The 115,343-nt window shown below is 70.7% G+C and carries 93 protein-coding genes and 4 tRNA genes (1 of these 97 running past the window's edge); 39 read left to right on the top strand and 58 right to left on the bottom strand.

Annotated elements, in window-relative coordinates; genetic code table 11:
* Together A4X16_RS01945 and A4X16_RS01940 are read right to left on the bottom strand one after the other, a co-directional pair.
* Nucleotides 1-852 carry the 5' portion of an ABC transporter permease gene (locus A4X16_RS01945; RefSeq protein WP_067115590.1) on the bottom strand. Its footprint begins 180 nt before the window's first position, so the window shows 852 of its 1,032 coding nt (coding positions 1-852); the start codon lies at nucleotides 850-852; its stop codon lies off the left edge, out of view.
* Nucleotides 849-2,378, bottom strand: coding sequence for a sugar ABC transporter ATP-binding protein (locus A4X16_RS01940; RefSeq protein ID WP_067115587.1), 1,530 nt, complete (start codon nucleotides 2,376-2,378; stop codon nucleotides 849-851). Before A4X16_RS01940 ends, A4X16_RS01945 begins: the two co-directional genes overlap by 4 nt.
* 150 nt (nucleotides 2,379-2,528) lie before the next feature.
* Between A4X16_RS01940 and A4X16_RS01935 the strand changes: the two genes are divergently transcribed.
* Entirely contained in the window at nucleotides 2,529-3,536 is a 1,008-nt protein-coding gene (locus A4X16_RS01935; RefSeq protein ID WP_067115584.1) for a LacI family DNA-binding transcriptional regulator, read from the top strand.
* 64 nt (nucleotides 3,537-3,600) lie between these two features.
* Here the strand turns inward: A4X16_RS01935 and A4X16_RS01930 are convergent, their stop codons facing one another.
* Nucleotides 3,601-5,886 carry a glycoside hydrolase family 3 C-terminal domain-containing protein gene (locus A4X16_RS01930; RefSeq protein WP_067115581.1) on the bottom strand — a complete coding sequence of 762 codons (2,286 nt, stop codon included), beginning with the start codon at nucleotides 5,884-5,886 and terminating at the stop codon, nucleotides 3,601-3,603.
* 93 nt (nucleotides 5,887-5,979) lie between these two features.
* On the opposite strand from A4X16_RS01930, the gene A4X16_RS01925 reads away from it, so the two are divergent.
* On the top strand, nucleotides 5,980-6,600 hold the full coding sequence (locus A4X16_RS01925; protein WP_067115578.1) for a TetR/AcrR family transcriptional regulator: 621 nt from the start codon (nucleotides 5,980-5,982) through the stop codon (nucleotides 6,598-6,600).
* Between the two features lie 84 nt (nucleotides 6,601-6,684).
* Here the strand turns inward: A4X16_RS01925 and A4X16_RS01920 are convergent, their stop codons facing one another.
* From A4X16_RS01920 to serS, 4 genes are all read right to left on the bottom strand, one after another.
* Complete coding sequence (locus tag A4X16_RS01920) at nucleotides 6,685-7,938, bottom strand: LCP family protein (RefSeq protein ID WP_067115575.1); 1,254 nt, start codon at nucleotides 7,936-7,938, stop codon at nucleotides 6,685-6,687.
* A gap of 50 nt (nucleotides 7,939-7,988) precedes the next feature.
* Nucleotides 7,989-8,073 (bottom strand) — tRNA-Ser (locus A4X16_RS01915).
* 42 nt (nucleotides 8,074-8,115) lie between these two features.
* The gene (locus A4X16_RS01910; RefSeq protein WP_067115572.1) at nucleotides 8,116-8,934 is read right to left on the bottom strand and encodes an HAD family hydrolase; all 819 of its coding nucleotides are present in this window, start codon (nucleotides 8,932-8,934) and stop codon (nucleotides 8,116-8,118) included.
* Complete coding sequence (serS, locus tag A4X16_RS01905) at nucleotides 8,931-10,238, bottom strand: serine--tRNA ligase (protein WP_067115568.1); 1,308 nt, start codon at nucleotides 10,236-10,238, stop codon at nucleotides 8,931-8,933. Before serS ends, A4X16_RS01910 begins: the two co-directional genes overlap by 4 nt.
* A gap of 105 nt (nucleotides 10,239-10,343) precedes the next feature.
* On the opposite strand from serS, the gene A4X16_RS01900 reads away from it, so the two are divergent.
* Complete coding sequence (locus tag A4X16_RS01900) at nucleotides 10,344-11,342, top strand: diacylglycerol/lipid kinase family protein (RefSeq protein ID WP_067115566.1); 999 nt, start codon at nucleotides 10,344-10,346, stop codon at nucleotides 11,340-11,342.
* 54 nt (nucleotides 11,343-11,396) lie between these two features.
* Here A4X16_RS01900 and A4X16_RS01895 read toward each other — a convergent pair whose 3' ends face one another.
* From A4X16_RS01895 to A4X16_RS17980, 3 genes are all read right to left on the bottom strand, one after another.
* Nucleotides 11,397-12,137, bottom strand: coding sequence for a hypothetical protein (locus A4X16_RS01895; protein WP_067115564.1), 741 nt, complete (start codon nucleotides 12,135-12,137; stop codon nucleotides 11,397-11,399).
* A 62-nt stretch (nucleotides 12,138-12,199) separates the two neighbouring features.
* Nucleotides 12,200-13,660 (bottom strand): cardiolipin synthase, encoded by a 1,461-nt coding sequence (cls, locus tag A4X16_RS01890; RefSeq protein ID WP_067115562.1) that lies wholly within the window; start codon nucleotides 13,658-13,660, stop codon nucleotides 12,200-12,202.
* 89 nt (nucleotides 13,661-13,749) lie between these two features.
* On the bottom strand, nucleotides 13,750-13,923 hold the full coding sequence (locus tag A4X16_RS17980) for a hypothetical protein (RefSeq protein ID WP_176697141.1): 174 nt from the start codon (nucleotides 13,921-13,923) through the stop codon (nucleotides 13,750-13,752).
* Nucleotides 13,924-14,036: 113 nt separating this feature from the next.
* On the opposite strand from A4X16_RS17980, the gene A4X16_RS01885 reads away from it, so the two are divergent.
* Nucleotides 14,037-15,152 (top strand): DUF4192 family protein, encoded by a 1,116-nt coding sequence (locus A4X16_RS01885; RefSeq protein WP_067115561.1) that lies wholly within the window; start codon nucleotides 14,037-14,039, stop codon nucleotides 15,150-15,152.
* A gap of 40 nt (nucleotides 15,153-15,192) precedes the next feature.
* On the opposite strand, the gene lysS is transcribed toward A4X16_RS01885, so the two are convergent.
* Nucleotides 15,193-16,719, bottom strand: a complete 1,527-nt coding sequence (lysS, locus tag A4X16_RS01880) for a lysine--tRNA ligase (RefSeq protein WP_067115559.1) — start codon at nucleotides 16,717-16,719, stop codon at nucleotides 15,193-15,195.
* Nucleotides 16,720-16,799: 80 nt separating this feature from the next.
* On the opposite strand from lysS, the gene A4X16_RS01875 reads away from it, so the two are divergent.
* Nucleotides 16,800-18,602, top strand: a complete 1,803-nt coding sequence (locus A4X16_RS01875; protein WP_067115557.1) for a DUF2207 domain-containing protein — start codon at nucleotides 16,800-16,802, stop codon at nucleotides 18,600-18,602.
* A gap of 52 nt (nucleotides 18,603-18,654) precedes the next feature.
* Here the strand turns inward: A4X16_RS01875 and A4X16_RS01870 are convergent, their stop codons facing one another.
* The 10 genes from A4X16_RS01870 to hpt all read right to left on the bottom strand — a co-directional run bounded on the left by A4X16_RS01870 (nucleotide 18,655) and on the right by hpt (nucleotide 27,354).
* Entirely contained in the window at nucleotides 18,655-19,359 is a 705-nt protein-coding gene (locus A4X16_RS01870; protein WP_067115554.1) for a DUF2520 domain-containing protein, read from the bottom strand.
* Nucleotides 19,352-21,340, bottom strand: coding sequence for a PH domain-containing protein (locus tag A4X16_RS01865; protein ID WP_067115551.1), 1,989 nt, complete (start codon nucleotides 21,338-21,340; stop codon nucleotides 19,352-19,354). Before A4X16_RS01865 ends, A4X16_RS01870 begins: the two co-directional genes overlap by 8 nt.
* Nucleotides 21,337-21,933: a PH domain-containing protein gene (locus A4X16_RS01860; protein WP_067115548.1), complete on the bottom strand. Its 597-nt coding sequence runs from the start codon at nucleotides 21,931-21,933 to the stop codon at nucleotides 21,337-21,339. The genes A4X16_RS01865 and A4X16_RS01860 overlap by 4 nt, the downstream gene beginning before the upstream one ends.
* On the bottom strand, nucleotides 21,869-22,366 hold the full coding sequence (locus tag A4X16_RS01855) for a DUF3180 domain-containing protein (protein WP_067115545.1): 498 nt from the start codon (nucleotides 22,364-22,366) through the stop codon (nucleotides 21,869-21,871). The genes A4X16_RS01860 and A4X16_RS01855 overlap by 65 nt, the downstream gene beginning before the upstream one ends.
* Nucleotides 22,363-22,902, bottom strand: a complete 540-nt coding sequence (gene folK, locus A4X16_RS01850; protein ID WP_067115542.1) for a 2-amino-4-hydroxy-6-hydroxymethyldihydropteridine diphosphokinase — start codon at nucleotides 22,900-22,902, stop codon at nucleotides 22,363-22,365. Before folK ends, A4X16_RS01855 begins: the two co-directional genes overlap by 4 nt.
* Nucleotides 22,899-23,285: a dihydroneopterin aldolase gene (gene folB, locus A4X16_RS01845; protein ID WP_067115538.1), complete on the bottom strand. Its 387-nt coding sequence runs from the start codon at nucleotides 23,283-23,285 to the stop codon at nucleotides 22,899-22,901. The genes folK and folB overlap by 4 nt, the downstream gene beginning before the upstream one ends.
* 3 nt (nucleotides 23,286-23,288) lie before the next feature.
* Nucleotides 23,289-24,107 carry a dihydropteroate synthase gene (gene folP / locus A4X16_RS01840; RefSeq protein ID WP_067115535.1) on the bottom strand — a complete coding sequence of 273 codons (819 nt, stop codon included), beginning with the start codon at nucleotides 24,105-24,107 and terminating at the stop codon, nucleotides 23,289-23,291.
* Nucleotides 24,104-24,712, bottom strand: a complete 609-nt coding sequence (gene folE / locus A4X16_RS01835; RefSeq protein WP_067115532.1) for a GTP cyclohydrolase I — start codon at nucleotides 24,710-24,712, stop codon at nucleotides 24,104-24,106. Before folE ends, folP begins: the two co-directional genes overlap by 4 nt.
* A 3-nt stretch (nucleotides 24,713-24,715) precedes the next feature.
* Nucleotides 24,716-26,716: an ATP-dependent zinc metalloprotease FtsH gene (gene ftsH / locus A4X16_RS01830; protein WP_067115529.1), complete on the bottom strand. Its 2,001-nt coding sequence runs from the start codon at nucleotides 26,714-26,716 to the stop codon at nucleotides 24,716-24,718.
* An 86-nt stretch (nucleotides 26,717-26,802) separates the two neighbouring features.
* Nucleotides 26,803-27,354 (bottom strand): hypoxanthine phosphoribosyltransferase, encoded by a 552-nt coding sequence (gene hpt / locus A4X16_RS01825; RefSeq protein ID WP_067115526.1) that lies wholly within the window; start codon nucleotides 27,352-27,354, stop codon nucleotides 26,803-26,805.
* A 136-nt stretch (nucleotides 27,355-27,490) separates the two neighbouring features.
* Here hpt and A4X16_RS01820 point away from each other — a divergent pair, with 136 nt between their 5' ends.
* Complete coding sequence (locus A4X16_RS01820; protein WP_067115523.1) at nucleotides 27,491-28,009, top strand: DUF937 domain-containing protein; 519 nt, start codon at nucleotides 27,491-27,493, stop codon at nucleotides 28,007-28,009.
* 11 nt (nucleotides 28,010-28,020) lie between these two features.
* On the opposite strand, the gene tilS is transcribed toward A4X16_RS01820, so the two are convergent.
* The gene (gene tilS / locus A4X16_RS01815) at nucleotides 28,021-29,007 is read right to left on the bottom strand and encodes a tRNA lysidine(34) synthetase TilS (RefSeq protein ID WP_067115520.1); all 987 of its coding nucleotides are present in this window, start codon (nucleotides 29,005-29,007) and stop codon (nucleotides 28,021-28,023) included.
* Between the two features lie 77 nt (nucleotides 29,008-29,084).
* Here tilS and A4X16_RS01810 point away from each other — a divergent pair, with 77 nt between their 5' ends.
* Nucleotides 29,085-29,720, top strand: a complete 636-nt coding sequence (locus A4X16_RS01810; protein WP_067115516.1) for a TMEM175 family protein — start codon at nucleotides 29,085-29,087, stop codon at nucleotides 29,718-29,720.
* A gap of 43 nt (nucleotides 29,721-29,763) precedes the next feature.
* Nucleotides 29,764-30,255 carry an inorganic diphosphatase gene (locus A4X16_RS01805; protein WP_017204665.1) on the top strand — a complete coding sequence of 164 codons (492 nt, stop codon included), beginning with the start codon at nucleotides 29,764-29,766 and terminating at the stop codon, nucleotides 30,253-30,255.
* 71 nt (nucleotides 30,256-30,326) lie between these two features.
* On the opposite strand, the gene A4X16_RS01800 is transcribed toward A4X16_RS01805, so the two are convergent.
* On the bottom strand, nucleotides 30,327-31,703 hold the full coding sequence (locus A4X16_RS01800) for a M23 family metallopeptidase (protein WP_231880233.1): 1,377 nt from the start codon (nucleotides 31,701-31,703) through the stop codon (nucleotides 30,327-30,329).
* A 211-nt stretch (nucleotides 31,704-31,914) separates the two neighbouring features.
* On the opposite strand from A4X16_RS01800, the gene A4X16_RS01795 reads away from it, so the two are divergent.
* From A4X16_RS01795 to A4X16_RS01775, 5 genes are all read left to right on the top strand, one after another.
* Nucleotides 31,915-31,987, top strand: a tRNA-Glu gene (locus A4X16_RS01795).
* Nucleotides 31,988-32,016: 29 nt separating this feature from the next.
* Nucleotides 32,017-32,090, top strand: a tRNA-Asp gene (locus A4X16_RS01790).
* 68 nt (nucleotides 32,091-32,158) lie between these two features.
* Nucleotides 32,159-32,231: transfer RNA gene (locus tag A4X16_RS01785), tRNA-Phe, on the top strand.
* Nucleotides 32,232-32,379: 148 nt separating this feature from the next.
* A complete protein-coding gene (locus A4X16_RS01780; RefSeq protein ID WP_067115515.1) occupies nucleotides 32,380-32,820 on the top strand; it encodes a hypothetical protein in 441 nt (146 codons plus the stop codon).
* A 45-nt stretch (nucleotides 32,821-32,865) separates the two neighbouring features.
* Nucleotides 32,866-33,552: a hypothetical protein gene (locus A4X16_RS01775; RefSeq protein WP_157559920.1), complete on the top strand. Its 687-nt coding sequence runs from the start codon at nucleotides 32,866-32,868 to the stop codon at nucleotides 33,550-33,552.
* Nucleotides 33,553-33,582: 30 nt separating this feature from the next.
* Here A4X16_RS01775 and A4X16_RS01770 read toward each other — a convergent pair whose 3' ends face one another.
* Nucleotides 33,583-34,719, bottom strand: coding sequence for an AI-2E family transporter (locus A4X16_RS01770; RefSeq protein ID WP_067115511.1), 1,137 nt, complete (start codon nucleotides 34,717-34,719; stop codon nucleotides 33,583-33,585).
* A gap of 281 nt (nucleotides 34,720-35,000) precedes the next feature.
* Here A4X16_RS01770 and A4X16_RS01765 point away from each other — a divergent pair, with 281 nt between their 5' ends.
* The 3 genes from A4X16_RS01765 (at nucleotide 35,001) to A4X16_RS01755 (ending at nucleotide 37,447) form a co-directional block, all read left to right on the top strand.
* A complete protein-coding gene (locus tag A4X16_RS01765; RefSeq protein WP_082914208.1) occupies nucleotides 35,001-35,624 on the top strand; it encodes a GntR family transcriptional regulator in 624 nt (207 codons plus the stop codon).
* A gap of 314 nt (nucleotides 35,625-35,938) precedes the next feature.
* Entirely contained in the window at nucleotides 35,939-36,859 is a 921-nt protein-coding gene (locus A4X16_RS01760; RefSeq protein WP_067115505.1) for an AEC family transporter, read from the top strand.
* A 66-nt stretch (nucleotides 36,860-36,925) separates the two neighbouring features.
* Nucleotides 36,926-37,447, top strand: coding sequence for a hypothetical protein (locus A4X16_RS01755; protein ID WP_067115502.1), 522 nt, complete (start codon nucleotides 36,926-36,928; stop codon nucleotides 37,445-37,447).
* A 9-nt stretch (nucleotides 37,448-37,456) separates the two neighbouring features.
* Here A4X16_RS01755 and A4X16_RS17680 read toward each other — a convergent pair whose 3' ends face one another.
* Nucleotides 37,457-37,612, bottom strand: a complete 156-nt coding sequence (locus tag A4X16_RS17680) for a hypothetical protein (RefSeq protein WP_157559919.1) — start codon at nucleotides 37,610-37,612, stop codon at nucleotides 37,457-37,459.
* A 227-nt stretch (nucleotides 37,613-37,839) separates the two neighbouring features.
* On the opposite strand from A4X16_RS17680, the gene A4X16_RS01745 reads away from it, so the two are divergent.
* The 5 genes from A4X16_RS01745 to A4X16_RS01725 all read left to right on the top strand — a co-directional run bounded on the left by A4X16_RS01745 (nucleotide 37,840) and on the right by A4X16_RS01725 (nucleotide 43,136).
* Entirely contained in the window at nucleotides 37,840-39,294 is a 1,455-nt protein-coding gene (locus A4X16_RS01745; RefSeq protein WP_067115496.1) for a cell division initiation protein, read from the top strand.
* A gap of 149 nt (nucleotides 39,295-39,443) precedes the next feature.
* Entirely contained in the window at nucleotides 39,444-40,364 is a 921-nt protein-coding gene (locus tag A4X16_RS01740) for an ABC transporter ATP-binding protein (protein WP_067115493.1), read from the top strand.
* Entirely contained in the window at nucleotides 40,361-41,194 is an 834-nt protein-coding gene (locus A4X16_RS01735; RefSeq protein WP_067115490.1) for an ABC transporter permease, read from the top strand. The genes A4X16_RS01740 and A4X16_RS01735 overlap by 4 nt, the downstream gene beginning before the upstream one ends.
* Nucleotides 41,195-41,277: 83 nt before the next feature.
* Nucleotides 41,278-42,516 (top strand): sensor histidine kinase, encoded by a 1,239-nt coding sequence (locus tag A4X16_RS01730; RefSeq protein ID WP_067115487.1) that lies wholly within the window; start codon nucleotides 41,278-41,280, stop codon nucleotides 42,514-42,516.
* The gene (locus A4X16_RS01725) at nucleotides 42,513-43,136 is read left to right on the top strand and encodes a response regulator (RefSeq protein ID WP_067115483.1); all 624 of its coding nucleotides are present in this window, start codon (nucleotides 42,513-42,515) and stop codon (nucleotides 43,134-43,136) included. The genes A4X16_RS01730 and A4X16_RS01725 overlap by 4 nt, the downstream gene beginning before the upstream one ends.
* 28 nt (nucleotides 43,137-43,164) lie before the next feature.
* Here A4X16_RS01725 and A4X16_RS01720 read toward each other — a convergent pair whose 3' ends face one another.
* The 4 genes from A4X16_RS01720 to A4X16_RS01705 form a co-directional block, all read right to left on the bottom strand.
* Nucleotides 43,165-44,289, bottom strand: a complete 1,125-nt coding sequence (locus tag A4X16_RS01720) for a fatty acid desaturase family protein (protein ID WP_331709737.1) — start codon at nucleotides 44,287-44,289, stop codon at nucleotides 43,165-43,167.
* A 134-nt stretch (nucleotides 44,290-44,423) separates the two neighbouring features.
* Nucleotides 44,424-44,708, bottom strand: coding sequence for a hypothetical protein (locus A4X16_RS01715; protein WP_067115477.1), 285 nt, complete (start codon nucleotides 44,706-44,708; stop codon nucleotides 44,424-44,426).
* A 186-nt stretch (nucleotides 44,709-44,894) separates the two neighbouring features.
* Nucleotides 44,895-45,869 (bottom strand): intradiol ring-cleavage dioxygenase, encoded by a 975-nt coding sequence (locus A4X16_RS01710; protein ID WP_067115474.1) that lies wholly within the window; start codon nucleotides 45,867-45,869, stop codon nucleotides 44,895-44,897.
* An 83-nt stretch (nucleotides 45,870-45,952) separates the two neighbouring features.
* Nucleotides 45,953-47,083: a low temperature requirement protein A gene (locus A4X16_RS01705; protein ID WP_067115619.1), complete on the bottom strand. Its 1,131-nt coding sequence runs from the start codon at nucleotides 47,081-47,083 to the stop codon at nucleotides 45,953-45,955.
* 350 nt (nucleotides 47,084-47,433) lie between these two features.
* Between A4X16_RS01705 and A4X16_RS01700 the strand changes: the two genes are divergently transcribed.
* Nucleotides 47,434-48,969, top strand: coding sequence for a sugar transferase (locus A4X16_RS01700; RefSeq protein WP_067115471.1), 1,536 nt, complete (start codon nucleotides 47,434-47,436; stop codon nucleotides 48,967-48,969).
* Between the two features lie 4 nt (nucleotides 48,970-48,973).
* Nucleotides 48,974-50,140: a DUF1972 domain-containing protein gene (locus A4X16_RS01695; protein ID WP_067115469.1), complete on the top strand. Its 1,167-nt coding sequence runs from the start codon at nucleotides 48,974-48,976 to the stop codon at nucleotides 50,138-50,140.
* A gap of 22 nt (nucleotides 50,141-50,162) precedes the next feature.
* Here A4X16_RS01695 and A4X16_RS01690 read toward each other — a convergent pair whose 3' ends face one another.
* Nucleotides 50,163-50,756 (bottom strand): arsenate reductase/protein-tyrosine-phosphatase family protein, encoded by a 594-nt coding sequence (locus tag A4X16_RS01690; protein ID WP_197491744.1) that lies wholly within the window; start codon nucleotides 50,754-50,756, stop codon nucleotides 50,163-50,165.
* A gap of 110 nt (nucleotides 50,757-50,866) precedes the next feature.
* Here A4X16_RS01690 and A4X16_RS01685 point away from each other — a divergent pair, with 110 nt between their 5' ends.
* The 4 genes from A4X16_RS01685 to A4X16_RS01670 are packed head-to-tail and all read left to right on the top strand — an operon-like array spanning nucleotide 50,867 to nucleotide 56,113.
* Nucleotides 50,867-52,078, top strand: a complete 1,212-nt coding sequence (locus A4X16_RS01685; RefSeq protein WP_082914206.1) for a glycosyltransferase — start codon at nucleotides 50,867-50,869, stop codon at nucleotides 52,076-52,078.
* 59 nt (nucleotides 52,079-52,137) lie between these two features.
* Entirely contained in the window at nucleotides 52,138-53,586 is a 1,449-nt protein-coding gene (locus A4X16_RS01680; protein ID WP_067115462.1) for a polysaccharide biosynthesis tyrosine autokinase, read from the top strand.
* Nucleotides 53,583-54,902 carry a hypothetical protein gene (locus A4X16_RS01675; protein WP_067115460.1) on the top strand — a complete coding sequence of 440 codons (1,320 nt, stop codon included), beginning with the start codon at nucleotides 53,583-53,585 and terminating at the stop codon, nucleotides 54,900-54,902. The genes A4X16_RS01680 and A4X16_RS01675 overlap by 4 nt, the downstream gene beginning before the upstream one ends.
* Nucleotides 54,899-56,113: a hypothetical protein gene (locus A4X16_RS01670; RefSeq protein WP_067115457.1), complete on the top strand. Its 1,215-nt coding sequence runs from the start codon at nucleotides 54,899-54,901 to the stop codon at nucleotides 56,111-56,113. The genes A4X16_RS01675 and A4X16_RS01670 overlap by 4 nt, the downstream gene beginning before the upstream one ends.
* Before the next feature lie 191 nt (nucleotides 56,114-56,304).
* Here A4X16_RS01670 and A4X16_RS01665 read toward each other — a convergent pair whose 3' ends face one another.
* The 4 genes from A4X16_RS01665 to A4X16_RS01650 all read right to left on the bottom strand — a co-directional run bounded on the left by A4X16_RS01665 (nucleotide 56,305) and on the right by A4X16_RS01650 (nucleotide 64,466).
* Nucleotides 56,305-61,974, bottom strand: coding sequence for a PKD domain-containing protein (locus A4X16_RS01665; protein ID WP_082914204.1), 5,670 nt, complete (start codon nucleotides 61,972-61,974; stop codon nucleotides 56,305-56,307).
* Between the two features lie 158 nt (nucleotides 61,975-62,132).
* Complete coding sequence (locus A4X16_RS01660) at nucleotides 62,133-62,768, bottom strand: hypothetical protein (RefSeq protein ID WP_157559918.1); 636 nt, start codon at nucleotides 62,766-62,768, stop codon at nucleotides 62,133-62,135.
* A 68-nt stretch (nucleotides 62,769-62,836) separates the two neighbouring features.
* The gene (locus tag A4X16_RS01655; RefSeq protein ID WP_067115452.1) at nucleotides 62,837-63,760 is read right to left on the bottom strand and encodes a glycosyltransferase family 2 protein; all 924 of its coding nucleotides are present in this window, start codon (nucleotides 63,758-63,760) and stop codon (nucleotides 62,837-62,839) included.
* Nucleotides 63,753-64,466 (bottom strand): CDP-alcohol phosphatidyltransferase family protein, encoded by a 714-nt coding sequence (locus A4X16_RS01650; protein ID WP_231880231.1) that lies wholly within the window; start codon nucleotides 64,464-64,466, stop codon nucleotides 63,753-63,755. The genes A4X16_RS01655 and A4X16_RS01650 overlap by 8 nt, the downstream gene beginning before the upstream one ends.
* A 150-nt stretch (nucleotides 64,467-64,616) precedes the next feature.
* On the opposite strand from A4X16_RS01650, the gene A4X16_RS17335 reads away from it, so the two are divergent.
* Nucleotides 64,617-66,830 (top strand): glycosyltransferase family 4 protein, encoded by a 2,214-nt coding sequence (locus tag A4X16_RS17335; RefSeq protein WP_082914203.1) that lies wholly within the window; start codon nucleotides 64,617-64,619, stop codon nucleotides 66,828-66,830.
* On the top strand, nucleotides 66,827-68,524 hold the full coding sequence (locus tag A4X16_RS01640) for a polysaccharide deacetylase family protein (RefSeq protein ID WP_067115447.1): 1,698 nt from the start codon (nucleotides 66,827-66,829) through the stop codon (nucleotides 68,522-68,524). Before A4X16_RS17335 ends, A4X16_RS01640 begins: the two co-directional genes overlap by 4 nt.
* Nucleotides 68,525-68,566: 42 nt before the next feature.
* Here A4X16_RS01640 and A4X16_RS01635 read toward each other — a convergent pair whose 3' ends face one another.
* Both A4X16_RS01635 and A4X16_RS01630 read right to left on the bottom strand, forming a co-directional pair.
* Nucleotides 68,567-71,248 carry a right-handed parallel beta-helix repeat-containing protein gene (locus A4X16_RS01635; RefSeq protein WP_157559917.1) on the bottom strand — a complete coding sequence of 894 codons (2,682 nt, stop codon included), beginning with the start codon at nucleotides 71,246-71,248 and terminating at the stop codon, nucleotides 68,567-68,569.
* Between the two features lie 368 nt (nucleotides 71,249-71,616).
* The gene (locus A4X16_RS01630) at nucleotides 71,617-72,801 is read right to left on the bottom strand and encodes a glycosyltransferase (RefSeq protein WP_231880230.1); all 1,185 of its coding nucleotides are present in this window, start codon (nucleotides 72,799-72,801) and stop codon (nucleotides 71,617-71,619) included.
* 158 nt (nucleotides 72,802-72,959) lie between these two features.
* Between A4X16_RS01630 and A4X16_RS01625 the strand changes: the two genes are divergently transcribed.
* Entirely contained in the window at nucleotides 72,960-73,418 is a 459-nt protein-coding gene (locus A4X16_RS01625) for an adenylyltransferase/cytidyltransferase family protein (RefSeq protein WP_067115436.1), read from the top strand.
* 52 nt (nucleotides 73,419-73,470) lie between these two features.
* On the opposite strand, the gene A4X16_RS01620 is transcribed toward A4X16_RS01625, so the two are convergent.
* Entirely contained in the window at nucleotides 73,471-73,869 is a 399-nt protein-coding gene (locus tag A4X16_RS01620; RefSeq protein ID WP_067115433.1) for an SIP domain-containing protein, read from the bottom strand.
* A 97-nt stretch (nucleotides 73,870-73,966) separates the two neighbouring features.
* Here A4X16_RS01620 and A4X16_RS01615 point away from each other — a divergent pair, with 97 nt between their 5' ends.
* From A4X16_RS01615 to A4X16_RS01605, 3 genes are all read left to right on the top strand, one after another.
* The gene (locus tag A4X16_RS01615) at nucleotides 73,967-74,230 is read left to right on the top strand and encodes a glutaredoxin family protein (RefSeq protein ID WP_067115430.1); all 264 of its coding nucleotides are present in this window, start codon (nucleotides 73,967-73,969) and stop codon (nucleotides 74,228-74,230) included.
* A gap of 107 nt (nucleotides 74,231-74,337) precedes the next feature.
* Complete coding sequence (locus A4X16_RS01610) at nucleotides 74,338-75,741, top strand: MFS transporter (RefSeq protein ID WP_067115428.1); 1,404 nt, start codon at nucleotides 74,338-74,340, stop codon at nucleotides 75,739-75,741.
* Nucleotides 75,742-75,768: 27 nt separating this feature from the next.
* The gene (locus A4X16_RS01605) at nucleotides 75,769-77,580 is read left to right on the top strand and encodes an aldehyde dehydrogenase family protein (protein ID WP_082914202.1); all 1,812 of its coding nucleotides are present in this window, start codon (nucleotides 75,769-75,771) and stop codon (nucleotides 77,578-77,580) included.
* 57 nt (nucleotides 77,581-77,637) lie between these two features.
* Here the strand turns inward: A4X16_RS01605 and ypfJ are convergent, their stop codons facing one another.
* Nucleotides 77,638-78,519, bottom strand: a complete 882-nt coding sequence (ypfJ, locus tag A4X16_RS01600; RefSeq protein ID WP_067115425.1) for a KPN_02809 family neutral zinc metallopeptidase — start codon at nucleotides 78,517-78,519, stop codon at nucleotides 77,638-77,640.
* 50 nt (nucleotides 78,520-78,569) lie between these two features.
* Here ypfJ and A4X16_RS01595 point away from each other — a divergent pair, with 50 nt between their 5' ends.
* Together A4X16_RS01595 and A4X16_RS01590 are read left to right on the top strand one after the other, a co-directional pair.
* On the top strand, nucleotides 78,570-79,559 hold the full coding sequence (locus A4X16_RS01595) for a malate dehydrogenase (RefSeq protein ID WP_067115422.1): 990 nt from the start codon (nucleotides 78,570-78,572) through the stop codon (nucleotides 79,557-79,559).
* Nucleotides 79,560-79,631: 72 nt separating this feature from the next.
* Nucleotides 79,632-80,102 (top strand): dehydrogenase, encoded by a 471-nt coding sequence (locus A4X16_RS01590; RefSeq protein WP_067115420.1) that lies wholly within the window; start codon nucleotides 79,632-79,634, stop codon nucleotides 80,100-80,102.
* A gap of 18 nt (nucleotides 80,103-80,120) precedes the next feature.
* On the opposite strand, the gene eccCa is transcribed toward A4X16_RS01590, so the two are convergent.
* From eccCa to A4X16_RS01565, 5 genes are all read right to left on the bottom strand, one after another.
* Nucleotides 80,121-84,095: a type VII secretion protein EccCa gene (eccCa, locus tag A4X16_RS01585; protein WP_067115417.1), complete on the bottom strand. Its 3,975-nt coding sequence runs from the start codon at nucleotides 84,093-84,095 to the stop codon at nucleotides 80,121-80,123.
* Nucleotides 84,092-85,342, bottom strand: a complete 1,251-nt coding sequence (locus A4X16_RS17675) for an FHA domain-containing protein (protein WP_157559916.1) — start codon at nucleotides 85,340-85,342, stop codon at nucleotides 84,092-84,094. The genes eccCa and A4X16_RS17675 overlap by 4 nt, the downstream gene beginning before the upstream one ends.
* A complete protein-coding gene (locus A4X16_RS01575; RefSeq protein WP_067115411.1) occupies nucleotides 85,339-86,703 on the bottom strand; it encodes a hypothetical protein in 1,365 nt (454 codons plus the stop codon). The genes A4X16_RS17675 and A4X16_RS01575 overlap by 4 nt, the downstream gene beginning before the upstream one ends.
* Before the next feature lie 184 nt (nucleotides 86,704-86,887).
* A complete protein-coding gene (locus A4X16_RS01570; protein ID WP_231880228.1) occupies nucleotides 86,888-87,178 on the bottom strand; it encodes a WXG100 family type VII secretion target in 291 nt (96 codons plus the stop codon).
* A 34-nt stretch (nucleotides 87,179-87,212) separates the two neighbouring features.
* On the bottom strand, nucleotides 87,213-87,530 hold the full coding sequence (locus A4X16_RS01565) for a WXG100 family type VII secretion target (protein ID WP_067115405.1): 318 nt from the start codon (nucleotides 87,528-87,530) through the stop codon (nucleotides 87,213-87,215).
* A 306-nt stretch (nucleotides 87,531-87,836) separates the two neighbouring features.
* On the opposite strand from A4X16_RS01565, the gene eccD reads away from it, so the two are divergent.
* The 3 genes from eccD to A4X16_RS01550 are packed head-to-tail and all read left to right on the top strand — an operon-like array spanning nucleotide 87,837 to nucleotide 91,936.
* Nucleotides 87,837-89,171, top strand: coding sequence for a type VII secretion integral membrane protein EccD (gene eccD / locus A4X16_RS01560; protein ID WP_067115402.1), 1,335 nt, complete (start codon nucleotides 87,837-87,839; stop codon nucleotides 89,169-89,171).
* A 3-nt stretch (nucleotides 89,172-89,174) separates the two neighbouring features.
* Nucleotides 89,175-90,527 (top strand): type VII secretion protein EccB, encoded by a 1,353-nt coding sequence (eccB, locus tag A4X16_RS01555; protein ID WP_067115399.1) that lies wholly within the window; start codon nucleotides 89,175-89,177, stop codon nucleotides 90,525-90,527.
* Entirely contained in the window at nucleotides 90,527-91,936 is a 1,410-nt protein-coding gene (locus tag A4X16_RS01550) for a S8 family serine peptidase (RefSeq protein WP_067115396.1), read from the top strand. Before eccB ends, A4X16_RS01550 begins: the two co-directional genes overlap by 1 nt.
* Here the strand turns inward: A4X16_RS01550 and A4X16_RS01545 are convergent.
* The 15 genes from A4X16_RS01545 to A4X16_RS01475 all read right to left on the bottom strand — a co-directional run bounded on the left by A4X16_RS01545 (nucleotide 91,933) and on the right by A4X16_RS01475 (nucleotide 114,795).
* Nucleotides 91,933-92,619: a hypothetical protein gene (locus tag A4X16_RS01545; RefSeq protein WP_067115393.1), complete on the bottom strand. Its 687-nt coding sequence runs from the start codon at nucleotides 92,617-92,619 to the stop codon at nucleotides 91,933-91,935. The two genes, A4X16_RS01550 and A4X16_RS01545, sit on opposite strands and share 4 nt — an antisense overlap.
* Before the next feature lies 1 nt (nucleotide 92,620).
* Nucleotides 92,621-93,451 (bottom strand): PP2C family protein-serine/threonine phosphatase, encoded by an 831-nt coding sequence (locus tag A4X16_RS01540; RefSeq protein ID WP_067115388.1) that lies wholly within the window; start codon nucleotides 93,449-93,451, stop codon nucleotides 92,621-92,623.
* On the bottom strand, nucleotides 93,448-95,193 hold the full coding sequence (locus A4X16_RS01535; protein ID WP_067115385.1) for a DUF5684 domain-containing protein: 1,746 nt from the start codon (nucleotides 95,191-95,193) through the stop codon (nucleotides 93,448-93,450). The genes A4X16_RS01540 and A4X16_RS01535 overlap by 4 nt, the downstream gene beginning before the upstream one ends.
* A gap of 127 nt (nucleotides 95,194-95,320) precedes the next feature.
* On the bottom strand, nucleotides 95,321-96,103 hold the full coding sequence (locus A4X16_RS01530) for a hypothetical protein (protein WP_067115382.1): 783 nt from the start codon (nucleotides 96,101-96,103) through the stop codon (nucleotides 95,321-95,323).
* Between the two features lies 1 nt (nucleotide 96,104).
* Nucleotides 96,105-98,609, bottom strand: coding sequence for a transglutaminase domain-containing protein (locus A4X16_RS01525; RefSeq protein ID WP_067115379.1), 2,505 nt, complete (start codon nucleotides 98,607-98,609; stop codon nucleotides 96,105-96,107).
* Complete coding sequence (locus tag A4X16_RS01520; RefSeq protein ID WP_067115376.1) at nucleotides 98,606-99,976, bottom strand: DUF58 domain-containing protein; 1,371 nt, start codon at nucleotides 99,974-99,976, stop codon at nucleotides 98,606-98,608. Before A4X16_RS01520 ends, A4X16_RS01525 begins: the two co-directional genes overlap by 4 nt.
* A complete protein-coding gene (locus tag A4X16_RS01515) occupies nucleotides 99,973-100,938 on the bottom strand; it encodes an AAA family ATPase (protein ID WP_067115373.1) in 966 nt (321 codons plus the stop codon). Before A4X16_RS01515 ends, A4X16_RS01520 begins: the two co-directional genes overlap by 4 nt.
* Nucleotides 100,939-101,035: 97 nt before the next feature.
* A complete protein-coding gene (locus A4X16_RS01510) occupies nucleotides 101,036-107,002 on the bottom strand; it encodes an Ig-like domain-containing protein (RefSeq protein ID WP_067115371.1) in 5,967 nt (1,988 codons plus the stop codon).
* A 49-nt stretch (nucleotides 107,003-107,051) separates the two neighbouring features.
* The gene (locus A4X16_RS01505) at nucleotides 107,052-108,185 is read right to left on the bottom strand and encodes a serine/threonine-protein kinase (RefSeq protein ID WP_231880226.1); all 1,134 of its coding nucleotides are present in this window, start codon (nucleotides 108,183-108,185) and stop codon (nucleotides 107,052-107,054) included.
* Between the two features lie 122 nt (nucleotides 108,186-108,307).
* Entirely contained in the window at nucleotides 108,308-108,877 is a 570-nt protein-coding gene (locus A4X16_RS01500; protein WP_067115369.1) for a DNA-3-methyladenine glycosylase I, read from the bottom strand.
* Between the two features lie 29 nt (nucleotides 108,878-108,906).
* A complete protein-coding gene (locus A4X16_RS01495; RefSeq protein WP_067115367.1) occupies nucleotides 108,907-109,953 on the bottom strand; it encodes an NAD(P)-dependent alcohol dehydrogenase in 1,047 nt (348 codons plus the stop codon).
* Between the two features lie 120 nt (nucleotides 109,954-110,073).
* Nucleotides 110,074-112,134: an acyl-CoA dehydrogenase family protein gene (locus A4X16_RS01490; RefSeq protein WP_067115365.1), complete on the bottom strand. Its 2,061-nt coding sequence runs from the start codon at nucleotides 112,132-112,134 to the stop codon at nucleotides 110,074-110,076.
* Between the two features lie 145 nt (nucleotides 112,135-112,279).
* The gene (locus A4X16_RS01485; RefSeq protein ID WP_067115363.1) at nucleotides 112,280-113,518 is read right to left on the bottom strand and encodes an HTTM domain-containing protein; all 1,239 of its coding nucleotides are present in this window, start codon (nucleotides 113,516-113,518) and stop codon (nucleotides 112,280-112,282) included.
* Nucleotides 113,515-114,327: a DUF5819 family protein gene (locus A4X16_RS01480; protein ID WP_067115360.1), complete on the bottom strand. Its 813-nt coding sequence runs from the start codon at nucleotides 114,325-114,327 to the stop codon at nucleotides 113,515-113,517. Before A4X16_RS01480 ends, A4X16_RS01485 begins: the two co-directional genes overlap by 4 nt.
* Nucleotides 114,328-114,420: 93 nt before the next feature.
* Nucleotides 114,421-114,795, bottom strand: coding sequence for a hypothetical protein (locus tag A4X16_RS01475; protein WP_067115355.1), 375 nt, complete (start codon nucleotides 114,793-114,795; stop codon nucleotides 114,421-114,423).
* Nucleotide 114,796: 1 nt separating this feature from the next.
* On the opposite strand from A4X16_RS01475, the gene A4X16_RS01470 reads away from it, so the two are divergent.
* The coding region (locus tag A4X16_RS01470; RefSeq protein WP_197491743.1) for a hypothetical protein at nucleotides 114,797-115,343 on the top strand (547 nt) is incomplete at its 3' end.

Here is a 115,343-nt window from a genome sequence, read left to right as displayed (position 1 = left end):
CCACACCGTGCCGACGCCGCCGGTGATCGCGATGCCGCCGATGACCGCGGCGCCCACGGCGTCGAGCTCCCATCCGGAACCCGCCTGCGAGCTGATCGATCCGTAGCGAGCGGCGTAGAAGACGCCGGCGAGTCCGGCGAGCGCGCCCGACAGGATGAAGGCCGAGAGCACGCGCCGGGTGACCTTGAGGCCGTACAGCTCCGCGGCCGACGGGTCCGACCCGATCGCGTAATACTCGCGGCCGCCGCGGGTGTTGCGCATGTACCAGGCGGCGAGCGCCAGCACGATCACCGCGATGATCGACAGCACCGGGATGAACAGGATCTGCTGAGTGCCCAGGCCGAGGAAGTCCTTCGGCATGTCGGAGGCGTTGATGCGGTCGCTGCCTGTCCACAGCACGTTGATGCCGCGATAGGCATACAGCGTGCCGAGCGTGATCACCATGGCCGGCACCTTCGCGAACGCGACCAGCGCGCCGTTGATGAGACCGAGGACCGCGCCGAACAGCACGGCGGCGATCACCACCACGACGATGGGGATGCCGGGGACGTCGACGAACAGCCGACCGGTGAGGTACGCGGTGAGGCCCATGACCGAGCCGACGGACAGGTCGACGTTGCGGGTGATGATCACGATGGCCTGACCGACCGCGACGAGCACGAGGATGGACGGCGTCAGCAGCAGGTCGCGCCAGCCGTCGGCGCTGAACAGGAACGCGGGGTTCTTGGCGGTCGCGGCGATCACGACGACGACGAGCGCGGCGAAGATGCCGAACTCGCGCGCGCGCCCGATGCCGCCGGGCTTCTTGGCGAACGCCGGAGCGGCGGCCACGGGGACGGTGGTGGTGCTCATGAGTGCTGCTCCGATGAGTGGGTGGCGGCGAACATGACGTTCTCGCTGGTGGCGTCGTCCCGGGTGATCTCGGCGGTGATGCGCCCCTCGCGCATCACGAGCACGCGGTCGGCCATCCCGAGCACCTCGGGCAGCTCCGACGAGATCATCAGGATGCCCATGCCCTCGCCCGCCAGCTGCGAGAGGAGGCGGTGCACCTCGGACTTCGTGCCCACGTCGATGCCGCGGGTCGGCTCGTCGATGATGAGCACTCGCGGATCCGTGGCGAGCCACTTGGCGAGGACGACCTTCTGCTGGTTGCCGCCGGAGAGGGTGGATGCCACGGTGTCGAGCGCGTGTGTCTTGACCTCGAGGCGGGACGCCCACTCCTTGGCGGCGCGATTCTCGATGCCGCTCGTGATGAGACCCCACTTCGACAGCCGCCGACGGATCGCCAGCGTGATGTTGCCTCCCACGCCCGCGTCGATGACGAGGCCCTGCTTGCGTCGGTCCTCGGGGACGAGGGCGAGTCCGCTGCGCATCGCGGCGGTGGGGTTGCGACGTGCGACGGCGGACCCGAGCATCCGCACGTCGCCCTCGACGTAGGGGTCCACGCCGAAGACGGCGCGCGCCACCTCGGAGCGCCCGGCTCCCACGAGGCCGGCGAGGGCGACGATCTCGCCTGCGCGGACCGTGAAGGAGATGTCGTGGAAGACGCCGGGGCGGGTCAGCCCCGAGACCTCGAGGAGCGGCTCCCCGATCGCGGCCTCCTGCTTGGGGAAGAGCTCGGTCACGTCCCGTCCGACCATCTGCCGGACGAGGTCGTCGACCGTCGTCTCGGCGATGGGCGTCGTGGCGATGTACGCCCCGTCGCGCATGACCGTGACGGTGTCGCAGAGGGCGAACACCTCGTCGAAGCGGTGCGAGATGAAGAGGATGGCACGCCCCTCGTCGCGGAGGCTGCGCGCGACGGCGAACAGGCGGTCCACCTCGACGCCGCTGAGCGCCGCGGTCGGCTCGTCCATGATCAGCACGCTCGCGTCGAGCGAGATGGCCTTGGCGATCTCGATGATCTGCTGGTCGGCGATCGACAGTCCCTCGGTGATCCGGTCGGGGTCGAGCGCGACGCCCAGTCGACGGAAGATCTGCTCGACCTCGGTGCGCATGGCCTTGCGGTCGATCCGGCCGAGCAGGCCGGTGGGCTGGCGGCCCATGAAGATGTTCTCCGTGACCGAGAGGTCGGGGAACAGGGTCGGCTCCTGATAGATCACCGCGATGCCGGCGGCCTTCGACTGCGCCGTGCTGGTGAAGTCGACCTCCTCGCCGTGCAGTCGGAAGTCCCCCGAGTCACGACGGTAGAGACCCGCCATGATCTTCACGAGCGTGGACTTGCCCGCGCCGTTCTCGCCGATCAGCGCGTGGATCGAGTTCGACCGCAGCGTGAGGCTTCCCGAGCGGAGAGCGACGACGGGTCCGAAGGACTTCACGACCCGATGCAGTTCGAGCGCGGTGGGGGGAGCGCTGCGGGCGGAGGCTGCGTCTACCACTGGCTTTCCTCTCCGTTGAGGGGGATGATGATCGGAATGAACTTTACCTGAATCGATTCAAGCTCGTTTCAGGCTAGTGTATGTGATGCCGGTCGCAGGTCAAGACCCTGATGCCGAAGTGTGATCCGCCCGACGACGAGAGGACAGCCGATGCCGGTCAGCATCCGCGATGTCGCCGTCCGGGCGGGAGTGTCCGTCGGCACCGTCTCGAACGTCCTCAACCGCCCCGACGAGGTGTCGAGCGACTCGGTCGAGCGGGTGACCAGAGCCATCGACGAACTCGGATACGTGCGCAACGACGCGGCGCGCAAGCTGCGCGCCGGAGTCAGCACGACCGTCGGATTCGTCGTGCTCGACGGGCAGAACCCGTTCTACAGCGACGTCGTCCGCGGTGCGGAGGACGAGGCGTCGAGCCACGGCATCGCGATCCTCTACGGCAACACCGACGACGACCCGTCCCGCGAGAAGGTCTACCTCGACCTGTTCCGCGAGCAGCAGGTGCGCGGACTGCTCATCGCCCCGTACGGCGATGTGATGACGCAGCTCCGGCGTTTCCGTGCGAGCGGCATCGCGACCGTGCTCGTCGACCGGTTCAGCGCCGACAGCGGATTCTCGTCGGTGTCGGTCGACAGCGTCGCGGGCGGACGTCTCGCGGTCGAGCATCTGATCGAGGGCGGACGACGCCGTATCGCCTTCGTGGGCGGGCCGTTCGACATGCGGCAGGTGACCGATCGTCTCGCGGGCGCCAGGGCCGCCGCCGAGAACGCCGGCGTGCACGTCGACCTCGAGGTGATCCCGACGTCCGCCATGACCGTCGAGGAGGGCGTGACCGCCGGCGCCCGACTGCTGACACGACCTCGACGGGAGTGGCCCGACGCGCTCTTCGCCGCGAACGACCTGCTGGCGCTCGGGCTCCTGCAGTCGCTCGTGTCGGGAGGACATTTGCTCGTCCCCGACGAGATCGCGCTGATCGGCTTCGACGACAACCCGTTCGCGGCCGCCGCCGCCGTGCCGCTGTCGTCGATCCGTCAGCCGAGTCGCATGATCGGCCGCACCGCGCTGCGCATCGTGCTCGAGGAGGCCGCCGATCCCGACAGCATCCCCCGCCAGACCGTGTTCCCGCCCGAGCTCATCGTCCGCCGGTCGACCGAGGGCTGACCGGATCCGCCCGAGGCGCGTCGAGCGCGCCCCGGGCGGGCCGTTCGGAGTCGACGACGGCCGATCAGGCCTGCGCGAGTGTTCCCGCGTTGGCGCCGGCGAGGAGCTGCTCGACCTGCTCGTGCGTCACGTCGATCCCGGGGAAGCCGATGAGCCTGCCGATGGGGAACGACGCCATCATCTTCTGCATGGCCTCGTCGTTCGGCATCATCGACGCGGCCGATGAATCCGCGCCGTTGAGCTCGCCCAGGAAGCCGCCGAGCGCCGACATGACGATCGGACCGGCGACCGGATGCGCGAGCACATCGCCGATCGAGGACTCCAGTGTCAGCGGCAGCGACACGATGTCGCCCGTGACCTGGACCGATGTCGACGAGCGGATGTCCCGGCTCGAGGCCGCCGCCTCGATCCTGTACTCGCCGGGCTCGACGACCCACCGGTCGACCCGCACATCCCAGTAGGCGAGGTCCTCGCGACGGATGACGAGCTCGACGGTCTTCGTCTCCCCCGCCGACAGCGCGACCGACGAGAAGGCCTTGAGCTCCCGGGGCGCGCGCTGCACGGCCGACGCGCGCGGCGACGCGTAGACCTGCACGATCTCGCGTCCGTCGCGGGCGCCGGTGTTCGTGACGTCCACACGCACCACCACGTCGCCGTCGCCGGCGACCTCGGCCGCGACCGGTCCGTAGGCGAAGGCGGTGTACGACAGGCCGTGGCCGAACGGGAAGGCGACGTCGAGGCCCTTCGCGTCGTACCACCGGTAGCCGACGAGCACGCCCTCGCCGTAGCGCACGTGCCCGAACTCGCCGGGGAAGCTGCCGAACGACGGGTTGTCCTCGAGGCGCACCGGAACGGTCTCGGTGAGCTTGGCCGAGGGGTTCACGGCCCCGTAGAGGACGTCGGCGACGGCTCCGCCTCCTGCCTGACCCAGCAGCCAGGCCTCGACCAGGGCCGGCACGCGATCCGCGAACGGCAGCGCCACGACGCCGCCGTTGGAGAGCACGACGACCGTGTCCGGGTTGGCCTCGAGCACGGCGTCGAGCACCGCGAGCTGCGCGGCAGGCAGGTCGATGTGCTCGCGGTCGAAGCCCTCCGACTCCTCGGCGGCGGGCAGTCCGAGGAACACCACGGCCACATCCGCGGCTGCCGCCGCGGCGACGGCCTCGTCCCGCAGCTCGTCGGCCGAGCGACCGGATGCCGCGATCGCGCCGCCCTCGACCGCGAATCCCGGCGCGTACGCGACGTCGCCGCCGAGCGCTCGCATCTCGTCGAGGGCCAGGTCGAGTCTCGTCGGGTTGATCAGCGACGACCCCGCGCCCTGGTAGCGCGGCTCCGTGGCGAACGCGCCGATCACGGCGACCGTGCGGTCTGCGGAGAGGGGCAGCAGCGCTCCGTCGTTCTTGAGGAGCACGATCGATCGGCCCGCGGCCTCGCGTGCGAGGGCGTGATGGGCGTCGACGTCCAGGGCGCCGGAGACCGACGGGCGCGCCTGCGCCTTGCGCACGAGGTCGATCGTCCGCTGCGCAGCGGTGTCGAGAGCGCTCTCGGCGAGCTCCCCCGCCCGGACCGCGGCGACCAGCTGAGCATCCGTCCGACCGCCCGACGACGGCATCTCCAGATCGAGTCCTGCCGCGACGCCGGCGACGCGATCGTTCACCGCGCCCCAGTCCGACACCACGAGGCCCTCGAAGCCCCAGTCGTCGCGGAGCACCCGGGTCAGCAGCCACGGGTCCTCCGACGCGTAGACACCGTTGATCCGGTTGTACGAGCACATGACGGTCCACGGCTGCGCCTCGGTGACGACGCGCTCGAATCCGCGCAGGTAGATCTCGTGCAGCGGGCGCGGATCGACGTCCGAGCTCGCCCGCATCCGATCGGTCTCCTGGTTGTTCGCGGCGAAGTGCTTCAGCGACGTGCCGACGCCCTGCGACTGGACACCTCGCACGGATGCCGCGCCGAGCACGCCCGACACGATCGGGTCCTCGGAGAAGTACTCGAAGTTGCGTCCGCACAGCGGCGAGCGCTTGATGTTGATGCCAGGGCCGAGCACGACCGCGACGTCCTCGATCGCCGCCTCGGCGCCGATGGCCGCACCCACGCGCTCGATGATCTCCGGGTCGAACGACGACCCGATGCCGACGGCGGGAGGGAAGCAGGTGGCGGGGACGCTGCTGGCGAGGCCCAGGTGATCGCTGCCGCCCGCCTGCTTGCGCAGACCGTGCGGACCGTCGGTCATCATGATCGACGGGAGACCGATCCGGTCCAGCGCCTTCGTCGTCCAGAAATCCGCCCCGCTGGTCAGCGATGCCTTCTCTTCGAGAGTGAGGTCGGATGCCGAGGTGTCGGTCATGGTCTTCCTTTCGCGGGGCGACGCCGGTGTCTTGCGAAAACTATATGCGAGTCAGTATTGGAACTCAAACATCGTTCAGATTAGGGTCGACGCATGGCACGACGAGGTTCATACGCGAAAGGCGTCGCCCGACGCGAGGAGATCCTCGAGAGCGCGCTCGACGTGATCGGCCGCAGGGGCTATCAGAACGCCTCCCTGAAGCAGATCGCCGAGGGCGTCGGCGTGACGCCGGCCGCCCTCCTGCACTACTTCGGCAGCAAGGAGGAGCTGTTCACCGAGGTGCTCCGCACGCGGGACGCTCGCGACGAGAAGGACCCGCACCTGACGGAGGTGTCGGAGACCGTCGACGCCAAGGCCGCGTTCATCGAAGTGATCCGCCACAACACCGAGGTGCCCGGCGTCGTCGAGCTCTTCTCCCGTCTCGCGGTCGACGCCGTCGACCCCGACCACCCCGCACACGAGTACTTCCTCGCGCGGCGGGAGCGCCTGCACCACGTCATCGCGGGGGCCTTCGCGGACGACGACGGCCGGGCCGCCCTCGATCCGGACACGATGTCGCGGGTGATCCAGGCCGTCGCCGACGGGCTGCAGCTGCAGTGGATGATCGACCGCAGCGTCGACATGCCGGGCATCATCGCGGCGCTCATCGATGTGCTGCATCCTCCGGTCGACGACCGCTCTCCTATCGACCGCTCGCCCGTCGACGAGCGCTGACCTCACGACGACCGCTGACCTCACGACGACGCCGCCCCTCCCGAGAACGGGAGGGGCGGCGTGGTCCGAGCGGCGCGAGCGGAGTCAGCGCACGTTGCCGTTGGAACAGGTCTGCTGCGCGGCCGAGTTCCCCTTGATCGAGTCCGGCAGTGCCACGACGTTGTCGGGCGTCGCCGCCGGGTCGGGCGTGGCTCCGGCATCCGGAGTCGTGGGCTCGGTCCCGGGAACCGGATCCGTCACGACGACGCCGTCGTTCTCGCTGTTCTCGTGCGTGACCTGCAGCTGCGCGTTCGCATTGATCGCGTCCCACATCGTCTGCGCCGCCGACTTGTTCGCGACGACCTTGTTCGGGTTGTCCGAATCGGTCTGGGTCGGGAACTGCAGGAAGACGATGTCCTCGAACGGCACCGACTTCACGGCGAGCGCGATCTGCACGATCTTCATCGGGTCGGCGAGCGACGTGCTGGCCTCGACGTTGCTGAGGCCGACGTTCGCGAGCTTGAGCATGACGGGGACGTTGCCGAGAGTCTCGCCGCTGATCATCTTGCGGACCAGGCTCGACATGTACTGCTGCTGGTTGCCGATGCGGCCGAGGTCGCTGCCGTCGCCCACGCCGTGCCGGGTGCGCAGGAACTGGAGCGCCTCCAGGCCCTGGATCGTGTGCGTGCCGGCCGCCATGTCGAGTCCGGTGTACTTGTCCTTGATGGGCGTCGCGAGGCACACATCGACCCCGCCGATCGCGTTCGTGATCTCGATCACTCCGCCGAATGTGACGGATGCCGCGAACTGGATGTCCTGTCCCGTGAGCTGCGTGATCGTCTTGGCCACGCAGTTCAGGCCGCCGTCGGTGTAGGCGGTGTTGAGCGGCTGCTTGCTCATCGCCGATTGGACGTCGCCCTGTTCGTCCTCGCACTCCGGGATGGGGAGCATGAGGTCGCGGGGGAAGCTCACGACGGTGATGCGGCGCGGCTCCTCGGAGACGTGCACGAGCAGGTTGACGTCGTTGAGCGTCCCCTCCGAGTCCGGGCCGCTGCAGCGCTCGCCGAAGTAGGCGGCATAGGCCTCCTCGCACGTGTCCACGCCCGTGAGGAGCAGGTTGAAGCCGCCTTCGTACTCGCTGATGTCCGGCGGGAGGTCCTTCGTGTCCTCGAGCTCGACGGCATTGGCCGTGACCGTGCTCGACAGGTCGTAGACCACGTACGCCGCGACGCTGACGCCGCTGACGAGGACGACGGCGAGACCGATCGCGAGGAACTTCAGCAGCTGGCTGACGGGGCCGGGCGTGCGCAGCTGGCCGTGTCGCGCGATGGTGCGACGGCGTCGGGTGCTCTGACTCACTCGGGGCCTTTCGGTTCAGCGTGCGGTGCGGGGACACCGTGCTCAGGAAGCGGAGGGTGTGGGATTCGAACCCACGAGACATCTCTGCCCACTGGTTTTCAAGACCAGCTCCATCGGCCGCTCGGACAACCCTCCCGACAGACGAATCCGCCGACAAGCCGTGAGTCTAGCCGAGTTCTATTCTCCTGCGCTGACCTGGGCAGGTGCTGGAAGCGAGTTCAGCGCCGCGGCGAGGCCGCCGTCGACGACGTCGCCCGTCACCTCTCCCGCGGCGGACTTCACCTCGTCGGGCGCCTGGCCCATCGCCACGGCGCGACCGTCGAGCCCGAGGGCCCAGCCGAACATCCCGATGTCGTTGCGTCCGTCGCCCGCGACGAGCACCCTGCCGCCGTCGAAGCCGAGTTCCCGGCGCACGCGCTCCAGAGCCGTGCCCTTGTCGACGCCCTGCGGGGCGATGTCCAGCCACGCCGTCCAGCCGATCGCGTACGACACCTCGTTGAGGCCGGCGTCCGCGACGAGCCGGTGGAAGTCCTCCTCGTCGTGGCCCGGCGAGACGACCACGACGCGCGAGACCGGCTCGGCCACGAGCTCCTCGAAGCCCACCTGGCGACCGCCGTCGAGAGTCCAGTCGTCGAGGTGCTCCGTGTACAGACGCTGCCCCGAGCCGAGCTCGACCATGTAGCGGGCCTCGGGCAGTCGGTCGCGCAGCAGCGCGAGCACGGGAGTCGGGTCGAAGACCTCGATGTGCCAGCGCTCCCAGTCGTCGCCGACCCGCCGCATGGTCACGGCGCCGTTCGAGCACACCACGAATTCGGGGGTGAGCCCGAGCTGCTCCACGTACCGCTGCGTGGCGCTCCAGCTGCGACCTGTCGCGATCGTCACCTCGTGGCCCGCGTCCCGCAGCCGGGCGACGGCCTCGGGGACGCCGGGGCTCATCGACTCGTCCTCCAGCAGGATCGTGCCGTCGACGTCGAGTCCGACGAGCCACGCGCTCATGCGGTGGGTCCCTGCGCGTGCGGAGCGGTCGGCTCCAGCACCTCGAGGCCGCCCAGGTAGGGCCGCAGGACCTCGGGCACCCGCACCGATCCGTCCGCCTGCTGATGGGTCTCGAGCAGCGCGACGATCCAGCGCGTCGTCGCGAGCGTGCCGTTGAGCGTCGCCACGGGCTGCGTCTTCGACTGCTGGCCGTCCTGCGCCTCGGGCCGGTGGCGGATGTCGAGCCGGCGCGCCTGATACGTCGTGCAGTTCGAGGTCGACGTGAGCTCGCGGAACGCACCCTGCGTCGGCACCCACGCCTCGATGTCGTACTTGCGGGCGGCGCTCGATCCGAGGTCCCCGGCGGCGACGTCGATCACGCGGTAGGCGAGGCCCAGCGACGTCAGCATCTCCTCCTGCAGCGCGACGAGACGCAGATGCTCGGCCTCGGCGTCGTCGGGCGTCGTGTAGACGAACATCTCCAGCTTGTTGAACTGGTGCACTCGGATGATGCCGCGGGTGTCCTTGCCGTATGAGCCGGCCTCGCGGCGGTAGCAGGTCGACCAACCCGCGTAGCGGAGCGCGCCGGAGCCGAGGTCGAGGATCTCGTCCTTGTGATAGCCCGCGAGCGCTACCTCGCTGGTGCCGACGAGGTAGAGGTCGTCGTCCTTGTCGAGGTGGTAGACCTCGTCGGCGTGCTCGCCGAGGAACCCGGTGCCCTGCATGATCTCCGGCCGCACGAGGGTCGGGGTGATCAGGGGGACGAAGCCGTTCTGCAGCGCCTTGTCGAGCGCGAGGTTCATGAGCGCGATCTCGAGGCGGGCGCCGATGCCGCGCAGGAAGTAGAAGCGCGCGCCGGAGACCTTCGCGCCGCGCTCCATGTCGATCGCGCCGAGGATCTCGCCGATCTCCAGGTGGTCGCGGGGCTCGAAGTCGAATGCCGGCACCTCGCCGACCCGACGCAGCTCGACGAAGTCGGCCTCGCCGCCGGCGGGCACGCCGTCGATCACGACGTTCTCGATGCGCGTCAGCGCAGCGGATGCCGTCTCGGCGGCCTCGTTCGCCGCCTGCTGCGCCTGCTTGACGCGATCGGCGAGGTCCTTGACCTGCGCGACGAGGGCGGCCTTCTCCTCCTTGGGCGCCTTCGCCACCTGCTTGCCGAACGCGTTCTGCTCGGCGCGGAGCTCCTCGAAGGCGGCGAGCGCCGCCCTGCGCGATCGATCGGCCTCGAGCGCGGCGTCGACGGTGCCCTGGTCGTTGCCACGGGCGGCCTGCGAACGGCGGACGATCTCCGGGTTTTCGCGGAGGAGTGCGAGGTCGATCATCCATCAAGTCTATGGGGCGTGCCGGGCGTGTCCGCCCCGGAACAGCGGCCGAGAGCGCGGCGGGAGGCGGGCGGGACGAGCGGATGCCGCGGCTAGAGTAGCGCCATGACCACGAGCGCCTCGACGAGACGACAGGCGGCGCTCATCTACAACCCCATCAAGGTCGACGAGAAGCATCTTCGCGGACGCGTGCGCGCGCTGTCGCAGGAGGCCGGGTGGGAGCATCCGGCCTTCTACCCGACGACCGTGGAGGATGCGGGGCAGGCGGCGACGGCGCTCGCGCTCGAGCGCGGCGTCGACGTGGTGCTCGTCGCCGGAGGCGACGGCACGGTCCGCGCGGTGTCCGAGGCGATCGCGAACACCGGCGTCCCGCTCGCGATCCTGCCCAGCGGCACGGGCAACCTCCTCGCCCGCAACCTCGGACTCCCGCTCGGCTCCCCCGACGGCATGATCCTCGCCGCCCTCGGCGACTTCCGGCATCCGATCGACATCGGCTGGGCGCGTCTCACGCGGGAGAGCGGGGAGCACGAGGAGCACGCCTACGTGGTGCTCGCGGGCATCGGCCTGGACGCCGACATGATCGCGAACACCCGGCCCGACCTCAAGAGATCCGTCGGATGGATCGCCTACGTCGACGGGGCCGCGAGGTCGCTCGTGACGGCCGAGCCGTTCCGCGCGGTGTTCCAGATCGACGACGGCCGCCTGCACACGACGAAGGTGCACAGCATCCTGTTCGCCAACTGCGGCCTGCTGCCCGCGGGGATCGCGCTCATCCCCGACGCCTCGATCACGGATGCGACGCTCGACGTCGCCGTGATCCAGCCGACCGGGATCCTGGGATGGCTCGGGGTCTGGCGCAAGATCTGGTGGGACAACTCCGTGCTGCGCCGATTCCGCGCCGGCCGACGCGTCCTTGACCGGCGCGGTCGGGATGCCTCGGTGCACTATTTCCGCGGCACGGCCGCCGAAGCCGCTGCGACCACGCCGATCCCGATCGAGCTCGACGGCGACGAGTTCGGCGCGGCCGTGCGCATCACCTGTCGCGTCGATCCGAGCGCGCTGCTGCTGGCGCTGCCTGCCGGCCACCCGGTCACGGGTCTCTGAGCCCCGACGTCGGGGGTCAGACGACCGTGCGGGGCCGAGCCGTGGGCGTCGGTGTCAGCCGCGCACCTGCACGGTGCCGTCGAGACCGCCTCCCACGAGGGTGAGGGTGAAGTCGTCGTCGTCCACCTCGTCGTCGCCGAACGACAGGATGGTGGCGCGCGGGGCCATGTCCATCGTGCACGCCTGGTTCTCGTCGGTCACGAACGTGGCCGTCCCCGTGGAGCCCGATCCCTCGAGCGTGTCGACGACGGGCGGGCAGCCGGAGGATCCCCACGTGAGCAGCACGAGAGAGCCGTCGCCGATCCAGCCGGCCGACGGGAGGTACTCGGTGGACGACCCGGGCGTGCCGGTGAACGACGGATCGCCGTCGAGGTCGACGTCCTCGGTCATGTCGCCGTAGGTGACCTGCAGCGTGACCTCCTGGGTCGGGTCGACGCCCTCGGGCAGGGCTCCGACGCTCGCCCGCGGGGCGAGATCGGCGGTGCAGGCCTTCTCGGTCTCCCCTCCGCCGTCCACGTCGACGAGCGTCACGGAGACCGTCTGACCGTCGGCCGACACCGTGTCGACCTGCGGGACGCAGGTCGACGACCCGAATGTGACGACCGCGAACATGCGACCGTCGTCGAGGAGCGCGCCCTCGACGTCGTCGGAGTCGTCGGTCGTCTGCCCCGGACCGCTCGACGGCAGCGAGGTGGAGGTCGGCGACGCCGCGCCGGGGCCGACCGTGCAGCCGGCGAAGAGCAGGACGGCACCGAGGGCGGAGAGCGCGGCGACGACACGCGTGGAGGAGGTCATGGACACAGGCTACCGGCCGCCCTCGAGGGCGGGCACCCCCTATACGGGGGATCTCGGGGCTGCTATTGCAGCGCCGAGGTCAGGCGCGCGAGATTGTCGAGCACGGTCGACCGCAGCGGCTGCTGCATCCACTCCTCGAGCGTCAGCTCGCGGCTGAGCGAGCGGTACTCGTCTTCGACCACCCGCATCTCGGCCACGAACTCCTCGCCGCGCACGAGCATCGACACCTCGAGGTTGAGACCGAACGACCGCATGTCCATGTTGCTCGACCCGATCACCGCGACCTGGTCGTCGATCGTGAGGCTCTTGGTGTGCAGGATGTACGGCTTGCGGTACATCCAGATGCGGACCCCGGCCTTCAGGAGCGCCTCGTAGTAGCTGCGCTGCGCGTGGTAGACCATCGCCTGGTCGCCCTCCTCGGAGACGAACAGCTCGACGGCGACACCGCGGTCCACGGCCGCCGTCACCGCCAGCAGCAGCGCCTCGTCGGGGACGAAGTACGGGCTGACGATCATGATCTTCTCCTTGGCCGCGTAGAGCAGGCCGAGGAAGAGGCGGAGGTTGTTCTCGACCTCGAAGCCGGGCCCCGACGGCACGACCTGGCAGTCCAGGTCGCCGGAGCCCGCTTCGGCGTGCGAGATGTCGATCTCCTGCAGCACCTCGTCGGTCTCGCTGTACCAGTCGCTGAGGAAGATGGCGTTCACGCTCAGCACGACCGGGCCGTCGATGCGCACCATGAGGTCGACCCAGTGCAGGCCGCGCTTGATGTTCTTGGGCAGGTTGTAGGTCGAGTCCGTGACGTTCTGCGATCCGAGGAACGCGACCCTGCCGTCGACGACCACGAGCTTGCGGTGGTTGCGCAGGTCGGGACGCTGCATGCGTCCCTTGAACGGCTGCACCGGCAGCATCAGATGCCAGTCGGCGCCCATGGCGTTCAGACGCCTGATCGTCGCCCGATAGCGGGGCTTCCACCGGTTCGCCCAGTGGTCGAGCAGCACGCGCACGTGCACGCCGCGGGCGGCAGCGTCCTCCATGGCGCGGAAGAAGTTGTCGGTCGAGGCATCCGTCTGGAGGATGTAGAACTCGATGTGCACGTAGTCGACGGCCGTGCGGATCTCGTCGGCCATCGCGTCGAGCGAGTCCTGGTAGCGCGCGATCAGGTGGGCCCCGTTGTCGCCCGAGATCGGCAGGGCGCCCAGCCGGTGGTTCATCTCGACGAGCGGAGGGAACCAGCTCGGGGCGTCGGGGCGCAGCGTGCCGAAGTGCAGATGCTCGCTGGTCTCGGCGATGTACTCGTTGATCTGGTCCTGCTTGCGGCGGCGGGCTCGCGGCAGGCGCGGGTTGCCGATCATGATGAAGAGGAAGACGCCGACGAACGGGATGAAGAACACCGCGAGCAGCCAGGCCATCGCCGCGGTCGGACGGCGGTTGCGCGGGATGACGATGATCGCGGTGATGCGGATCGTGAGATCGAGCACCAGAAGGAAGGCGGTGATCCACCAGCCCCACGTCTCCGACGTCATCGTTCCCTCTCCGGCAGCCGCCGCGATCGTCCCAGGATCGCGACCGCCCCGGTGTCCTGGCTAACAGTAGCCGATGGCGCGGACAGCGCTCAGGAGCGCGGGGGCAGACCCCGGGCGGCGCGCTCCTCGGCCTCGATCCGTGCATGCACCTTGCGCTCGGTGCGGTCGAAGCGGAGGATCCCGCGGAGCACGAAGAAGAACACGACGCTGACGCCGATGGTCGGAAGGATCGACCATGCCGCCGCGAGCCAGAAGTTCTCCATGTCTCCATGGTACGCCCCACACCTGTCCTCCACATTCGCGGACCCGGAGTCATATCGCCCCGACTCCTGTGGACAGGAGGTCGCCGAGATGCCCGATCGCCCACACTCTCGGCATGACAACTGTGCTCCGCGCCTCCGGCTCCGCCGATCTCCTGCGTCTCGTCCCCTCGCTCGCCGGCTTCACCCCCTCCGAGAGCATCGTGCTGCTCCCCTTCCAGGGCTCACGCACAAGCGGCGCGATGCGCCTCGACCTCCCGGACGCCGGGATCGGGCTGGAGGAGTACGCGGATGCCGCGGTGGGCCTGGTCGCGCGGGTGGAGCGCACGGATGCGGTGGCGGTGATCGTCTACACGAGCACGGAGTGCGAGGCCACCCGCGACGGCCTCGTCGTCCCGTTCGCTGTGGCGGTCGACGAGCTCCTCGGCCGCGCGGTCGACACGGGGCTGCGCATCGTCGACGCGCTCTGCGTGACCCCGGAGGGGTGGGTGAGCTATCTCGACGACGAGCCCGAGCTGAACGAGATGTCGACCGACGTCCCGGTGGTGCCCGGCATCGGCGATGTCAGCGGAGATCAGCTGGCCGGCACCGCATTGCCGCACGCCGACCTCGCCGAGAAGGAGCGCGTCGCCCGAGCGCTCATCGAGCTCGAGCGCCTGCTGGGTCCGGCGGCGCACGGCACGGGCCTCGCCAGGGAGAACCCGCAGGCGATCGCCGCGCTCGTCCTGCTGGAGGACGTGCCGGCGTTCTTCGAGTCGGTGCTCGCCGCGCCGGACGACCTTCCGCCCTTCGCCACCGCTGCGCTGCTCTGGTGCCTCGGCAGACCGCTCTTCCGAGACGTCGCGCTGACCCAGTGGGCCTCGGATCTCGCAGGCGGCGCGCGCACTCTCGACGCCCAGCTGGCGTTCTCGCGGACGCGCGCCGGTATCCCCGAAGACATCGGCGATGTGTTCATCGGCCGAGGTCCCGCGCCCGACCCCGACCGGCTGCGGGTCGCCCTCGACGTCGTCCGGGCGGCCGCGGCGCGCGCCCCGCGGGCGTCGAGACCCGCTCCGCTCACCGCGGCCGCATGGCTGTCGTGGGCTCTGGGACGTTCGAGTCACGCCGGGCACTACCTGGAACGCGTCGCCGAGATCGACGCCGACTACGGACTCGCCGTGCTCCTGTCGTCGATGATCAGCAGCGCCGTGCTGCCGGAGTGGTCGTTCCGACGCGCGGGCGCTGCTGGCTGACCATCGCCGTCCGACGGAACGCTCCGTGACGAGCGGGACGCTACTTGACGAGCGGGAAGAGGATCGTCTCGCGGATGCCGAGACCGGTGATCGCCATGAGGAGCCGATCGATCCCCATGCCCATGCCTCCGGACGGCGGCATCCCGTGCTCGAGGGCGCGGAGGAACTCCTCATCGACGGGCATCGCCTCCACGTCGCCGCGGGCGGCGAGCTTCGCCTGCTCGACGAACCGCTCGCGCTGGATGACGGGGTCGACGAGCTCGGAGTACCCGGTGGCCAGCTCGAAGCCGCGGATGTACAGGTCCCACTTCTCGACGACGCCCTCGATCGAGCGGTGCTCCCGCACGAGCGGGGAGGTGTCGACGGGGAAGTCCATCACGAACGTGGGACGCACGAGGTCGCCCTTCACGAAGTGCTCCCACAGCTCCTCGACGAGCTTGCCGTGCGTGGCCTGCGCCGGGAGGTCGACCCCATTCTCCTCGGCGAACGCGATCAGCTCCTCGACCGGGGCGGTCGGGGTGATCGTGCGGCCGGATGCGGCGGACAGCGACTCGTACATCGAGATGCGGCCCCACTCGCCGCCGAGGTCGTACTCCGTCCCGTCCGCCCAGGTGACGGTCGTGGAGCCGGCGACGGCGATCGCGGCCTGCTGCACGAGCTCCTGCGTGAGAGCCGCCATCTGGTTGTAGTCGCCATAGGCCTGGTACGCCTCGAGCATCGCGAACTCGGGGCTGTGCGTCGAGTCGGCGCCCTCGTTGCGGAAGTTGCGGTTGATCTCGAAGACCCGCTCGATGCCGCCGACGACGGCGCGCTTGAGGTAGAGCTCCGGCGCGATGCGCAGATAGAGCTCCGTGTCGAACGCGTTCGAGTGCGTGACGAACGGACGCGCCGACGCTCCGCCGTGCTGCACCTGCAGCATCGGCGTCTCGACCTCGAGGTAGTCGTGGTCGCCGAACGTGGCCCGGAGACTGGCGTTCACGGCGGCTCGGGCGCGGACGGTGGTGCGCGCCTGCTCCCGCACGATCAGATCGAGGTAGCGGCTGCGGACGCGCCCCTCCTCGCTGAGCTCCGCGTAGGCGTTGGGCAGCGGCAGGATCGCCTTCGCGGCGATCTCCCACCCGTCCGCCATGATGGAGAGCTCGCCGCGACGGCTCGAGATGACCTCGCCGTGCACGAACACGTGGTCGCCGAGGTCGACGTACTCCTTCCAGTCGGCGAGCGACTCGTCCCCCACGTTCGCGAGCGAGATCATCGCCTGGATGCGCGAGCCGTCGCCCGCCTGCAGAGTCGCGAAGCAGAGCTTGCCCGTGTTGCGGCTGAACACCACGCGTCCGGCGACGCCGACGACGACACCCGTCTCGGCGCCGGCCTCAAGGTCGCCGTACTCCGCGCGCAGCGCCGGGATGGTGTGCGTGACCGGCACGCCGACGGGGAACGCGCCGCCCCCGGCATCCGCCCGCTTCGCGATCAGCCTCTCGCGCTTCGCGAGACGCACGGCCTTCTGCTCGTGGACGTCCTCTTCGGTGGCGGCGGTGGTCGGTTCGGGCGCGACAGACGCGTCAGTCATTCGGGGCTCCTTGAAAGTCCCGACCAGTTTACCGAGGTCGGGTCCCGCTTCCTGTGGCGGAGTCTCGATAGCCTCGAGGCATGGCAGCCACCCGTCTCGGCCCCGCACTCATCGCTTCAGCCCTCGCGGCGGGCGCACTGCTCCTGCCGGCATCCGCCGCCTCCGCCGCCTCCGCCCCCTCCGCCGACGTCGACGACTTCTCGTACGCCGAGTGGGACGCCCGCTACGAGCTCGGCCTCGATGCGGAGGGACGCGCGCACCTGCACGTCACCGAGGCGCTCACGGCGCGGTTCCCCGACACCGACCAGAACAAGGGGATCGTCCGCGGCCTTCCGACCTCCTACGAGAACGCCTGGCTCGACGTGCGCGTGCTGTCGGTGACCGACCAGGACGGTGCCGCCGTGCCGTTCGAGACCGACGAGGACGACGGCCTGCTGTACGTCCTCACCGGCGACGACGACTACGTGCGCGGCCTCACCACGTACGTGATCGACTACGAGATGCGCGACGTCGTGCTCGCGGCGGACACCGGGGTCGACGAGTTCTACTGGGATCTGCTGCCGCTGGACAGCACGCAGGCGATCGAGAGCTTCTCAGCCGACATCGTGCTCGACGACGCTCTCACCGAGAGCCTCACGGGAGACGCGCGCTGCTACATCGGCTACTCCGGGACGACGGACGAATGCCCGCTCACAGCCGACGGGTCGACCTTCGGCGTCGAGGCCGTCGATCTCGCACCGGGCCAGGGCGTCACGGTCGCGATCGGCTTCGATGCCGGCACAGCCACCCAGCCCGCCGCGCGCCTGCCCGATCCCGTGACCGACACGGTGCCCGCGATCGCCGCTCTCGGGGGACTCGGCATCGCCGTCGCCGGCTGGTTCGCGGTGTCCTCCACGAAGCGATCCCGCCGCAGGGCGAGCGGGATCGTCATCGCGCAGTACGACGTCCCGGGCTCGCTGCCGCCCCTCCTCGCCGCCGCACTGGTCCCCGGTTCGAAGGACGCGATCCCGGCGGAGATCGTGCACCTCGCCGTTCACGGCGCACTCCGCATCGAGGAGGGGACGGCCGTGGTGGATCCGCGCCTGCGACGCCTCCCCCGCGCACCGATGCCCGATCAGCTCGACGAGGAGGCCCTCGCCGCCCTCTTCGCCGGCGCCGACGCCGACGGCGTCGCCGAGCTGCCGTCCACCAGCGAGGAGTTCGCCGCTCGGATGAAGACCCTCGCGAGCAGCGGCACCGCCGCGGCCGCCGCCCGCGGCCTGACGACGAAGGCCCGGAGCCGCGCCGCCGTGATCCTGCAGTGGTGTGCGATCGCGGTGGCGCTGGCCGGGTTCGGGCTGGGGCTGTGGGGGCTCATCGCCGGCCGGGTGACCGCCATCCCCGCGTTCGTGGCCATCTCCTTCGGACTCTTCCTGGTCCTCTGCTCCTCGCTCTACACGTTCTCCAGGCACACCGTGCTCACGCCCGAGGGGGCGCGCACCTACGAGTACCTCCTGGGCGTGAAGGAGTTCATCCGCGTGGCCGAGGCGGACCGGCTGCAGATGCTCCAGTCGTATGCGGGTGCCGAACGGCGGCAGGACGGGAGCGCGAACGTGATCGTCGTCTACGAGCGCCTGCTCCCCTACGCGATGCTCTTCGGCATGGAGGACGAATGGGGCGACGTGCTCGAGCACGTCTACGCGTTCGAGCAGCGCGGCGCGTCGTGGATCGGGGATCCGAGCGCGCCGTTCCTCCGCAGCCAGCTGATCGCCTTCACGGCGACATCGCACGCGGCGGCGAGCTACTCCGCCCCGAGCGCGAGCTCGTCGTCGAGCGGCGGCGGTTCGTTCGGCGGCGGGTTCTCCGGGGGCGGCGGAGGCGGCGGGTTCTCCGGCGGCCGCTGACGATGCGCCGGAGTCCGCGACCGCGACAGGGCCTCCCGCCGCGCGCCGGACGTCAGATCAGCGGCGGCGGACCCGACGCATCGCGAAGCGCGGTCTCCACGGCCGACTGCACGAGCGCCGACAGGTAGCCCCCCGCGTTCTCGACGCCGATACCGCGGAGCTGCGCCGTCGACTGCGCGATGATCGACCGCGAGAAGGCGGTCGCCGTCTCGATCGCATCCGCGTACGCCGCGCGGTCGGCGTCGGCGATGACGACCGGCTCGCATCCCATCTCCACCGCCAGTGCCTGTGCGATCGGCAGCACCGCCGCCGGGGCGGTGACGGCCGCATAGCTCGCCTGCAGCTGGCGCAGGTCGATGGTCGTCCCGGTGAAGGCGATGGCGGGGTGCACCGCGAGAGGGATGGCGCCGCGCTCGGCGGCCGGACGCAGCACCTCGATGCCGTGCCCCGGGTCGGTGTGGAGCACGAGTTGCCCCATCTGCCAGCCGCCCACCTCGGCGATCCCCGCGATCAGCGATGCCAGCTGATCGTGCGGAACGGCGACGACCACCAGCTCGCTGCGGCGGACGACGTCGAGCGGATCGAGGATCGGCACGTCGGGGAGGACCGCAGAGGCGCGATCGTCATCCGAGCCGCTGGTGATGCCGGTGATGGCGTGCCCGGCGCCGGCGAGTGCCGCCCCGATCACCGGACCGACCCGCCCCGCGCCGATGATGCCGACGCCGAGACGTCCGTCCCGACGGGAGGGCTCACTCACCGGACGGAGCCCGCGGTGGAGCCGGTGGAGCGGGTGGAGCGGGAGGAGCCGGCGGCGCGACGTAGGGCGGCGGCACAGGCGGCGTGCCGGGAGCCGGCGGGGCTCCCGCAGGCGCGACGTACGGCGGCGGCACGGGGGTCGCCCCGGGAGCCTGTGGGGCGGGAACCTGCGGGGCTCCCGCGGGCGCGACGTACGGCGGCGGCACGAGCGCCGGCGGAGAGGAGGGATGCCGCGGGGCGGCGGCTCCCTGATCCGCGGAAGGGTAGCCGCCGGGGACCTCGTCGCCTGCGGCATCCGTCACGTACTCGCCCCAGCGATGCGTGTGGTCGCGCTCCGCGGCTGCCGCGGCGGCGGCGCTGACGCCGTCGAGGAGGAACAGGGCATCGTCGCGCTCCAGACCGGAGAGGTATCCGGTGATGACACCCTGCACCGAGTGCACCTGCGCGCCGGACAGCCCCTGGGCGCGGTCGATCGGCCCCTGCGACAGCGAGAGTCCCTGCAGCCGGGCGAGCGGGAAGATCGCGAGCTTGCGCCACACGATGCCGCGGCGCAGCAGGACACCGAACTCGGTCATCGCGAATCCGTGCCTCTTCCACGACAGCGGACGACGCCACCATGCTCGGCGCGGCATGGTGCGATATGGGTCGCCCTCCACCGGACCGAGGATGCCGTGCTCCCACACCAGCGGGATGTCGGCGACGGGAGCATCGGGCAGGATCAGCGCGAGCACGCGCTCGACGTCCGCGCGCTTGCCGACCGGCAGCACGATGTTGAACTGCTGGGCGCTGCCGGACTGCTGCTGGGCGGCGCTCTTGCCGCTCATCCGGTTGATCTTGATGGTCCACCAGCCGAACGGGCGCCACAGCAGCGACTGCGTCACCTCCACCGCGAAGATGCGTCCGGGCGGCAGCGTCTCGGTCACGGTCGTCAGGAGCCCATAGGTGATGCGCACGCCGTCGGGCGTCGGCGCGATCGAGTAGCGCAGCGACTTCGAGATCTGCGCCCAGGTGATTCCGACGACCGCGATCACCATCGGGATGCCGATGCCGAGACCGATGCCCAGGCCGATCAGGCTGCCCACCGGCTCGCCGTCGATCAGGGCTCCGATCGAGATGCCGCCGATCGCGACGAGGAAGATCACCCCGAAGAAGACGATCCAGAGCACGCTCGAGATCAGCTGCGATCCGACCAGTCGTCCCGTGGGGATCTTGACGACGCTCTCGGGGGCGACGTCCGACAGGTCGACGCCGCTGATGAGGCCGTTCACTCCGTCGTTCATCGTGCCGACCAGGTGCGAGCGCCCGGAGACGGGAGCGCCCGGCGTCGCCGCACCGGCATCGGCGGGCCGGACCGCGGATGCCGCGCCGCCGCTCTGCCGCGCCGCACGGGCCCCCGAGGCGAGGCGCAGGATGTCGGTGCGGACCGACTCGGCCCGAGCGGTCGCGAGGTACTCCAGCTCGACATTGGAGTCGGTCCCGGCGCCGACGACCTCGAGCTTCGCGAGCCCGATGATGCGAGCGGGGAACGGACGCGTGAGGTTGACGCCCTGCACGCGGTCGAGAGGCGCCCGGCGGTGCGAGCGGAAGACGATGCCCTTGCGCACCTCGACGTGGTCGCCCGTGATGCGGAACTGCTGGAACCGCCACACGAACCAGAAGATGCCGACCAGTACGACCACCAGCGCGAGCACGCTGAGGAGCACGATGACGATGAGGTTGTTCTCGAGCACCCAGTCGACAGGGTCGCCGCTCTGGTAGTCGCTGTAGTGGGCCTCGGGCGAGAAGAGGTCCACCGCCCAGGCGATCAGACGGTCGCGGAGGTTGGCGATCGCGATGCCCGCGATGATGATGAGAGCCAGCCCGCCCTTGAAGAGCGGGGTGAGCGGATGCATCCGATGCCACTCGCCGTCGGCGAGGGTCGTCGACTCCGTCCGCGGCGCCTGCGGCGCGTCGGCGGGCGCGGGGATGCCGTGCTCGCTCACAGGCCCGTCCGGCGGGTCTCGGCCACCTCGATGAGCGTGTCGCGCAGCGCCTCGGCAGCACCCTGCGTGAGACCGGGGATCTGCACGCCGGTGGTCGCCGCGGCGGTCACCATCTTGAGCTGGGCAACGCCGAAGCCCCGGTCGAGGGGGCCCTGCGTGATGTCGACGAGCTGCATGCGCCCGTACGGCACGGCGATCATGCGCTGCCACAGGATGCCCTTGCGGAACACGATGTCGTCGGAGCGCAGCATGTAGCCGATGGCCTTCGCCTGTCGGGGCAGGATCACGAGCGTGAGGAGCGTGATGAGCACGATCACTCCCGCGGGGATCCACGCCCACGTCTGATCCAGGGCCAGCGCGAGCACGGCGGCCACGGCGATCACGAAGGCCACGAAGATGAGGTTCTGCACCACCTGCGACACGACGTACCGAGGCGAGATCTGGTGCCAGGTCCCGTCCAGCTCCAGCCGGGACTCGCTGCGCACGGTGCGGACCCGGGAGTACGTGCCCTGGTCGAGGGCGTCGAGGTCAGTGACCTCCGCCGAATTCAGCGGGGCCGGCGTCCCCGGCTCGATCTCTGGGTTCTGAGTCATCAGGATCCTTCGGCAGTGTGCAGAACTGTTCCGCGATGAGCGCCGCGATCACGAGGACCACCGCGCTGCCGATCAGGGCCAGCATCGCCACAGTCGACCCTACCGGGGGATCGATCGGCCTGGACAGGAGGAAAGCGAGGAGCCCCGCACCCAGCCCGGCCATGATCGCGCCCAGCAGCGAGGACGCTCGCGCCAGGGTCACTGCCCTGGTCGCGCGGAAGGGATCGATCCGGATGCCGCTGCGCACGCTCGCGCGCACCGGCCAGGCGACGCCGAGCGATGCCGCGGCGATGAGCAGCAGCAGCACCGGGAGCAGGAGCGACGGCGTGAAGGTCGTGCGCCCCATGACGGTGAGCATGTGGTCGAGCAGGAAGCCCCCGCCGGCCGACAGCACGGCCAGGACGATGAGGAGTCCGACGGATGTGCGCTTCATCGCGCATCCCCGCGGCGCAGCTCCGACGCGAGATCGGCGACCCTCCCCCGGCCGGGGAGCACGGCGTCCGCATCGAGGTCGAGCCAGGGCTCGAGGACGAACAGTCGCTCGAACGCGCGCGGATGCGGCAGCTGCAGCCGCTCATCGTCGGACGTCTCGTCGCCGTACGCGATGAGGTCGAGGTCGAGCGTGCGGTCGCCCCATCGCTCCTCGCGCACCCGTCCGTACTCGTCCTCGATGGCGTGCATCATCCCGAGGAGGATCGACGGCGCCAGCTTCGTGGTCACCAGGGCGACCGCGTTGACGTAGCCGGGCGCCTCGGGATCGGGGCCGTCGAGCCGCAGCGCCACGGTCTCGAACAACGACGACAGGCGCACGTCGCTCACCAGCGGGAGTCGCGCGATCCGCTCGGCGGCCGCGCGGATCGTGCTCTCGCGGTCGCCGAGATTGGCGCCGAAGGCCACCACCGCGACCGCGTCGGGCCGTCGTTCGCGCGGGCCGGGAAGGGTCGGCGGGATCGTCAGGTTCCGGCTCATCGCGCCACCTCCGGGTGCGTCCTGCCCCGGTCGACCGTGACCGCGACGTCGGAGAACGCGAGTGCGATGGGGGCGTGCGGCTTGTGCACGGTCACCCTGACCGAGTGCACGCGAGGGTCGCCGAGCGCGACGTCGGCGATGCGCTCGGCGAGCGTCTCGATGAGGTTCACCGGCTCGCCGGCGACCACCGCCGCGACCTTCTCGGCCAGTTCGCCGTAGTGCACGGTGTCGACGACGTCGTCCGACCGGGCGGCGTCGTGCAGGGGCATGCGCAGCCGCAGATCGATCGTGAAGTCCTGGCCGTCCTCGCGCTCGTGGTCGTACACGCCGTGGTGCCCGAAGACCGTGAGTCCGGTGAGGACGATCTCATCCATGGCATCCATGATCTACCCCTCCCAGGCGTGCGCGACGGCGAGGGCGTCGCGGGTGGCGGCGACGTCGTGCACGCGCACCGCCCACACGCCGGCACGCACGGCCAGCGCGCTCGTGACCGCGGTCGCGAGGTCGCGTCGCGCCTCCGACACGTCCGGCACCGCTTCGGAGCCGCCCCGCGCCCCGCGAAGGGTCTCCGCGAGGAATCGCTTGCGGCTCGTGCCGATGAGCACGCGCGGGCCGAGGTTCACGATCTCGTCGAGGCCGCGCAGCACATCCCAGTTCTGCGATCCCGCCTTCGCGAATCCGATTCCCGGGTCGACGATCAGACGCGACGGGGCGATGCCGGATGCTGCGGCGGCACCGACGCGCTCCTGCAGCTCCCCCGCCACCTCACGGGCCGTCCGTCGGTACTCGGCGTGGGCATACATGTCGTCCGAGAAGCCGCGCCAGTGGCCGATCGCGTAGTCGGCTCGGGAGGCCGCCACCGCCGCAAGCATGTCGGGGTCGGCGAGTCCGCCCGACACGTCGTTGACGATGCGGGCGCCCGCCGCCACCGCGGCGACGGCGGTCGACGCGTTGAACGTGTCGATGCTGACCGGAGCACCCTCGGCGACGAGGCGCTCGATCACCGGCAGCACGCGCTCCCGCTCCACCTCGGGGCCGACGCGCTCGGCGCCCGGCCTGGTCGACTCCCCGCCGACGTCGAGCACCGTCGCGCCCTCGTCGCGCAGGCGCAGTCCATGGGCGACGGCCCGGTCGACGTCGAAGTACCGCCCGCCGTCGGAGAACGAGTCGGGGGTGACGTTGACGATGCCCCAGATGCCGGTCATCCGTGTCCGAGTCCCGAGCCGGCGGACGAGCCGATCAGCGCGATCAGCTCGGCGCGGGCGACGGCATCCGTGTACTCGCCCCGAGCGGCGATGGTGAGGGTCGACGCCTCGGGCTGCCGCCCGCCGCGCATCGTGACACAGCCGTGGCTCGCGTCGAGCACGACGAGGACGCCGCGGGTGTCGAGGTTCTCGGCGATCGTGTCGGCGATCTGCTCCCCGAGGCGCTCCTGCACCTGGGGGCGCGTCGCCAGCGTCTCGACGACGCGGACGAGGGCACCGAGCCCGACGACCTGCTCGCCCGGGAGATAGGCGATGTGCGCGCGGCCCGCGAACGGGAGCAGATGATGCTCGCACACGGAGCGGAAGCGGATGTCGCGGAGCAGGACGGCCCCCGACGGGAGCGTGTCGGGAGCCGGCCCGCGCGAGACGCTGATCGTGTGTGCGAGGGGTGCCGCGGCATCCTCGCCGATCCCGGCGAAGAACTCCGAGTACAGCTCGGCCATGCGCGCCGGCGTCTGCCTCAGTCCGGGCCGATCGGGGTCCTCCCCGATCGCCTCGAGGAGTTCCCTGGTGAGCCGCTCGACGCGGTCGCGATCGACGGACACGGATCAGGCCGTCGCGGGTCGCGCCTGACCGGCACCTGCCGATCCGGGCTGGGTGCGCGGAGCCGTCGCCGGCGCCTCGACGGAGGCGGCCACCGGCACGACCTTCTTCGGCACCTCGATCGGGGGCACCTCCGAGACCGGACGATCCTCGCTCGAGAGCCAGAGCGGACGCTCCGGCAGCTTGCGCACCTCGGTGAAGATCTCGGCGATCTGGTTGTGATCGAGCGTCTCCTCCTCGAGGAGGGCGAGAGCGAGCCGGTCGAGGATGTCGCGGTTGGCGCTGATGACCTCGTACGCCTCGTTGTGCGCCTGCTCGATGAGGGCGCGCACCTCGGCGTCGACCCGCTCGGCGACCTTCTCGGAGTACTCGCGACCGCGGCCCATGTCGCGGGCCACGAACATGTCGCCGCCCTCGGAGCCGAGCTTGACCGGACCGACCTGCGTGGTCATGCCGTACTCGATGACCATCTTGCGGGCGATCGACGTCGCCTTCTCGATGTCGTTCGAGGCGCCGGTCGTGGGGTCGTGGAAGACGATCTCCTCGGCGACGCGACCGCCCATCGCGTAGGTGAGCTGGTCCTGCAGCTCGTTGCGCGTCACGGAGTACTTGTCGTCGAGCGGCAGCACCATCGTGTAGCCGAGCGCCTTGCCGCGCGGGAGGATCGTGATCTTCGTCACCGGGTCGGTGTAGTTCATCGCCGCGGCCGCGAGCGCGTGTCCGCCCTCGTGGTACGCCGTGATGAGCTTCTCGCGGTCCTTCATCACACGCGTGCGGCGCTGCGGTCCCGCGATCACGCGGTCGATCGCCTCGTCGAGTGCGCGGTTGTCGACCAGCTGGGCGTTCGAGCGCGCCGTCAGCAGCGCGGCCTCGTTGAGCACGTTCGCGAGATCGGCGCCGGTGAAGCCGGGGGTCTTGCGGGCGACGACCTCGAGATCGACGCTCTTCGCCAGCGGCTTGCCCTTGCTGTGCACCTCGAGGATCTTCTGCCGGCCCTTGAGGTCGGGGGCGTCGACGCCGATCTGACGGTCGAAGCGGCCGGGACGCAGCAGCGCGGGGTCGAGGATGTCGGGACGGTTCGTCGCGGCGATCACGATGACGTTCGCGTTCGGGTCGAAGCCGTCCATCTCGACGAGCATCTGGTTGAGCGTCTGCTCGCGCTCGTCGTTGCCGCCGCCCATGCCGGCGCCGCGGTGCCGACCCACGGCGTCGATCTCGTCGATGAAGATGATCGCGGGCGCGTTCTCCTTCGCCTGGTTGAACAGGTCGCGCACTCGCGAGGCGCCGACGCCGACGAACATCTCGACGAAGTCCGATCCGGAGATCGAGTAGAAGGGGGCGCCCGCTTCACCGGCCACGGCACGGGCGAGGAGGGTCTTTCCGGTTCCGGGAGGGCCGTACAGCAGCACGCCCTTCGGGATGCGGGCTCCGATGGCCTGGAACTTCGCCGGGTCCTGCAGGAACTCCTTGATCTCGTGGAGCTCCTCGATGGCCTCGTCGGCACCGGCGACGTCCGCGAACGTGACCGTGGGCGTCTCCTTGTTCACCAGCTTCGCCTTGGACTTGCCGAACTGCATGACCTTGCCGCCGCCGCCCTGCATGGAGGACAGCAGCCACCAGAACAGCAGGCCCAGGAGGATGAGCGGGAGGAGCAGCGAGAGGATGCCGTCGAACCAGGTGGCGCGCGGGACCGCGTCATTGAAGCCGTCCTTGGGGTCCGCGGCGTTGATGGCCGTGACCACCTCGTCGGCGCGGGCGTCGACGTAGTAGAACTGCACGTTCTCGGAGCCCTCGAACGCCTTCGAGAGCGTCATGTCCACGCGCTGGTCGCCGTCGGTGTTGACGACCTCGGTCACGGTCTTGCCGGCGAGCAGCTCGAGACCCTCCTGCGTCGTGATCTGCTTCGGAGCGCCGAGGTTCGAGATCAGGAGGAAGCCGCCGAACAGCAGCAGGCCGATCAGGGCGACGTAGATCAGCGGGTTCCGCGTGAGCTTCTTGACATCCATGGTCGGATCAGCGTATCGCGGGTGCGCTAGGTGCCTGCTGTGCGTTCACCCACGGCGTACGGCGCCCGGGGCGCGCTGCGGCCCCGTCAGGAGTAGACGTGCGGGGCGAGCACCGCGACGTCGCGGAGGTTGCGGTAGCGCTCGTCGTAGTCGAGCCCGTAGCCGACGACGAAGTCGGTGGGGATGTCGAAGCCGACGTACTTGCAGTCGATGTGCACCTTCGCCGCCTCGGGCTTGCGGAGCAGCGCGAGGACCTCGATGGACGCGGCGCCGCGCGAGCCGAAGTTCTCGAGCAGCCAGCTGAGGGTGAGGCCCGAGTCGATGATGTCCTCGACGATCAGCACGTGCTTGCCGTTGAGGTCGGTGTCGAGGTCCTTGCGGATCTGCACCACGCCGCTCGACTTCGTGCTCGCACCGTAGCTCGACACGGCCATCCAGTCCATCGGCGCGTGGAAGGGCAGCGCTCGTGCGAAGTCGGCCATGACCATGACCGCGCCCTTGAGCACGCCGACCAGGATCAGCTCCTTGCCCGCGTAGTCCTCCGCCACCTCGGCCGCGAGCTGGTCGAGCTTCGCGAGGATCTCCTCCTCGGTGACGAGGATCTGGGCAAGGTCGTCCTGGATTTCCGCGGCGCGCATGGATCGATTTTAGGCGACGCGGGTCGATGCTCCCGCCTGCCTTCTGGAAGGCACCGCAGAATACCGGCCACCCTCGGGGCGAGCGCACTACTGTGGGCGGTGTGACGGGCGGACGCCCTGACGGAAGGACTCACTCATGGCTCTCGACGACATCCTGAAGCAGGTACCGATCGACGACATCGCCGCGAAGCTCGGCGTCTCGCACGACGAGGCGAAGGCCGCGGTCGAGCAGGGCGGCGCCGTGCTGCTGGGCGGTCTCGCCTCGAACGCCTCCACCGCGGAGGGGTCGTCGGCGATCGAGAACGCCCTCAAGCGCCACGAGGGCGCCACCGGCCCCGCGAAGGTCGAGGACATCGATCAGGCCGACGGCGGCAAGATCGTCTCCCACATCCTCGGCGCGAAGGAGAAGGAGGTCACCGAGAAGCTCACGGAGTCGACGCAGACCGCGGGCATCGACTTCGGCAAGCTCCTCCCCATCCTCGCTCCGATCGTCATGGGGCTGATCGCCAACGCCAACAAGGACAAGTCGGCGAAGAAGGATGCCGGCGAGCAGTCGGGCGGCATCGGCGACGTGATCGGCGGGATCCTCGGCGGCGGCTCGTCCGGCGGCGGCATCGGCGACCTTCTCGGCGGCCTGTTTGGCGGCAGGAAGTAGGTCGCGCGGCCTCAGCGTGCGGCGAAGACGATCCGGCCTCCGCTGCGCACCGCGGAGCATCCCGGCAGGTCGATGGGCCCCTGACCCGTCCAGTCCGTGACGAGACGGGCGACCTCGACCGTCTGCAGGCGCGTGAGGCTCGCGCCGAACTCGCTGTCGACCACGAGCCGGATGATCCGGTTGCGCAGCGCGGCCGGGTTGGCGGCGAGCGCGGCGACGCTCACCGAGATGCCCGCTTCCGCGTGCTCGACGATGTCCTCGATGGTCTCGTGGATCATCTCGTCGAAGGCCTCGGCGTCTTCCCGCAGCTGCTCCGCGGTGCGTGCGAGCGCCTCGGCGATCCCCGGCCCGAGCTCCGACTCGAGCACGGGAAGCACGCGCTCGCGCACGCGGACGCGGGCGAACCGGTCCTCCGTGTTGTGCGGGTCGTCCCAGACGTCCAGAGCGGATGCCGCGCAGAAGTCCCGCGTCGTCGACCGGCGCACACCCAGGAGCGGCCGCACCCACCGGAGCCCGTCCTCGTCCTCACGTGATGGGGCCATGCCCTGCAGACTCGCCGCCCCCGCTCCTCGTGCGAGGCCGAGCAGCACCGTCTCCGCCTGATCGTCGAGGGTGTGGCCGAGCAGCACGGCCGCCGCGCCGGCATCCCTCGCCGCATCGGCCAGCGCTCGGTATCTCGCGTCGCGGGCCGCGGCCTCCGGACCGCCCTCCGCTCCTACATCCACGCGGATCACACCGGCGCCGAGACCGAGATCCGCTGCCACCCGGGCGGCGCGGGCCGCGACGTCATCCGACCCGTCCTGGAGTCCGTGATCGATCGTGATGCTCTCGGCAAGGAGGCCGCGCTTCGGAGCCTCGAAGGCCGTCGCCGCGGCGAGCGCGAGCGAGTCGGCTCCTCCCGAGAGCGCCACCAGGACGCGCGCGCCCTCCGGCAGGTCGGCGAGCGCGGTGCGCACGGCGAGGCGGATCTCGGCGATGACGGGTGAGAGCGACGGCACAGCTCCACGCTAGATCACCCGCGGTCGCCGCCGCGCGCGGGTCGCGCTCTCACCCCGAGCGGTCCTAGTCTGGCGCCGTGGCAGATGAGACCCAGCGGTTCCGTCCCGAGCGATTCACGGCGTTCGTCGACGCGGTCGTCGCGATCGCGATGACGCTGCTGATCCTGCCGCTGACGGAGGCGGTCGCGGACGCGGCATCCGGCAGGCTCTCGACCGCGCAGTTCTTCGCCGAGCACTCCGGCCAGCTGCTCAGCTTCGCGCTCAGCTTCCTCCTCATCGCCACCTTCTGGATCGGGCATCACAGCCAGTACCGCTCGGTCGAATGGATGACGGGGCCGCTGCTGTGGATCAACGTCGCGTGGATGGCGACGATCGTGTGGCTCCCTGTGCCCACCGCCATGATCGGGCAGATGAAGACCGACACGCTGCAGACCGTGGTCTACATCGGCTCGCTGATCCTGACCCAGGTGACGACCCTGGCGGCGTGGCTCTATCTGCAGCGGCATCCGGATCTCACGAGCTCGTCGCCGGCCACTCTCAGAGCGGGCGTCATCGGCGACCTCGCCGCCATCATCCTGTTCGCCGTCGCCCTCACGATCGCGGTGCTGCTCCCCGATCACAGCTACGCGGGGCTGTTCGTGCTGCTGCTCACCGGGCCGGTCACGCGGGTGCTCGCCCGCGTCGCCCGACGGCGGGGAGCCGCGCGCGGGTAGGCTGGTGCGCGGCATCCAACCGTCTTTTCTGAGGAGCACACGCATGGGCGCACACGACGCCGTCATCGAGATCCCGCGCGGCAGCCGCGTGAAGTACGAGGTCGACCACGAGACCGGGCGAGTGCACCTCGACCGCGTGCTCTACACGACCTTCGGCTACCCGGCCGACTACGGCTACTTCGACAACACTCTCGGCGAGGACGGCGACCCGCTCGACGTGCTCGTGCTGCTCGACCACGCCATCTACCCCGGCGTCGTCGTCGAGGTCCGCCCCGTGGCCGTCCTCAAGATGAGCGACGAGGCCGGCGGCGACGACAAGCTCGTCGCGGTCCTGTCGAAGGACCCGCGATGGGCCCACATCCAGGACATCGACGACATCGCCGAGTACACGAAGAAGGAGATCGCGCACTTCTTCGAGCACTACAAGGACCTCGAGCCCAACAAGTGGGTCAAGGTCGACGAGTGGGGCAACGCCGCCGAGGCGCAGCGCATCCTCGACGAGGCGATCGTGCGGTTCGGCGAGCAGGGTCACTGACCTCGCATCACACGCAGAAGACCCCCGGTCCGCTCAGCGGCCGGGGGTCTTCTGCGTGAAGGGCGAGGGTCTCAGACCGAGACGCCCTTGCCCGCCATGAACGAGATCGGGTTCGTGTAGGCCCCGTTGATGTAGACCTCGAAGTGCAGGTGGCAGCCCGCGGATGCTCCCGTGTTGCCGGCGTAGGCGATGACCTGACCCGAGTTGACCCACTGGCCGCTGCGGACAGCCAAGCCGCCGTCCCTGATGTGCGCGTATCCGGAGGAGATGCCGCCGCCGTGCTGGATGCGGATGTAGTTGCCGTAGTTGCCCTTCGGGCCGGCGTAGTCGACGGTGCCGGACTGCGCCGCGAAGATCGCCGCACCGCACCCGTTCGCGAGATCGACGCCGTAGTGATAGCCCGAGCAGGCCGCGCACGGCTTGGGCCGCGATCCGTATCCGGCGCTGCGGTATCCGCCATGGGGTCGCACCCATCCGCCCGAGCCGGCTGCTCCGCCTCCGCCGCCACCGCCGCCACCGGCCGCTGCCGCCGCCGCTGCTGCCGCGGCAGCCGCTGCGGCCTCCTGACGCCTGCGCTCCTCGGCGCGGACGCGCTCGCCCTCCTGGTAGGCCGCGACCGTGGTGGCCCTCTGGTCCTTGAGGGCGGCCAGCTGGGCCTGCATCGTGGTGAGGTTGGCGGTCTGCTCGTCGAGCGCGGCCTGCGCAGCCTCCGCGGCCTGCTGCGCCGCGATCATCTTCTGCTCGGCGATCTGCTGCAGGCGGTCGCGCTCGGTGCGCGCGACGACGGCCTGGTCGCTGAGGGACTGCGCGGCGTCGCGAGCGGCGGTGGCCTTGTCCTTCACCGTCTGGTTGTACTGGTAGACCTTGTCCATCGTGCCGAGACGGGACAGCAGCTCGTCGGCGTTGTCGGCGGACCCGGCGAAGAAGAGCTCGAGGGCGGTGTCGTCGCCGCCGTTCCGGTACAGCTGGGCTGCGAGCTGCGCCGCCTTGCGCGTGGCCTCGTCGGCGACGGCGGCCTGCGCGTCGGCCTGCGCCTGGAGCTCCTCCGCAGCGGCGATCGCGTCGAAGTACGCCATCTGCGCCGCGTCGAACTCCGCACCGGCGGCCTCGGCTGCGGCCTGCGTCTCGGCCACCTTGGTCGTGAGCGCCTGGATCAGGCCCTCGATCCGGGTGATCTCCGACGCCTTCGCGGACTCGTTGCGCATCGCGTTCTGCACGTCGTCCCAACTGGGGTACGACGCGGCGTACGCGGCGGTGACGCCCGATGTGACACCGAATGCGCTGAGCGCGACGACGCTGAGCGCGCCGATGCCGATCCCGAGGGCTCCGCGACGGCTGACGCCGCCCTTCTGCCAGAGGGCCCTGCCCTCGGCCGGCGTGGGCGCGCAACCGCAGTCCTCTGACGCCGCCCTGAAGGCAGCATCCAGCGGAGAAAGCTTGTCGTTCACACGGCCCCTTCCGCCGGATTCACACATGCCACACTAACAACAGCAATCACATCCGCAACAGATGCGACTGTCGCCCGCATGGCAGGGCGATGAACTCCCATCGTCCTCCTGAACACGCCCGGGAAGCGGCAGGCTCGCCCTCGATTCGCGTTTTGGCTGAGGGATCCCTTATGCTTGAGCGTCGGCAAGGAAGTCCCCCGGGACAGACTTCGGCCCCATCGTTTAGCGGCCTAGGACGCCGCCCTTTCACGGCGGTAGCACGGGTTCGAATCCCGTTGGGGTCACTCCTTCCGATACAATTGAAAACAAGTATGGCCCTGTAGCGCAGTTGGTTAGCGTGCCGCCCTGTCACGGCGGAGGTCGCGGGTTCAAGTCCCGTCAGGGTCGCTCTAAGCGACAGGCCCTTTTCTCGAAGAGGGCCTCTCGTCTAGGTGCGACAGGTTCGCCGGTCGCATGGCTCTGTAGCTCAGTTGGTAGAGCGCACGACTGAAAATCGTGAGGTCACGGGATCGACGCCCGTCGGAGCCACAAGGACCATCATTACAGTGGTCCCAGAAACCCTCGCCTAGCTTCTACATGGCGGGGGTTTTGCCTTGCCCTGAGATCATCCTCCAGACGGATGCCGGTACCTCCCGCGCTCGATGCCCCTGCGCTCCTCGCCGATGAGGCTGGAGGCATGAACGCACGACTCGCCCTCACTGCCCCGGCCTTCATCCTCGCGGGGATGCTGTCGCTGACCGGATGTTCCGCGTACGACAGCCTCGTCCACAAGCATGCGACGTCGACCTTCGCGGACGTCGGGGCGTTCGACGACGAGGCACAGGTCGACGCGGACTGGCTTCCCGCCGACGCGACGGAGGTCACTGTGCGCACCTCGACGCTCGAGGACGCCACCGAAGCGGTCGTCCTGCTCACCAGCGGCTCCCCGCTCGGCGGCGACTGCGCCGAGGTCGAGCGGTACTCAGCCCCGGCCTGGGTCCTCGACGACGCTCCCGATCCCTATACGGCGAAGAGCATCTTCGTCTGCGGGGACTGGGCCGTGATAGCCGCAGACGGCGGCTGGTTCGGCTGGACGCCGAACTCAGAGGACGAGCGGAGCGCAGCCTCCGCCCGATGATCTGCGCCGTCGACAACACGGCGATGCACTGCCAACATGTCCGGCATGGATTCCAGGAACGAAGTGAAGTCCCGCCGCATCGATCTGCAACGGATCCGGTTCGACCGCACGACGGCTGTCATCGGTGCATTCGGCGCGGTGTTCGCGATCGCGACCGGAGTCCTCGGGTTCATGACAGCCAGTCTCGAGAGGGACAATGCCTCGCTCACGTCGGACCGCGCCGCGTTGATCTCAGCGAAGGAGGAACTCGAGTTCCAGCTCGTGACCGCCAACGCAGAAGTCGCCGCCCGAGATGAGACCGTCTCATCCCTTCGAGCCGAGAACCAGGTTCTTCGTGCTGCGGCGCCGTACACGGTCGACCCCGACGACGTGCACCCTCTGCGCGCCACGGCCGCGATCACGCTGGCCAGGAACGGTGACACCATCGACCTGAACTCCGTGATGCCGAATTTCGGCGCCGGGGGCACGATGGCGTGGAGCGATTCTGTTCGCTACGACGGCGACGAGCTGCGGTTCGGATACGGCGTCTCCTCGCTCACGCTGCCCTCGGGGATAGCGAAATACGAGACGTGCGCTGCGGCGACCGGATACGCGTCGAGCTCGTCGATCGAGGTTCATCTGCTGAAGGAGCCCGCGGTCTGCCTTCGGCTCCAGAGCGGACGCTTCGCGGCCGTGCAGGTCACCCGCTTCGACGAGGCATCGGTCGACGTGACCTTCACCGTGTGGGAGTAGCACCGAGCGGGAGCGACGGACGCCCTCGCGTCAGCGCGACTCGATGGTCTCCGGCCGCTTCTTCCGGAACGGGCGAGCCGGGGTGTTCGGGCCGTCCCACACCGTGATGACGCCCCACGCGGCGGCCGCGAGCGGCACCGAGAGCACCGCGCCGACGATGCCGCCGAGGATCGTGCCGGCGGTCAGCGCGAGCAGGATGACCAGCGCGTGGAGCTTCAGCGACCGCGCCATCACGACGGGCTGCAGGAAGTTGCCCTCCAGCTGGTTGACGAGCACGACGATGCCGACGACGATCAGCGCCGCGACCGGGCCGTGCGTCACGAGGGCGACGAGAGCGGCCAGGATCCCGGCGGCGGTGGCGCCGACGAGCGGGATGAAAGCCGTGAGGAAGACGATCACGGCGAGGGGCAGCGCGAGCGGGATCTGCAGGATGGCCAGACCGACCCCGATGCCGATGGCGTCCGCCGCGGCGATGATCGCGGTGCCGCGGATGTAGCCGCCGAACACCTCGACCGACTTGTCGCCGATGCGCCGCGCGCGGGCGTAGCTCTCACCCGTGAACGGACGCAGCAGGAACTCCCAGATGCGCGGGCCGTCCTTCAGGAAGAAGAACAGCACCACGATCATCAGCAGCAGACCGGTGAAGAAGCTGGCGGTGGCGGACACTCCGGCGAGCGCGCCGCGTCCGAACGAGGCGCTGGTGAGGAACGAGCTCACGCTCGCCCAGACGTCGTCGAGGTTCACGGCCTCGAGATCGAAGGGAAGGGTGTCCAGCCACGCGGTCACCTGCGTGATGCCGTCGGATGCCGACTCGACGAGGTCGTCCCACTGCGACCGCACCGTGAGGACGATCACCCAGACGACCGTGCCCAGGATCGCGATGATCGCGATGAGCGAGATCCAGGTCGCGAGGATCGACGGCACGCCCCGGCGCCGCAGGAAGCTGACGACGGGGTGGATGGCGCAGGCCAGGACGAGGGCGATCGTCACCGGGATGAAGACGAGAGACAGCTGCGTGACGACGAGCACGCCGACGGCCACCAGTGCGAGCACCGCGAGCGTCTGCAGACTACGAGTGGCGACGACGCCGAAGCCGCGCGACCAGAGGCGCGGCTCTGCCGGTCGGATCTCGGTCGGTGCGTCCGGCTGGCGGAACAGTCCCCACATGCGTGTCTCTCCCTCACCGGCATCGTGTGCGTCGTGAGGACAAACCTAGCAACCGACGGTGGCGGATCCGCCGATGAGGCCGCCGCTGATCGAGCGCGATCCGCTCGCGGTCGCACCGCTCCATCTATCCGTCTATCCGTGCGCGCGTACCCGCACGGGGTTCGTTTCGCAACCCCCGAGGACGACGGAGGCACGGACCGCGCGCGAACTGTCCGGGCCCTGCTGCGCTTTAACCAACATATTGATATACACGCGGTGCCGACTGCCCGTAGAGTGCATGTATGGGAATAGAAGTACCCGTCGTGCCTGGGGCGCAGCGGAATCTGGGGGCTGAAGACCTCTTCCGCCGACTGGCGACTCTGATCGCCGACGGCACCTATGCCCCCGGGGAGCGACTGAGCGACAAGACCATCGCCGAGGACCTCGGCGTGACCCGCACCCCGGTGCGCGAGGCCGTGCAGCGCCTGGCGCGAGCAGGCCTGATGGAGGTGCACGCCAATCGGTACTCGATGGTGACCGACATCACCGACGAGCGCTCCCGCGTGACGCGCGAGTTCGCAGCCTCGCACGGCGAGGAGATCATCAGGGAGGCGGCGCTCGCCCTCTCCGACCGCGACCTCGAGCTCGCGACCGAGCTCATCCGCGATGCCATCGACTCGGTCGAGAACGGTTCGGGATGGATCGAGGCGCACGTCGCGCTGTTCTCGTTCCTCACCGAGCGCGCCCTCAACGATCTGTACCGTCTCATGCTCAGCGACTTCTGGTACCTCGTGTTCCGCGACCTGTACCTCGGCGAACCGAGGGTGAACACGCGCGAATCGCTGGAGGACCTCGAGTCGGCCATGCGCGCCCGCAGCGCGGATGCGGGCATCAGCGCCGTGCGGCGCATGCTCTCGCTGAAATAGCGCAGTCGGCGCCGGAAGATTGGTCCCGGTCCTCCATGCCCGAACATGGAGGACCGGAGCAGCCGACGAGAAGGTCCGCACGCGCACCCACCCCCATGAGTGCACCTGAGACCGAGAGAGAACTCGAGGGCACCGCCTGGTTCGACCGACGCAGAGCGGCAAGAATGCGGCCCGTCGTGTCTCCAGCGTAGGTGGGGCGATCCATCCGCGCTCATCGGGGCTCGACCGTTGACTCTCCCCGCCGCCACTGCTATGCGCGTGGCGCGGGCGAGTAGCGGAGAGAGGAGCATCCGCGGCCTCGGTACGCTCGAGGGATGCTCGAGACGCTCACCGGATTCGCCGTGGTGGGTGTCGCCATCGTGCTCGGCTACGTGATCGGGCGCATCGACCTGCTCGGCCCCCACGCCCGTCACGTGCTCGGACGCCTCATCTTCTTCGTCCTCTCGCCGTTCCTGCTGTTCACGGTGCTCGCGCATGCCGACGCGAAGATGCTGTTCTCGTCACTGCTGCCGGTGTCGGCGATCGCCGCCGTCGCGGTCATCGCCGTCTACGCCCTGATCGCCCGACTCTGGTGGAAGCGCCCGCTCGGCGAGACGCTGATCGGCGCCCTGGCGGCCGGGCAGGTCAACTCGAACAACATCGGCCTCCCCCTCTCCCTGTACCTGCTCGGCAGCGCGGCGTACCCCGCCCCCGTCGTGCTGATGCAGCTGCTGGTCTTCACTCCGATCTCGCTCACCGTCCTCGACGCGGTCACGAGCGATCGGGTGTCGCTGCGCCGCACGCTCGTGCGCACCGCGACCAATCCGATCATCATCGGCTCCGTGTTCGGGACGCTCGTCTCGGTGCTCGACCTCACCGTGCCGCCGATCGTGATGGAGCCGGCGCAGCTCATCGCGGATGCCGCCGTGCCGGTGCTGCTGATCAGCTACGGCATCTCGCTGCACGGCCGCCGGGTGCTCGGGGCCCCGGGCCGCCGCCGCGACGTCGTGCTCGCGTCATCCCTGAAGCTGCTCGTCATGCCGGTGATCGCCTGGGCCGTGGCGCAGTTCGTCTTCGGGCTCTCCTCGAGCGAGGTGCTGATCGTCGTGATCCTGGCCGCGCTGCCGACCGCGCAGAACGTGTTCAACTACTCGCAGCGCTACGACATCGGCGAGACCATCTCGCGCGACACGGTCTTCCTGACCACTCTGGGGTGCCTGCCGGTGCTCGTGCTCATCATGTTCCTGCTCGGCTGAGGAGTCCGCCTCGGGATCGACGGGTGGAGGCAGAGGCGGGTGAAGGAGAAGGCGTAGGTTGAGGAGGTGGACAGCCCGCTCCCCTACATCGCCGTGATCGTCGTCGTGATCGTGCTGGCGATGCTCCTCCCCCGATGGATCCGGAGGACGTCGGGGAGCGCCGCCGAACGGGAGACGCGACGCCTCGCCGAGCCGCGAACGGCTGCCGCACTGGAGACTCTCGGGACGACGATGGTGGTCCACTCCGGGGAACCCGTCGTGCGGGAGCTGGTGGACTCGATCGCCCTGCAGCATCCGCGCGCGTTCACGATCCTGCCGGACGGGACGTACGGAGTCCGCTTCGCGGAGGCGGACGACGCGATCGCGCGGCTCGTCGAGGTCGACGGGGGTACCCGCGTCGAGATCTCCCGCTTCCGCGAATACGCCGGGATGCCGAACGACTGGGCGTTCTGGACCGAGCTCCTGCGCCGGGTGCAGGCAGGCGCCGAGGCGCGCGGCCTCGCGACGACGGCCGGACCTCGCCTGCGATTCGATCGCGGACGCGGATCCGACCCCCTGTGGTCGGCGGTCGGCGCCGACCACAGGTGATCGGCTGACTCAGCGCGCGCGACCCGCGTCCGCCGAGTCCTCGTCGCCCTTCTCGGCGCCGCTCTCGCTCTCGTCGTCGAGCTCGCTGAGCCCCTCGTCGACACCGTCGACCTCGTCGGGGTGGAACGGTCCCGAATCCTCGGGGTACGACATCGGATCCGACATGGTGTTCTCCTCTCGATCGTGCGCTTCCAGCATCGCGCGACGCGCGAGCAGGCGCAGGAGTCTTGACAGCCGAGCCGCTGCGATGTGACCGCGCATCTCGCGGCGTCCGAAGCTAGGCTTGTCAGCGCGCCCTCCGCGAACCTGCCGTCCCGCGGGCCGCGCACCCTCCTCCTTCGGCCCGTGTGAGCCCCCCGCTCGGCGTCACGGCCCCGCCAGAAAGGCTGACCATGAGCGAAACACCCTCCGACGACCGCACTCCCGACTTCTTCGACAAGCTCATCGACGAGACCCCGCGCGAGCAGTCCGGCGGCTTCACCGCGTCGTTCCGCGGGTACGACAAGGCCGAGGTCGATTCTGCGATCAGCGCGCTGCGCAACCAGCTGCAGCAGGCGAAGGCCGACCTCGCCGCCGCGGAGGCCCGCCACGAGGACAGCGTCGAGGAGATCCGCGACGCCGAGCGCGAGGCCCGCGAAGAGCTCGAGGCGGAGCTCACGGCGGTCAGGGCCAAGGCCGCGGAGACGGAGCAGCAGGTCGCGACCCTGACCAACGAGCTCGTCGACACCCCCCGCGCCGACGGCCAGGAGGCGCCGTCGCGCGAGCAGTTCGAGGCGATCCTGCGCGTCGCGGAGGAGCAGGCCAACGTCCTGATCCAGAACGCCGCCGTGCAGGCCGATCGGCTCATGGCCGCCGCTCGCGAGGAGGTCACGGCTCAGCGCGCCGAGGCGGACGCCGACGTCGCGCGCATCATCGCCCAGGCCCAGCACGACGCCGACCAGGTGCGCCTGAAGATCGACACCGAGTACACCGCGCACGAGGCGACCGTCGAGCGCGAGGCCGCGCATGCGGCAGAACGCGTCCACCAGGCGACGCAGGAGGCCACGGCGATCCGCACCGAGGCCGAGAAGGGCGCGGCGGCCCTCCGCTCGCTCGTCACGCGCGAGACCACGCAGCTGCGCGCGGACGCCGAGCGCGAGGTCCGCGAGATGAACGCCCGCGTGCTCGAGTTCGAGGAGACGCTGACCCGCCGGCAGGACGACGCGCAGCAGGAGTTCCTCGTGCTGCACAACCAGGCCGTCGCGCACGCCGAGCGCATCACGACGGATGCCAACGAGCAGGTCGCCGCGTCGCTCGAGCACGCGCAGCGCATCTCGGGCAAGGCCGACGACTACGAGCGACTGATGCGGTCGCAGGCGCAGACCATCGAGGCCGATGCCCAGGTGCGCGCGCGAGAGACGCTGGAGCGGGCGCGCGTCAAGTCGCAGAAGATCGTCGACTCCGTCACGTCGCACACCTCCACCGTCCTCCGCGACGCGGAGGACCACGCCCGTCAGCTGCGCTGGCAGCAGCAGCAGCTCGCCAGCTTCATGGCCGAGGTGCGCGAGCTGATCCGCCCCGACGGCATCTTCAGCGACGAGCAGTCCTCCGTCGCGTCCGCCGCTCCGTCGTCGACGGTCGCAGCGAACGTCGACGCCCACGAGGCGAGCGACGCGGACGACGTGGACGACGCGGACGACGCGATCGAGACGATCCACGCCGAGGTCGTCGACGACGAGGACGCCCCCGCCGAGGAGTTCCGCGGCGACGAGGCCCTGGACGACGAGATCCTCGACGCGGATGCGGAGACGATCGACGGCAAGATCACGATCGAGGTCGTCGAGTCCGACGAGAAGGCCTCGCGCTGAGCACCCGCCACTGACACCGGAGGGCGCGAGCGGACTGTCCGCCCGCGCCCTTCGTGCATGCGGCCCGCGCGGCATCCACCGGTCGACGGATGCCGGACTCCGTCGCTCCACCGCTACCGCCGACGCCCCTGCGCTGGGACGCTGGATGCATGACAGAGAGCGTGATCGAGGTCCGGGACCTCCGGAAGCAGTACGGCGGCTTCACCGCGGTCGACGGCATCAGCTTCGACATCCGCAGGGGCGAGACCTTCGCCCTCCTCGGACCCAACGGCGCGGGGAAGTCGACCACCATCGAGATCCTCGAGGGATATCGGCACCGCACCTCGGGTGATGTGCGCGTTCTCGGGGTGGACCCGCAGCGCGGCGGCCTCGACTGGAAGGCCCGGCTCGGCATCGTGCTGCAGTCGACCGGCGAGGCCGGGAGCTTCACCGTCCGCGAGCTCCTCACGGAGTTCGCGGGCTACTATCCGAGGCCTCGGGACATCGACGAGGTCATCGCCGCGGTCGGGCTGGAGCAGAAGCAGCGGACCCGTGCCGGCCGGCTCTCGGGCGGGCAGCAGCGGCGGCTCGACGTGGCTCTGGGCATCATCGGACGACCCGAGCTGCTGTTCCTCGACGAACCCACGACAGGATTCGATCCCGAGGCCCGTCGACAGTTCTGGGAGCTCATCCGCGCACTCAAGGCCGAGGGCACCAGCATCCTCCTCACGACGCACTACCTGGATGAAGCCGCGCAGCTGGGCGACCGCGCGGCGGTCATCACCGGAGGACGGATCGCGGCGATCGGCCCGATCGACGAGATCGGCGGACCCGACGCCCGCACCCCCATGGTGCGCTGGCGGGATGCCGAGGGCGCGATGCAGGAGCGTCGGACGACGGCCCCCGGCGCTCTCGTCGTCGAGCTGCACGGCGCGCTGGGCGAACCCGAGTCCCTCGAGGTCGTGCGTCCCACGCTCGAGGACATCTACCTGGGGCTCATCCGCGACCACGACACGAACGGCACCGCCGAGCCCCACGCGACCGCGATCGTGTCGTCCGCCGCCCGCACCGACGTCACGGAGTCCGCATGACCGCCGTGACCGCACCCCCTCGCTTCGGCATCGCCCGGACGATCCGTCTCGGCGTGAGACGGATCGGCTTCGAGCTCCGCCAGTACTTCCGCGCCGGCGACCAGGTCTTCTTCACCTTCCTGTTCCCCACGGTGATGTACCTGATCTTCGCGACGATCTTCACCGGCGACGTCGGACAGGGACCCGATGCCGTCAGCATGGCCACCTACTACCTGCCCGGCCTCGTCGCCGGCGGCATCTTCCTCTCGGGCGTGCAGGGTCTGTCGATCGAGATCGCGGTCGAGAAGAGCGACGGGACGCTCAAGCGCCTCGGCAGCACGCCCCTCTCGCCCGCGACCTACTTCATCGGCAAGATCGGGCAGGTCTTCGTCACGGCGATCCTGCAGATCACCCTGCTGCTCGCCGTCGCCGTCGTCCTCTACCGGGTGGAGCTGCCCTCCGACGCCGCCGCGTGGGGTCGTTTCACGTGGGTGTTCGTCCTCGGCCTGCTCTCCTGCGCGCTGCTGGGCGTCGCCCTCTCCTCGGTCCCCCGCAGCGGCAAGACCGCCTCGGCCGTGGTGATCCCCGTCGTGCTGCTGCTGCAGTTCATATCGGGCGTGTACATCGCGTTCTCCTCGCTGCCGGAATGGCTGCAGAACGTCGCGGGCGTCTTCCCGCTCAAGTGGATAGCGCAGGGCATGCGGGCGGCACTCCTGCCCGACTCGTTCGCGGCCGCGGAGCCCGGAGGCGACTGGCAGCTCGGACTCGTGGCGATCATGCTCGCGGTCTGGCTCGTGGTCGGCGTCGTCCTGAGCCGCGCGACCTTCCGATGGATCCGACGCAACGGATGACCGCTCCCCAGGTTCCGGTCGGTCCTCGCGACCCGGCGCCCTCGCGGCATCGGGTCGCGGCGAACGGTGCGAGAGTGGATCGTATGAGCCGCGTGATCCGCCGAGAGCGCCTGGGATGGGATGTCGCCTCCCTCGCGCTGCTGCTCGCCGTCACGGGACTCTCCTTCGCGATCCCCGAGACGTTCCCCGGCTCGCGCCTCGCGATGATCGGCATCGCGCTCGCGGTGTTCCTCGTGTACGCATTCGGCGCCCGGCCGTACGTGGGCATCCACGAGGGCATCGAGGACCCGTCTCCGGCCCTTTCGGCGGTGCTGCAGATCCTGCTCATCGGCCTCCTCGCGGCCGGGGTCCTGATCGATCCCAACATGCTGCTGCTGCAGACCCTGGTGCTCCCCCTCATCTGGATGACGTCCCGGTCGACCGGTCAGGCCATCCTCGTGACCCTTGGGAACGGCCTCGTGCTCGCGCTCGCCTACGCCCTGTGGGGAGGTCTGACGCCGGACTCGTTCGCCGGCGGCTTCCTCACGGCCGGACTGTCGACCGCGTTCAGCCTCGCGCTGGGGCTCTGGATCACCCGCATCGCCGAGTGGGGCGTGCAGCGCCAGCAGCTGCTCGCCGAGCTCACCGCCGCGCAGTCCGGGCTCGAGACGGCCAGTCGCGAGGCCGGAGCGATGGAGGAGCGCGCGCGCCTCGCTCGCGACGTGCACGACACGATCGCGCAGAGCCTCACGAGCATCGTCATGCTGGCGGAGCGCGCCAGGCACGACGGGTCGCCCGCCGCCCTCGAGCTGATCGAGGATGCGGCGCGCGAGGCGCTCGTCGAGGCCAGGGTACTCGTCGCGGTGACATCGACCACGCCGTCGGCGGATTCGCTCGGCGATGCCCTCCGCCGTCTCGGCGAGCGCTTCTCGCGGGAGACCGGGATGCGGATCAGGGTGACCGCCTCGGACGCCGCGCTGCCGAGGGACGCACAGGTCGTGCTGCTGCGGTGCGCCCAGGAGGGGCTCGCCAACGTGCGCAAGCATTCGGCGGCGACGGCGGCCCTGGTGGACCTGATCGTCGACGACGGTGCGGAGCTGCGCATCCGCGACGACGGCCGGGGGCTCGGCGGCGTCTCGATCGACGATGATCGCGGCTTCGGCCTCGCGGGCATGCGCGAGCGCGTCGCGCTCGTCGGCGGCACGCTCACGGTGGCCGACGGCGAGGAGTCGGGGACGGACCTCATCGTCCGGATCCCGCCCGCCGGAGCCGGCGCCGGCGCGTCGTCGACCCGCGCATCCGTCTCACCCCCCGCGCCCGCCTCCGCGAAGGAGAACGCATGATCCGCGTCATCGTCGCCGACGATCACCCCATCGTCCGGTCCGGGATCGTGGGGCTCGTCGCCCTGGACCCGGGACTCGACGTCGTGGCCGAGGCCGCCGACGGCGCGGAGGCGGTCGCCCTGGCGGCTCGGCTCCGGCCCGACGTCGTGCTCATGGACCTGCGGATGCCGGGGACCTCGGGGATCGAGGCGACGGCGCGCATCACCGAGGAGCTCCCGGACGTCCGCGTGCTCGTGCTCACCACGTACGAGACGGACGACGACATCCTGGGCGCGATCGAGGCGGGAGCGAGCGGCTACCTGCTGAAGGCGGCTCCGCACGAGGAGATCGTCGCCGGCATCCGGTCGGTGGCCGAGGGCCACTCCGTGCTCGCGCCCTCGATCGCCGCGACGCTGGTGACGCGCATGCGCAGCGAGCGCGTCGACCGCCCCGCGCTCAGCGCGCGAGAGCTCGAGGTGCTGCGCCTGGTGGCCGCCGGGCACAGCAATCCCGAGATCGGGCGGGTCCTCTTCATCGGCGAGGCGACGGTGAAGACCCATCTGCTCCACGTCTTCGAGAAGCTGGGGGTCTCCGACCGCACCCGCGCGGTGACCCTCGCCCTCGAGCTCGGCATCCTCTAGCGGGAGACACCGATCCGCGGGCCTGCGGTCAGGCGCGACCGAACTGCGCCGATGCCGGGCAGTCGAACGGATCGCGGGCCGCGAGACCGACGCGGTTGAGGTACTCGATCACGATCGCGTAGGAGCGTCCGAGGCTCGTCTCCGTGTACGGCACGTCGTTCGCGGCGCAGTAGTCGCGCACGACATCCCGAGCCTTCGACAGGTGCAGACGCGGCATGTTCGGGAAGAGGTGATGCTCGACCTGGTAGTTGAGGCCGCCCATCAGCCAGGTCGCCCACCAGCCGCCGCGGATGTTGCGGGACGTGCGCACCTGCTTCGAGAAGAAGTCGAGGCGTGCGCTGGGGTCGATGATCGGCATGCCCTTGTGGTTGGGAGCGAACGACGCGCCCATGTAGACGCCGAACACCGCGAGCTGCACGCCCATGAAGGCGAAGGCCATGCCGAGGGGCAGCAGAAGGAACACCGGCACGAGGACCACGGCGAAGCGCAGGGCGATGAGACCCAGCTCGATCCAGCGCCCCTTCGCCTTCCTGCTCGTCGTCAGGTGCTTGAGCCCGAGGTAGTGGAGGTTGAGTCCCTCGAGCGTGAGCAGCGGGAAGAACAGCCACCCCTGCTTGCGGGTGAGGACGCGGATCAGACCCCGTGACTTCGCGGCATCCGTCTCGAGGAACGAGATCGTGTCGACCTCGATGTCCGGGTCCTTGCCGACCTGGTTCGGGTTGCCGTGGTGCTTGGTGTGCTTGGAGTCCCACCAGGAGTAGCTGATGCCGACGACGCCGGCCGCGAGGATGCGGGCGAGACGGAAGTTCGCCGGTCCCGAGGCGAGGATCTGGCGGTGCGCGGCCTCGTGGGCGAGGAACGCGACCTGCGTGAGGATGATGCCGAGCGCGCCGGCCATCAGGAGCTGGAACCAGCTGTCGCCGAGGAGGATGAAGCCCGTGACGACCCCGCCGAACGCGAGGACGAGAGCGGTGCCGACGAGCGCGTAGAACCAGCGCGCGCGCTGCAGGAGCCCCATCTCCCTGACGACCTGCGACACCTGCTTGTAGGCGTGCGCCATCGGGGGGAACTCGGCGGTGCCGGAGTAGGTCTGACGAACCGGTCCGAGAGTGGCGGTCGTGTCGACGGATGCGAGGGAGATGATGCTCTCCAGACGATCGGAGCCCTTGAGCTGTGGAAGCCCAAGGCAGATCGCCCAACGCTCACCTCAGGCTAACCCGGTCCTCATGCGATTGGCGGTATACGTCCGGACCCCGTGACGATTCACAGGTCCCGCCCACGAGACGGTCAGGCGCGGGCGCGACGGGGTCGCCGACGCAGGGCGCGCGGCAGGGTGAACGTGAAGCTCAGCGGGCGCGGTTCGGGGACGTGCGAGTCCTCGAGAGCCCGGCGGGCGTCGTCGAGCGAGCGGAAGGAGCCCAGGTCGGCGCCGCGCTGGTCGCGGACGAGGTGGGCGGCGCCGTCGAACTCCACGAAGCCGGCGAACTCGCCGGCACGCGTGGCGACGTGCACATCGGTGTCGGCCTGTTTCCAGGTCAGCGGATCGGACGGGGAGAAGGTGGTCGTGCTCATGGTGATACTCATTGCTGTGCGGCGGATGCGCAGGGCGGTCCGCGAAGATGTGAGATCGAGGGCGGCTTCCACGCGCGTCGATGTGCGTGGTCCGGAATGGGCCCTGATCAGTGGCGACGTGGCGGCCTAGAGGGGGGCCATGACACACGCTGCACCATCAGCTTAGCAGGTCGGCGCTCGGCGCGCTCAGCTCGACGGCGGCCGGCCGCCTCCCGGACCGCCCTGGCCTCCGGACGGCGCGGAGCCGGCACTCGGCGTCGTGGTGGTGTCGACGCCGACGACCAGGCTGGCCGAGAAGCCGCCGGAGACGTCGCCCGTGACGGCGGCCAGTTGGAGGGATGCCGAGTCGTCGCCGAAGACGTTGTCGCTCGCGAGGCTCGTCTGCGACATGTTGCGTGCCGAGCCGTCGTACCGCGCATCGGCGTAGACCGTCGCGCAGACGTCCTCCGGCAGCGCCAGCTGCGACGTGGCGATCGCGTTCGCGGAGTCGGTGATCGACCCGACGTCCGGGTAGACCTCGAAGTGGATGTGCGGCCAGCGTCCCGAGTAGCACCCGGGGAAGATCGATGAGAACGACACCTTCCCCTCGGCATCCGCCACCTGCACGCCGCGGAGGTAGGTCACGTCCTCGAGCCCCGCGGAGTACATCGAGTACTCCCCCTGCGCGGTGCAGTGCCACGCGTACACGGCCGCGCCGGCGAACGGCGCACCCGCGTTCGTCAGGTCGAGGATCTGCAGACCGACGTCGAGCGGGATGCCGTCGGCGGTCGCGGAGCCGTCGATCGACGAGGTGATGTCCCGGCGGACGATGCCGGACTCCTCGAGGACGTCGGGACCGTTCGACCCGTCGCCCGGATAGGGTCCCGCCGTCTCGTCGGGGATCTCGCCCTCGGCGGTCGTCGCGCTGTCCGAGGACGCGTCCCCCGATCCGCCGGTCGACGATGCGCCGCGCGAGCTCGACGAGTCCGCGGGCGCGCACGCCGCGAGGACGAGGGCGCCCACGCCCAGCCCCGCCAGCCCCAGCACCCCGCGCCGCGACACGAGCGTCCGCAGGTCGAACGCGGCGCCCTGATCGACGACCTCCTCGTCCGCCCGATCGAGCAGCCGCCCCTCGTAGGCGGGGCCCTCGGGGGTCTGGACGGGTTCGGGGATGCGGCTCATGATGGTGCTCCTTCCGGCGGGTGTCGTGGAGCCCATGGTCGGCGCAGAAGTGAGGCGGAGCCGATGACGCGACTGTGCCCCCGCTATGAGCGTCGATCCACGGGCGGTCGGAGCACCAGCACGACGACCACCGCCACGAGCACCACGGCGGTGATCGCGACCGGGATCGGCAGCACCGGGTCGAGCAGCACGAGGAGGGCGCCGACCGGCATGACGGTGTTCACGAGGCGGTCGGCGTTCTCCCGGATCGCGATCCACCAGATGCCGAGCAGGAAGATCGCGATCGGGATCGTGACGGTGAACGAGGCGGTGATGCTCGACAGGCGGCTCTCATGGAGCAGCACGTCGAGCTCGACCTCGATGCCGGCGGAGAACGCCGCCGCCGCTGCGAAGACCAGATAGTGCGTGTAGCCGTAGCGCAGGGACCGACGGAACGAGGTGATCGCGCGGTGGTGCGGAGGCCAGAAGTAGATCCACCAGAGGGATGCCGTGACGACGAGCGTCAGCACGGAGATGGAGATGAGGGGCACGAAGGAATCCAGCTCGGTGCTCGCGTCGATGATCGCGTTGGCCGAGGCCAGCAGGCTCTCGCCCAGCACGATCAGCGTGAACAGGCCGTACCGCTCGGTGATGTGGTGCGGATGCCACGGCGTCTGCCGGCGATACTCCGCGAACACCGGGATGCTCATCTCCACGAGCGCGAACACAACGAAGGCGACGAGCTGGGGCATCCCGGAGGGGATGAGCAGGAACAGCACCCACAGCACCTGGACGGCGGCGATGCCGATCGCGTAGCGGCGCGTGGCCGACCGCAGCTCCCCCGCCCCGCGGGAGGCGCGCAGCCACTGCGCGATCATCGCGACGCGCATGACGATGTAGCCGATCACCGGGATCGTGAAGTCGCCGTGGTCGAACGCCGCGGGGATGCCGGCCGCGAGGACGAGCACCCCGCCCATCTGCACGATCGTGGTGAGCCGGTACAGCCAGTCGTCGGTGTCGAAGGACGTCGCGAACCACGTGAAGTTCATCCACGCCCACCACACCGCGAAGAACACCATCGCGTACGACGTGACGCCGTGCACGAAGTCGCCGTCGCTCAGGGCACGGTGCAGCTGCGCGGAGGCGATGCTCACGGCGACCACGAACACCAGATCGAAGAAGAGCTCCAGCGTGCTGGCCGTCCGATGCGGCTGCGCCGGGTCGCGCGGGAGCATGCGGCTCAGGTGGAAACGGCGGGTCGTCTGCGCGGTCACGCGGTCAGGATACCGGGGCCGCCGACTGCCTCGGCGGGCCCTCCGGGACTCGTTTCCTCCACTCGCGAGAATTACCTTCCGCTGAACGTCCCCTTCCGCTAGAGTGAACGAAGTCTGCAGTGCCTGCTGCCAGCACCACCGTGTGGGACGGTGAACGCAACCCGTGATGTGGGATCACGGATGCAGCAGGACCCGAGGGGTCGGGATGCAGACGATGCTGGGGACGTGGGGTCCCTGGTCTGGGGAAATTCTGGGGAAAACATGGCGCACTGGGGAATTCTGCGTACATACACGGCTCAAGGGGCCTCGGCATGACTTCCGTCGAGGATGCTCTGAGCATCACTCGCACGGGGTCGGTCTTCTCGCCGATCGCTGCTCCGCGAGCCACCACCAAGTCGGTCACGCGCACGGTGGTCACACCGCGCGTGTCCGCGACGCTGGAGCGACGCCGTCAGTGGGAGCGGCGTTATCGGATGCGACTGCGGATCTCGGATGCTGGGGTCATCCTGTCCGCCGCCGCTATCACCGCAGCGGTCCAGCTGATGTCGGGTGTCGCGGGGGAAGAGGCCCTGCGACACGGCATCCTGCTGGTCCCGCTCTGGTATCTGATGCTCAGCGCCCTGCATACACGTGATGCAGCGCTGTTCCGCGCCAGCGCCACCGAGTACCGCGGTGTGGTGCACGCCAGCGGGCTGGCCTTCGGGATCATGGCCATGCTCAGTGTCGTGCTCGGCTGGCAGTCGATGCAGCTCGTGCTGCTCGTCGGCCTGCCGCTCGGTGTCCTCGCGCTGCTCATCACCCGCTGGGTGTGGCGGCACTGGCTGACGGCGCAGCGTGCGCGCGGGCGGTTCGCCTCGCGCACGCTCGTCGTCGGCAACAGGGACGACGTAGAATACGTCGTCCGCACTCTGCATCCGATCGGCGCCTCGGGGTATCAGGTGGTGGGTGCCACCCTCCTCGACGGCAACGCCCGCGACGTCGACATCGACGGCACGCACTTCCCGGTCATCGGCAACGTGAACTCCGTCGCGACCGTCGCCGCCGAGCTCGGAGCCGACACGATCATCGTCGCGAGCCGCCCCGACGGCGAGCCGGACTTCGTCAAGAAGCTCAGCTGGCAGCTCGAAGGCACGGCGGCGGAGCTGGTCCTGTCCAGCCGCCTCACCGACGTCGCCGGTCCCCGCATCTCGTTCGCCGCCGTCGAGGGCCTGCCGCTCATCCAGGTGCAGATCCCCACGTACGAAGGCGGCCGCCACGTGCTCAAGCGCGCGCTCGACATCGCCGTCGCCGCCGTCGCGCTCATCCCGATCGCCCTGATCACGCCGTTCCTCGCGCTCCTCGTGAAGCTGGACTCGCCGGGTCCGCTGTTCTTCCTCCAGGAGCGCGTGGGGCGCGACGGCCGCATCTTCAAGATCGTCAAGTTCCGCTCGATGAAGACGGATGCCGAGCAGCAGCTCGCCGCTCTCAAGGAGCAGAACGAGGGCGCCGGTCTCCTCTTCAAGATGAAGGACGACCCGCGCGTGACCCGCGTGGGACGGATCCTGCGCAAGCTGTCGCTCGACGAGCTGCCGCAGTTCTGGAACGTCCTCGTCGGCGACATGAGCGTCGTCGGCCCGCGCCCGCCGCTGCAGAGCGAGGTCACCGCCTACGACGGCACTGTCTTCCGTCGCCTCTACATCAAGCCGGGCATCACCGGGCTGTGGCAGGTCTCCGGGCGCAGCGACCTGTCGTGGGACGAGAGCGTGCGCCTCGATCTCCGCTACGTCGAGAACTGGTCCGTGATGAACGACCTGCAGATCATGTGGCGCACGGCCAAGGTCATGGTGCAGCCCAGCGGGGCATACTGATTCCATGACCAAGGGGAATGCCCTCACCATCGCGATGGTGGGGACACGAGGGGTGCCTGCCGCTTACGGCGGATTCGAGACGGCGGTCGAGGAGGTCGGTCGGCGACTCGTCGATCGCGGCCACGACGTCGTCGTCTACACGCGCGGTTCCGAGACCCGTGAGAAGGAGTACCTCGGCATGCGCGTGGTGCACCTGCCCGCCGTGCCGGTGAAGCAGGTCGAGACCCTGAGTCACACCGGGCTCTCCACCCTGCACCTCATGACGCGCCGCGCGCCCGACGCCGCGTTCGTGTTCAACGCCGCGAACTCCCCGTTCCTCCCCCTGCTCCGGCTGCGCCGGGTCCCGACGGCCCTGCACATGGACGGACTCGAGTGGCGGCGCTCGAAGTGGGGTGCCCGCGGCAAGGCCTACTACCGCTGGGCGGAGCAGTTCGGCGTGCGCACCGCCGACGCGCTCATCGCGGACGCACCCGGCATCGCCGACTACTACTCCCACCAGTTCCAGGTCCCCACCGAGATGATCCGGTACGGGGCTCCGATCCTCGAGTCGGTCGCCGCGGGGCGCATCGAGGAGCTCGGGCTCACTCCCGAGGGATTCCACGTCGTCGTGGCCCGCTTCGAGCCGGAGAACCACGTGCTCGAGATCGTGGAGGGCTACCGTCGCAGCACGTCGACGCGACCCCTCGTCGTCGTGGGCTCCGCGCCGTACAGCAGCGAGTACACGCAGCGCATCCAGCAGGCGGCGCGCGGCGACGACCGCATCCGTCTGATCGGCGGCGTCTACGATCAGGAGCTGCTCGACGCCCTGTACTTCCATGCGGTCACCTACGCGCACGGGCACTCCGTAGGCGGCACTAACCCGTCACTGCTGCGGGCGATGGGCGCGGGCACCGCGGTGATCGCCTACGACGTGGGCTTCAACCACGAGGTGCTCGACGACCAGGGGTGGTTCTTCTCCTCGCCCGACGACGCGGCGCGGGCGTTCGAGCAGGCCGAGGCCGACGCCGACGCGACCGCTCGACTCGGCGATGCGGCGCGGGATCGCGCGCGCGACGCCTTCCGGTGGGACGACGTGACCGACGCCTACGAGGCTCTCGCCCGCTCGCTGGCGGCGAGGACCTCGATCCACCGCGTCGCACGGAAGGCCCGCCGCCAGGCGTCCGAGTGGTGAGCGCCGGCCCACCATCCGCCGGTCACGAACGAGAGGCGAGCTCCCGGCGCAGTCGGGACGCGAGCAGCCGGGTGTCGGCAGCCGCTCTCTCGAGCCCCCTGCGGTGGGCGCGTCCGCCGAGCTGGTGCACGTCGACGACATCCAGCGGACTCGCCGCCTCCCCCCGCCAGCGGCGTCGCGACGGCATCGGCAGGTCGAGGGTCCCGCGACGGGAATCGAGAACGGCCGCGTACTCGGCGAGGGTCGAGGCGGTGACCGGCTCCTCGCCCAGCAGCAGCGCCTCACGGAGGGTGAAGGTGCGGGACCGCGCACTCGGACGCACGCCGGCGATCAGCGCTCGCTCGTCGAGCGACGCGGCGATCACGAGATCGGCGGCATCGACGTCCTCGGCCTCCAGCCGTGCCGAGTGGTGGCCGGCGGCCTCCGGCGCGAGCTCGACCACGATGCGGCAGGCGCGACGCCCCTCGGGGGCCTGCGTGCCGACGGACTCGACGCGCCATCGCGGTGTGCCGAGGCCGAGTTCACCCTCGGCTCGGAACGACTCCTCGAACACCGCCGACATCAACGCCGAACGGCACACGTTCTGCGCGCACACGAACAAGACGCTCTCAGCCATCCCGAACTCCATCCCCAGTGATCATCGAGGGATCCCCAGATCCCGGCGGTTTCCACTCGACCGCGCCGACACGGTAAGAATGATCTCACACACCGCCGACGAGGTCCGCGGTGGATCTCCTCACGAAGGGAACGGGGGTCGCCGTGCTCGTCCTCATCGTCCATCCCGGCGCTGAGCTCTATGGCGCCGATCGCGTGACTCTCGAATCCGCCACCGGTCTGGTGTCGGCGGGACACGACGTGGTTGCCGCCCTGCCCGAGACGGGACCTCTGGTCGCCGCGCTCGAGGAGCGCGGCGCGCGGGTCGTCGTGTCGCGGATGTTCGTGCTCCGCAAGCAGCTGCTGCGCCCGCGTCGGTGGCCGGAGCTCATCGGCTCGGCGGTGACGGGCTTCGTCGAGTCCTGGCGCCTCGTCTCCCGCCATCGGCCCGACGCCGCCTACGTCAGCACGGTGATCCTGCCGCAATGGCCCGCTCTCCTCCGCATCCGGCGCGTGCCGACCGTCACGCATGTGCACGAGGCGGAGTCGGAGTCGCCGTGGGCGCTCCGCGCCTTCCTCTACGCGCCGCAGCTCTGGGCGCACCGCGTCGTCGCGAACAGCAGGTTCACCGCCGACCTGATGCTCCGCTCGCTGCCACTTCTCCGCCGCAAGACCGGCGTGATCCTCAACCCGATCCCCGGTCCGACCGCGCCATCGCCGCCTCGGACCGCTCTCGACGTCATCCGCCTGGGATACGTGGGTCGGCTCTCCCCGCGCAAGGCACCGGATGCCGTCATCGCCGCCGTCGCCCTGCTGCGCGATCGCGGGCGGGAGGCACGGCTCGAGATCGTGGGAGACGTCTTCCGCGGATACGAGTGGTACGCATCCGAGCTCGAGGAGCGGATCCAGACCGAGGGTCTGGGCGACGCGGTGACGATGCACGGATACGACGCCGACGTCTGGCCCCATCTGGCCGCGTGCGACGTGATGGTCGTGCCGTCGCGCACCGACGAGTCCTTCGGCAACACCGCCGTCGAGGCGGTGCTCGCCGAGAGGGCGGTCGTCGCGAGCGACATCAGCGGGCTCCGCGAGGCGGTGTCCGACTACCCGACCTCCCGCGTCGTCGCGCCCGGTGACCCCGTCGCGATCGCCGATGCCGTCGAGGAGCTCGCCGGACGCTGGGACGACGTCGTGCGCCACGCGGCGTCGTCGGCGGCGACGGCATCCGATCGCCACTCGGTCGCGAGATACCGGCGGAACGTGACCCGGGCGATCGAGCGAGCGGCCGGGGTGCGTGAATCAGGCGTTCAGGGCGAATTCACCGAGCTGAACAGGGGAGAATAGGTTCGGCGAGCATTTCCGTCCAGGAGATGCCCGCTCGCCTTGGGGGAGAGGGAAAGAACATGACGCTGCAGGACTACATCGACGCCCTCCGACGGCAGTGGATCGTCATCGTCGCGCTGACGGTGCTCGGTGTCGGCGCGGCTTTCGGCTACGCGCGCACCCTCCCGCCCGAGTACAGCTCGACCGCGGCGGTCATGGTCATCGCCCAGCGCGGCGACAGCACCAACGAGCTCGTGCAGGGATCGAGCTACGTGCAGAGCCTCGTCCAGACCTACGCGGTGCTCGCGTCGTCGCCTCTCGTGCTGTCCCCCGTGATCGAGGAGCTCGACCTCGACGAGACCGCGACGCAGCTCGCCAAGCGCGTCTCCGTCGTGAACACGCTGAACACGGTCGTGATCGAGATCTCGGTGACGGACACCGACAAGGAACGTGCGCAGGAGACGGCCGCGGCGATCACGGATTCCCTGATCTCGGCTGTCTCCGACGTCTCGCCGAGCGACGCCGAGGGACAACCGGCCGTTCGCCTCGAGACGATCGCGCCCGCGCGGATGCCGCAGGCCCCGATCGGCCCGAACACGCGTCTGCTCACCATCATCGGCGCCGCGATCGGCTTCGGCCTGAGCGTGGCGTATGCGCTGTTCCGCCGCGTCCTGGGCACCCGCATGACCGAGCGCTCCGACATCGCCGCCGTCACCGACGCCCCCGTTCTCGGCGAGATCGTGGCCTGGCGACGCAACTACACGATCCTGTCGACGATGCTGCGCAGCAGGGACAGCCGGTCGGCCGAATCCTTCCGCGCGCTCGCCGCCAACCTCAAGTACGTCGCCGTCGACCGCGACCTCCGCGTCGTGATGGTGACCTCGTCGGCGCCGCACGAGGGGAAGTCCTCGGTGAGCATCGGCCTGGCCGCCGCCCTCGCGGAGTCAGGGCACAGCGTGGTCATCATCGACGCCGACCTGCGCCGGTCGTCCGTCGCGAACGCTCTGCAGCTCGAAGGCGCCGTCGGCGTCACCTCCATCCTCGTCGGCGACGTCACCCTGGAGGAGACGGTGCAGCACTCCGAGTCGATGAACATCGATGTCGTCGCCGGGGGCGCCACGGCCCCGAACCCGGGGCAGCTGATCACCTCCCACCGCCTCCGCGATCTCGTGGCGGAGGCCCGGGATCGGTACGAGTACGTGATCATCGACAGTGCCCCGGCGCTCGTCGTCTCCGACGCGCTGTGGCTCGCCGACCTGGCTGACGGCGTCCTCGTCGTGGCCCGCTCGGGGAAGACGCGACGCAAGCAGATCAGCGCGGTCCTCTCCACCCTCAAGTCCACGCACAAGGACGTGTTCGGCATCGTCCTCAACGCGGTCAAGCGCAACGAGAGCAGCCCGTACTACCAGCCCGACGTCCCGACGCGACGGTGGCCCCGCTCGTCCGCGCGCAAGTCCGTCACCGCGACGTCGGGCGCCGCGAAGTCCGGAGCGACCGAGTCCCGGGTCGAGGACGCACCGGACGCATGAGCGTCCTCCTCTCCCTCCTCGCACGGGCCGTCTCGATGGCCGTCTCCCTCGTCTGCGGAGTCCTGACGGTCCGGCTGATCATGGGGGGCGCGGGGGTCGAGTACTACGCCCTGTACACCCTCGTCGCCTCGCTCCCGGGACTGATCGCCTTCTCCGACCTCGGCTCCGGCGCCGTCCTCGTCAACAGCATCGCCGTGAGCGACGATCCGCGCGCCGATCGCACGATCCGCGCGCAGCTGACCACAGTGGGGCGCATCATGGTCGGCTTCGCGGGTGCGGGCATGGTGCTCAATGCACTGCTCTACCTGACCGGAGCCTGGCGGATCGTGCTCGGCGATGCCGGGAGCATCCCGGGCGCCGATCTCGCGGCGTTCGTGTCGTTGACGATCTTCTGCGCGGGCATCCCCCTCGGCATCTGGCAGCGAGTCCTGCTCGGCCTGCACAAGAACCACTGGATCATCCTCATCCAGGCCGCGCAGGGCCCCCTCAATCTGCTGCTGGTGTGGCTCCTCGTCTCGTTCGCTCCGCCGTCGGCCGGGACGTTCCTCGCCCTGTCGTCGATGGTGTCGGGCTTCCTCGTCGCCGCCGTCGGGTTCGGCTTCGCTTTCGGCGCGCTGTCCCCGCTGCTGGGCCGCGCCGCCCGCGATCTCCTCCGCATGCGCAGCGTCCCCGGCGTCCGGGTCATGCACATCGGTTGGCCGATGCTCGTCCAGCTCGTGTCGGCGCCGCTGTCCGTGGCGCTCCTGCGCTACATCCTCGCGCAGTCGGGAACCACGCACGAGGTGGCCGAGTACGGCGCCGTCGGCCAGGTCTTCTTCGCGATCAACGGCGTCGTCGCCGCGGGCGGGCTGGCTCTGTGGCCTCTCTTCACGCGCGGCCGAGCACGCGGCACCCTGACGCGGGGTCCGTTCCTGATCGCCGCTCTGTTCGCCGCCGGCGCCGCGGTGATCTGCGCCCTCGTCTGGGCCGTCTCGCCGTGGCTGTTCGCGTTCATCACCGACGGCTCGCTGCAGGTGTCCGGCGAGACGGTGGTCGCGTTCGGCCTGATGGTCGTCTGCCAGGCGGCGCTGTATCCTCTGGGCATGTTCCTCATGGACGAGGCGGGCATCCGGTTCCAGATGATCCCCGTCGCGCTCATGACCGTGTCGACCATCGCGCTCGCCCTGACCATCACGCCCGCACTCGGCGCCGCCGGTCCCGTCCTCGCCAACGCCGCGTCGGTCCTCGTCTTCCAGGTGATCCCCTTCGCCGTCTACATCCGACGTCATCGGGAGCGACTGATGGGCGCCACGACTCCTGACGATCCAGCGTCATGAAGGTGCTCGCCGCGCTCGTCTGCGTGATCCTCGCCGCGCGCGTCACGCTGCTGCAGGGCGTCACGGCGGGCATCGTGCTGAGCGTGCTGCTGCTGCCGGTGTGGGCGGTCGCGCTCTGGCGCCTGCGCGGGGGGTCGGCGATCATGGGCTTCGGCGCCCTGTCGATCGTCAGCGGGATCGTGCTGACCGATTTCTTCGCAGCCGACCACACGACCAGCGACTCGCTCCTGCAGCAGAACAGCTTCACCCTGATCAGCCTCGTCGGCGGCATCGGCGTGGTGGTCTGGGCGCGCAGCATCCTCGGCTCCGCCGCGACCGCTCTCTGGTACGGCTGCGGCCTTCTCGGCGGCGTGGTGCTGCACGGACTCAACATGGACAACGTGTGGAAGTTCGACCTCTCGGTCCCGGCGACCGTGATCGTCCTCGCGCTCTGCATGCTGAGCCGCAAGCCCTGGCTCGAGGTCGGAGCGCTGGCGCTGCTTGCCGTCGTCTCTGCGCTCAACGACTCCCGCTCGGCGGGCTCCATGCTTCTCGTGGCGGCCGCGCTCGTCGTGTGGCAGACGGTCAGCGCGCGGCTCACGACGAGCTCCAACACCGTCCGGACACTGGCGGTGTTCGGCCTCACCGCCGTCATCGGTTATTTCGCGCTGCAGGCGTTCATCCTCGAAGGATGGTTCGGCCGCGCCGCGGCCGTCCGCTCCGAGGAGCAGATCGCCCTCTCCGGGTCCCTGCTGCTCGGCGGGCGCCCGGAGCTCGGCGCCTCGACGGAGCTGATCGCGGCCAATCCGCTCGGGCTCGGCTCGGGCACGCTGGCGAACGGCATCGATCTCCTCGTCGCCAAGACCGGCATGGCCCGGCTCAACTACGACCCGAACAACGGGTACGTCGAGAAGTACATGTTCGGGAACGGCTTCGAGGTTCATTCGATGCTGGGGGACCTCTGGATCCGCTTCGGCCTGTTCGGGGCGGCGCTGCTGCTCACCCTCCTCGTGATCGTCGCACTCGGCACCGCCGGCCAGGTCGCGAAGCGCCAGGCGAGCGGGCTCGTCGTCTTCCTCGCGATCCAGGCGTTCTGGGACTCCCTGTTCTCGCCGTTCTTCTCGACATCCATCTCGACTCTCGTGCTCGCCGTGGCGCTGACGCTGGTCCCCCGCACGCGGACCTCCGACCCCTCCGCGACCCGACTGGACTTCGTCAGCTTCTCGCGCTGACCGCCTCTCCCCCGGCGGCCGTCCGCCCGAGCCGCGACCGCGACCGGCGATGACGGCCCGACCACGACCACGGCCACGAACACGAGCGCGACCACGAGCGCGACCACGAAGAAGGTGCCGGTCCCGCTGCTGCGGAACCGGCACCCTGTCCGTGCTGTGTGCTGTGCGTCTCCCTCAGCGCCGTGCGGCGCTCAGGGCTTGGTGATCGTCAGGTCGTCCCAACGGAACGTGGTCGTCGGCACGGTGGATGCTCCCGACACGGTGTTCATCAGACCCACGGTGCCCGCTGCCTGCATGGCGGCGGTGCTGTCGGTCGCGGACGCCTGCCAGGTCGCGGGCTCCGGGTCGGTCGCCAGCCAGACCTTCGCGGCCAGCGTGGTCGGAGCCGTTCCCGTGACGGAGAGGGCCACGTTGAGCGCCGTCCCCGGTGTGTAGGTGACCCCGGGCATGAGGTACGAGCCGATCGCCACCTCGTCACGGAGCAGGTAGAGGCGAACCGCGCCGCCGACCTCGAACCGCACGCGGGCCGAGTAGTTCGACGCGCCGACCTGACGTCCGATCACGGTGGCTGTCGCCGCGCCGCCGGCCGAGGCCGAGTCGGACGAGATCGAGACCCGCACGACGGCATCCGTTCCCGAAAGACCCAGACGCGCGATCCTGGTCGATGACGGTGTGAGAGCGGCGATTCCCTTGCCGTCCGCCACGCTGTACGAGGCGGACCCACCGGACAGCGTCCACGCCCCGCCGGTGTCGGCCGATCCCCACCCGCCGGCCGGAACCGTGCGCGTGAAGGTGTCGGCGGCGAGCGGCGCGTTGGCCGGAGGAGCCGTGACCGTGACCTGCTTGGTGATCGACGTGGTCGCGCCGCTGTTGTCCGTGACCGTGAGGGTCACGTCGAACGTTCCACCGGTGGTGTACGTGTGCGACGTCGCCGCTCCGGTTCCCGTGCCGCTGTCGCCGAAGCTCCAGGCGTACGACTGGATCGTGCCGTCCGGATCGGACGACGCGGCACCGTCGACCGCGACCGAGAGGCCGGTGACCGTGGGCGTGAAGGCCGCGACCGGAGCCTGGTTCGGCGCCGGGGCGACGGTCACGTCGATGGTCTTCGTGCTCACACCTCCGCGATCGTCGGTGACCGTCAGCTTGACGGGATAGGTGCCCGCCGCCGCGTAGGTGCGCGTGGCGGTGACTCCGGTCGCCGTCGAGCCGTCTCCGAAGGTCCAGGCGTACGACTGGATCGAGCCGTCCGCGTCGGCGGATGCCGCGGCGTCCACCGTCACCTTGAGCCCGGCGGTCGTCGGCGTGAAGGCCGCGGTCGGGAGCTGGTTCGGCGCCGTCGGAGCCGTCGGGTCGACCACGGCGTAGGACTTCAGGTCCATGGTCGCGGTCGGCGTGGAGGAGGTCCCGCCGAGGTAGGTCAGCAGACCCACCGTGCCGGGTTCCTGCAGCGCCGCGGTCGTGTCGGTGCCGGACAGCTGCCAGGCAGCCGGCTCTGCGTCGGCGGAACGCCAGACCTTCGTGCGCACGGTCGTCGGCGAGGTGCCGGTGACCTGCAGTCGGACGGAGAGCTCCGTGCCCGCGGTGTAGGTGCCGGGGAGCACGTAGGACGCCCCGATGGCGGTCTCGCCGCGCAGGATGTAGACCCGCATGGTGTTGCCTGCCTCGAAGCGGACGCGGGCCGAGTAGTTGTCCGACGCGACCTGGCGGCCGATCAGCGTCCACGAGTAGCCGGCGCCGGTGCGGTCGACGGAGAACTTCGCCGTGATGTCGGAGTTCTTCGAGGAGACCGCGTTGAGCCTGACGCTCCGCGTGTCGTAGGTGTTGGACACGATCCGACCCGACGTCCCCGTGGTCGAGAACGCGGCATTGCCGCCGGAGGTCGTCCACGCTCCGCCCACGTCGGCGGTACCCCAGCCGGGCGACACGGTGCGTGCGAACTTGTCCGAGGCCAGCACCGTGAACTTCGGCGGCTCGACGGCCGTGAGCTGCTTCGTCGCCGCGGCGGTCCCGCCGCGGTCGTCGGTCACCGTCACGGTCACGGTGTACGAACCGCCCGCCGCGTAGTCGTGGGTGGTGGTCGCCGTCGTCGTGGTCGCCGTCGTCGAGTCGCCGAAGTCCCACGCATACGACACGATCTGACCGTCGGAGTCCGCCGACGCCGAGGCGTCGAGGGACGCGGCGAGGTTCGAGATGGTCCCGGCCAGCGCGGCCGTCGGCGGCGCGTTCGGCGCGAGCGCGGCCGTCACCTGCCTGGTGGTGGTCGTGCTGCCGCCGCGATCGTCGGTCACCGTCAGCGTGACGGTGTACTCGCCGGGGGTCGTGTAGGCGTGGGACGCGGTCTTGCCGCTGCCCACCGCGCCGTCGCCGAACGCCCACGAGTAGGTCGCCAGCGTGCCGTCGGGGTCCGTCGACGCCGAGGCGTCCACGGCGACGTTCATGTGGGTCGCCACCGCATCGAACGCGGCGGTCGGCAGCACGTTCGCCGCCCGCACCGTGACGGGGTGGGTGATGGTGTCTGTCGTGCCGCGGTCGTCCGTCACCGAGAGCTTCACCTGATAGGTCCCGCCCGAGGTGAAGGAGTGCGACACGGTCGGCCCCTCCGTGGAGGTGTGCCCGTCGCCGAAGTCCCAGCTGTACGCCGCGACGGCCCCGTCGGGGTCGACCGAGGTCGAGGCGTCGAAAGCGACGTCCAGGTCGGTCGGGATGCTGCTGAACGCGGCCGTCGGGGCCTCGTTGACCGACCCGAACGCGCCGAGCTGGTAGTGCTGGTTCACCTGTGCGGCCGTGATGGCCGTGCTGTAGACCGCGACCTCGTCGATCGTGCCCGTGAAGGTCGTCGCGCCGCCCCATCCGGTGTCGTTGCCGACCCGCCAGTAGCCGTTGTAGTTCTGCGCGGTGCTGTTCGGATTGGTGCCCACGAGGGCGCCGTCGACGTAGAACTTCATGCCGTCGCTCGAGAGCTGGCCCACCACCTGGTGCCACTGGCCGTCGTTGTACGAACCGGAGGTCGTGATGAGGTTCTGCTGCGTCGTGTAGACCCCGAAGTTCAGCTTGCCGTCCGGAGTCATGTAGATGTGACGGTCGTTGCTGCTGCTGAGACCGCTGTTGCTGTCGCCGAATCCGACGATCTTGCCCCCGGCGTTCGTCGTCGTCTTGAACCACGCCTCCACCGAGAAGACCTGCGGGTTGATGTACTGCTTGGTCCCGGCGAGCCGGACGGTCGTGGAGCTCGTGGTCGGCGCCCAGCGGACGGCCGTGTTCGAGACCCCGGAGATCGCTCCGGCCTGGTTCTTCACGAGCACGCTCGTGCTGCCCGTGTAGGTGCCCGTCGACTTGTTGATGCCCGAGTCGGCGGCCGTCGTGGTGGTGCCGGTCTCGCCCATCCGCCAGTACAGCGTCGGGTCGAGGTCGAACACGGACGCGCCGTACGCATCGGCCGGAGCCGGGGGGATCGTCGTCGCCCTGCCGCTCGAGACGTAGTGCGAGTCGACCTCCGTGCGCGTGAGCGCCCGGTCGTAGATCGCGACGTTCGAGATCGCGCCGTTCAGATATGCGCTGGTGCCGGTGTTGGGCCACGAGCCGAGGTTGTCGCCGCCGATCCTCCAGTACCCGGTGTACTCCTGAGCAGACGTCGTGTCGGTGCGCTCGCCGACCTTCACTCCGTCGATGTAGAGCACCTGCCCGGCGGGGCTCAGCGAGGCGACGACGTAATGCCACTTGTTGTCATTGAAGCCGGTGCCGCTGGTGACCGTGCGGCTCGAGCCCGGGTACACCCCGAAGGTGACGCGCCCCGAGTTGTCGAGATAGACCTGCCGGTCGTAGCTCGACGAGTTGCCTGTCGCAGAGGAGCCGAAGCCCACGATCTTGCCGCCGCGGGTACTGCTCGTCTTGAACCAGGCCTCGACCGTGAAAGTGGTCGGGCCGGTCACGGAGTTCGACGTGCGCGCGGCGGAACTGCTGGTGCCGCTGAACGTCGTCGCGGTGGACGGGCTCGTCAGGTTCGGTCCGGTCGTGCCGCGCGTCGCGCCGGCGACCACGAGGTCGTTGCCGCCCGCCCAGTCGAACGACGCGGTGCCGCTCGGCTCGTTCAGCGGCCAGTAGTCGACCGGCCCGCTCTCGAGGATGGCGTCGTCGTACGCCGACGTGACTCCGGCGGCCGCCGTCGTGACGGGTGTCCAGTCACTCTGCGTGCTGTTGCCGAACGCGTCGATCGCACGCACCCGATAGTTGTAGGTCGTCCCCGGCACCGCCGTCGAGTCGCGATAGGACATCGAGGGGCGGGTCCAGAAGTTCGACAGCTGCTCCGCCTCGTAGATGGGCGTGGTCATGCCCTTGTCCTGACGGAAGACCTGGTACTTCAGGCTCTGGTTGTCGCGGTCGTAGTTCGCGCTCCACGACAGGCGGTTGACGCCGGTCTGGAAGGAGGTGGCGTTGAGCGTCCAGGCGCCGCCCTGTACCTGTGGTCCTTGTTTGTTGGGCGCCACGCCCTTCTTGGCGAACCGCACGATGCCCTGCTGCGAGGCGCCGTTGACCTTGAGGAACTCGCCGCCGACGAGCAGGTAGTCGCCGTACGCCGTGACCTGCCACGGACCCTGGGACTGTCCGGTGTAGTTGCCTGGCACGTACTCCGGGTACCACTGCAGAAGGGCGCCGGCCGGCTGACCCGCGAAGTTTCGGTAGCCCTGCGTGTCGTTCGTGATGGCCTGTCCGCTGGGCTCTTTCGCGAAAGCCAGCGAATGCTTGTAGGAGCGCGGATTCGTCTCGGGGAAGCCGCCCACGTTGCCGCAGTAGTGCGGGTGACCGACGACGTAGACGCTGTCCCCCACGGGCGCGATGTCGTAGCTGTCTCCGTGGCAGTCCTCCATCCAGATGAGGCTGCCGTCGCTCCAGTTGGCGCGGAATCCGCCCTCGAAGCCGTCCTGCGAGGTTCCGCCGTAGTCGAAGCCCGTGCCGTAGACGCTGTCGCCGTCGGAGGACAGCGAGTACATCGCGGCGGCCGTGCCGCCGTTGCGGAGCACGCTGTTCATCGCCCACGGCATCAGCGTGCCGGTGTTGGCGTCGAGCGCGGTGATGCCGCGGCCGGGATCGGTCGATCCGTTCACCGAGGTGAAGGAGCCCGCGATCACGATCTTGCTGCGATCGGGGGAGACGACGACGCCCTTCGCGCCGTAGCCGCCCTGGACGTCGGCCGAGAATCCGGTCACCGCGCCGGTGGCGGGAGAGACCGATGCGACCTTCGTCCGCTGCGTGCCGTTGATCGTGGTGAACTCTCCGGCCAGATAGATCGCCGAGTCGGTCACGGCGATCGCGTCGATGCGGCCGTTGGCCTCGGGCGCCCACGATGTGATGAGCGCGCCGGTCGCGGTGTCGAAGGCGGCGACGCGGTAGCGCCACGAGCCGGCAGCCTGCGAGAACATGCCGGCGACGTAGATGCGCGAACCGTCGGCCGACTTCTTGATGTCCAGGACCGTCCCGTTGGTGCCCGGGTTCCAGGAGCTGATCAGCGCACCGGTCGTGAGGTCGTATGCGAGCAGATTGGCGCGGGCGGTCTCGTTCGATCCCGCGGGCGAACCGGCCGGTCGCGCCTTCGCGAAGCTGCCGCCGACGTAGACCGTGTTGCCCACGACCTCCTGCGCGTACACCACACCGTCGATCTGGACGGTGGGCAGCGCATCGGCCGCGAATGTCTCAGGCGTACCCGCCGCGGGCGTCGTGTCCGCTGCCGCGGCGACCGGAACGGTCAGCGCGCCGACGGTCAAAGCCAGCGCGGTCGCGATCGCTCCCCACAGCGAGGCCCCTCGTGAACGGCGGATGCCGCGCTTCTCGGCCGCAACGATACGGCCACCCCAATTGATGTGCACTTTTTCTCCCCAGAGTCTGCACAGCGCGCACAGAAGCGGCGCTTTTCGAAGACCGCCTCCCACAGACAGCCTTTTCCCCTCGCGCTGAGCCTAGGGCACAGCGTGCATATCGGCAAGACTCGTGTCGAACCGATGTATGGACTTTCGTCCAGCGCGGCTCAGCCGACGGCGCCGCGGAAGACGAACGCGGGCTGTCCGGCCCGGTAGTCGACGGTCAGGGTGACGTCGTCCCGCTGGTTCTCCGGGATGCTGAAGACGTAGACGCCCTCCGCCGAGTCGCCGTCGGCCAGAGTCCCCGAGAAGGGGTCTCCTCCCGGTCGGACGAGGCCGCCGGCCGGCGTCCTCCCCTCGCCGAGATAGGCGTTGACCGAGATGAGTCCGAGATCGACGTCCTCCCCCGTGTCGTTGGTGAGCGACAGGGTGAACTGCACGGCCGGTCCGGCGATCTCGCCGGCCTGGACGGCTTCGCCCTGGACGCTCGTCATGGCGGTGATCGACGCGACGAGCCCCGCGCCGTTGTCGGCGGGCTCGTCCGGAGCCACCGGACCCAGCTCCGGCATCGTGCCCGGCGTCGCCGAGGGGTCGGGGGTGGGCTGCGCGCTCGGATCCGCGTCGGTCGGCGTCTCCGCCGTCGACGACGGCGTCGGACCGCTCGACGGCGCCGGGTCGTCCCCGGCCCCGGCCGTGAGGGCGATGTACACGATGACGGCGATCACGACCGCGGCGGCGACGGCCACCCAGACCCAGATCCTGCGGCGCGGGCTCCTGCCCGATCCGTCCGATGCTTCGACCATGCTGTCCACTCCCCTGACCAGGCCGTCGTCATCTCGACGGACGGCGCGATTCTATCCGAAGCAGACCGTCAGCCCTCGGCGCGCCGCGTTCCGCGGGCGATCCGCCGGCCGTCGCGCCAGCCGCGCCACACGGCTCCGACGGGACGTCGGGGACGCAGCAGCTGTCGGCGTCCGCCGCGCAGGAGGACCTCCTTCGCGGCCCGCACCGAGCCGGCGTCCCACCGGCGGACCGTGTCCGGGCCGAGCAGCTTGTGCGCGAGCAGCATCCGGTTCCTGACGTTGTAGTAGTAGTAGAGCGGCGATTTCGCCGCGACGTGCGGGTCGCCGATCCCCTGCGTCCCGCCCTCGTCGTGCACCGCCCTCGCGTCCTCCACCAGCAGGAGCCGGCCGCCGGCGTCCTCGACCCTGAGCGAGAAGTCCACGTCCTCCCAGTAGAGGAAGTAGTCCTCGTCGAAGCCTCCGACGGCGTCCCATGCCGAGGCGTTGATCATGAGCGCGGCCCCGGTGAGCCAGCGTCGCACGGCCGCGTGCGGATTCCGCTGCGCCCAGGCGCGCCCGTGCGTCGCCCCGTCCGCGAGATCGAGCACGTGCCCCGCCGACCAGATCCGCCCCGCGCCGTCCTCGACGATCGGCGCGGCGACGACCGCGGCGTCCGTGTCGACGGCGGCGAGCAGTCGCCCGACATCATCGGCGCCGATCGAGGCATCCGGATTGATCAGCAGGAAGCGCGTGCGGCCGTCGGCCCTCGCGGCCTCGACGCCCGTGTTCACGCCGACGCCGAATCCGCGGTTCTCGGTCTGCAGGAGCGCGACCCATCCCTCGCGAGCGGCGAGCTCCTCGATCGCTCCCGCCTCGTGCGCCGTCGAGCGGTTGTCGACGACGTACACCGCGGCATCGGGCAGAGCTCGTCCGGTCGGGACCAGGTTGCGCTCGAGGAGCGCGGAGGAGCCGTAGTTGACGACGACGATCGCGAGGGTCGCGCCGTCACCCATTCGCCGCACCGGCGGTCAGGGTCCGCATCGCTCGGAACCAGCGCACCGCGGCCAGCAGGCAGAAGGCGGCGGCGGCGGCGAAGAAGAACGCATAGGCGACGGCGAAGACGGTGGACCATCCCCACAGCACGTAGACGAGGCAGACGATCCCGTAGTCGACGGGGAGGAGCACGATCGAGCGCAGGGCTCCGCCCCCGCCCTGCTCCGCGGAGGACCGGATGCCCTTCGACGCCTTGAGCAGATCGTTCAGGATCATGCCGAAGAAGGTGGCCGTGGCGACGACGGCGAACGCCAGCGGCACCAGCACATACGCCGTCGGGAGATCGCTGAAGCGGTAGAGGCCGATCGCCGTCGCGATCGGCAGCGAGACGATCTTTATGGCGTCGATGAAGTGGTCGAGCCACTCTCCGGCGAGCGAGCCGCCGCCCCGCAGACGGGCGACCTGTCCGTCGGCCGAGTCGAGCGCGTAGCCGATCGCGAGCAGGAGCCACACCAGCAGACCGGTCCACCACGACGGGTCGACGAGCGCGAGGACGAGGATGCCGGAGAACGTGAAGACCGCGCTGATCGCGGTGACGCCGTTCGGCGTGAGGCCGATGCGGTGGGCGATCGCCGCGAACACCCGGCCGACGGGGCGGTTGACGTAGACGCTGTATGCGGGAGCCCCCTTGGCGCGCCCCTTCTGCGCCGAGGCGAGACGCCTCATGGAATCGGCAAAGCTCTCCGTGGTCATTCGGCGTGTCCCCTCCGTCGAACCCCGGTGAGGGCCCTCAGTCACCAGATAGAGTATGCCTTGCCGAGGGGGCTCGCATCTGGGGAGCGATGCCGACGCCGCGGCGAAGGGGAGGGCTTTGTCATGACCGTCGTCGACCCTGTGCACGGTGCGCGGAGGCCCCGGGTGCTGATCAGCGCCTACGCCTGCGGTCCGGACCTCGGACCCGAGGCCTCGGCCGGCTGGGCGATCGCCCGCGCCGCAGCCGAGACCGGCGACGTGTGGATCCTCACCCGTGAGCGCTTCCGCGAGGCCCTCGACGCCGCCCTCGCCGCCTCGCCCGACCTCGCGGCTCGGATCACCGTCGTGCACATCGACCTGCCCGCGCGCATCATGCGGTGGAAGCGCAGGGGGTGGGACCTGTACTGGTACTACGCCCTGTGGCAGCGGCTCGTCGGCCGTCGAGCCGCTGAGCTGCACGCGGAGGTCGGCTTCGACCTCGCGCACCACGTCACCTTCGCGAACGACTGGATGCCGTGCGGCATCGCCGACCTCGACGTCCCCGTCGTCTGGGGACCGGTGGGCGGGGCGAGTCGCGTGCCGATCATGAGGCTGCGGCGCTGGCTGGGCCTCCGCGGCACGATCACCGAGGTCGCCCGCACGGCGCTCACCGCCCTTCCGCGCGCGGTGTGGGGTGACCCGACGGCGCGTCGCGCCGCCCTCGTCGTCGCTCAGAATCCCGACGTCGCGCACCGGTTCCGCCGGGCGAGGAACGTCGTCGTGGAGCCGAACGCGTCCTTCGCGGAGGAGATCCCCCCGCACCGCGGCAGCGAGTCCGGACGCACGGCGGTGTTCGCCGGGCGTCTGCTCGCCTGGAAGGGCGCCGCGCTCGCCGTCGAGACGATCTCCCGACCGGCCGCCGACGGCTGGCGCCTGCGGATCCTCGGCGAAGGATATGAGCGGCGCCGTCTGCAGCGCCTCGTCTCGTCACTCGGCCTCGAGGACCGCGTCGAGTTCCTCGGCCATGTCTCCCGCACGGACGCCCTCGACGCCCTCGCATCGTCGGACGCGCTGCTGTTCCCGTCGATGCACGACCAGGCCGGCTGGATCGCGGGCGAGGCGAGCGCCATGGGCCTCCCGGTCGTCTGCCTCGACCTCGGCGGTCCGCCGACACTCGCCGATGTCAACGCCCGCGTCGTGAGCGCCGACGAGCCCGACCTCCCCGACCGGCTGGCCGAGGCCCTCCGCGCGGCCGGCGACTCCCCCGGCCGTCCGCATTCGCGCTGGTCCGAGGCGCGACTGCCTGCCGTGGTCGGCGGGTGGTACGCGACGGCGCTGCGAGGCGGCGGGCGTCCTCTGGTCGTGATGGAGTCGCTCACGCAGCTCCGCCCCACCACGAACCCCTACCTCGTGCAGCTCTGCGCGTCTCTCGACGCGACCCCGGGAGTCGAGCTCTCGCTGTTCAGCTGGCGCCGGGCGCTGCTCGGCCGTCTCGACGTCTTCCACGTGCACTGGCCGGAGCTGCTCGTGGGAGGGCACAAGCTCTCCGGACGCATCGCGCGACGGATCCTCACCGTCGCCTTCCTCCTCCGGGTGCGGCTGACCGGCGTCGCCGTCGTGCGCACTCTCCACAACCTGGAGCGGCCGTCGGGGATGTCGCGGCTCGATCTGGCCCTGCTCGACCGGCTCGATCGACTCACCACCCTCACGGTCACGCTCAACGACCACACCGACCTGCCGGAGGGGAAGGCCCGACGGACCATCCTGCACGGCCACTACCGGGACTGGTTCGCGCCGCATCCGGCTCCGGCCGCGGTGGCGGGACGGATGGGCTACGTCGGCCTGATCCGCCGCTACAAAGGGGTGGAGCAGCTCATCGAGGCCTTCCGAGCACTGGATGCCGACGGGTCGTCGCTCTCGGTCGCGGGTCGCCCGTCGACCGACGAGCTGTCGACCGAGCTCACGACGCTCGCCGGCGACGACCGCCGCATCGAGTTCGACTTCCGATTCCTCGACGACGCCGAGCTGGTCCGTCGGATCGCCGAGTCGGAGGTGGTGGTCCTCCCCTACCGACACATGCACAATTCGGGCACCGCGCTCGCCGCGCTCTCCGTCGGACGACCGATCCTCGTGCCGGACAACGACGTGAACCGCGCGCTGGCCGAGGAGGTGGGCGAGCAGTGGGTGCACCTGTTCGACGGCGAGCTCTCCGATGCCGACCTCGCCCGGGTGCGCGACGCGATCGGGACCGGCATCGACGGCCTGCCCGAGCTGTCGCGCCGCGACTGGTCCACGGTCGGGGCGGCCCACGCCGAAGCGTTCCACGCGGCTGCCGCCCTGCGTCGGGCATCGCGATGACCGACGACGCCCTGCGCATCGCCGTCGCGATCCCGACATATCGACGACCGGAGCGCCTGGCCGACCTGCTCGCTCTGCTGCCGGAGCGCTTCAACGAGGTGGGCGCCGGCATCGACCCGCACGTGTTCGTCATCGACAACGATCCCGCGCGGAGCGCCGAAGAGGTGGCGACGGCGCGAGCGGGAGAGGATGTCGAGGCGCCGAGCGCTGCCGTCACCTACGCGCCGGAACCCACGCCGGGGATCGCCGCCGCCCGCCAGCACGCCCTCGACGTGGCTCGGGACTTCGACCTCCTCGTGTTCATCGACGATGACGAGGTGCCGCGTCCCGGCTGGCTGCGCGCGCTGGTGGACACCTGGCGCCGCACGGGCGCGGCGGCCGTCGCCGGCCACGTGCACACCGAGTTCCCTCCGGAGACCGACCCCTGGGTGCGGGCGTCCGGACTGTTCGCACGACCGCTCCGCGAGGACGGCGCATCCCTGCCCGCGGCGGGAGCGGGCAATCTGCTGCTCGATCTCGCGCAGGTGCGTGCGGCCGGCGTCTCCTTCGACGTGTCGCTCGGGCTCTCGGGCGGCGAGGACACGCTGTTCACCCGGTCCCTCGTCCGCGCAGGGGGCCGCGTCGTCGCGTGCCCCGGCTCCGTCGCCGAGGACGCGCTGGAGGCCGGTCGGGCGACCAGACGGTTCGCGCTGTCCCGGGCCCGGCACCACGGTCAGACCCAGTCCGTGATCGAGCTCCGCCTCGCTCACGGGCCGACCGGACGGGCGGTGTCCCGGCTGCGCAACCTCGTGAAGGGCCTCGGCTGGGCGGTTCGGGGCAGTGTCGGCCGCGCCCTCGGCGCGATGACCGGGTCGCTGACGCGCCGCGCCCGCGCCGCCCGCGAGGTGCAGCGCGGGATCGGGCTCGTGCAGGGAGCGATCGGCGCCGCGGCGCCGGAATACGCCAGGGACACGCGCCGCGCCGGCGGTGTCCTCGCCCGCGTCCGCACCATCGCGCTGCGGGTCGTGCGCGGCATATCGCCCCTCTACCGCTCGGCCACCGGGGTCCGCACCGCCGCGCGGCACGTCGTGCTGACCCTCGACGACGGCCCCGACCCCGAATGGACGCCCCGCATCCTCGACGAGCTCGCGGCCCGCGGCGCGACGGCGACCTTCTTCGTGCTCCTCACCCGCGCACGGCTGCACCCCGAGCTCCTCACCCGTATCGCGTCGGAGGGTCACGAGATCGCGCTGCACGGCGCTGACCACCGGCGGATCACGTCTCTCCCGGCCGATGAGGCGCAGCGGATGCTGGTCGACTCGCGCGCCGAGCTGGAGAGCCGGCTCGGCCGCACGGTGCGCTGGTACCGCCCGCCCTATGGAGCGCTCACCGCGTCCGCGTGGCGGGCGGTCCGGACGGCGGGCATGCTCCCCGTCCTGTGGACGACGAGCGTGCTGGACGGCCGGGACGCCTCGCACGCGGAGCGCCTCAGCCGAGCCGTGTCGGGGGTCGGCCCCGGCTCGATCGTCCTCGCGCACGATTCTCGCGCCGGTGCGGGCGACGGGGTCGATGACCCCTCGATCACGCCGTTCGACCGTGCGGCGCTGATCGCAGACGTCCTCGACGAGTACGAGCGGATGGGCCTTGCGGCGGTGTCGCTCGAGAACGCGCTGCGGTCGGGACGGCTCCGGCGCCGGATGGTGCTCGTCGGCTGAGCCCTCCGTGGCGGAGGACTCAGCCGACGACTCATCGACCGATCAGCGTGCGGTCACGGGCGGCTGCAGTGCGCCGACCGTGCGAGCCGGTGCCGAGATGCCCAGTGCGGCGACGATGTGGGCGGGAAGGGTGTTCGCGCCGGCGACCGGGCTGGCCGCGGTCAGCTGCCAGGTGGTCTTGTCGATCACCGGTGCGCCCTCGACGAGGACGGAGCTCGCATCGCCGCCGGTGTGCGCGCGGAACTCCTCGATCGTCGTGAACCCGCGCGTGCCGCTCGACCCCGCGGCCCAGCACGCGAAGTTCGCGGGCGAGGACGCCGACGTCCGGTGATACAGGTTCGCGTCCTGCGAGATCCCGAAGTCGTTGCCGAACCACCGGTTGGTCAGATCCTGCGAGAGCATCGGGCACGCCTGACCGCCGTAGGACAGGATGTTGTTGCGCACCACGACGTCGCTCGTGATCCACGGGATCGCCGATGCGAGCGCCGCGACCTCCTGGCGCCGCTCATCCTGCATGTAGGTGATCGTCCGGCCGTTGCCCGAGAGCGTGTTGTTCCAGATGTCCACGTCTCCGGAGTCGAAGACGAAGATCCCGCTGTTGAGGTTGTCGATGATGTAGTTGCCCGCGACGACGGCGGTCTGGCTGAGCTCGATCTCGAGACCCTCCCGACCGTTGCCCTTGAAGACGTTGTCGGTGACCTTCAGGTTCGAGCTCGACACGTCGAACCACAGGCCCGTGGACCCGACGTTGTCCGAGATGATGCTGTCGGTCACGGTGATGTCCGTCCCTCGCGAGATCTTCACTCCGCCGGCGACGGGCGTGTAGTTGAACTTCGCGGCGTTGTTGCCCGTGACCAGCGAGTTCTCGAGTCGGAGGTTGGTCGCGTCGTTCACGCCGATGCCCAGAAGGCCGTTGCCCGTGACCGTGAGGTTGCGGAAGATCTTGTCGTCGTTCCATGCGAAGAGGCCGACGGTCGCGTTGTCGCGGATCACCATGTTCTCGAGCGTGATGCCGTCGACCTCGGCGCTGACCGTTCCGAGCAGAGCGGTGGTCGTGGCGTAGCGCTGGACGCCGATGCCGCGGATCGTCGTGCCCGCGCCCTGGATCTTGATCCCCTTGGCGAGCGCGCTCGCCTCGACGCCGTGACCGTTGGGGTCGGAGCCGATGACGAGCTGGCGCGCGCCCTGGTCGACGAAGAAGGTCCCCGCGGTCACGGCGCCGCGGCTGCCCACCTGCGTGAGGCGGTTGCCGTCGACCCAGACCTGGTCGGGGTAGCCGGCCATGGGGTTGTCCTTGTTCACCCACCAGCCCGTCTCGTCCTGGTTGGCGCTGAACGACACACGGGAGTCGAAGAAGCTGTCCCACGACGCCGCCCAGGTCGAACCCGACTGCACCCAGCCGGACACGGGACGCGATCCGTCGAACCACACGGCCTCGCCGGGTGCCGACTGGATCGTGAGCTTCTTCGAGAACGGCACGCTGATGCTCTCTCGATACGTGCCGGCACGCAGGACGAGCGTCGCTCCGCTCGGCGCCGCGTCGATCGCGCGCTGCGCGCCCGCGACGGGGCTGTCCTTCGTCCCGGGACCCGAGCTGCGCGTCCCCTCCGGGACCACGTAGATCGCCGAGGCCGGAGCGGCGTAGCTCGTCTTTCCGACGGGGACGGAGCCGGCGACCGCAGCGCCCGGAGCGGGGGCAGGAGCAGGAGCAGGAGCAGGCGCAGGAGCAGGGGCCGGAGCAGGAGCCGGGGCCGGAGCAGGCGCAGGGGCAGGAGCAGGAGCCGGCGCAGGAGCCGGCGCAGGAGCAGGGGCCGGAGCGGGCGCCGGCGCAGGAGCAGGAGCAGGCTCAGGCTGCGGCTCTGGTGCGGGAGCAGGCTCAGGCTGCGGCTCCGGAGCAGGCTGCGGCTCCGGAGCAGGCTCCGGCTGCGGCTGCGGCTGCGGAGCAGGAGCGGGCTCCGGCGAGGGAGCGGGCTCCGGCGCAGGCACGGGCTGCAGATCCGGGGAGTCGACGGTGAGATCGTCGACGCGCAGGTGGATCGACCGGTTGCCGCCGGACATGTAGGTCTGGATGCCGGGCGTGCCGGCCGTCGTCACCGCGTCGGCGGAGCGGTCGGTCGCGGAGACCTGCCAATCGGGCTGAGGCTGCCCGACGATCCATGCGCGCGCCCGCACCGCGACATCGTCGACGCCCCGGGTGTCGATCTCGACGCGGATGGAAGCGTTCTGGGGCACCTCATCGATGAGGAGGAGATCCTGGCGGAGCACGGTCTGCACGTCGTCGCCGTCGTACCGGGCGAGCGACAGCACTCCTCGGGATTGCGTGTCGAGGCGGAATCGGGCTCCGTAGGACCCGGAGTCCCCGTTCCGCGACGTGACGATGGCCGTGGCTCCGTAGCCCTCGGTCGGCACGGCGGAGAAGCTCAGAGTCGCGCCGACGACGCCGTCGGTCGAGGTGGCGATCGTCGATTCGTGCATCGTGCGCTGGCCGCCGCTGATGCGGATGAGGCCCACGTCGTCGCTGACGGATGCCGCGGAGGCGGGTGACGAGACGTAGTCGTCCCCCCATCCCGCATCGGTCGTGCGGGAGAAGCTGTCGGTCCAGGACGTGGGCTGCGAGTCGGCGTCAGCCGGAGCGGCCATCGCCGACTGGGGCGTCAGGACGAGAGCGGCGATGAGGAGTGCGGAGGAGGGTAAGAGGGCATGACGAGTGAGGGAGTTACGCATTCGGGCACCTATTCGGGAGGGGGCAGCCGTTTCGGGGGAGCGAATTCACGAAATATATAGATTCGGTAACGGCCGTGATCATCAAACACAACGTCCAGCGGATCCACAAAACTCTGAGCGCGTTCTTACGGGAACTTGCCAGGTTGCATATCGGTGTGCGGAACCGGTTCCCGTAGAGAGACAGCATCCGACAGGACATTCGGGTCCGGATCCGATCGCTCCGTTTACCAGCACATCCGTCAGATCCGCGGGGTGACAGCTCTGGAGGCGCGGAGCGCGGTCATCCGCAGAGCGTCGGGAACGGCGTATCACACCTGTCGGAGGCGAACCTCAGAACTCACCCGCAACCTCAGAACTCGCCCGCACCCTCAGAGCTCGCCCGGCTTCATGGCCTCGGCGTCGATCGCGCGGATGACCCGGAGCGCCGCGGTGTCGGCCTTCGGCTCCGCCGGGGCCGCATCCGCTCCGCGCCGCCGCTGCGGCGCGTAGACGACGAGCGAGTGGAAGAGGAACCGCGCGAAGAAGGCGACGATGAGAGACAGCCCGGTCGCGAGCACGCTCGAGATGTGCCAGGTCTCGACCATGAGCGCCATGACCGGGATGCGCAGGGCCGCCTCGACGTTGTTGAAGGCGAACGAGCTGGCGAAGCGCACCCGGAGGGCTCTCGCGTCGGTGCGCATGTCGGCGAAGACGAAGCGCTCCTGCAGCAGGAAGTTGCCGATGATGGTGACCTCGGCGCCGATGATCGCGGCCCAGATGTAGGGGACGCCGAACGCGGTCAGCATCCACATGATCCCGAGGTTCGCGGCCGCGCCGATCACGCCGATGAGGGCGAACAGCGACATCTTGCCGAACCGCAGTCGAGCCAGGTGGGCGACGAACGTCGCACCCTGGCGCATGCTCGCCTTGGAGGTGCCGTGGCGCCGCTCGGCGAACTCCATCGGGATCTCCGCGATGCGCAGGTCGGTGCGCGCGAGGATCTCGAGCAGGATCTTGAACCCCTGCGGCCTGAGCGCCTCGAGATCGAGCCGACGGCGGTCGACGAGGAAGAAGCCGGTCATCGGGTCGGTGCTGCGCGCGAGCCTGATCGGGAACATCGCCCGGGTCAGCCACGTCGCCGCCCGGGAGACGCCGAATCGCACGGCCGTGCCGAGGCCGCTGGTGTCTCCGCCGCCGATGTAGCGCGACGCCGCCACGACGTCGGCGTCCGCCTCGGCGTGGCGGGCGAGGAGCGCCGGCAGCAGCTCGGGCGGATGCTGCAGATCGCCGTCCATCACGATGCAGAGATCGGATGCGGCGGCGCGGAGCCCGACCACGACCGCTCCCCCGAGTCCACCCGTGTTCGCGGTGCGATGGATCACCCGCACGCGCAGAGCCGCGTCCGCGGCGACCCGCTCGACCTCGGCCGCCGTGTCGTCCGTGCTGTCGTCGACGACCAGGATCTCGGCGTCGTACCCGGCGAGCGCGGCCGCCGTGCGGGAGACGAGCTCCGCGACGTTGTCGCGCTCGTTGAACATCGGGACGATGACGGTGACCGCTGTCGCCACGAGCATCCCCCTTCTCCGCTGCCGCACCCACTGCGGCATCCCATAGTTCCACGGGTTCCTATGCCCGGAGAAACCGGTACCTGCTAGAGTGCAGGGAAGCGGCTGTGGGAGTCGCTGTGCGGATGGGGATCCGCACTCTGGGGAATCACTGATCTGGGGAGATCATGGGGACGCGCATCGGCTATGCCGTTGGTGCCTTCGACCTGTTTCACGTCGGGCATCTGAACCTTCTTCGTCACGCCAAGCAGCACTGCGACGTCCTCGTCGCCGGTGTCGTCAGCGATGAGATGCTGCGGCAGGTGAAGGGCATCGAGCCCGTCATCCCGACCGCGGAGCGGGCGGAGATCGTCCGCCACATCTCGTTCGTCGACGACGTCTACGTCGAGACGAGCCCGTCGAAGATGGACTCGTGGCGGGATGTGCACTTCACGCACTTCTTCAAGGGCGATGATTGGCGCGGCACGGACAAGGGCCTGCGGCTCGAGCGCGAGTTCGCGGAGGTAGGCGTCGAAGTCGTCTACTTCCCGTACACGGCGCACACCTCGAGCTCGTCCCTGCGGCGAGCGCTCGACGCGATCACGGCCGGGGCGTCGCAGGGCACTCCGGCGCTCGCGTCGCGATGACACGCGTGCGGCCCGCCCGAAGGGCCGCACGCAGGGCCTGCCGACCGCCCCGTCAGCGCGGGGAGGCGACGCCCAGAAGACTGCGCGCCATCCGCGCGACGTGCGGCGGCGTGTGGGATCCGAGCCATACCGTCCAGTGAGACGGCGGCTCCACGCACGTCCATTCGACGCACCAGGAGTGCACCGCGTTCGCGAGTCGCTCGCCCTTCGCATGCTGACGGATGCCGTCGCCGCGCAGCAGCCACCGCACCGAGACGCCCTCGGGGACGTCGATGTGCCGCATCTGGATGCGCGCCGCGGCCTCGATGAGCACGACGCCCTCGGCATCCCACGGCAGCCGCGCGGTGATCCCGGCGATGACGCCCGCATCCGCGGCGTCTCCGGCGATGAGCACCGCGCCCTCGATGTTCTCCCAGTCCGGATCCTCGAGGTGCTCGCACGCAGTCGTCATGCCTCGATTATAGGTAAGGCTTCCCTTACCTGACAATGCCTCGGGTCGAGGTGGCGCACCCGGCCCTTCCCCAGCTGCGCCGCCGTACGCTGGGAGCATGACCTCTCCCGCAGCATCCGCCATCACGATGTTCGGCGCCGACTGGTGCCGCGACTGCATCCGCACCAAGAAGCAGCTCGACGGCCTCGGCATCGAGTACACCTACGTCGACCTCGTCGCCGACCCCTCCGCCGCCGATGTCGCCAAGGAGATCTCGGGGCGCACGAACATCCCCGTCGTGGTCTACCCGGATTCCTCGCACCACGTCGAGCCCTCGAACGCCGACGTCGAGGCCAAGCTCCGCGAGCTCTCCCTCATCTGACGCCGACAGCCGACGGGCGCGACCCGCGTCCGCCCGCTCGAGGCCGCCGGATCGCTCGGGGAACGACCGACCGTTCCCCGGGATCGACCCACCGATACACTGGCGCGATGAGCACCGACGCTCGGTCCGACCGAGCCTCCGTCCGCCTCTCCGCCGGCACGATCGCGCTGTACGCGGTCGGGTCCCTCGGCACCGGCGGATACGCCACACTGCCCGGACTCGTCCTCACCTACTTCCTCACCGACAACCTGGGAGTCGCGGCCCTCGCCGCCGGCCTCATCGTCACGGCGGCGAAGATCTGGGACGTGCTGATCGATCCCCTCATCGGCGCCGCCTCCGACCGCCAGCTCGCACGGACGGGCTCCCGTCGCGGTCTCATGATCGTCGGTGCGCTCACCCTTCCGCTCTTCTTCGCCCTGACATTCGCCGTGCCGCCGTCGTGGGGTCCCGTCGCCGGCGCGGTGTGCGTGCTGCTGGCCTTCGTCGCGACGGCCACGGCGTTCAGCCTCTTCCAGGTGCCCTACGTGGCGCTGCCCGCCGAGCTCACCTCCAGCTACGACGAGCGCACCCGCCTGCTCGGGTGGAGGGTCGTCGTGCTCACCGCGGCGATCCTGCTGTTCGGCGCGGGCGGGCCCGAGCTGCGGTCCGCGGGCGGCGATCAGGTCTCGGGCTACCTCCTCATGGGAGCGGTGGCGGGAGTGGCGATCGGCATCGGCATGCTCGTCGCGACGCGGACGGCGGATGCCGCGGCACGGCGCCTGACAGCCGTGCACGCAGGGCCGGATGCCGTGTCTCCCGCCCCGACCCCGACGGGGCTCCGGGCGCAGTACGCGGCGGGGGTGGACGCGCTGCGCCGCAGTCGGCCGTTCCGCGCGCTGCTCGTGACGTTCCTCCTCCAGGCCCTGGCCACCGGCACCATGCTGGCCGCCGCGCAGTACATCGCCACCTGGGTGCTGCGTTCGGAGGACGCCGTGACGCTCGTGTTCGTCGCCCTCGTCGGTCCGGCGCTGCTCGCCACCCCGGTCTGGACGCTGATCGCGCGGCGCACCGGCAAGGAGCGCGCCTTCGCCTCGGCCAGCATCATCTTCCTCGTCGCCGCCGCCTCCCTCGTCCTGGCCGTCTGGACGCCGGGTGCGTGGATGTTCTCGTCGGTCGCCGTCGCCGGGGTCGCCTATGCGGGTCTGCAGTCCCTTCCGATGGCGATGCTGCCCGACGTGATCTCGCACGACGGGCACACGCACGGTCGGGGGCGGGCAGGCACCCTCACCGGCGTGTGGACCGCCGGCGAGACCGTGGGGTTCGCGCTCGGGGCGACCGTCGTATCGCTCACCCTGGCTGCGACGGGCTACGTCTCGACGGTCGCCGACGCCACGACCACGCAGCCGGCGGCGGCCCTCACCGGCATCGTGCTGAGCTTCAGCATCCTCCCCGCCGCCCTCATGGCGGCGAGCCTGATCGCCCTGCGCGGCTACCGTCTGCGGCGAGCCGACATCGAGATCACCGCCGCCTAAGCTGAAACCCCACCGAAGGAGACGCCGATGACTTCCGCGACCACGCCCTCCGCCTCGACTCCAGCCGCACCGTCGACGGCAGCCGCACCGTCGGCCGGAGCCGCGCCCGGAGCGACCTCGGGAACCGAGATCGGCGAGGGCGAGCGCGCCCGACTCGACGCCGCGATCGACGAGCTCGGCACCGGCGCCCGCACCTGGGCGGCGCTCACACTCGCTCAGCGCGTCACTCTGCTGCGAGCGGTGCGCACGAGCGTCGCCGCCGCCGCCGAGGACTGGGCGACCACCGCGGCCGCGTCGAAGGGCCTCGACGGCGACCATCCGCTGCGCGGCGAGGAATGGCTGAGTGGACCGTACAGCACCCTCGGCGCCCTCGACGCGTACATCGAGACGCTCGCGCGCCTCGCGCACGGCACGAATCCCCTGGAGGGCGTGCACATCGACCGCGCTCCCGGCGGTCGCACCCGCGTGCACGCCTTTCCCCTGACCGGCATCGATCGACTGCTCCTGTCGGGATATACGGGCGAGGTCTGGCTCGAGCCGGGCGTCACGCCGAACGCGGCCAGGGCGTCGGCCGGACTCGCACAGCGGACGCCCGCGGAGTCGGGCGGCGTCGGCCTCGTGCTCGGCGCCGGCAACGTGACGTCCATCCCGGTGCTCGACGTGCTGTACGAGCTGCTCGCGTACAACCGCACGGCGCTGCTCAAGGTGAACCCGACGCAGGATGCCCTCGTGCCGATCTACAAGCGCGCGTTCGCTCCGCTCATCGGACCGGGCCTGCTGCGCATCGTGCGCGGCGGACCGGCCGTCGGCGCGTACCTGACGACGCACTCGTCCTTCGCGCACGTGCACATCACCGGCTCGGCGGCCACCTTCGACGCCATCGTCTGGGGTACGGGCGCCGCGGCCGCCCGCCGCCGGCGGGAGAACCGGCCGCAGCTGAAGACGCCGATCACGGCGGAGCTCGGCGGCGTCTCGCCGATCATCGTCGTCCCCGGCGACTGGACCGATGCCGACCTCGCGTATCAGGCCGAGCACGTGGCGACCATGCGGCTGCAGAACTGCGGTCACAACTGCATCGCCGGTCAGGTCGTGATCATCTCCTCCGACTGGGCGCAGGCCGACGCTTTCCGCGCCGCGCTGCGACGGGCGTACGCCACGGCCCCCGAGCGACCCGTCTGGTATCCGGGATCGCCTGCACGGCTGGACCAGGCGACCGAGGCGTATCCCGACGCACTGGTGCTCGGCGACCGGCTCCTCGTGGAGATCGGCGACGGGGACGACCCCGCCGCCCTCCAGACCACGGAGTACTTCGCACCCGTGCTCGGGGTCGTCGCCGTCGAGGGCACCGGTCAGGTCTTCCTCGACAACGCCGTGGCCTATGCGAACGACCGGCTGCAGGGCACGCTGGGCGCCAACCTGCTGATCGATCCTGCCACGGAGAGGGCGCTCGGGTCGGGGTTCGACCGAGCCGTCGCGGCGATGCGGTACGGATCGATCGCGATCAACGGATGGACGGCATTCGGCTTCATCACCCCGACCCTGACGTGGGGCGCGTTCCCCGGCAGCACGATCGCCGATGTCGGCAGCGGCATCGGCGTCGTCCACAACGCCCTGCTCCTCGACCGCGTCGAGCGCTCGGTGGTGCGGGGCCCGTTCCGCCCGTTCCCCCGCTCGCTGCCGATCGCGAACGGCGGCGGACGGCTGTCGATCCTCCCGAAGCCGCCGTGGTTCGTGTCCTCGCGCACGGGAGCGCAGGTCAGCGAGGGACTCACCCGGTACCGCGCGGCAGGCGGACTGGGCGGGCTGCTCGCGACGCTGGCGAAGGCGCTGCGCGCCTGAATCCCTCTCGTCGGCAGCCCTCGATGCGCCTGAGTACGGGGGTGCGGGAGCCGGCCGCTACAGCCGGTCGCCCGGCAGCGTGAGCGGATCCCCGCAGACGCCCAGGCCGCTCTGGTATCCGTTGGCGAACCAGAACTTGCGCTGCTCGCTCGTGCCGTGCGTGAAGCTCTCCGGGTTCACGAAGCCGGACTGCTCCTGGATGTGGTCGTCGCCCACCGTGTAGGCGGCGTTCACCGCATCCTGCAGCTGCGCCTCGGTGGGCGCCTCGAGGTAGGGGACCCCGTTGTCGTCCGTCTCCTCCGTCATGCGGCCGATCCACGCGCCCGCGTAGCAGTCCGCCTGCAGCTCGACGCGCACGCCGTTGCTGTCCGGCCCGGTGCCGTTGTTCGGGTAGGCGTCCATCACTCCGGTGATGTACTGGATGTGGTGGCCCCACTCGTGCCCGACGATGTAGAGCTGAGCGAGGTTGCCGGCGGATGCTCCGAACTGCTGCTGCATGAGGGTGAAGAACGTCGGGTCGATGTAGACCGTCTCGTCGGGTGGGCAGTAGAAGGGACCGACCGCGTTGGAGGCCGTTCCGCAGCCGGTGGGCGTGGACCCGTCGACGATGACGAGCCCCGGTGCCCGATAGGGGTCGACCTGGTCCTCCCAGTATCCGTCGAGGGCGAGCTGCGAGCTCGCGACCCGGCAGTCGACGTTCTCGTTGGCGTCCTGTCCCGTCTCGCAGTTCTCGATCACGCTGCCGCCGGACGGCTCGGATCCTCCCCCCGTCGCGCCGCCCCCACCGAGCAGCCCGGTGAGGTCGATGCCGAGGAGCGGACCGGCGATCAGTGCGATGATGCCGAGCAGGCCGACGCCGCCGGCACCCGCCACGACGGCGCCGCGTCCCCGTCGGCGTGCGGTGTTGCCGGAGACGTCGGCGTCGGGATTGAAGGTCATGCCACGAGGGTACTCCGCCCCCGGACGTGGATCGGACGTAGGCTCGGGGCATGACGACCACGATCACCCTCACCGGCGCAGGCGGCCAGATCGGCTACGCGCTGCTGTTCCGCATCGCCGCCGGCGACCTGCTGGGTCCCGACGAGAAGGTGCGACTGCGGCTGCTCGAGATCCCGCAGGGGATCGGCGCCGCCGAGGGTGCGGCTCTCGAGCTGCAGGACGGCGCTTTCGGGCTCCTCGAGCACGTGGAGGTGACGGACGACCCCGCCGTCGGATTCGACCGCGCCGACCTCGCCCTCCTCGTCGGAGCGCGCCCGCGCGGCCCTGGCATGGAGCGAGGCGACCTGCTGGCCGCCAACGCCGGCATCTTCGGCCCGCAGGGCGCCGCGATCGCCGCGAACGCCTCGTCGGACGTGCGCGTCACCGTGGTCGGGAATCCGGCGAACACGAACGCGCTGATCGCGGCGGCATCCGCCGACGGGGTCCCCGCCGAGCGGTTCACGGCGCTGACCCGCCTGGACGAGAACCGGGCGAGGGCTCTGCTCGCGCAGGCACTCGCGGTGCCGGTCGACACGGTGCGGCGCGTCCCGATCTGGGGCAACCACTCCGCCACGCAGTTCCCCGACGTGTCGCACGCGACGGTCGGTGGCAGGTCGGTGCGCGACGCCCTCGAGGCGATCGTCGACGACGTGCCCGCGTGGCTCGACGAGTCCTTCATCCCCCGGGTCGCGAAGCGCGGCGCGGAGATCATCGCGGTGCGCGGATCGTCGTCCGTGGCATCCGCCGCGAGCGCGACGATCGACCACGTGCGCGACTGGGTGCGCGGCACCGACGACTGGACCTCGGCCGGCGTCGTCTCGCACGGCGAGTACGGGGTGCCCGAGGGTCTCATCTCGTCGTTCCCGGTACGAGCGGTGGACGGGGAGTGGCGGATCGTCGAAGGACTCGAGGTGAGCGACTGGGCGCAGGCGCGGATCGACGCGTCCGTCGAGGAACTGGTCGCCGAACGCGACGCCGTCCGGTCTCTCGGCCTGCTCTGAGGCCCTCGATCCGCGCATCCGGCGGTCGCCGCCGGGCCCCGTTCAGGGCAGAATGGAAGCCGGAGGTGCGCGATGAGCGAGATTATGGATCCCACGAAGACGACGGCATCCGTCGACGAGCCGCTGACCAGCCCGCTGCACCTGCCACACGCGGCCGCCGAGTGTCCGAAGTGCTTCACCGAGCTGCAGCAGAACCGCGACTTCTGGCTGGCCCGCCCCGACGGCTCGCGCCTGGTGGGCCTCGTCGTCGCGCGTGAGGGCATGCCCTCGGTCGTCGAGCAGCGCGAGGACCTCACCCGCTTCGGAGTGCCGATCGAAGGGTTCCGTCACCCGGCACCCGACATCCTCGAGAGCTGGAGCGACCGCCTCGCCCGCCTCATCGCCACGCTGGTGCCGGGCGACGTGCTCGTCGTCGCGAACACGAAGGCCCTGGGCCGCGACTCCGACGAGGGCCTGCGCACCGCCGCCGAGCTGCGCCGGCGCGGGATCATCGTCAAAGTGCTGAGCCACGACGCGCGGCACCTCGCCGACGCCGTGCGCTGATCCTGCGGGCCGGATCCCCTACTCGTACGTCGGCGGCACCCACAGCAGCTGCGCCGAGACCAGGCCGCGGTCGCGGCTGACGATCTGGGCGCGCCCGGGGATCGACGGGATCGCCTTGACCTTGCCGATGAGCTGCCCCTCCTCGGGGTTCCCCGAGAGCAGGATGCCGGTCGCGCCGAGATCCGTCATCCGCTGGATGATCGGGTCGTAGGCCGCGCGCGACGCGCCGCCCGTGCGACGGGTGAGGATCACATGGAGCCCCAGATCGGCGGCCTGCGCGAGCAGCGGCGCGAGCACCGCGATCGGGTTGCCCTGCGAGGTCGACACGAGGTCGTAGTCGTCGATGAGGACGAAGCCCTCGGCACCCGTCCACCACGACCGCGTGCGCAGCTGCTCGGGCGTGACGTCGGCACCCGGGATGCGGCTCTGGAAGAACTGCGCCAGTTCGCGCATGCCGCCGTCGGCCATCTCGTGCGAGGTGAGATACGCCCCCAGGTACTCCTGCGGGATCTCGCCGAGCAGCGCGCGGCGATAGTCGACCACGAAGATCTTCGCCTCGCTCGGCCCGTAGAGGCGGGTGATCTCATGCACGACGCCGCGCAGCATCGACGACTTGCCGGAGTCGGCGTCGCCGTAGAGGTACAGCAGCGGCTCCTCGTTCGGGTCGATGGAGAAGGGCGCGAGGTCGGCCTCGTCGATGCCGAGCAGGATCTCCCGCGGCTCGGATCCGTCGGGCGACGCCGCGGCAGCGACCGCGCGGAGGTCCTCGTGGCCGATGCGACTGGGAAGCAGGCGCAGCTTCGGTCCGGCAGGACCGTGCCACGCGGACGCGACGCGTGCGACGAGGTCGTCGACGCCGTCCGCCAGGGAGGAGGCGTCGTCGACGCCGTCGACGCGGGGCAGCGCGGTGAGCATCTGCAGACCGGTGGCGTTGAGGCCGCGGCCGGGGATCGAGGTGACGTTCTCGGCCGCCTTGCGGTTGACCTCGGAGTCCGTCGGGTCGCCGAGACGCAGCTCGATGCGCGTGCCGATGAGGTCCTTGATGTTCGCGCGGATCTCCATCCACCGCGCGGCCGTGATCACGACGTGCACGCCATAGGTCAGACCGCGCGCCGCGATCGCCTGGATCTGCGGCTCGAGCATCTCGAACTCGGAGCGCAGGGTGCCCCATCCGTCCACCATGAGGAAGATGTCGCCGTATCCGTCGTCCGCCAGGCCCTGGGCGCGGCGCTGACGGTAGGTGTCGATCGAGTCGATGCCGTTCTGACGGAAGTACACCTCGCGCGCGTTGAGCAGGCTCGTCACCTCGGCCACCGTGCGGCGGACGATGTCGGGCTCCGACCGCGTCGCGACGCCGCTCACATGCGTGAACCGCTGGAGTCCGGCGAAGCTGCCGCCGCCGAAGTCGATGACGAAGAACTGCACCTCCTGCGGCGTATTCGTGAGGGCGAGCGCCACCATCGTCGTGCGGGCGAGCGTGCTCTTGCCGCTCAGCGGTGCGCCGACGATCGCCATGTGCCCCGCGGCGCCGCCGAGCGAGACGGCGAGGTTCTCGCGACGCTGCTCGAGCGGGACGTCGACGATGCCGAGCGGGACGGTGAGGGCGCCGGCGCCGCGCCAGCGCGGGGAGACGAGACCGAGGGCCGGGTCCTCGACGAGGTCGCCGAACAGCTGGTCGAGCGTCGCCGGCGTCTCGAGCGGCGGAAGCCACACCTGGTGGGCTGCCGGACCGCGGCCGCTCATGAGCTCGACGGCGATCTCGAACGTGTTGCGCTTCTCCTCGGGCTCGGCGTCGACGACGACCTCGGGCTCCTCGGTCGGGGTCTCGGCACGCCAGACCGGCGCGGCGGTGAACAGCTCGACCGCCGTGGATCCCGAGCTCTGCGTCGCGCCGGATGCCGCGCGTCGCCGACGGCGGGGCGGAGGGCCCGACACGTACGATGCACGGAACTGCGTCATCGTCTCGGTGTCGGACTTCAGGATGCCCGCGCCGGGCTGCGTGGGCAGGTGGTACGCGTCCGGCACTCCGAGGACCGTGCGCGACTCGGCGGCCGAGAACGTGCGGAGACCGATGCGGTACGACAGGTGCGTGTCGAGACCGCGGAGCTTGCCCTCCTCCAGGCGCTGGGAGGACAGCAGGAGGTGCACCTGGAGAGAGCGGCCGAGGCGGCCGATGTTCACGAACGTGTCGACGAACTCCGGCTTGGCCGACAGCAGCTCCGAGAACTCGTCGGCGACGATGAGCAGAGCCGGCAACGGTGCGAGGTCGGTGCGTCCGCCGCGGCGGGCCTTCTCGTAATCCGCCACGTTGGCGAACGGCCCCGTCGCGCGCAGCAGCTCCTGTCGACGCACCATCTCGCCCTGCAGCGCATCCTGCATGCGGTCGACGAGCGAGATCTCCTCGCCGAGGTTGGTGATGATCGCCGACACGTGCGGCATGTCGGCCATGCCGGCGAAGGTCGCGCCGCCCTTGAAGTCGACGAGCACGAAGTTGAGCTGCTCGGGGGAATGGGTCATGGCGAGGGCGAGCACGAGCGTGCGCAGCACCTCCGACTTGCCCGAGCCCGTCGCGCCGATGATGAGACCGTGCGGGCCCATGCCCTGCTGGGCGGACTCCTTGATGTCGAGGATGAGCGGCGAGCCGTCCTCCGTCTGACCGATCGGCACCCGCAGCCGGTCGCGCTCGAGTCGCGGCGACCACGCGGCGTCGAGATCCAGGTCGCGCACGTCGGGCAGACCGAGGAGCTCGACCAGCTCCGCCTGCCCGGTGGCGCTCTTCTTCTTCGTCACGGTGGTCCCGCCCGAGTAGAGCGAGATCAGCCGACGAGCCGTCGCCTCGGCCTCGACGATGCTGATCGCATCCGCCTCGAAGGGACGAGCGGGGCCCTGCAGGCTGACGAGCTCGGCGCGCGTGCCCGTGCTGCCGGGCTCGAAGGCGATGCGCAGCGCGTTCGGGTCGTCGAGGTCGCCCCAGCGGGCCGGCAGGTCGATCACGGTCACGCCCTGCACGCCGTCGCCGCTCACGAGCATGTCGTTGAAGGAGGTGCTCGCCCCGTCGGTGAGGATCACGATGTGCGGCACCTTGGGCGCCGCGCCGTCCCGCGCGAAGCGGGAGCGCTCGCGCACCTCCGCGGGGAGCATGTCCTCGAGTTCGGAGAGCTGCGACCCGATCATGCGGGCGGCGCCCAGGCCGTCCCTGATGGTGCGCGAGTGCGTGTGCGGCATCCACTTGGCCCACTCCCACTGCGGGAGGGAGCCGGGGTCGGCCGCGATCACGATCTGCACCATGTCGGGGTCGTGCATGGTCGCGACGTGCAGGAGCATCGCTCGAGCCAGGGCACGGGACTCGCTCTCGTCGCCCGTGATCTCGATGCGGGAGTAGTCGCGGAGAGTCACGCCGAGCGGCAGGTTCTTCTGGATCTCGTGCGTCAGCATGAAGCGGTGCGCGGCCGAGGCCGCGACCGGATCGAGCTGCGCGAGCGGCGGCAGCTCCGGGGCCTCGAGCGAGATGCACAGCGGCTGGTCGCTCGTGCCGACGCGCACGGAGAGGAAGTCGGGGTCGTTCGCAGAGCGCTCCCAGACCCGGGTGCGCTCCTCGGCGATGTACGGCAGGGCGGACGGCGCCGGCAGGTGCCAGTTGCCGGCGCGCCGCTGCTGGCGCGCGGCGACGCGCACGCTCTGGCGGAGCTCGGTGAGATAGGCGAGGTACTCCCGGCGGGAGCCGAGGGTGGCGGCCTGCCGCTGCGACCGCTGACGCCATCCGTTCACGGCGACGAACCCGAGCGACGAGAGCAGGAACATGCCGCCGGTGAGCAGGCCCGTCACCGACTGATTCGACATCGTGACCATGACGATCGCGCCGACGCTGCCGAGCATGGGGAGCAGGGACCCGAGCACGCCCATGCCGCCGTCGCTGGGCTGCAGCTCCGTTGGCGCCTGGACGGGGAGCTTCCCTGAGGGGACGCGGGGCGGCGCGAGGCGGGGTCCTGTCATGCTCTCTCTCCGGCGCTGCTGTCCGACGCCAGCAGAAGGCTGATGGTGAAGCTGCGGTTGCCGATGCGCACGCGATCGGCGTCGTCGAGGAGCACGCGCTCCCCCGCGACGAGTTCGGTGGTCTGGCCGTCGTCCGACCGGATGTCGGAGCCGTTGGTCGAGCCGAAGTCGGTGACCCACGTGCGTCCGCGGGAGTGCTCGATGCGCAGATGCGTCTTCGACACCGACGAGTCCGGATCGGTGACGATGACCAGACGGTCGTCGTGCACGCTCGCGACCGGAGCGCGCCCGAGGTTCGCCGCCAGCGGGAGCCCGAGCTGCACGCGCTGCCCGGTGTCGAAGATGAGCAGCAGAGCGCCCGACTCGGATGCCGCGGCGGACTCGGGGGCCGCCGGCGACCCCACCTGCTGCGCCGGTGCGACGGTGAACAGCGGAGCGTCCTGGCCGGGAGCCGGCGCCGCCGGCGATTCCAGCCGGTGCGACGCGGCGCGGGCGTCGGTGGGCTCGGAGTCCTCGTCGACGGTGGTCGGGTGCGCACCCAGCGCCACGATCTGCGGGGGCGCGAGCGACTCGACGTCCGCCGCGGGCGCAGGCGCCGGCTCCGCGGCGGCGGCCGCACGCGACGGCACGGCGACGACGACGGTCCCGGCGATGCGGTCGGCCCAGCTCTGCCGGCGCCCGCCACGGTCCCAGGCGCTCGACGCGACGACGATCCAGCTCCCCACGGCGACGAGGAACCCGGCGCCGGTGACGATGCCGCGGACGAACTGTCGGCCCACCCCGGGGGAGAACGGCCGATCGCCTCGAGCGGTCCGCAGCCGCAGCACGGCATTGCCGAGGGTGAGGCCCGTGCGCGCCTCGAGCACCCAGAGGAAGAGCGCGAACTCGGCGACCGCGAGGCCGGCGAGCACCACACTGCGCGTGGTGACGAGGACGATCGCGGCGGCCAGGATCACCACGGCGACGTCGAGCGTGAAGGCCGCGATCCGGACGCCGGTGCCGGCGGGCGAGCCGAGGAACGCCGCACCGAGGCCCTCGGCGGGGCGGCGGGACTGAGCCCGTGTCGGCACGAGCGGAGTGGGAGGCGGGGTCGCACCGGCGCTCAGCGGGGCGCCGTCGACACCGGGAGGGGCCGAGATGAGCGCCGGCGGAAGCGCCGGGATCTCCGCCTGAGAGGGCGCGGCAGGGGCCATCGGGGGGATCAGCCCACCGCCCGGCCAGGACTGTGGCTCGCCGTTCCCGCTCATCCCGCCATCATTCCACGAACGAGGGACAGGGCATTCGCGTAGAGCAGGGCCGCGGGCAATGCGAGCGCCACGGCCAGCCACTCGAACGCGTCGCCGAACCTCGACCAGACCAGGGAGCTCGCGCCGCGCGCCACGGGGATGACCACCGCGACCGCGAGGAGGCCCAGGGCGAAGAGCGCGACGGCGCCGAGGATCTGGAAGCCGGACCCGAGCGCGACGGCCGCCTGCACCCCGGCGACCACGAAGACGACGGCGGCCGCGCCTCGCGGCAGCCAGCGCAGGATGTGCGAGGTCGTGTGCCGCGGCGTGAGCAGCAGAGCGAGCGCGGTGCACACGAGGAGGGCGATGCCGCCGGCGCGGACGATCGGGTCGTCGGGCCAGGGGCGGAGGAACGCCAGCGGAGCCATCGCCGCCGCGACGACGCTCAGCACGGCGGTGCCGGAGATGAGGCGCGCCGACGAGTCGTCGACCACGGCGATGACCCGATCGGGGCGCAGCACGCCGATCGCCTCGGGGATCGCACCTCGCACCGTCCAGCGGCTGGTCATGAAGTGCTTGTAGTCGATGAAGTAGCCCTCGGGGAGGTTCACGAGGCTGCTCGGCAGGGCGCGGAGCCCCAGCGGCACGAGTCCGAGCGAGATCGCGGCGGCCTCGGCGGGCCCCCACCGCAGCAGCAGCGCCAGGCCCCACACGACGGCGAGGCCGACGAGCAGCACGGTCGCGGTGCCTGCTGCCGCACGCATCGGACGAGCACGGGCCGCGACGGCGATGATGGCCGTCGTCACGCTGGCGGCGAGGAAGCCGGATGCCGCGGCCAGATGACCGCTCGCCTCCAGCCCGGCGGGGATGAGCAGCGCACCCGCCGCGAAGGACAGGAGCACGGGAGCGAGCACGCCGAGGATGCCGCGCACGCCGGCCGCGGAGTCGCGCCGGGCCCACGCCACGGCGCCGCTGACGGATCCGGCGACGAGCAGGAGCGCCACGAGCAGGCGGAGCAGCGGCTCCCCCGCGCCCTGCGCGAAGACCGCCACGAGCAGGAGGGCGCTGACCGCGAGCATCCACCATCGCGCTCCGTGGTCCATGCGGCTCGGTCCGGCCGGGGGTCGCGGCCGCTCACCCGCAGCGGGCAGGGCGGTGCGATCGATGAGCGAGTAGAGCCCGCCGTCGACGAGGTCCTCGCACTCGGTGTCGCCGGGGATCTCGAAGCCGCCGGGACCGATCGTGATGAAGCGTCCTGCGGTGGAGAGTCCGCTCAGGATCAGCGCGTCGTCGAGGGTCTCGTCCAGCGGCAGCGAGATGTCGATACGACGGTCTTCGCTCTGCAGGACGATGCGACGGCGCTCTGTTGTATCGACTGCCACCTCTGCACCCTATCCATCCTGGAGTCGGCGACCTCGCCCAGCGCGATGACGCCGCGCGCCGGGACCGTCGATCGATTGCGATCGAGGCCATCTCTCGCGTCTGCGCTGCCCTCCGACGTCTCGGTCGGAGGACAGCGCAGACGGCGCGGGCCCGATGCGAGATGCATCGGGCCCGCGCTCGAGATCAGGCGCCGAAGCGGCCGGCAGCCGACTTGTCGGTCTGCACGTACTGACCCGAGATCTCCTCGGTCTTGCCCGCGATCTGGGTGAGAAGCTGCTGCATCTCGCTCAGCGAGCGGTTCCACTTGGCCTGGGCCTGGTCGTAGGCCTGCTGCGCGGAGCCGTCCCAGGCTGCGCGGAGCTTGGCGACCTCGGACTCGAGGCGGTCGAGCTCGGAGCGGATGCCCTGCGAACCGCTGCGGATCTGAGCGGCCAGGGCGTTGACCTGCTCGGGGCGAACTGACATCGACTGCATGATGTTCTCCTTAAAGTCCTGTGGATGCGCGCGCTCAGGCGCCCGACATCATCGAGCCGAGGCCCGAAATGGTCTGCTGGTGCGCCTCTTCGGTCGCGGCCTGGTCGCGCTCGGTGCCTGCAAGGGCATCCTCGAGGGTCACGAGGACCTCGTTGAGCTGACGAGCCTGCTCGTCCCAACGGGACATGAGCGTGGTGAACGACGCGGCAGCCGCACCCGTCCAGAATCCCCGAAGCTGCTCGATCTCGCTGCGGACCTTCTTGGTCTGCTGGTCGATCCCGGACTTGGTCTCCCGCACTGCCTGGGCTCCGCGGCGCAGAGCCCCCTCTTCTGCGGAGATGACATCAGCCATTACTCACTCCCTCCGGTCCGTTAGGACACACGTGCGGGGAGCGCATCCCGGTCTTGGGACGACTTCGAAACAACCCCCCACGATTCGTTTCAGGAGACAGGCTAGATCAGATCGACCGGAATCGCCAGGACGGCGGGCGCATCCGTGCGGAGATCGTGCACTCGATGGAGAAATCCCGTCCGACCGACGAATCGGTGCGGCGCGCGACTACGCGTTGTCGCACCGCTCAACTAGGGTGAGAGGCGGAATGCGCGGCGCCCGGTCCATCGTCCCGGACGCCGCTCACCATGGAGGGGGCATCGTTCCATGACTCAGACCAGCGCCACGGCCGGCACCGTGCTGCGGATTTCCGTCGTCAGCGACGACCGGCGGCTCGATGTCGGCGTGCCCTCGCAGATCCCGCTCATCGAGATCATCCCCGGGTTCGCCCGCAGCCTCGGAGTGCTCGACCCGACCCTGACGCACGGCGGCTACGCGCTGCAGCGCGCCGACGGCACCCCTCTCGACCCCGCCCGCGGCGCCGCCGCGCAGGGCGTGCTCGACGGCGAGCTGCTCACCCTGGTGCGCGGCGGCCTCATGAGCGAGCCGCGCGTCTACGACGACGTGGTCGAGGCCGTCATCGACGCCACCGCAGAGCAGCACGGCTCGTGGACTCCCGCCGACAGCTCGCGCACGGCGCTCTTCATCAGCCTCACGTTCCTCGCCCTCTGCGCCCTCCTCCTCATCGCGACGCCGCCCACCTCGCTGCTCCCCGCCATCATCGCCGGCTCGGGGGCGGTCGTGCTGAGCGTGGCCGCCGCCGTCCTCATGCGCCTGCGGCAGCCGGAGGCCGGCCACGCGCTCGGCCTCTCGGCCGCGGCCTACGGCGGTCTCGCGGGCTTCCTCGCCGTGCCGACCCAGAGCATCTGGGGCTGGCCCCTCGCCGCGATGGGCCTCGGGCTCGTCATCGTCGGCGGACTCAGCCTCGCCGTGACCCAGGAGAAGCCCGAGATCCATCTCGTGCCGATCGCCCTGGGCGCGTCCATCGGCATCACGGCCACGAGCGCCGCCGCGTTCGGCGATGCGCTCGCTCCGTACGCCGTCATGCTCGCCACGACGGCGCTGCTCGCCAACGGCATCCCGTGGCTGGCGCTCAGCTCCACGCGCATCCGCGTCATCTCGCCGCAGAGCGACGCCGACATGTTCGCAGCCCCCGAGGCGATCGACGCCGACGAGGTGAAGCGTCGCGCGGCGGCAGGAACGCGCACCCTGATCGCGCTGCGCGCCGCTCTCGGGCTCGCGGCGCTCATCGCGACCCCGCTGGTCGCCGCGAGCGGGGTGTTCGGCGCCGTGCTGTGCGTGCTCGCGTTCGTGGGCATGATGTTCCAGTCCCGTCAGATCCACGCGCGGCTGGGCGTGCTCGTGCTCATGGCGATCGGGGCGATCGGGCTCGCCGTCACCGGGGTGACCGTCGCACTCGCGCTGCCGGACGTGCGCACCTGGATGCTCCTGGTGCTCGTCGTGGCCACGGTGATGCTCGTCGGTCTCACGCTGCTGACGCCCAAGGCGCGTCTGCGGCTCACGCGCCTCGGCGACACCGTCGAGGTCATCGCTCTCGCGCTCCTCCTCCCTCTGGGCGTCATCACGGCGGGACTCGTCTGACCCATGGCGACCAAGAAGGACCTGATCGAGGCGCAGGGCTTCAGCCGACGCCGACTCCTCTCCGCCTTCACCGGCGGGGCTCCGGGAGGCAAGGAGCTCGACCCGGCGAAGCCGCTGCGTGCGGTCGTGGCCGGTGTCGCGCTGACGGTCGGCGTGATCCTGGTGGGGGTGTTCTGGGGCATCATGCAGCCGGGGCTCCCCGGGGACTGGCAGAACAATCGGCTGATCGTGGCGACCGACACCGGCTCCCGGTACGTCTCGGTCGACGGCACGCTGTACCCCGTCATCAACACCGCGAGCGCGCGACTGCTGATCCCCGCCGGCGAGTTCAAGGTCGTCCGCACCGATCAGTCGGCGCTGGACGGCATCCCGGTCGGACCGGCGATCGGCATCCTGGGTGCGCCCGACGATCTGCCGAAGCCGTCGGCCCTGCTCAACTCCTCGTGGACCGCGTGCATCGACGACGGCGAGGGGAGCTCGGTGTCGCTGGCGGCGAACCCGATCGCCGACGTGTCGGCCGGCACCGGGGCCGTCGTGCAGCGGGGCGAGGATCTCTTCGTCGTCGCCGACGGGCTGCGTCACCAGGTCTCCCCCGACGACGCGAACGCCGTGCTGCGCGCGGTCGGCCTCGGCACGAGCGACATCCTCGAGGTCGACGGCCGCTGGCTGAACCTCTTCGAGTCGGGCGACGAGCTCGAGCCCATCACGCTGAACGCGGTCGGCGCCACGCTCCCGGGCACGGACCTCACCGCGGGCACCATCGTGCACGTGCAGGGCGACCCTCCGGAGCTGCGGTACGTGGCGCTCGCGACGGGCGAACTCGCGCAGCTCAGCCCTCTCGCGTACCAGCTCTACCTGCTCGGCAGCGGCGCGCAGGCGGATGCCGACGAAGAGGTGTCGCCCGCCGACGTCGCCGACATCCCGACCGTCCCGAACGTGGGCGGCGCGGACTGGCCGTCCCAGCCGCTGACTCCGCTCGCCACCGGCGAGACGCCCTGCGCCGTCCTGACCGACGACGCCCGCACCGTGCTCGGCGCGACCGCCGAGGAGCTGCCGGAGGATCGTTCGCGGGTCGACGTCGCCGTGGGCGGCGGAGCGCTCGTGCAGGTGCGCGGCGCCTCGGACGACATGGTCGGCATGGCCGTGCTCATCGACGAGTCCGGCACGGCGTACGCCATCCCGGGAGCGGTGCTCGAGGAGGGCTCGGAGGACGCCGCGAGCGATCCGGTCACCCAGCTCGGCTACACGCAGGACGACATCGGCCACGTGTCGGATGCCTGGATCGAGTTCTTCGCCGCGGGTCCGGCGCTCAGCGCCGAGGCCGCGAGGGAGTCGCCCGGCTCCGGGGACGAATGATGCGTCGACGCCTCCGCGGACGCCGTGCCGTCGTCCGATCCACGACTGCTCTGCTCGCCGCCTGTCTGCTGGCCGCGGCGACCACCGCACCGGCATCCGCGGCGGGGACGACACCCTCGGCGATCGCTCCGGCCACGTCGGTCTCGATGGCGACGCAGGGCCAGGCGTGCGAACCGGGCACCGTGGTCTTCAGCCCCGAGGCGCCGACGGCGCTCGCCCAGCTCGGCGCCGAGCAGGCCCATCGGCTCGCGACCGGCAAGGGCATCGTCGTCGCGGTCGTCGACTCCGGGATCGACGCATCCAACCCGCACCTCGCAGGCGTGGTCGTCGGCGGCATCGACCTCGTCGGCGACGGGGAGCGCGGCGACGGGCTGAGCGACACGACGGGCCATGGCACGGCGATCGCCGGGCAGATCGCCGCCCAGCCCGTCGCGGGCTCCGGCGTGGTGGGTCTCGCGCCCGATGCGCGCCTGCTCTCGGTGCGCGTGTTCCGCAGCGACAGCGAGCAGGACAAGGACAAGGGCTTCGGCCCCGACTCGCGACGTCTGGCGGACGGCATCCGCTGGGCGGCCGACAACGGAGCGGACATCATCAACGTCTCGATGTCGCAGACCTCGGACTCCGACGAGCTGCGCGCCGCCGTCGAGCACGCCGCGGCCGTGGGCGCGCTCGTCGTCGCCAGCGGCGGCAACCGTCTCTCCGATGCCGACGCCGAGGATGCTCCCCGCTACCCCGCGGCGTACGAGCAGGCCCTCGGCGTGAGCGCGGCCGACGCCTCCGGTCGCGCGACGGAATCGTCGATCCACGGGCCCCAGGTGGGCGTGACGGCGCCGGGCGGGAACATCCTCACCGCGGCGACGGGCGGCGGCGACTGCGTGTTCGCGGCCGACGCTCCCGCGTCGAGCTTCGCGACCGGATACGTGAGCGCTGCGGCCGCGCTGGTCGCCGAGGCGCATCCCGAGGATCCCCCTGCCGGGTGGGCATACCGACTGACGGCGACCGCCCTGCGCTCCGACGCCGATGCCAGGGACGACGTCGACGGGTGGGGCTTCATCCAGCCCGCGGCGGCGATCGAGCTGCTTCCTGACGAGACCACACGCGGCCCGGTCAGCCCGTACTTCGACACGACCGAGAGCGCGGCTCGACCGCCGGCGGCAGCGGTGACACCCGATCACGGCGCCTCGCCGTTCCTGCTCACGCGCGAGGCCGCGCTCTTCGCGGCGATCGGCGGCGCGAGCCTGCTCGGCGTCCTCGGTATCCTCATCGTGCTGCGCCGCCGCCGGGAGACGCCGGTGGCGGAGGCGACGGACATCGGTCGCGTGGGCGGCCTCCTCGACAAGGTCGAGCCCGAGGTCGCCGTGACCCGGAGGCCGGACACCGGCCGATCGAGCGTCGGCTCCCGGCGCTAGCCCAGGACGAGGAATCCGAGTCCCACGAGACCCGCGACGGAGACCGCGCACGCGCCCACGACGGCGAGCAGCGTGTACACGCTCCACCGCCGCGCCTGCCGGGACACGGAGGTCTGCTCGACGTCGGTGACGCGGGTGGGTGCGGCAGCGCCCACGATCGTCGGCGGGGCCGAGGGAGCGAGCGGCGCCGGACGCGGTCGGTAGATCGCAGGGGTCGGCGTCAGCGGAGCGCGGAACAGCGACTCCGTGCTCGCATCGGCGGGCGCGGAGTCGCCGGACGCCGCGCCGGAGACGGCATCCGCGGTGGAATCGGAGGTGTCCGCGCGCGTGGCGGCGGCGCGGTCCACGACGACCGTCGCGTCGTCGATCGGGGCATCCCCCTCGACGTCGGAGTGCGGGCGCGCGCCGGCGGAGCGGTCCACGACGACGGTCGCCTCATCGACAGGCGCCTCCTCCTCGACGGAGGTGTCCCCCGCGGCGCGCGCCTCCGCCGCGACCCGCGCCGCGGGCGAGCGGTCCACGACGATCGTCGCCTCATCGACAGGCGCATCCTCCTCGACGGGAGCATCCGGCTCAATGGGAGCATCCGGCTCGACGGCAGCATCCGCCCTGGCGGCGCTGCGACGGCGCTCGCGGCGCGTGAGCATCACCGTCTCCTCGACGTTCGTCTCATCCTGCGACATGTCAGCCTCTCGCCCTCACGGGGATCGTCGTCCCCTCGAGCATCGAGTCGGTGAGGGCGGATGCCGCGACGCGGCCGGCCGTGCCGTCGTCGGGCCGCGTGCGCGCGCCACCCGCCACGACGTCGATGACGACGACCGAGACGTTGTCGCGGCCCCCCGCCTGCAGCGCGCGCCGGACGAGCGCGGATGCCGCGGTCTCCGGTCGCCCGCACATCGTCAGCGTGGCGCGGATGCCTTCGTCGCTGACCTCGCCGCTCAGACCGTCCGAGCACAGCAGCAGCCGCTCGCCGTCGACGACCGGCAGCAGCCAGCTGTCGGCGGTGCTGTCCGGGGCGCCGATCGCACGGGTGATGACGTTGCGCTGCGCGAACGACTCGAGGTCCTCGGGGCGGAGCTCCCCGGCATCCACCAGTTCCTGGCCGAGCGAGTGGTCGATCGTCAGCTGCGTGAGCTCGTTGCCGTGGTGTCGGTACACCCGCGAGTCTCCGACGTTGAAGACGAGCCAGTGCGGCGCGCCCTCGTGCTCGACGAGCGCGACACCCGTGACCGTGCTCCCCGCCCCGCGCTTGTGCTGGGCGGCGATGTCCTCGACCACCGCGGCCGCGCTGCTGAGGGCGGCGCGGACGTCGTCGACGCCGACCGCCCGCCCGCCGAGCGGTTCGAACGCGGCGACGACGGCAGCGCTCGCGCGGCCGCCCGCCTCGTGTCCGCCCATGCCGTCGGCGACGAGGAAGACCGGCGATGCCGCGAGCACCGAGTCCTCGTTCGCCGTGCGCTTGAGACCGGTGTCGGTCAGCGACGCGACGTTGAGGACCACCGAGGCGACCGTCACGAATCGCGCTCCGCGATGACGTGCATCCCGACTTCGCCCAGGATGAAGCGGCCGTTGCCCACGACGCTCTCGCCCGGGTCCAGCAGCGTCTCCGAGCCGTCGTCGGCGACCACCACGACGCCGTTCGTGGCGTGGAGATCGGTCAGGCGCCACTCGTCCTCCTGCACGACGAGACGCGCGTGGGTCTTCGAGAGCGTCCGGGTGATGTCGGAGATCGCGAGACGCTGCTCCCCCGCCTCGCCGGTGGGGTTGCGACCGATCACCACGCTCGCGCCGGAGAGGGCGAAGGTGCGTCCGTCGTCGAGCACGAGCGAGCGCCGCACGCCGCGGCGGCGCGCCACCACCACGGTCGCCTCGAGGTCGTCGTCGGTGGGTCGCGGCGAGACCACGGTCTTGTCGACGTCACCCGCGAGTCCGCCGAGAGGCATGGGAACCGGTGCCGGTGCGACCGCGGCCGGTGCGACCGGGGCCGGTGCCTCCGGAGCGGATGCCTCGGGGGCGGCCGTCGGAGCCGGTGCTTCGGGCACGGCACCCGTCGGAGCGGGCCGGATCACCGGCGCCTCCGGCTCGCGCTGCGCCGAGCCGTCGTCACGGAAGGACGGCGGCGCCGGGCGCACGGAGGCCGGCTGCGGCTGCTCCCCGGGCGCGGATGTCGCCGCAGAGCCGACGGGAGGCGCGGGCGGAACCGACGCGGGCGGAGTCTGCGCAGGCGGGGTGGGCGCGGGCGTGGCCGCGGGAGCGCCGGGAGCGAGCGGCGCCCCGCCCATCGTCGCCATGATCCCGGTCACCGGGTGCGCATCGGTCGCGGTGTCGGCGGGCTTCGCCGGAGCGGGAGTCGGCGGCGCCGCGTCGAACACGGGCGGCTGCGGCGCGGGCGGCTGCGGCGCGGATGGCGCGGGAGGCGCGGGATGTGCGGCCGGGGCCGGCGCGAGAGGCGGCGACGAGGGAGCAGGCGGCGGCTGCGGCGCGAAGGCCGGCGGCGCGGGAGCCACCGGCGCGGGAGCCGACGGCGCGGGAGGAGCGAACGAGGAGGCCGGCGCACCGGGCGTCGGCGGAGTAGCGGGCGTCGGCGGAGCACCGGGCGTCGGCGGAGCGAAGGAGGCGGCGGGCGCACCGGCACCGGGCGCACCGGCACCGGGCGCACCGGCACCGGGCGCACCGACACCGACCGCGGAAGCCGCCGCGGAGGCAGGCGTGCGCGGAGGAGCCGCGTAGTCCGGGAAGACGAGTCCGGACGTCTCCGTCTGCGCGGGGCTGTGCGGAGCCAGCGAGGGGATCGTGTATCCCGACGCGTCGCGCGCCGGCGCCGTGGACGGCGGCGTCCGCCGCGGTCCGGGCTGCAGGGCGGCGAGCCGCTCGCCCTCCGGGTACGGCGCGGCTCCCCAGGCGAGCACGGTCGCCCACACGGGCGGGAGGAGGATCGCGAGCACGGTCATCCCCGCGCCACGACCGAAGCGCCTGTTGATGCGATGCGTCGCGACGACCTTGAGATAGAGGCCGTAGAGCTGCACGAGGGGGATGAAGTAGAAGACCACGGACCAGGCCGGCACACCGCCCCTCGCGAGGATCTCGGCCTCGTTGAGCACGGGCACCCAGCCCTTCCACCCCTCGCCGTCGAGTCGCGGGAACAGACGCGACAGCGCCCACGCGTACCAGACGTAGATGGCGATGCCGATGAGCAGTCCGAGTCCGCCGACGATGACGAGCATCGTGGTGAGACCGGTCTCCGCAGACGGTGTCATGGGGTCCCCTTCTTCCGGTCGCTCAGCGATCCGGTCCTTCCGAGAGTACCGAGAGCGAGACGGCGCTGCCGAACGACACCGTCGCGACCGCGGCCCGGACTCTCAGAGCACGCATTTCCGTTGGTCATCAGAATTCCCCTGCCCGCAGGCGCTCGAGCGTCGCCGGCCCGATCTCCGCCCGAGCTGCTGCCGTGGTGGCGTAGAACGTGACGAGCTCCGCGAGGAGGACCGGGTCGCTCGCGAGGTCGCGCGCCGCCCACGAGGCGGGTCGAGCGGCGGCCGCCGTCGCGCGGACCGTGACGCGATCGCCGGTCAGCGTGGCTCCGCCGATCTCCCCCCACGTCGCCCGCAGCCCGGTGCGCGGAATACGGAGGTCGACGCCCTCCGGCGTCAGAGTGAGCCGATGTGCCCCGGGCCGACGGAAGAGCGAGCGAACCCCCACGACCGTCAGCGTCACCCCCACGGCCGGGACGACGAGCAGGGTGAGCGTCGAGAGCCGATCAGCGGGCACCGTCGAGATCGCCCAGGCCCGCCCCGCGAGGATGAGCGCTCCGGCGACGGCCAGGAGGCGCATCGGGGCGATGATCGCATCCGCGCCGCGGAACACGACCGCACGCTCGCCGACCTCGACGCGCACGACGCGCGTGCGGGAGACGCGCAGGTGAGCGGTGAGCATCCACACGGTGAGTCCGACGGTCACGAAGACCGAGAACCCGAGGAGCTTCATCCCCGGGGCGGGGTCCCGCAGCAGGAGGAGTCCGTAGCCGACGAGTGCGAGCCCGAGCACCGCGCCGAGGACGCCAAGGCCTGTGGTGGAGCGCTGCTGCCCCGCCCACCCCGCATGCACGGGCACCCGGACAGCCGTTCCCGAGACCGGCAGGGTCATGATGCCGGCGGCAGAGGTCCGCACATCATGCGGATCCTCCGGTTCTCGTGAGCGAGCGGGTCGTGGCCGGACGCGCGACGTGCGCGATGAACGATGCAGGCCGGACCCTGGTGACGATCCGCTGCCACCACCGGCCGGTGCGGCCGAGATCGGCGCGCTCGGCGTCGACGATCGTCCAGGCGGCCGCGGCGTCGTCGGCGGTCGGCGGATGCTCGGCGAAGACCGCGCGGTCGACGAGCACGGCGAGCCGCTCGGCGGCGTCCCTGTCGGACGAGCGCGCACGCTGCAGGCGGGTGCCCTGCGACTCCATGGCGACCTCATGATCGGCGTAGACGTCGACGAGCTCCTCCCAGGCTCCGGCGAGCCGGACCTCGGGATCGGCCGCGGTGCGGCGCATGCGCGCGCGGCGGCGCTTCGCGAACACCAGCACGAGGAACGGCAGGGCGAGAAGCAGCAGGGCGGCGAGGCTCAGCCCGACCGCGCGGAGGATCGGCAGCAGGATCGCCAGCACCTCGGACTGCGCGTCGTCGAGCGGGGGCGCGTCGTTGTTCGAGTCGCTCTGCGCCTGCGGCGGGTCGAGCGCCTCCGAGCGTGGCTGCTCCGGGACGGTCGGATGCTCGGGCAGCTGCTCGCCCTCGGTGATGGAGCTCGGCAGCATCGCGAACTGCGGCGTCGTGTCGACCGGCATCCAGTCGCCGCCGGAGGATCGCACCTCGACCCATGCGCTCATGCTGCCGCCCGTGCAGACATCGGTGCAGGCCGGGATGCCGGGCACCTCCTCGGCACCGTCGAGGCGCGCTCCGATGACCACGCGGGACTCGAGGCCGAAGTGCTGCGCGAGCAGCGCCGCCGCCACCGAGAACTGCTCGTCGTCGCCCACGGCCGACACGAGCAGCTCGGGGGCGGCATCCGAACCCGCCCGACGCTCCTGCTCCACCATCTCGGAGAACAACTGCTCGATGCGCGACGCGGAGTGCCCCGCATAGCTCGGTGCGAACGCATACCCCTCGGACTCCTCGAGAGCGGCGATCCAGCCGGCCGCGGCCTGGTCCTCGAGCAGTGAATGGCTCAGATACCCCCGCGAGCGGAGCCGATCGATGATCTCGAGGTAGCCGGCTCCGGTGCGCGGCTGCTCCTGCATCTCGGCCCATTCCACGAGAGCCGGGTAGCGATCGGTGTCGAGGTCGGACTCCCCGCCCTGCAGAGAGGTGATGTCGTCGGTCGCCGCCGGCGCGTCGACGAGAACCTCGTAGCGGTCGCCGGGCACCAGTCCGTATCCGCCGCCCGGTGCGTCCGCGACGGTGATCGCCGTGTCGCCGTCGCCGTCGACATGGAAGCCGTCGGCCAGAGCATCCGCCCGGGATCCGGAGAAGTCCGGAGCCTCGGCGAGGCCTGCGGGCGCCGGCACCCAGATGCCGCGATACGCCTCGCCGATCGTGATGTCGAGGGTGATCCGCCCGCCCGCGGGGAGCGCCGTGCGCGGCAGCCGGCTGAAGCGGTCGTCGGGCGCGACGTGGAAGTCCTCGCCGTCGTACGAGTCGAGAGTGACGAGTCGGATGCGGTCGAGCGGCCCGGCATCTCCCTGCAGCCGCATCACGACCTCGTCGAGGCGACCGCCCGAGAACCACGACCGGTAGGCGCTGAGCGGGCTCGGCTGCTGCTGCACGACGATCATCGGCTCGACCTCGTCGCGCAGCACCGACCGGTCGCTCCACCCCGCGGCGGCGGGGGCGACGGCGAATCCGGCGACGAGCGCCGCCACCACGAGCACACCCGCGAGCAGGTGCCGACGCACCGACAGCCACACCGGGGTGGCCCGGCGGGAGATGTTCGCGGCCGCCACCACCCGCAGTGCGGCGGCGCGCTGGAGGCGAGCCCTCCCCACGAGCCACACCAGCGCGGACGCGAAGACCGCGACGCCGATCAGCCATTCCCGCGGAGCGGGGAGGGTCATCCCCAGCAGGGCGACGGAGCTGCTGACCCCGCTCAGGCCGAACGCGATCCCGAACACGCTCATCGCCGTGAGCACCGGGACCGCGAGCAGGGCGCGGCGACCCGACTCGAGGACGAGCAGGGTGGCGAGGAACGCCCCGAACAGCATGACCACGAGGAAGGGGATGAGGACGGCCTGGTACTCGCCGAGCGGCGGGTTCAGGGTGAGCATCTGCTTCCAGCCGAGGACCACGCCGAGCACCGCGTCGCGGAGACCGCCGAAGAACGCGGGCACCGAGGTCAGCGCCGACGGGATGGCCAGCGGCACCGCGACCACCACGTAGGCTCCTGCCGCGGCGAGCGCTGCGAACAGCATCCGCCAGCGCAGCACGCGCGCCAGGACCGCGATGCCCATGCCGAGCACTCCCCCGAGGAGTCCGACCGCCAGGGCCCGTGCTGTTTCGTAGACCGGCCAGACCGCGGCGGTCGCGAGCGCGATCCCGACGAGGACGTAGCCGAGGGACCACAGCGTGAGAGCGGAGACCGCCAGAGCGCGGCGCCGCGGCGATCCGCTGCGACGGGGACCCGCCGCGCTCACCGCAGGGCTCCTCTGGCCAGCATCTGCGGCAGGTCTCCGAGTGCGCCGAGGGTCATGACGGCCAGCTCGCGCGCCGAGCGCAGAGTGGGCTGCTCGCCCAGCTCGCTGCGCACGGCGACGGCCTCGACCGCGGCAGGGAGCTTCACGGCAGCGAGGCGCAGACGATCGAGCGGCATCCGCGATCCGGTGAGGAGGAAGCCGATCGACAGGTCGGGGTACGACTGGACGGTGAGGGCGGCGACGGCCTCGAGGCGCATCACGCGGTCGGCGGCCTCGACCAGGGAGGTCGCGTCGAGAAGGGCCTTCGGCGTGACGGTGGGCAGGGTGCGGATCGAGAGCACCTCGGCCCGGCTGTGCTCGGGGATCTCGTTGCTGACCGAGAAGAGCACGTCGCGCCCGTCGCGGACTCCCTGCAGCGCGAGGGAGGCGGCGGCGCTCACCGTGTTCTCGAACTCGTCGTCGCTCTCGTACGACTCGGCATCGAGGTCGAGGATGATGGCGATGCGCGCGTGGCGGGACTCCTCGTACTGCCGGACCATGAGGCGCCCGGTCTTCGCCGTCGACTTCCAGTGCACGTGGCGCTGCGAATCGCCGACGACGTACTCCCGCACCGCGTGGAACGACAGATCGGCGTCGACGAGAGTGGAGCTCGGCGTGCCCTCGAGGTCGCGGATGAGTCCCGCGCTCGTGCTCGGGAGGCGCACGGTGACGGGATGCACGTGGATGCGCTGCACGTCGGGCCAGCGCAGCTCGCGGCGCAGGATGCCGATGGGGTCGCCGCGCGTGATGGTCATGGGTCCCACGTCGATCACCCCGCGGCGGTGCGCGGCGATCGTGAGCTGCTCGCGGTGGTGGGCGCCAGGGCGCAGCAGCGGGACATGGGCCTCGACGAGCCCTTCACCCACAGGGACGTCGACGACGCCGGGGAGGGACAGGCGCGCGCCGTTGTTGCGCACATCGAGCGTCGCGCCGATCTCGGTGCCGGCGACCACGCGGTCGCGGTCGAGGGCCAGGTCGATGCGGTAGTCGTGGGCTCCGAGGATGAACGGGACGCAGACGATCAGCAGCACGAGCGCGATCGCCGCGACGGACCACGCCTCGACCCATCCGAACAGGGCTCCGGCGACGACACCGAGGACCAGGGCGACGGCGACCAGCATCCCGGCGGCCGTGACCGTCTCGCGCAGCCACCCGGTCGTGCGCCGCGCGACGCGACCGGTCGAGCGCGCCAGTCTGCGCACGCCGAACACCGCGCCGCGGACGGGGCCGCGGCGCGTGCGGTCGTAGCGCGTCACCGTCGACGTACGGGTGGAGGTGCTGGTCCTCGCCGTCGTACGCGTCAGGCGCGACTCGGTGCTGAAGCTCACGCAGTGCCGTTCTCGCGCGGGGGCTCGACATCGAGCAGGATCTGTCCCACGACCGCGACCGCGGTCACGCCGTCGAACTCGGCCTCCGGCTCGAGCACGAGACGGTGCGCCAGGGCGACGACCGCGAGCTCGCGCACGTCGTCGGGGGTGACGAAGGTGCGTCCGTTCTTCGCCGCCCAGGTCATCACGAGTCGGGAGAGGGCGAGGGCGCCGCGCACGCTCGCGCCGAGACGCACCTCGGACGCGCGACGCGTGGCGTCGACGATGCGCATGATGTAGTCGGAGACCAGGGGGTTCACGTACACGCCCCGCGACATCTCGGCCATCGTCAGGATCGTGTCGGTGCCCACGATGCCGTCCAGCACGTGCTTGGGCTGCGCGGCACCCTGCAGGATGCGCATGGTCGCCGCCTCGTCGGGGTAGCCGATCGAGGTCTTGATCATGAACCGGTCGAGCTGCGCCTCCGGCAGGCGGTAGGTGCCACCCTGCTCGATCGGGTTCTGCGTCGCCATCACGAGGAACGGCGAGCCGACCTCGCGGGTGACGCCGTCGACCGTGACGGTGCCCTCCTCCATCACCTCGAGGAGCGCGGACTGCGTCTTCGGGCTGGCGCGGTTGATCTCGTCGGCCAGGACGATGTTCGCGAAGACCGGACCCGCGTGGAACTCGAACGACCCGGCCTTCTGGTCGTAGACCGTGATGCCCGTGACGTCGCCGGGAAGGAGGTCGGGGGTGAACTGGATGCGGGTGCTCGTGCCGTTCACGGTCTGCGCGATCGCGCGGGCGAGCGCCGTCTTGCCGGTGCCGGGGTAGTCCTCGAGCAGGACGTGCCCGCCGCTCACGGCGGCGGCGAGGACCAGCTCGACGACGTGCCTCTTGCCGAGGATCGCCTGTTCGACGTTCCCGGTGAGGATGGAGAAGGTCTCGGCGAACCACGAGGCCTGTTCGGGCGCGATGGTCACTGGGGCGGCTGTGGGAGCGGGCATAAGGCAACCGTATTTCGTCAGTGCGCCTGCGCGGAGCAGGGGCGGGCGGAGTGGGCGGTCATGGTCGGTGCGCTCATCCGGCCGGATCAGCGGGGTCGGCGGGGTCGGTCGGCGCCGGCTGCGTGCAGAGCGGCGCTCGATGGGTGATCGGTGTGAGCGGTGAGAAGGCGCCGGTCCAGGTCACCGTGACGTCGACCACCGAGACGCCGTCGACCACGCTCGGGGTGAACCTCGGAGTGAAGGCGCCGCGAGCGCCGCTGGAGACGGTGAACACGTCGTTCTGGTTCCCGGGCACGCACGGACGGAACTCGACCACGACCGTCGTCGGTGCCGTGTTCGCCCGGATGTCGAGCGGGTTCGAGCAGTAGATGCCCAGGCTCTCGTGGCACGAGCGCGCGCTGACGCGCGACGGCGAGGAGTCCGGGCTCAGCGCGAACTCCCGGCTCCATGTCCCGTAGACGTTGTACTCGGGGACGAAGCGGTCCTCCGCCCGGATCGACGGCGCCTGCGCGAGTCCGTACGTGTACTTGTCGCCCTGCCGGTCAGGCCGCGTGTCGACCGTGTAGCTGGCGTCTCCTGCCGGCCCGTCCACGAAGGTGAAGGTGAAGACCTGCGTCGTGCTCGACTCGGCGACGCCGAAGCCGTTCGTGGCGCACGCCTTCACGTTGTACATCGTGTACTCGGCCAGGCCGCTGAGGGTCGCGGAGGGCGACTGCACCTCTGCGCCCGAGATCGCGAGGCGGCCGTTGCCGTCGGCACTGCACGAGGCGGTGCCGGAGCGCCACGCCAGGTACACGACCTCGAGCGGCTGCGCGCTGCCGTTCGCCTGGGCCCGCACGCCGGCGACGTTCACCGAGGTGTTGGACGCGGCGGTCGCCTGCGTGCCCGCCGGCTCGAAGTACGGCGCGCCCGCGGCGGTGACGGAGGTGCGGAAGGCGCCGCCCTCGTTGCTGCCCCCGCCCGTCGGCGGCTGGAACTGGCTGATGGGGACGAGGGTCAGGGTCTGCGCCCCGGGCGAGAGGACGACATCCGCCGTGGTCCGCGCCCCGGTGCGGTTGATGACCTCGCCCGTCTCCTCGATGCGGAACGCGCGCGCGTCGTCCGAGGCGTCGATGGTGAGCGCGACGACGCCGCGCCCGCGGTCGGTGGTCCCCGGACGGTACACGGGGGTCGCCGACGCGTTCGTCACGACCGGAGCGGCGTACGCCCACGTCGTGTGCGGAGAGGTCGCGACGGACGTCCCGACGGAGTTGACCGCCGCCGCCGAGAAGGAGTGCGGCTCGCCGTTGACCAGTCCGTTCACGGTGCAGCGGTAGAGGCCGCCGCCCGCGGGGCTGCACGAGGCGTTGGCGGGCGCTCCGTCCTGCAGGATCGTGAGGCCGCTGACCGACGGGTGAGCCCTGCCTGCCTCGCCGAGCGGCACCTCGAGCACCACGGACGACCGGGTGAACCCGACGGTCGTCACGCTCGACGGCGCCTGCGGGAAGCCCTGCAGGTCGAGGGTGAGGGTGCCGGTGCCGGTGCGCCCCTGCGCATCGGACACGATGAACGGGATGATGCACTGCCCGCCGGGCGCCTGCCCGCCGCCGGGCCAGCTCGCGGTGATGGCGGTGCTGCCCGACACCGAGATCGATGCCACGTCGCAGCGCGCCCCGCCGCCGAGCGACATCAGGCGGAGTCCGGAGCCCGGCTTCCCGGCGAACGGGTCGTACTCCCCCGCGACGTCGACGACGTCGATGGAGCAGTTCGGACTCGTGACGATGCACTGCCGGGTGAAGGTCGCACCGCGCGGCGCGTCCGGAGGAGCGGCGCCCACGACGAGACGGACGGATGCCGACGGCTGCCCGTACTGCGCGACCGTGATGCTGACGTTCTCGGTGTTGCCGGGACGGGCGTCCGCGCGGGCCTCGACCGTGAGGGTCGACCCCGAGCGCGTGACGAGGAACGCCGAGCCCGAGTACACCTCGCGGTACTCGAGGGATCCGACGTCGCCCTCGCGACCGCCTTCCCAGCTCGCCATGTTGGAGTACAGGTCGATGGTCTCGGTCGAGCCGGGGGCGATCGTGTGCGAGATCGACGACAGCAGCAGCTGCGGTTCGGCCGGGCGGATGCTGACGGGGACGTCGACGTACGACCAGCGCTCCTGCCCCTGCAGTCGCACGGGAACGAGGCAGGTGTCCGACCACGGCGCCTCGCGGCCGGCGCGATAGGAGGCGCTGCCGGAGCCCTCCGCCACACAGGAGGCGGCGGCCCGCTGCGCCGTGAACTGCCCGGAGCCCACCTCGACGGCATCCGACGCCGGCAGGTCGACGTACTCGCTGAGCGGGAACGTCGCGGACGCGTCCTCGTCGACGACCACCGGGGTCGCCCCCGGCTTCAGCTGCACCTGCATGTCGTCGAAGGCGGGGATGTGCAGGAACCCGTAGCCGACGACGTCGCGTCCGCCTGCGGCGGTGCCTGCGAGCTGGAACGGGACGAGCGCCCCCTCCTCGGGAGCCGTGCCGACGATGCGGTCGCCCTGCACCGAGAACCCGGGCTGATCGCCCCAGAGGCTGAGCCGCAGCGACCCCGCGTCGCCGGACGGCCAGCTGACGCGGTCGGTGACCACGTCGATGCCGCTCTCGGCGAGCTCCCCGCGGTCGCGGGCGGTGAGCACCGTGTCGGCGACGGTGGGCTGATCGGTGACGGCGCCGTCGGTGACGGTCACGACGATGAGACCCTGCGACGTGCTGCCCGTGCGGGAGGACTTCACGGTGTAGAAGTACGAGTTCGTGCCCGCGGTGTCGCCGGCCCGCAGGACGACGCGGCCGTCCTCGAGCGAGGTGTCGGAGTCGATCAGGGCGTTGAGACGCTCGTAGAGGGGGTTGCCCTTGACCGGCGGCGCGTTGGGCACGAGCTCGGTGATCTCGAGTTCGCTCTGCGCCGGATCGAGGTCGTTCGAGCGCGGATCGAGCACGACGGGGGTGTCCGAACCGGCCTCGACGCGCACGTAGTCGCTGAAGGTCACCGGTGCGGCGTCCTCGACGTCGGCGTCGAGGACGCCGATGCGGACGATGCCGGATCCGACCTCGCCCTGCGGATCGCGCACCGTGTACGTGAAGCTCGCCTGGCCGCCGGAGACCCCTCCCGCGGGCGCGCGGTAGACGATGGCGTCGCCGCTGGCCGAGATCGTGGCCGATCCCGACCCCTTGTCGGGCTGGTCGATGCCGGCCAGGACCACCCGGTCGCCGTCGCTGTCCATGCCGGTGGCCGGCACCGGCAGCGAGACGGTCTGACCGCTCAGCACCCGACCGGTCAGCGTCGTCGGCGTGGGTGCGCGGTTCGTGCCCGGAGGGATCACCGTCACGGTGACCGAGCCGTTGTCGGACAGTGCGGGGTTGCGCTCGAGCGAGACCGAATAGGTCAGACGATAGGTGCCGGGGGTCGACGGCGCGAGGTAGCGCAGCGCGTTGCCGTCGGCGAAGACGAGCTCCCCCGCCTCGCCCGAGCCGGTGACCTCGGGCAGCACGACGAGGGGCTCGCCGCGCGGTGCCACGTCGTTCGCCGCGACGCTGATGCGGGTGAGCGACCCGGCGCGCACGGTGATCGCATCGGGGAAGACGATCGGGCGGGTGACGGTCGACGGCGGTGTGAGGAAGACGGTGACGGTGCCCTGCACGGCCGCGCCGGCACCGTCGGCGACGGTCACGGTGGCCTTGCCGATGACGCCGGGATCGCCGGATTCGGTGGTGCCGTTGACGCGGATGCTCTCGTTGCCGACGACGCGCACATTCAGCTGCGGAGTCGAGCTCACCGCGTCGGAGAGCATGAGGACGCGGCCGCTCGTGTTCTGCACGGCGCGCAGCACGTCGACGGTCGTGTCCTCGCCCTCGCGGACGAAGGCGGTCAGCGGCGCCATGGCGATGGCGGCCGAGCCGTCGACGGCGGTGATGCGGATCACGGCCGACTGCTCGGCCTGGGTCGACGCGTCCTGAGCGGTGTAGGTGACGACGTACTGGCCCGGCTCGGAGACCGTCACCTCGACCGTGCCGGACGCGGCGTTCGGGACGACCTCGAGGCCCTGGGCCGTCGCCGCCGTCTGCACGGCGTCGACGAGTCGGTACGACCCTGAGCCCCCGGAGAGGTGGTCGGAGATGCGGATCGACTGCAGCTCGCCGACTCGGGCGGTCACGGCGACCGGCGAGGCGAGGAGCGCGGGGCTGCCGGTCACCTGCACATCGAGCGTCTTCTCGGCCGTCGCGCCGTGCACGTCCTCGACGACGACGGTGACCGAGATCGCTGCATCCGCCGCGTTGGGGTCGGTGTGCCGGATCGCGACGCGACCGTCGGCCATCGGGACGACCATCACGGGCGCAGCCGAGTCGGTCTCGTAGGCATCGCTGAGGACGAACGGATCGCCCTCGGGGTCGACCCAGCCCGACAGCGCCGACACGATGGTGCTGCCGCCGGGGAGCAGCTGCGGCGTGGGCCAGTCCTGCTGGCACGCGTCGACGCCGCACCACACGGGGGCGGAGTTCGTGCCGGGGTCGACGACGGTGAGCGTGACGCTCGCCGGCGACGACGTCGCGGAGCCGTCGGTGGCGGCGTAGGTGAACGTGGTCTGTCCGGAGGTGGCGCGGACGTTCACGACGAGCGACTGCCCGTTCGCGACGAGGGAGACGTCTCCGAACGCGGGGTCGGCGAGTCCCGAGATCGACGACGGGTCGATCGTGAGGACGTCCTTCTTGTTCGGATCGTGGTCGTTGAGCAGCACGGGAAGGATCACCTGCTCGCCGGCGCGCACTCCGAAGGCGTCGTTGACGGCGACGGGCGGAAGCTGCTCCGCCACGTCCTCGACGATGATGGTGCCCTCCTCCTGCTCGGTCTCGTCTTCGATGGCCCACTGCTCGAGCGGGATGAGCACGCCCTGCGGCGCCGTCCAGATGAGTCCGGTGCCGACCTCGCTGAGCACGGCGCGATCGCCGTTGCTCTGGAAGACCGGTTCGATGGTGGCCGAGTCGAGGGCCTCATCCGGCACGGTCAGCGGGAGGGTCTCGCCGTCGGCCCACAGCGTGCCCGACCCGGTGTCGAGCCATGCGGCGTAGGTGTCGCCGTCGACGACGACGGGAGCGGCCGGGACTCCGGTCGCCTCGGCGACGCGTTCGGAGTCGGCGGTGGCGAGGTCGACGGAGAGCAGTCCGTCGGAGTCGGCGATCACGAGCTCGTCCCCCGTGGAGGCGCCGGACTGCAGCTTCGCGTCTTCGACGACGTCGAGCTCGACCGGCTGATCCCGATCGGGCAGCCAGAGCTCGCCGGACCCCGCCTGGAGCATCGCCCACCGGTCGCCGATCACGGTCAGCGCGAGTCCGTCGCCGCCGTCGGGAGCGTCGGGGACCGGGGTTCCCTCACCGAGGAAACGGTGCTCGTCGATGTCGAATCGCCGGACCGCGCCCTCTTCGGCGGAGTACAGGGCGAGCAGGCCGTCGGGAGACAGTCCGATCGCATCCGCGGTGTAGGTCGGCGGGTCTTCGCCCTCCTCCACCTCGACCGCGGCGAAGGGATCGACGAGAGCCGTGCCGGCGCCCGACTCGAGAGTCGTCACGGAGACCTGGCCGGTGTCGGTGCGGTACGCGACATAGGGGCCGGCGGACACGATCTCGCGCGTGCCAGCGGGAGTGGGCTCGGACGCGATCGGCGCCCCCGCCTCGGGCGAGTCGGTGAGGAGGTCGGCGGGGCTGGCGGGATCGAGGTCCCAGCGCTGGCGGTTGCCCTGTGCGTAGAGCACGGCCGAGGAGCCGCTCTGCCAGACGGCCTCGGGGTCGTCGACCGTGCGCACGGTGTCGATCTCGGCGAGCTCGGTGTTCACCCGCGCGTACTGTCCGCTGTCGCGCATGACCCACACGGCCGACTCCAGGCGCGGGACCTCCTGCGACTCGTAGCCCTGCGCCGTGATGGCGAGCGTGACGACGGTGGCGAGTGCGGCGATCCCGGCGACGGCGGCGATGACGCGGCCGCGCGGACGGGGTGCGGCATCGGCCCTCCGCCGGTCTCCGATCGCCATCACAGCAGTCCGGCCGTGCGCGAGGCAGCGGCATCCGTCGTCGAGGTCATCACAGCACTCCGGTCATGAAGAGCGCGGCCACGCCGACGCCGGCGAGGACGGCGGCGCCGATGACGGCGCCGATGATGCCGGCGACCAGCGGGGAACGCGATGTCGCGCGGCTCGGCATCGGGAGGTCATCGCGTTCACGGGGAGACGCCTGCTGCCTCGCGGCGCGCACCGCGCGGCGGGAGTCGGGGGCGACGGTGGTGATCACGGGTCCGCGGGGCGCGGAGTCCGAGAAGCTCACGGGCGCGGCGGCCGCCCATTCGGCGGATGCCGCCTCGAACGCCGTGGGATGGATGCCGAGCTCGTACTGCGCCCAGCGGAGACGCTCGGCGAAGTCGGCCATGCTGGCGAAGCGCTTGGCCGGGTCGCGCTGCATCGCGGTCGCGAAGATGTCGTCGATGATCGGCGGGATGCCGGGTGTCGGCACCGCGGTGTACCGGGCCTTGACGATGCGGTCGGTGAGCTGGTCGCGCGAGTTCGATCCGCGATCCGCCCGTTCGAAGGGGCTGCGGCCGGCGAGGAGGGTGTACAGCGTCGCGCCGAGGCTCCAGATCTCGCTGGGGACGGAGCCGGACACCTTCTCCTGCAGCACCTCCGGCGAGCTCCAGGGCACGGACATCGCGATCGTCTCGCCGTCGCCCTCGTCGATCACCGCGGCGGCGATGCCGAAGTCGGCGAGCACGGGGGCGCCGAGGGAGTTGATGAGGACGTTCGACGGCTTGATGTCGCGGTGCAGGAGCCCGGCGCGGTGCACGGTCTCGAGCGCGCCCGCGATGCGGACCCCGGTGTCGAGGACCTCGGCGAGCGGGAGCGGGCCCTTCTTGTAGCGGGCGCTCATCGTGTCGGGGCAATACTCCATCGCGAAGTACGGGCGGCCGTCGGCGGAGATGGAGGCCTGGTAGATGGTGACGATCGAGGGGTGGGCGCTGAGCCGCGCGGAGATGTCGGCTTCGACGTTGAACGTGCGCAGGACCTCGGGGTTGACGGCGTCGGCGAGGAGGACCTTGACGGCGGCGACACGGCGGGGCATGTCCTGCTCGTAGAGGAAGACATCGGCGAATCCACCGGACCCGAGGGGGCGCACGTAGCTGTAGCCCGCCAGGGTGGGCGGAGTCGATGCCATGCGCGTCGCCACTCATGCTCCTCACGGTCGATTCCGGAGAGACCGCACGAGCGCGAGTCCTCGCGCTCGTGCGCAGGACGATCCCCCCGATCACAGAGTATATCGGCGGCGTGTGCCGGCACGAGACCGGAGGGTCAGGCCTTCCAGCATCCGGCGATGTGGTCGTCGACCATGCCGGCGGACTGCATGAGCGCGTACATGGTCGTCGGGCCGACGAAGCGGAAGCCGCGGCGACGCAGCTCCTTGCTGAGAGCGGTCGACTCCGGCGTCGCGGCGGGGACGTCGGCGAACGACGCGGGCCGCGCCTCGGACGCCGGCGGAGCGAACGACCACATGAGCTCGTCGAGCGCGCCGTCGGCCATGTCCTCCACGAGACGGGCGTTGCCGATCGTGGCTTCGATCTTCGCGCGATTGCGGATGATGCCGACGTCGGTCATCAGGCGCGCGACGTCGCTCTCGTCGAAGCGCGCCACGGCCTCGGGCTCGAACCCTGCGAAGACCTCGCGGAATCGGGGGCGCTTGCGGAGGATCGTGATCCAGGAGAGTCCGGCCTGAAAGCCCTCCAGCGCCATCTTCTCGAACAGCGCCCGATCGCCGTGCAGGGGGGTGCCCCATTCCTCGTCGTGATACCGGCGATATTCGTCGTCGTCGCCGACCCACGCGCAGCGCGCTCGTCCGTCGGGGCCGGTGAGAAGAGAGGTCATGGGATCACGCTACCGGCGAGGTCGGACGCTCAGTCGGCGAACGTCGACCCGTCGATGACGAACCGATACCTCACGTCGGAGGCGAGCACCCGCTCGTACGCCTCGTTGATCTGCGACGCGGGGATGACCTCGATCTCGGCGGTGATGCCGTGCTCCGCGCAGAAGTCGAGCATCTCCTGCGTCTCCGCGATCCCCCCGATGTTCGAGCCGGCCAGCGAACGCCGTCCGCCGATCAGCGACGAGACGTTCACAGGGAGCGGCTCGGCCGGCGCCCCGACGCACACCATCGACCCGCCGACATCGAGAAGGCTCAGGTACGAGCGCAGGTCGACGGGCGCGCTCACCGTGTTGAGGATGACGTCGAACGAGCTGCGGAGGCTGCGGAAGGTCTCCCGGTCGCTCGTGGCGTAGTAGTGGTCCGCGCCGAGGCGCAGCCCGTCGTCCTTCTTGCTCAGCGTCTGCGACAGCACGGTCACCTCGGCCCCGAGCGCATGCGCGATCTGGACGCCCATGTGCCCGAGGCCGCCGAGCCCGACGACCGCGACGCGCGATCCCGGGCCCACCGTCCAGTGGCGCAGCGGCGAGTACGTCGTGATGCCCGCGCAGAGAAGAGGAGCGGCGGCGTCGAGCGGCAGCGCATCGGGGATGCGGACGACGAATGCCTCCGTCACCACGACCTGCTCGGAGTAGCCGCCCTGCGTCACGGTGCCGTCGCGGTCGGGGCTGCCGTACGTGAAGACCGCGCCGTTCGAGCAGAACTGCTCGTCGCCGCGGAGGCAGTTCCGGCATTCGCCGCAGGAGTTCACCAGACACCCGACGCCCACGCGGTCGCCGACCGCATGCCTCGTGACCTCGGACCCCACCTCGGCCACCGTTCCGGCGATCTCGTGCCCCGGCGCGAGCGGATAGCTCTGCGGCCCCCAGTCGCCGCGGACGGTGTGGATGTCGGAGTGGCAGATCCCCGCGAACGCGATGTCGATCAGGACGTCGTGCGGGCCCAGTTCGCGCCGCTCGATGACGGTCTTCTCGAGAGGCGCAGCCTCGCTCGGTGCGGCATAGGCGTGGACACGGGGCATGGCGGACTCCTCGGCTCGAAGGGACGCACCGGCCCGCCGGTCCGCGGAATGCGACGCGCGGCGGGTTCGATACGGCGATGTCACCCTACGCGCCGAGGGGCGGGGGCACCGAATCGCCGCTCAGCGCTTCGATTTCTTCAGCGTCTTCTCCAGAACCGGAGCGGTGCCGGATGCCGCGAGATCCGCGTAGTACGCACGCGCCTCGTCCTGCCGCTGCTTCTCCGCGCCCGAGGCGATCGGCGCCCGCACGTGCTCGGGCTCGTAGCCGAAGGCGTCGACGAGGTCGAGAGCGTAGGGACGCAGGCGTGCGCACAGGCGGTCGATGTAGCTCGACACCGCTGCCGCGCGCTGCATCGAGAGCCGACCGTGCATCAGGTGCCAGGCGAGGTGCTTCTCGATCAGCTGCAGTCCGAAGAGGTCGCGCAGCCAGGTCAGCACCTTCTTGGTGTCGGCGTCGTCGACCCGGTGCACGGCGTCGGTGAAGGCCTCCCACTGCAGCAGCTCGCCGTGAGCGCGGGCCGCCTCGATGAGCTCGGCCTGGTTCTCGTTGAAGAGGCGGGCTCCGAGCGCCTTGTCCTTGCCTGCCGCGCGCAGGCGGCCCGCGACGTCCGCGACCATCTGCTGCACGCGCTCGGCGAGGAGCAGATGCTGCTGCTCCTCGCGCAGACCGTTCTCGACCGACCTCGACACCTGGCCGAAGTCGAGCACCGACTGCCCGAACTGACGCAGGCCCGCGCCGTGGAACAGCTTGCCCGCGGTCTGGCCGACGGCGAACTTCGCCAGCGCGGCCGCATCCTTGCCCGTGAACTGCCGGGCGTAGTCGGTGAGCAGACGCTTGCCGACCAGCTGGAGGAGCACGTTGTTGTCGCCCTCGAACGTGACGTAGATGTCGAGGTCGGCGCGCAGGCCGACGAGTCGGTTCTCGAACATGAAGCCCGCTCCGCCGCAGGCCTCGCGTGCCTCCTGCAGCGTGTCGAGGGCGTGCCACGTCGACAGCGGCTTGAGCGCCGCGGCGAGGGTCTCGAGATCCTCGCGGTCGTCGGGGGTGTCGATGCGTCCCGAGAACACGCCGTCGAACTTCTGCAGGAACTCGTCGTGCGCGAAGATCATCGCGTACGTCGTGGCGAGGCGAGGCAGCAGGCGGCGCTGATGCTTGCCGTAGTCCATCAGCACGACCTCCTGCCCGTCGGCGCCGTCGAACTGACGTCGCTGCGTGGCGTAGGTGATCGCGATCTTCAGGCCGAGGGCCGATGCCCACGACGCGGCACCGTCGAGCGACACCCGGCCCTGCACGAGAGTTCCGAGCATCGTGAAGAAGCGGCGTCCGGGGCTGTCGATCGCACTCGAGTAGGTGCCGTCCGCGGCGACGTCGCCGTACCGGTTGAGCAGGTTGGTGCGCGGGATGCGGACCTGATCGAACGACAGGCGGCCGTTGTCGATGCCGTTGAGTCCGCCCTTGAGCCCGTCGTCCTCGCGGCCGATGCCCGGGAGGTCCACGCCGTCCTCGCCGCGGAGCGGCACGTAGAAGCAGTGCACGCCGTGGTTGACGCCGTTCGTGATCAACTGGGCGAACACCGTCGCGGCGACGCCGTGCAGCGCCGCGTTGCCGAGGTACTCCTTCACCGCTCCCCGGAAGGGCGTGTGGATCACGAACTCCTCGGTCTCGGCGTCGTACGTCGCGGTCGTCCCCACCGCGGCCACGTCGGAGCCGTGCCCGATCTCGGTCATCGCGAAGGCGCCGGGGATCGAGAGGTCCATCACTCCGGGCAGCCACTTCTCGTGGTGCTCCGTGGTGCCGAGCTGCAGGATCGCGGACCCGAAGAGCCCCCACTGCACGCCCGACTTGATCTGCAGGCTGGGGTCGGCGACGACGAGCTCCTCGAAGCCGGCGATGTTGCCGCCGTTGTCCTCCGCCCCGCCGAGCGACTTCGGGAACGCGCGGTGCACGGCTTTGTTCTCGACGAGCAGGTGCAGCTGGCTCAGCACGCGCTCGCGATGCTCGTCCTTGCCCAGCTCGTCCTTGCGCCAGAACGCCGAGTCCTTGATCATCTCGCGCGCCTCGCGGCGGGTCTCAGCCCACGTGCCCATCAGCAGTTCGTTGATGCGCGACACATCCACCTGCGGTGCGGACTCGGCGGCATCGGAGCGAGTCGTCTTCGGACGGACGGCGGCGTCGACCATGAGCGTTCCTCTCAAAAGAAGTAGGGATGATCTCATGGTAGGTGTGCCACAACCATGCGGGAACTCGACTGTGCACACCCTCCAACCGCATCCGATCTCGTCGCCGGGCGTCGTTGTCGTCAGGCCACAGTCCGCCGTCGCGCGCTCACGCGGACGCGTGCGCTCCCGCCGGCTCCGCCGTCTTCGTCGCCTCCCATCGCCGCTTCGTCCCCGCGCTCAGCCGCGACCACGTCCGGTCGCGGATGAAGATGGAGTCGATCGCGATCATCGTGAGCGAGAACCACGGCAGACCCATCAGCACCGCGATGCCGATGTGGAACGACAGGATGCCGAGCAGGCCGATGAGCCTCGTCGGCCGCGTCAGCAGCATCAGCGGGAAGGCCACCTGGAGGATGATCGACCCCCAGCTCGCCACCGTCACCATCGGGCCCCAAGCCGTGACGAGGTCGCTGAGCACGAGCCAGGTGCCGAAGCGGGCCGTCTGGAGGGGGTTGTAGACCGCGTACCCCTCCTCCCACGGCGACCCGCCGGCCTTGAACAGCGCACCGGACGCGTAGACGAAGCAGACCTGCGCGGTCAGCGCCACCAGCGCGAGGTTGTGGAAGACGGTGCCGAGCAGCGCGGGCTGACTGCCCGGCGCGAACCAGTCGCCTCTCGCGGCCCGGCGCTTCGCGTCGAGGGACCAACGCGCGGCGGGATCGGCGAAGAAGAGGAGCAGCAGGGCGATGCGGAACATGTTGTCGCCCTGATCGCCCACCATGTCGTTGGCCTCGACGAAGCCCACCCACAGGCAGAAGAAGATCGGCAGGACGATGCGGAATCGCCATCCGAGCACGAACAGCACCGCGAGGACGGCGAGGAGAAGGTAGAGCGCGGTGTAGGCGACGTCGTTGCCCATCGCGGCGTGGAACGCGCTGAACACCCAGATCGCGGGGAAGTCGCTCACCGGTTCGGCGAGCTCGCCGTTCCACGCCGAGCCGGACCCGAAGGTGTAGAGACGCGTGCCGAAGTTCGCCGCCAGCAGCCCGAGGGCCGTGACGCCGAAGAGGATGCGGGTGACCGCGAGCCCGTACAGCGCCTTCTTGCCGGCGAACAGCCAGTCGCCGACGAAGGCCGAGATGCGGTCGATCGCCGACACCACCATCGCCCAGAATCCGGCGATCATGGAGGCCGCGAAGGTCAGGACGCGGGCGGGAAGAGATGCCCGCGGAGCGCTCGGCGGCGCCGACGGTGCGGACGACGGCGGCGCCGACGGTGCGGACGACGGCGCGGACGCCGGCTCGGCGACCGGTTCGGCGACCGGTTCGGCGGTGCGCGGGGGCGCAGCCGCCTTCGTCTTCTCCACCTTCGGACGCGGTGCTCCGGTGCGGACGGGGGCGCTCACTTCTGCGTCCTCTCGAACTGGCTGCGGAACGTGTTCGCGAAGTTCTCGCGACTCTGGCCTTCCTCTTCTATAGGGAGCCGCCAGCCGGTGGTCGAGAACGTCGGGTCGGGACGCTGAGCGCTCGGATCGTTGCGGTCCTCGTAGGGCACGACGTTCTGACGACTCACGCGGTACTGCACCTCGACGACGGCATCCGCGCCCCAGATCGCGTAGGCGACCTGCGTCGCGTACGCCGTGGACAGGTGCTCCTCGGCCATGTAGGCCTCGGTCGACGGATGCTCGCCCTCGAGCTCATCGAACGAGCGGACCATCCACTCCTCCCAGTCGTCCTCGTCGAAGTCGAGCGCGACGACCGCCTTCTGCTCGTCGCTCAGTTTGTTGAAGGCGTTCATCTGCCCGCTGGCCACCTCGCTCGACTGGATGCCGGCACGCGGCGGGAACAGGTTGTACCTGATCATCGAGAGCTCGACGTCGGTCGCGCTGACCCAGCCCGTCTCGACCTGCTCGCCGTCCTTCTCGATCACGGCGCGCACGTTGAAGTGGTAGTCGCCGTTGATGGGCTCGGGGGCGAACACGCTCCACGACTGTCCGAACATCGGCAGCATGTATCCGGCGAGCACCTCCTGCGTCGGGATCTCGCGCAGCGCCGAGTACGGGGCGATCCACAGGAAGGACGCGCCGATGTGCCACAGCGTCAGCAGGCACGCGGCGAAGGCGATGAGCTTCACCCACCACGTCGGTCGGGGTCTGGCCGGAGCCTGGGCATCGGACGCCGTGACGTCCTCCGCACCCTCGGTCGTGCTGGTCACCGGGATCTCTCCTCACCTCTCGCCGCGGAAGGTCGGGGCCGCCGCATCGGCGGCCCCGACCTCCTCACGTGTCACTCCGTGCTCACTCCGGACTCACTCCGTGTCGACCGTCGCGCGACGGGGCCGTGCGACCCGCATCGCCCCGAGGCCGAGCATCAGGAGCAGTGCGGCCAGCGCGATCCATCCGCCCTGGACCTGACCACCCGTGGTGGCGAGTCCCGAGGCGACGACCTGGAACGTCGTGGCCACGCTGCCGGAGGACGCTCCGGTGAGCGTCACCGTGTGCGTGCCGAGGTCGGCGTCCGACGGGATAGTCCAGACGAAGGTCACCGTGCCCTGCGCGTTCGCGACCTGGGTCCCGAGCGCGAGCGGCTCCGACGTCATGACGCCGGTCACGACCTCTCCGGGCTGGAAGCCGGTGCCGACAGCGGTCTGCTGCTGGTTCCGCTCCAGGCTCGGGATCCGCACGGTGATCGCGATCGATCCGGCCGGGTCGGCACCGGCGTCCGCCGAGGCGGTCGCAGAGGCCGACGCCTCGGAGGTCGCCGTGGCGGTCGCCGTCGCGTCCGTCTCGGCGGTCGCGGTGGCGGATGCCTCCGCCTCCGGGTCCGCCGTCGCGTCCGCCGATGCCGATGCCGAGGCCGTCGCCGAGGACGACGCGGTCGCCGCCGCGGCCGCCGACGCGTCCGCATCCACCGACGCCGCCGCATCCGGATCCGCCGCCGCCGAGGCGTCCGCCGCACTCGTCGACGTCGCATCGTTCTGCGCCGCCGCCTGCGCGGCCGCAGCCGCAGAGGCGTTCGCATCGGTCGTCGCCGTCGCCGAGGCATCCGTCGACGCGTCGTCGGTCGCCGCAGCCGAGGCCGCCGCATCCGCCGTCACATCGGCCGCCGCCGACGCCGCGCTCGTCGCATCCGCCAGAGCCGCAGCCACCGCCGCAGCCTCGACCGCGGCATTGCTGTCGCTGTCCGCCTGCGCCGACGCCGTCGCCGACGCCGACGCGTTCGTGTTCAGCT

The sequence above is a fragment of the Microbacterium sp. H83 genome, from assembly GCF_001650405.1.
Lineage (GTDB): Bacteria > Actinomycetota > Actinomycetes > Actinomycetales > Microbacteriaceae > Microbacterium.
The sequence above is the reverse complement of the archived record's forward strand: the minus strand, read 5'-3'. Positions and strand labels throughout refer to the sequence as shown.

Bases quoted from the DNA above. Each gene is read 5' to 3' on its own strand.
- A4X16_RS17335 (WP_082914203.1), top strand. From the start codon at position 64,617: ATGACCGTCGTCGACCCTGTGCACGGTGCGCGGAGGCCCCGGGTGCTG.
- A4X16_RS01635 (WP_157559917.1), bottom strand. From the start codon at position 71,248: ATGCGTAACTCCCTCACTCGTCATGCCCTCTTACCCTCCTCCGCACTC.
- A4X16_RS01670 (WP_067115457.1), top strand. From the start codon at position 54,899: ATGAAGGTGCTCGCCGCGCTCGTCTGCGTGATCCTCGCCGCGCGCGTC.
- A4X16_RS01895 (WP_067115564.1), bottom strand. From the start codon at position 12,137: ATGACCTCCTCCACGCGTGTCGTCGCCGCGCTCTCCGCCCTCGGTGCC.
- eccCa (WP_067115417.1), bottom strand. From the start codon at position 84,095: ATGACAGGACCCCGCCTCGCGCCGCCCCGCGTCCCCTCAGGGAAGCTC.
- A4X16_RS01860 (WP_067115548.1), bottom strand. From the start codon at position 21,933: ATGACTCAGAACCCAGAGATCGAGCCGGGGACGCCGGCCCCGCTGAAT.
- A4X16_RS01610 (WP_067115428.1), top strand. From the start codon at position 74,338: ATGAGCACCGACGCTCGGTCCGACCGAGCCTCCGTCCGCCTCTCCGCC.
- A4X16_RS01605 (WP_082914202.1), top strand. From the start codon at position 75,769: ATGACTTCCGCGACCACGCCCTCCGCCTCGACTCCAGCCGCACCGTCG.
- A4X16_RS01650 (WP_231880231.1), bottom strand. From the start codon at position 64,466: ATGAGGCGTCTCGCCTCGGCGCAGAAGGGGCGCGCCAAGGGGGCTCCC.
- A4X16_RS01510 (WP_067115371.1), bottom strand. From the start codon at position 107,002: ATGGCGATCGGAGACCGGCGGAGGGCCGATGCCGCACCCCGTCCGCGC.
- A4X16_RS01680 (WP_067115462.1), top strand. From the start codon at position 52,138: ATGACGCTGCAGGACTACATCGACGCCCTCCGACGGCAGTGGATCGTC.
- A4X16_RS01775 (WP_157559920.1), top strand. From the start codon at position 32,866: ATGGATTCCAGGAACGAAGTGAAGTCCCGCCGCATCGATCTGCAACGG.
- A4X16_RS01695 (WP_067115469.1), top strand. From the start codon at position 48,974: ATGACCAAGGGGAATGCCCTCACCATCGCGATGGTGGGGACACGAGGG.
- A4X16_RS01805 (WP_017204665.1), top strand. From the start codon at position 29,764: ATGGGCGCACACGACGCCGTCATCGAGATCCCGCGCGGCAGCCGCGTG.
- A4X16_RS01925 (WP_067115578.1), top strand. From the start codon at position 5,980: ATGGCACGACGAGGTTCATACGCGAAAGGCGTCGCCCGACGCGAGGAG.
- A4X16_RS01490 (WP_067115365.1), bottom strand. From the start codon at position 112,134: ATGGTCGACGCCGCCGTCCGTCCGAAGACGACTCGCTCCGATGCCGCC.
- A4X16_RS01545 (WP_067115393.1), bottom strand. From the start codon at position 92,619: ATGTCGCAGGATGAGACGAACGTCGAGGAGACGGTGATGCTCACGCGC.
- A4X16_RS01590 (WP_067115420.1), top strand. From the start codon at position 79,632: ATGAGCGAGATTATGGATCCCACGAAGACGACGGCATCCGTCGACGAG.
- folK (WP_067115542.1), bottom strand. From the start codon at position 22,902: ATGAGCCGGAACCTGACGATCCCGCCGACCCTTCCCGGCCCGCGCGAA.
- lysS (WP_067115559.1), bottom strand. From the start codon at position 16,719: ATGACTGACGCGTCTGTCGCGCCCGAACCGACCACCGCCGCCACCGAA.
- A4X16_RS01715 (WP_067115477.1), bottom strand. From the start codon at position 44,708: ATGAGCACGACCACCTTCTCCCCGTCCGATCCGCTGACCTGGAAACAG.
- serS (WP_067115568.1), bottom strand. From the start codon at position 10,238: ATGATCGACCTCGCACTCCTCCGCGAAAACCCGGAGATCGTCCGCCGT.
- A4X16_RS01565 (WP_067115405.1), bottom strand. From the start codon at position 87,530: ATGGCTGATGTCATCTCCGCAGAAGAGGGGGCTCTGCGCCGCGGAGCC.
- A4X16_RS01700 (WP_067115471.1), top strand. From the start codon at position 47,434: ATGACTTCCGTCGAGGATGCTCTGAGCATCACTCGCACGGGGTCGGTC.
- A4X16_RS01760 (WP_067115505.1), top strand. From the start codon at position 35,939: ATGCTCGAGACGCTCACCGGATTCGCCGTGGTGGGTGTCGCCATCGTG.
- A4X16_RS01745 (WP_067115496.1), top strand. From the start codon at position 37,840: ATGAGCGAAACACCCTCCGACGACCGCACTCCCGACTTCTTCGACAAG.
- ftsH (WP_067115529.1), bottom strand. From the start codon at position 26,716: ATGGATGTCAAGAAGCTCACGCGGAACCCGCTGATCTACGTCGCCCTG.
- A4X16_RS01690 (WP_197491744.1), bottom strand. From the start codon at position 50,756: ATGGCTGAGAGCGTCTTGTTCGTGTGCGCGCAGAACGTGTGCCGTTCG.
- A4X16_RS01615 (WP_067115430.1), top strand. From the start codon at position 73,967: ATGACCTCTCCCGCAGCATCCGCCATCACGATGTTCGGCGCCGACTGG.
- A4X16_RS01655 (WP_067115452.1), bottom strand. From the start codon at position 63,760: ATGGGTGACGGCGCGACCCTCGCGATCGTCGTCGTCAACTACGGCTCC.
- A4X16_RS01735 (WP_067115490.1), top strand. From the start codon at position 40,361: ATGACCGCCGTGACCGCACCCCCTCGCTTCGGCATCGCCCGGACGATC.
- A4X16_RS01935 (WP_067115584.1), top strand. From the start codon at position 2,529: ATGCCGGTCAGCATCCGCGATGTCGCCGTCCGGGCGGGAGTGTCCGTC.
- A4X16_RS17980 (WP_176697141.1), bottom strand. From the start codon at position 13,923: ATGGAGAACTTCTGGCTCGCGGCGGCATGGTCGATCCTTCCGACCATC.
- folB (WP_067115538.1), bottom strand. From the start codon at position 23,285: ATGGATGCCATGGATGAGATCGTCCTCACCGGACTCACGGTCTTCGGG.
- A4X16_RS01900 (WP_067115566.1), top strand. From the start codon at position 10,344: ATGACCACGAGCGCCTCGACGAGACGACAGGCGGCGCTCATCTACAAC.
- A4X16_RS01595 (WP_067115422.1), top strand. From the start codon at position 78,570: ATGACGACCACGATCACCCTCACCGGCGCAGGCGGCCAGATCGGCTAC.
- A4X16_RS01725 (WP_067115483.1), top strand. From the start codon at position 42,513: ATGATCCGCGTCATCGTCGCCGACGATCACCCCATCGTCCGGTCCGGG.
- A4X16_RS01765 (WP_082914208.1), top strand. From the start codon at position 35,001: ATGGGAATAGAAGTACCCGTCGTGCCTGGGGCGCAGCGGAATCTGGGG.
- eccD (WP_067115402.1), top strand. From the start codon at position 87,837: ATGACTCAGACCAGCGCCACGGCCGGCACCGTGCTGCGGATTTCCGTC.
- A4X16_RS01930 (WP_067115581.1), bottom strand. From the start codon at position 5,886: ATGACCGACACCTCGGCATCCGACCTCACTCTCGAAGAGAAGGCATCG.
- A4X16_RS01500 (WP_067115369.1), bottom strand. From the start codon at position 108,877: ATGACCTCTCTTCTCACCGGCCCCGACGGACGAGCGCGCTGCGCGTGG.
- A4X16_RS01630 (WP_231880230.1), bottom strand. From the start codon at position 72,801: ATGCTCGTGGCGACAGCGGTCACCGTCATCGTCCCGATGTTCAACGAG.
- A4X16_RS01705 (WP_067115619.1), bottom strand. From the start codon at position 47,083: ATGCTCCCGCGCGACCCGGCGCAGCCGCATCGGACGGCCAGCACGCTG.
- A4X16_RS01855 (WP_067115545.1), bottom strand. From the start codon at position 22,366: ATGAAGCGCACATCCGTCGGACTCCTCATCGTCCTGGCCGTGCTGTCG.
- A4X16_RS17675 (WP_157559916.1), bottom strand. From the start codon at position 85,342: ATGAGCGGGAACGGCGAGCCACAGTCCTGGCCGGGCGGTGGGCTGATC.
- A4X16_RS17680 (WP_157559919.1), bottom strand. From the start codon at position 37,612: ATGTCGGATCCGATGTCGTACCCCGAGGATTCGGGACCGTTCCACCCC.
- ypfJ (WP_067115425.1), bottom strand. From the start codon at position 78,519: ATGACCTTCAATCCCGACGCCGACGTCTCCGGCAACACCGCACGCCGA.
- A4X16_RS01710 (WP_067115474.1), bottom strand. From the start codon at position 45,869: ATGAGCCGCATCCCCGAACCCGTCCAGACCCCCGAGGGCCCCGCCTAC.
- A4X16_RS01625 (WP_067115436.1), top strand. From the start codon at position 72,960: ATGGGGACGCGCATCGGCTATGCCGTTGGTGCCTTCGACCTGTTTCAC.
- A4X16_RS01875 (WP_067115557.1), top strand. From the start codon at position 16,800: ATGGCAGCCACCCGTCTCGGCCCCGCACTCATCGCTTCAGCCCTCGCG.
- A4X16_RS01620 (WP_067115433.1), bottom strand. From the start codon at position 73,869: ATGACGACTGCGTGCGAGCACCTCGAGGATCCGGACTGGGAGAACATC.
- A4X16_RS01495 (WP_067115367.1), bottom strand. From the start codon at position 109,953: ATGCCCCGTGTCCACGCCTATGCCGCACCGAGCGAGGCTGCGCCTCTC.
- A4X16_RS01535 (WP_067115385.1), bottom strand. From the start codon at position 95,193: ATGACACCGTCTGCGGAGACCGGTCTCACCACGATGCTCGTCATCGTC.
- A4X16_RS01570 (WP_231880228.1), bottom strand. From the start codon at position 87,178: ATGCAGTCGATGTCAGTTCGCCCCGAGCAGGTCAACGCCCTGGCCGCT.
- eccB (WP_067115399.1), top strand. From the start codon at position 89,175: ATGGCGACCAAGAAGGACCTGATCGAGGCGCAGGGCTTCAGCCGACGC.
- hpt (WP_067115526.1), bottom strand. From the start codon at position 27,354: ATGCGCGCCGCGGAAATCCAGGACGACCTTGCCCAGATCCTCGTCACC.
- A4X16_RS01740 (WP_067115493.1), top strand. From the start codon at position 39,444: ATGACAGAGAGCGTGATCGAGGTCCGGGACCTCCGGAAGCAGTACGGC.
- A4X16_RS01770 (WP_067115511.1), bottom strand. From the start codon at position 34,719: ATGTGGGGACTGTTCCGCCAGCCGGACGCACCGACCGAGATCCGACCG.
- A4X16_RS01730 (WP_067115487.1), top strand. From the start codon at position 41,278: ATGAGCCGCGTGATCCGCCGAGAGCGCCTGGGATGGGATGTCGCCTCC.
- A4X16_RS01675 (WP_067115460.1), top strand. From the start codon at position 53,583: ATGAGCGTCCTCCTCTCCCTCCTCGCACGGGCCGTCTCGATGGCCGTC.
- folP (WP_067115535.1), bottom strand. From the start codon at position 24,107: ATGACCGGCATCTGGGGCATCGTCAACGTCACCCCCGACTCGTTCTCC.
- A4X16_RS01780 (WP_067115515.1), top strand. From the start codon at position 32,380: ATGAACGCACGACTCGCCCTCACTGCCCCGGCCTTCATCCTCGCGGGG.
- A4X16_RS01550 (WP_067115396.1), top strand. From the start codon at position 90,527: ATGCGTCGACGCCTCCGCGGACGCCGTGCCGTCGTCCGATCCACGACT.
- A4X16_RS01820 (WP_067115523.1), top strand. From the start codon at position 27,491: ATGGCTCTCGACGACATCCTGAAGCAGGTACCGATCGACGACATCGCC.
- A4X16_RS01885 (WP_067115561.1), top strand. From the start codon at position 14,037: ATGACAACTGTGCTCCGCGCCTCCGGCTCCGCCGATCTCCTGCGTCTC.
- A4X16_RS01660 (WP_157559918.1), bottom strand. From the start codon at position 62,768: ATGGTCGAAGCATCGGACGGATCGGGCAGGAGCCCGCGCCGCAGGATC.
- cls (WP_067115562.1), bottom strand. From the start codon at position 13,660: ATGACGTCGGAGACGTGGGGCTGGTGGATCACCGCCTTCCTTCTGGTG.
- A4X16_RS01910 (WP_067115572.1), bottom strand. From the start codon at position 8,934: ATGAGCGCGTGGCTCGTCGGACTCGACGTCGACGGCACGATCCTGCTG.
- A4X16_RS01640 (WP_067115447.1), top strand. From the start codon at position 66,827: ATGACCGACGACGCCCTGCGCATCGCCGTCGCGATCCCGACATATCGA.